The following is a 115,343-nucleotide window of genomic DNA, read 5'->3' on the forward strand; positions in this document are numbered from 1 at the left end:
AGGGAGATTAAAGAGAAAGAGGGTCAGATTTCAAAAAGGATAACTGCAATTTTAAAAAGGGCTCAGGCCGATGGTTTGGCCGATGAGGACTCATCGGTTTCTGTAAGGGATGGCAGGATGCTTATACCTGTTTCAGCAGCCAATAAAAGGAAGATACCTGGTTTTGTAGTGGACGAGTCTTCATCCGGAAAGACTGTCTTTATTGAGCCAATGGAGATAGTAGAGTTAAACAATGTGGTCAAAGAGCTCTATTTTGCAGAACAGAGAGAGATACTTAAAATTCTTGTAGAGTTCTCGGATTTCTTAAGACCTTATGCACCGGATTTAATAATTTCAGCTGAGTTCCTTTCAAAAATTGATTTTATAAGGGCTAAATCCAGGGTTGCTATTTCAATGAGTGCCGGGAAGCCCATTTTAACTGATGAAAGACAGATAAGAATCGTCAGAGGGAGGCATCCTATTTTGGAAAAGGCTCTCTCCAGAGAGGGTAAGGAGATAGTTCCCCTTAATATGGAATTAAGCGGAGAGAAGAGAATTCTTCTTATTTCCGGGCCAAATGCAGGAGGGAAGTCTGTGTGTCTTAAGACTGTGGGGATTTTGCAATATATGTTGCAGTCCGGTATGCTTGTCCCGGCATCTGAAATTTCCGAATTCCCCCTCTTCACTAAAATCTTTATTGATATTGGTGACGAACAGTCTATAGAGAATGATTTAAGTACTTACAGTTCGCATCTTACAAATATGAGAGAGGTTCTTCTGAATGCAGATGAAAAATCTCTTGTTCTTGTTGACGAATTTGGTGCAGGGACAGAACCTACGGCTGGAGGAGCTATTGCGGAGTCAATCCTAAAGGAGCTTGAAGAGAGGGGTTGTTTTGGTGTGATTACTACTCACTACAGTAATTTGAAGTTTTATGCAGGAACAAGCAGGGGAGTTATCAATGGCGGGATGCAATTTGATGTTCAGAATATAAAACCGCTTTTTAAACTAGAGACCGGAGTTCCGGGAAGCTCTTTTGCATTTGAACTGGCAAAGAAAATCGGTCTTCCCCACGAGATTGTAAAGTATGCAGAAGAGAGGGCGGGAGGTGACTTCGTTGATCTGGAGAGGAATCTGAAAAAGATAGCCAGAAACAGAAGGATGCTTGATGAGAAACTGGCAAGAATTAAAAGTACGGATAGGACACTCGAGAGTATTACTGAGAAATACGAAAAAGAGTTGCTTGATATAAAAGCCTTAAGAAAAAATATTCTCACAGAGGCCAGAGAGGAGGCGGAGAGGCTTCTTGCGGAGGCAAATAAAAAAATAGAGGCAACTATAAAGGAGATCAGGGAGAGCCAGGCAGATAAAGAGAAGACGAGATTTATAAGAAAAGATCTTGAGGACTTTGCATCTAAGGCGTTAAGTGATTCCGGAAACGGAAATAACGAACATATAGAGAGAAAGATGGAGCAGCTTAAAAAGCGCAAGGAGAGAAGGGAGGAGCGAAGAGTTAACAGACCCAAAGATCCGGATGCGGCAGCTAATAAGATAGTTGTGCTCGGATCAAAACCTAATGATAAGATAATCTCTGCAGGAGATAAAATTAAATTAAAGGGCAGTGATCTGACAGGTGAGGTGATCAGGATAGAGGGAAGGGATGTTAATGTTGCCATAGGAAATATTATTAGCAAGTTATCCCTGGAGAAGGTAGAGAAGATATCTGCAAAGGAGTTTAAAGAGACAACCAGGGCTGTGTGGAGTATAAGCTCTTCCTCTGCTTCAATATCTGAGAGAAGATTGAATTTTAAACCCACTATTGATGTTAGGGGTCAGAGGGCGGACGAGGCTCTTGAAAATGTTAGCAGATTTGTGGATGATGCCATAATGGTGGGGGTTGGAGAGGTAAAGATATTACACGGTAAAGGGAATGGGATTCTAAAAGAGGAGATTAGAAAATATCTTAAGGTTGTCCCCGGGGTGTTATCAGTGAAAGATGAAGTCCTGGAGCTGGGAGGCTCAGGCATAACAGTTGTCAAATTGGATTAAAGATATATGGAAAAGAAATTTTTTAAACTTGGAGTTGCGATAATTGCTTCCATTTCACTTCTTCAGGCCTGTACTGACTACAAGGAGGATATTAAGGTAAAAACGAACGAGTTTCTTAGTGCATACTTCAACGGAGATTACCAGAGAGCTATGACATTTTGCACAGATTCTCTTGGAGGAGAGATATCGAAGATGTTAAGTGGTTTTGAGGCCCTTGATCCATCAATTCAGGATATGGTAAAACGGCAGGCATCAACTCTTACAACAGAGATTGTATCAGTTGTTAAAAGCGAAAACAGAGACACAATAATGGTTAATTATAAACTTTCTCTTCCATTTTCTCCCCGGGATATTGATAATTCGATATCATTTATAAAAGAGGATAAAGATTGGAAGGTTGCCAGGCTTGGTGCTGATAAATAGTGAACAGATTGAAACTTTTTGATACTCATACACACTCAGAATTCTCTCCTGACGGAAGGATGACTATGGAGGAGGCTGTAGAGTCTTCCCTGGCAAAAGGTCTGGGTGGAATTTCATTTACAGACCATTTTGATGTGGAGGCTCCCGGTGACAACTCTCACTTCTCATTTGACCCTTTAGAGCAACAGGATAAGATTGATAAACTTAAGTCCCGTGAGGGTTTTTTTATTGGCAAAGGTATTGAGCTGGGGCTTCAGCCCAGTGCGATTGAGAGTGCCAGAAAGGCTGTCTCTCTGTTCAAGTTTGATCTTGTTATTGCCTCTGTTCACTTTGTAGATGGAATTGATCCATATCACGATAAATACTACGATTTAAGAAATGAAAAGGTGGCCTACGGGAGATATCTTGAGACCATTTATCAATGTATTACAGGTTATGATGACTTTGATATCCTGGGTCACTTTGACTATATAACAAGATACTCCCCCTATTTGAATAAATCTCTAACAATGAAAGAGTATGGAGATTATTTAGACCCTATTTTAAGGCACCTGGCTTATAGAGGTAAAGCACTTGAGATTAATACCAATACATACAGGGTAAGAAACGGGTCATCTCCTGTGCTGGATAATGCTGTTATCAGGCATTTCAGGCAGATTGGCGGAGAGTTAGTAACTCTTGGGTCAGATGCCCATGACTATCAAAGGGTTGGCGAAGGGCTTGAGGAGGCAGCCAGATTGCTTGTCTCTGAAGGATACAGATATACCGCATATTTTGCAGAGAGGAAGGCTGTGTTAGTCCCGTTAGCTATTTAATTCCATTTCTTTTCTTATAATCTTTCCACCTTCCTGATATCTTAAGGTATCTGATAAACTGCTCTTTATCCAGAATCTTTTCAAAAGCTTCTTCTGTCTTTTGTCCCCATTTTTTCTGTGCGTTAAAATAGGTGTCTCTTGACTGTAGTCCTGCTTTTTTCATCTCCTCAATTTCGTTTGTAAGAGCCTGAAAGTTATATTGAAGTATTGAATCAATATAGAAGAGCTGATGGTCTGCAAGTTTAAGATCTCTTTGAAGTCTGTCTGCCTGTTCTGAGGCCATCTCCAGAGGAGTTTTCTGAGGCTCTTGTCCTAATGCAGAATAATTTGCAAAGAACAGAATTAGTGTTGATAACGACAGAAAAAGGGTGATTTTGCTCTTCATATTGCTAAGAAAATAATATTATCTTTGTAATCAGTGGAAGCGTAAATATAACACAATCATTTGAAAATATGAATAAATCAATCTTAACATCACTAGCTCTGTTAGCCTTTCTCTTAATACCGGGGAGAGGAGAGTCTTGTACTAATCTTTTGATTACCAAAGGAGCATCAAAGGACGGGTCTGTAATGGTAACATACTCTGCAGACTCTCATCAGCTTTATGGAGAACTCTACTTTAAGAAGGCAAATAACTTTGCTCCGGGTACAATGTTGAAAATTTATGAGTGGGATACCGGAAAGTACCTGGGAGAGATTCCGCAGTCAGAGAGAACTTACTATACAGTAGGTAACATGAATGAACACCAGGTTATAATTACAGAGACAACTTTTGGAGGAAGGGAGCTTGATGATCCTCACGGAATTATGGATTACGGTTCATTGATTTATGTAACTCTTCAGAGAGCAAAAAGTGCTCGTGAAGCCATAAAGATTATGACTGATCTTGTAAAGGAGCACGGCTACTACTCTTCCGGAGAATCATTCTCAATTGCGGATAAAAACGAGGTTTGGATTCTTGAGATGATTGGGAAGGGAGTTAAGATGGAAAATGGAAAAAATCTAAATAAAGGTGCTGTATGGGTAGCCGTTAGGATACCGGACGGATATGTATCTGCACATGCGAATCAGGCCAGAATTACAACTTTCCCTTTAAATGATTCTGAAAACTGTGTTTATGCACCGGATGTAATCTCTTTCGCAAAAGAGATGGGATGGTATAAAGGTGCTGATAAAGATTTCAGTTTCTCTGATACCTATGCTCCTCTTGATTTTGGTGCAATGCGCGGTTGTGAGGCCAGAGTCTGGGCAGCATTTAACATTATGGGAAAAGGGATGATTGGTGACAAACCTTATACACATTATCTTGACTATGCAATGGGACATAATGCAAAGAACAGAATGCCCCTTTACATTAAGCCCGCTGAGAAGCTCACGGTTAAAATGGTTGCTGATGTAATGAGAGATCATTATGAGGGAACAGAACTTGATATGACAAAAGATATCGGAGCGGGCGGCCACGCTCTTCCTTATCGCTGGAGGCCAATGGGATTTGAAGTAGATGGTGCCAGATATACAAATGAAAGAGCTATTGCTACACAACAAACAGGGTTCTGGCTGCTTGGACAGGCGCGCAGCTGGCTGCCTGACGAGGTTGGAGGTATCTTCTGGTTTGGCGTTGACGATGCTTCAACATCTGCACTTACTCCTATCTATTCAAGTTCACTGAGAGTCCCTGAGTGCTTCAGAACTGGTAACGGAAATATGACTACATATTCACCTACCTCTGCATTCTGGATATTTAACAGAGTGGCTCAGTTTGCGTATCTTCTTTATGACAGAATTCATCCTGAGGTTAAAAAAGTTGCAGACAAACACGAACTTGACGCAATGGAGCGTACAGCAGCCATTGATGCTGCTGCTATGGAGCTTTACAAACAATCTCCAGAGAAGGCTCGTGAATTTCTGACAGACTACTCTGTAAGAACTGCACAGGATCTTTTTGATAAATGGGTTGCCCTTGATCAGTATCTTCTGGTTAAGTTTATGGATGGCAATGTAAAGAAACAGGATGCAAATGGCTGCTTTATTGATAATGGTAATGGCAAGAATATTCCGGCATCACCATCACAGCCGGGCTATTCCGATATTTGGAAAAGAGCAGTAAAAGAGAGTGCTGGTGAGAGGCTTAAAACGAAGTAAAAAAGAGTCCCTGGAAAAAAACAACCCTCGCCTCAAGCGGGGGTTTTGCTGAACTAGCTCAGTTGGTAGAGCAGCTCATTCGTAATGAGCAGGTCGGGGGTTCAACTCCCCCGTTCAGCTCTGATTTTATTTAGTCTCCCTGTTAACTCCTCTCCAAGTGCTGTTTTGTCATCTATGTGCTGTAAAACTGCCGCAACAAAGGGATTTTTCTCAAAGCCCCCTCTAACCTGTTCAAAGTCCATAAGCCTCTCTTCGTTGTTTCCATCGGCACCAAATCCTGTCATTGCATTTAGAGAGAATTCTTTACGCGCATCTTCGTAAACCATTCTGTCTAATCCAACTACCGCCTCCCTCCAATCAAGGACAATCTCACGGACTTGTTCTGCGGTAATTTCTTCCGGATCAATTTCATAGAACTCTTTGATTTTTGAATGGGCCCATGTCCACTCGTAGTAGTAGTAGTTTGAATGGAGATTCTCTATGAATTCATTTATATCTCTTAATTTACAAATACTCTTGTCCTCAATACCATTCATCAGGTGCTCAATCTCACTTCTGGGAGCGATGAGGCCGGATATATCCACCCATTCGCCAAGTCCAATATTAGTATCGGGTTTTAGCCTTTCACGGATAGATTGTTCATTTGAGAATTCTATGCCCTCAAGCCTTTTGATTATTGAGTTCCCGAGGAATTTCCGGATAGCAATCTCATAATATTTAATACCATTTACCAATGAGCTGTTTTTAATCTTTGTGCTTTTGTAAGAATAGAGGTCTGTTGTCTCTCCGGATACTCTTCTAAGCTCAAGGAGGAGTTCGCGGCCGTTTATCATCTTCTGAATGGTAAAAGGGCTTAAGAGATTGTAATTGATCTGATCAAATTTTACTGGATCTTTTCTTCGGTCTCTTTTAGGCCACTTCTGGGCATCTCTGATAGTCCCGACGCTCCTCAGGTTAACACCCGGAATAAGGTGTGTTGTATTATCCTTCTCGATCAGGTAGGAGAATGGGAGAGATGTAGTGTCGGTGTTGTTAACATGTCTGCCCATAACAAGCGAAAATGCTCCAATTCTGGCTGGCCACAAAATGTAAGAGTCAGAAGTTGTTTTTGCACCCCTCTCAAGGATTCCCTGATGGATTGGGCCGAGTTTGTACATATGGTTACTTTGATTTGATCCCGATCCTGCATTCATAAATGAGAACATACCGGCAATAAGAAGACTGCTTTTATGATGGCTGACAGTATACGGACCAGCAAACACAGAGCAAGCCTCTCCGTTTTCTCCATGGCAATTTGAGAAGAAAAGTGTATCACTTGCCGAATAACCTCTTCCCAATATTGTGCTTTGACCGACAAAACATTTGCTTATTGTGGCTCCGCTATCCAAATGCGCTCCTGAGGAGATTATAAAATCCTCACAACTCACGCCATATCCAATGTAAACAGGATCCTCCATACAACTGTTAATGCTGCCGTTAACAAGGTGTGGAGCCCCCTCTATTGTAGCTCCGTCTCCAATAATAACATTTTTAATGTTCCCGGTATTGCTGATCTTAACCCCTTTACCAATTTTTCCTCTATCTGAAGAGTGCTTTAATGCGTAGTATTTTACAAGCTCCTTCATCCTTTTTATCAATTCAGGTCTGTGTCTGTAAAGGGCCATGATATAAGCAAAGTGTGCGCTTAGCTTGTTGTTTATAGGCACCTCCCTTCCTCCGGTCTCGTTAAGTACAGAGACCTCCACCCCATTTCCAAATGAAGTAAAGCAATCTACAAGAATCCTGTCTGCATTCTCAATTATGCAATCCGGACCAATGTCATAATTTGCAATGTAGTTATGGATATTCTCAACACATGTGTTATTGCCAACGCAAACATTATGGAGTTTAGCGTGGCAAATACCGGATTGAATCTTAACTCCGCCTGGTAATTCAAAGACCGAATCAAACAGGCCAAGCCTTATTTCACCTGAGAACGAAGCGTCCCAAACCCTGTCAGGCCTAAAATCGGGATGGACGAAAATCTTTGCCCAGTCTTGCGAATGGCAGCGTTGCAATTTGAGCTGCCTTATTTCTTGTTCGTTAACTCTTCTGTAGTTTTCCATACTCTAAATTAGATAAAAAATCTTCTATATTTGTAAAAATTAAGAGAATGCAGTACAAAGAAATAATTGAAAGAATTTATAAAGAGCTACAAGATTATACCGGACATGGTAAGGTGGCTGATTATATTCCCGCGCTTTCAAAGGTAATTCCTGATAATTACGGGATATCTGTTGCAACACTTGATGGTGAGAACTTTTCAATAGGCGATGTTGAAAAAAGGTTTACAATTCAGAGTATTTCAAAGGTATTTACACTGGCAATGGTGAGCAGGCATCTGGGTGATAAATTGTGGGAGATTGTAGGAAGAGAGCCATCAGGAACAGCTTTTAACTCTCTTATCCAACTTGAGCAAGAGAGGGGGATTCCAAGAAATCCATTTATTAATGCAGGTGCTCTTGTGATAACAGACAGATTGATTTCTCTCTATAAAAATCCTAAAGATGATATCCTGGAGTTTGTAAGGGAACTTAGCGGTAATGGATATCTCTCCTATAACAAAGAGGTAGCTATCTCTGAGATAGAACATTCACATAGAAACCTTGCTCTTGCAAATTTTGTGAAAAGCTTTGGTAACCTTGTTAATGACCCTGTTAAAGTAATTGATACATATTGCCACCATTGTTCTCTAAGTATGAATACAAATGAATTGGCAACATCTTTTCTGTTTCTGGCAAACGGAGGTATTATACCATCTTCAGAGCAGAGAGTTTGCGGGGCAAGAAGTGCAAAAAGATTAAATGCATTAATGTTAACTTGTGGTCTGTACAATGAATCAGGGGACTTTGCCTACCGGGTGGGACTTCCGGGCAAAAGCGGTGTTGGCGGAGGGGTTGTTGCAGTTATTCCCGGCAAACTTTCTATTGCAGTATGGAGTCCGGAACTTAACAAAAATGGTAATTCATACAGAGGGATTGAGACCCTTGAGAGATTTACAACATATCTTGGAATATCTGTATTTTAGAAATTTAATTATTATGAAACGATACTTACACTCTTTTGCAATTTTTTTACTGGCTCTGTTTTTTACGAATTTTGCACATGCCCAGCTTAAAAAGCAGCTAACTGTTGATGATATTGTGAAATGGAACAGAATATCAGATAAGAAGATATCTGATGACGGCAGATATGTTTTTGTATTAACAGAGCCCTGGAAAGGAACATCTAGTGCAAATCTTCTTGACAACAGAGGAAATTCTCTCTTCTCCGCAGACTCCGTAAGATCTGCTGACTTTACATCAGGGGGTGAGTTCCTTATACTTAACAGAGCCGGAAAAAAGGCAGAATCTTTGATTTTATTCAATATCAAAAATGGGACAAAAGAGATAATAGATTCTATCTCAAAATTCTCAATAATGAAAGATTGGGGTCCATGGCTTTTGTTTACAAAAAAGGACTCAACACTCATATCTTTAAATCTCGCAAACAATAATAGGGCTGAGTTTGGGAAAGTGAAAGAGTGGACACCCGCTGAAAAATCGACAATAATACTGGCAGTTCAGGGAGATAGTATTTTGGTTATCAATCCCTCTGCAAATACAAAGATTGTAGCAGGGAGCGCTAAAAACACAAAGAGACTTGCATTGTCAAAAGATGGTGACTACTTTGCCTGGCTTAGTAAGGGTGAAATTACAATCCAGTCTCAAAGTGGAGTAATCAAAAAAATTTCAAGCGGAGAATCTTCTCTGCCACAGGGGTGGAGAGTGCCGGATAATTCGCAGCTATACTTTTCTGAGAGTGGCGCTAAGCTCTATTTTGGAACTGCACCGGCAGAGAGAAAAAGAGATAGTTCTGCCGTAAAAGGTGAATGGCCAGGAGTGCAGGTCTGGAATTGGAAAGAGGGAACTCAGTTTACTGCTCAGGTAGTTGAAAAAGAGAGAGAAAAAAAGAGAACATTTCTTGCAGTTTACGATATAAAATCATCCTCTCTGGTCCAACTGTCTACTCCTTCTAATGAAAGGGTTGTAACATCAGACAAAGGCGACGGAGAGTGGGCTCTCTCTTTATCAGACAATAAATACAGACTTGAAGAGATGTGGACAGGAAGGAGTAAATATGATGTCCATATTATTAATACTGTTTCGGACAGGTCTGTTCCTGTTGCAAGAGAGGTTAACGGAAACCCGATGATTTCGCCAAAAGGTAACTGGGTAATATGGTACAGTTTCCCGGATAGCTCCTGGTATGCCTGGTCAGTGAAATCAATGACCGGACAATTTATTACCACTCCTTCTCTGCTTCCTGTTCACGATGAAGACAATGATGTTCCCGACTGGCCTTCTGCTTACGGAGTTGCGGGATGGAATGAGGATGAAAGTGCTTTGTATTTATACGATAAATATGATATTTGGCGTGTTGATCCTCTTTCATTAGGCAAACCTTTGAGGATTACAGAGAATGGAAGGGAGTCAGGGATAACTTACAGAGTAGAGAAGACAGAGAGTACTAGAGATTTCATTGATGAGAAGGGGGATCTTATATTATCTGTTTTTGATAATAAAACTAAAGAGAGTGGATACTCGAAAATTGCCCCTGGTTTTAAAAAGGGACCTCAATTATTAGTAAAAGGCCCTTTCAGTTTCTCCGGTCTGTTAAAGGCTAAGAACTCCAAAGATATTATATATACCAGGGAGAATTATGAGACCTCTCCTGATGTTTATTTAACAGATATCTCATTTAAAAAAGAGCAAAAAATAACAAACATTAATCCTCAGCAAAATGATTTTCTCTGGGGAAGGGCAGAATTGGTAAGCTGGACATCTCTTGACGGGATAAAACTTGAGGGTGTTGTATATAAGCCTGCAGACTTTGACCCAAATAAAAAATATCCTCTTATTGTTAATTTTTACGAAAAAAACTCATCCTCTCTTTACAGTTACAGAACTCCGGAGGCTCACAGATCTACTGTTGATTACCATATGTATAACAGTCATGGATATGTGGTATTCAATCCCGATATTGTTTACAGAGACGGCTATCCCGGAGAGAGTGGATTTAATTGTATAATGCCGGGAATCTCTTCATTAGTCCAGCAAGGATGGGTAGAGGAAAAGGCAATTGGAGCTCAGGGACATAGCTGGGGAGGTTATCAGGTTGCATATCTGGCTACAAGAACAAGCATTTTTGCTGCTATTGAGAGCGGTGCCCCGGTAGTTAATATGTTTAGTGCTTATGGAGGAATCAGGTGGGGTACAGGGTTAAACAGATCTTTTCAGTACGAGCATCAGCAAAGCAGAATCGGAGCAACTCCATGGGAGGCTCATCAGAGGTACATTGAGAATTCTCCGCTATTTGCTATGGATAAGGTTACAACACCAATCCTGATTATGCATAATGATCAGGATGGGCATGTTCCGTGGTACCAGGGTATTGAATATTTCGTGGCACTAAAAAGATTACAAAAACCTGTATGGCTTCTGAACTATTCAGGAGAGGTTCACTGGCCCCAGAAGATTCAGAATAAAATGGATTTCCAGATAAGAATGCTTCAGTTTTTTGACCACTATCTTCGGGGGAAGGATGCCCCTAAGTGGATGAAGGATGGTATCTCTGCAATTGACTTGGATTATGAACTTGGGTATTGATTAATAGCAAATAATTTTTATCTTTGTTAAAGATCAAAAGAGTAAGTTATGGAAGTTCATTTTCCCAAAAAACTTGTTCTCCCACTTATCATCCTTCTGGGTGCAGTAATTGGTGTATTTTTCTATCTCCTCTATGTTGCCAGGATGCCATCCTATCTCTCTGACGACCCGTCGGCCTGCGTAAACTGTCATATAATGGCTCCGTACTATCAGAGTTGGCAAAAGAGTTCTCACCAGGCCTGGACAACCTGCAACGAGTGTCATGTTCCTCAGGACAACTTTGTCAGGGGTTATGCATTTAAAGCAAAGGACGGACTATATCACGCTGCAGTTTTTACAGCGAGAATGGAGCCTCAGGTGATAAGACCTCGCGACGAGAGTTATGGCGTAATAATGGAGAACTGTATAAGATGCCATACTCAGCTTAATCAGGAGTTTGTAAATACAGGTATGCTAAGTTATGCCGATACTCAGAAGGGTATGGGAAAGGCTTGCTGGGACTGTCACCGGGAGGTTCCTCACGGACGCATATCAAACCTTGCAATGAGTCCAAATGCAATTGTTCCTCTTCCTGAATCTCCTGTTCCTCAATGGTTAAAAGACATAATGAAATAAAGCCTATAATATGAAATTCTATGAAAAACACAAAGGAATCCTGTTGTGGATCCTTTTCGGAGGTACGATAGTAGTCGTATTTCTGCTTGGTTTGCTGGCTGCCTCTGTAAATGAGAGGAGGGCAGAGATTGCAACCCTTTTTGCTAATAAGAGAGTTGAGATTACAGGTATTGAGTCCAGAAGTTCAATCTGGGGAGAGAACTATCCTAGGGAGTACGAAACCTGGAAAAAAACAGCCGATTCTACTTTTGAGAGCAAACATCATGGTAATCATTTTCAGGATGTTCTGGAAGAGAGACCTGAGATGGTTGTGCTGTGGGCCGGTTATGCTTTTTCAATGGATTATTCAGCACCCAGAGGGCACTCAAACGCAATAAAGGATATTCATAATACCCTGAGAACAGGTTCTCCAATGACAGCTGATGAGGGCCCTCAGCCGGCTACCTGCTGGAGCTGTAAAAGTCCTGATGTGCCAAGAATGATGGCAGAAGTGGGCATTGAGGAGTTTTACAAGAACAAGTGGGCCGCTTATGGACACGAGGTTGTAAATCCTATTGGATGTGCAGATTGTCATAACCCTCAGAATATGAATATCAATATCTCCCGTCCTGCTCTTGCTGAGGCATTTGAAAGACAGGGGAAAGATATATCAAAGTCAACAATACAGGATCTTCGCTCTCTCGCTTGCGCTCAATGTCATGTTGAGTATTATTTCAAGGGAGATGGCAAATATCTTACATTCCCCTGGGATAAAGGTATGACAGTTGAGGCAATGGAGGAGTATTATGATGAATATGGATTCACGGACTGGACTCATAAACTCAGCAAAGCTCCTATGCTTAAAGCTCAGCACCCGGATTACGAATTATTCCAGCTGGGACCACACGCTCAGAGGGGACTCTCTTGTGCAGACTGCCATATGCCATACAAGACAGATGGAGCGATAAAGTATAGTGACCACCAGCTTGTATCGCCTCTTATGAATATTGATCGTACATGCCAGAGCTGTCACAGAGACAGTAAGGAGAATCTGATGAAGTATGTGTATGAATATCAGGACAAGGCACTGGAAATACGAAACAGGGTTGAGGCAGAGCTTTCAAAAGCTCATATTGGAGCTAAATATGCATGGGATAATGGTGCAAACGAGAAGCAGATGGAGCCGGTGCTTAAACTTCTAAGATCTGCACAATGGAGGTGGGATTTTGCTGTAGCATCACACGGAGCATCCTTCCATGCACCTGTTGAAACACAGAGAATCCTTGCACACTCTCTTGATAAGAGCTATCAGGCTCAGCTAGAGATACAAAAGGTGCTTTCGGCTATTGGTGTAAAAGGAGAGTTCCCTATGCCGGACATCTCAACCAAGGCAAAAGCACAGGAGTATATCGGCCTTGATATGAAGACACTCCACGCAAATAAAGATAAATTCAAATCTGAAATTATTCCTCAATGGGTAGCCAAAGCAAAGGAAAACAAGAGACTTCTCTAGTTGAAATAATTATAATATCTGCCGTGACAATTGCAGGGTTCGCCCTGCAATTTGTCATTGGTCCCCTTGATTTTGGGATTCTCTCTTTTCCTGTAAATCTTGTATTGGGAATATTACTTCTTCTGCTGATACCTTTTAAGTTTCCCAAACCAATTCGAAAGTTTGGCTCGGGAAAGGTATCTGTTATCCTCCTGGTCCTGGTTACTTTAATGGCTATCTATATGGGTCTGGTACCGGGGAATGATGTTAAGCACTCGTGGCCGTTTGCATTAGTATACCTGATGTGTATGATAAATCTTGCTCTTGCCATTGGTAAAAGAGTAAGGAGATTCAGTATTAAAAAGGATTATGGTTTTATGCTAAACCACGTGGGGTTGCTTTTATTTCTTTTTGCCGCAGGGCCGGGTTCAGGAGATATGCAGCGGTGGTTTATGACAGTTGCCGAGGGTAGTACTGAGTGGAGAGGAGAGAGAGGTGGAGTTAAGGAGCCTGTTGAGCTACCGGTTGCAATAACTCTGCTTGATTTTAGTATGTCTGAATATCCACCTAAGATAGCTATTGTTGATAAAACAACAGGGGAATCTCAGCCGGTTAAAAGAGCTGTTTTTGTTGAGGCTGTGGAGGGCGAATCAGGGATAATTTCAGGATGGAGGATTAATATTGACACGTTTAAGTATCCTCCTATGATGGCTCCTGTTGCTTCAATTACTGCAGAGAGAGTCTCTGATGGCAGGGTACTTAAAGGAAAAGTAAGTTGCGGTAACCATTTTCAGCAATTTATCATACTTGATATAGATGAGAGATACTGTTTTGCAATGACCTATCCTGAACCTGAAAAATTCTCTTCTCAGGTAGAGGTTTTTACAAAGGATGGAAAGGAGAAAAGTGGTGTTATAGAGGTTAATAATCCCCTTTCAATTGGTGGATGGAATATATACCAATACTCTTATGATACCGGTAAAGGGAGAGATTCAAATATTTCAATTTTTGAACTGGTATACGATCCCTGGCTCATAGCCTCCTATATTGGTATTGCTATGGTTATGCTGGGTTCTGTTACCCTTTTATTCAAGGGAGGAAAAAGAGAATGAGCTGGAATGAATTTATATATTTTGCGATAGGTTCTCTTGTTCTATGGACATTGGGGACAGTTGCTATTTACAGATTTAAGAGAAGCTTGTACGGAGAGCTTCTGATTGTTGGCGGTCTTGTGCTTTTTTCACTCTTTATTGCCCTCTTATGGAACTATGTTAATCATCCTCCTTTAAGAACAATGGGAGAAACCAGATTGTGGTATTCACTCTTCCTTGTTCTTGTTGGCTATGTTACATATAAGAGGTGGCATTACAAGTGGCTTATGGCATACAGCGTATTTGTTTCAGCTGTTTTTATTTTTGTAAATCTCTTAAAACCTGAAATACACGGAACAAATCTGATGCCTGCTCTTCAGAGTCTCTGGTTTGTACCCCATGTGACTGTGTATATTCTCTCCTATGCAATGATGGGTGCTGCTACAATCGCATCAATAATAACCTTGAGTTCCGGAAGTAAAAGGGAGAAAGAGTTGCTCCCATTAATAGATAATCTTGTTTATATAGGCTTTGGCTTTCTTGTGCTTGGTATGCTTATGGGAGCTGTCTGGGCAAAGGAGGCATGGGGTGACTACTGGACCTGGGATCCTAAAGAGGTTTGGGCATTCATAACAGCATCGGCCTATCTGGTCTACATGCACGCACATTATGCAAAAATATCCAGAAGAGATGCCCTCTGGATACTTCCTGTTGCTTTTATTCTGCTTATGATAACCTGGCTTGGTGTAAGCTATCTCCCTGCAGCACAGGGGAGTATTCATACTTATTAAGGGGCTGTAAGGTGAGCAGCCCCATTGGTGCAGAGCTTTAAAATAACCCGGTTATATTGCCGTCATTATCAATATCGATGCGAATAGATGACGGCTCTTCAGGAAGTCCCGGCATTCTCATTATTTCACCTGTGATAGGTACAAGAAAGCCAGCTCCTGCCGCAATCTCTATCTCTCTAACAGTGACAACAAAGTCTTTAGGCCTTCCTAGTAGCTCAGGGTTGTCAGAGAGTGATTTCTGAGTCTTTGCCATACATATAGCAAGATCATTGAGTCCCAGCCTGTCAATCTTTGCTAGGTTTGCTTTTGCTTTTGCAGTATAGTCAACAGCCTCTGCCCCGTATATCTTTTTGGCAATAGTCTCAATTTTTTTCTCTACGCTCTCTTTTAAAGGATATAGTGGAAGGAAGTTAGGGCAGCAATCTTCGGCAGCATCAACTACCATTTTTGCAAGCTCCTCTGCTCCGGCACCACCTTTTGCCCAAACATCAATAATTGAAACAGGGATTTTTCTTTCTATACAGTAATTCTTGATAAAATCAAGCTCCTCCTGGGTGTCTGTGACAAATCTGTTGATTGCTACAACCGGTGCCAGGCTGAATAACTTTATGTTTTCAACGTGTTTTTGTAGATTCTCAATCCCTTTTGCCAAAGCAGCTACATCAGGATCTTTAATCTCCTTAAGAGGTTTCCCTCCGTGATATTTAAGAGCCCTTACTGTTGCAACCAAAACAGCAGCATTTGGAGATAACTTTGCAGAGCGGCATTTTATATCCAGGAACTTCTCTGCACCAAGGTCAAACCCAAAGCCAGCCTCCGTTACAGTGTAGTCAGTAAGAGACATAGCAGTTTGAGTTGCAATCACAGAATTTGTACCCTGAGCGATGTTTGCAAAAGGTCCTCCGTGAATTATCGCAGGAGTGCCCTCTATTGTCTGTACAAGATTTGGTTTAATTGCATCTTTAAGAAGTGCTGCCATTGCTCCGTTTGCCTTAAGATCTCTTGCATAAACAGGCTTTTTGTCAAAAGTGAAGCCAATAAAGATATTGCCAAGCCTCTCTTTCAGATCCTCCCTGTCTTTTGCAAGACAAAGTATAGCCATTACTTCAGATGCCGCTGTGATATCAAACCCGGTCTCTCTTGGAATTCCATTTCCGGTTCCCCCCAATCCAACAACTATATCTCTCAAAGCTCTGTCATTCATGTCCATAACCCTTTTCCATGATATAGTTCTTGGGTCAAGGTTAAGGTTATTGTTTTTACTTTGAATATTGTTGTCAATAAGAGCAGAGAGAAGATTGTGAGCCTTCTCAATAGCGGCAAAGTCTCCGGTAAAGTGGAGATTAATATCTTCCATAGGAAGTACCTGAGAGTATCCTCCTCCTGTTGCTCCCCCTTTTATACCAAACACAGGGCCAAGAGAGGGCTCTCGTAATACAACAGTAGATTTTTTACCAATCCTGTTCAGCGCTTGGGAGAGGCCTATTGAAACAGTTGTCTTACCCTCTCCTGCCGGAGTGGGAGAGATGGCGGATACAAGAATCAGTTTGCCGAATTTGTTCCTGTCAATATATTTTAAAGGCAATTTTGCCTTATACTTGCCATAAAGCTCTAGGTCATCGGCATCTATTCCAAGCTTGGCAGCTATTTCTCCAATAGGTTTTAACTTGATTGTGCGTGCAACTTCCTGATCAGTCATAATTGTAAATATTTGTAATTAAATACATAAGTTTTATATACTAACAAATATAATTTATTAAAGTTTCCTTTCAAAACGATATTTTTTTATCTTCGTGAACGAAGCCTTTTTTAATAGTTTATAAACAAGAAATAGAAATATGGCAACACTGGAAATTGAAGGAAAAGTTTTTGAAGTAGATGGAGATGGATTCCTCTCGGATCCATCTGTATGGAACGAACAGGTAGCAACTCTTTTTGCTAAATCTGACGGGATAGATAATTTAAACGAAAAGCATTGGGCAGTGGTTAATATTATCAGAAGGAATTTTGAGGAGAAGGGAAATGCTCCAATGATAAGGACTATTTGTCAGGAGACTGGTCTTAAACTTCGTGAAATCTACGAACTTTTTCCTTTGGGACCAGCCAGAGGGGCCTGCAGAATTGCCGGTTTACCCAAGCCGGATGGGTGTGTTTAACATCTGTATAATATGGATGTTTACAAACTAGTCTCGCTTATAGCAATTGCTATATGTATAGCAATGTTGCTTTTTCAGCTCTTAAGATTGATTTCAGCAGGAAATCCTGTTGATTACTCTAAACCATCCGGAAGTATAAGGGATGGGGTGATTTATTCTTTTACCTCGGCTATGTCTCCTTTTGAAAAGGAGTCGGCCTTTATGCATTTGCCAACATATGTTGCGGGTATAATTTTCCACATTGGGACATTCCTCTCATTTCCTGTTTTATTGACACTTATCATTTATCCTAAAGTATTTATTGAAAGTGCCCTGCTCTCCCCTTTGGGTGGTGTGGTTTTTTCTGCAGGTGCAATTTGCGGCTTAGCGATATTGATAAAGAGGATTGTAAAAAAAGAGTTAAGATCAATCTCGGGTGCTGACGACTATATTTCCAATGCTGTGACTACAGTAGCACAGGCACTCTCAGCTTTTGTTCTGTTAACAGGAGGCGGTTATCCATTGTATTATATAGCATTTTCTATCTTCCTGATTTGGATACCAATAGGGAAGACCAGACATCTGCTATATTTTTTCTATGCCAGATATCATTTAGGTGCATTTTATGGAAGAAGAGGGACTTGGCCTGTAAATCGGAATATCAATGAATAAGAAACCTGAGTTTAAACAAGTAGACAACAAACTTTTAACACACCTCAACGCTTGTGTGAAATGTGGTCTTTGTGCGGAGAGTTGTATGTTTTACAAAACATTTAAAGAGCCGGAATATATTCCTGCATCAAAAGTTGCATTGGTAAGTTCTGTTTACAGAAGGTACAATACACTATCTGGAAGGCTTATCCCCGGACTTGTGGGAGCAGAGGAGATGACTGATAAAATGGCAGAGAGAATGGTTGACCTGCTTTTTGGTGCCTGTACTATGTGCGGGAGATGTGTAAAGCATTGTTCTGTAGGTGTAGATATAGCTTATGTTGTGAGAAAGGGCAGAGAGATGCTCGCAGAAATGGGCCTTGTTCCCGAGACTTTACAATCAACTGTTGATGCTGCTGTGCAGACCGGTAACAATATGGGTATTCCGGAGGATGAGTTTATTGGTACAATAGAGTGGATGGAGGATGAGTTAAAAGATGAACTTAATGATCAGAGTGCAAGTATCCCATTAAACCAGAGCAACAAAAGAGTTCTCTATACTCTAAATCCGAGGGAACCAAAGTTTTTCCCGCTCTCTATCTCGGCAATGGCCAAAATTTTCTATGCTGCAGGAGAGAGCTGGACACTCTCTTCCAAGTATTATGATGTTACTAATTATGGGTTCTTTAGCGGGAACAGGAAAGAGGCAAAAACAATAGCTGTTAATTTGCATGATGAGGTTATTAAACTTGATTCGTCTCTTTTGGTTCTGGGGGAGTGTGGGCACGGCTCACGGGCAAACAGATGGGAGGCTCCCAACTATATTGGTAAAGAGTATGAGTTTGATATGACGACAGCCGTAGAGTTAATTGGCAACTATATCAGAGACGGGAGAATAAAACTTGATCCTTCATTTAATTCAGAGGTTGTAACTATTCATGACCCCTGTAATTTAGTAAGAAACGGAGGTCTTCTGAATGAAATTAGATTTGTTGTTAATTCATCGGCTACAAATGTTATAGAGATGACACCAGGCGGAAACGACAACTTTTGTTGCGGAGGTGGTGGAGGCTTACTTGCAATGAGTGAGTATAATGAAAGAAGGATTAAAGCTGGTGAAATTAAGGCAGAACAAATAAGAAAAACAGGGGCTAAAGTAGTCGTTACCCCATGTCATAACTGTGTGGATCAACTCACACAAATAAATCACACCTATAAGCTTGGTGTTAAAATTAAGACCATTGCTGAATTGGTTGCTGATGCTCTACTATTAGAAAATAACCTTAAATAGAATAAACAATGAGTAAACTGATTTATCTGGACAACTCAGCTACCAGCTATCCTAAGCCGGAGGCTGTTTATGACTTCATGAACACTTTTTACAGGACAAAAGGTGTTAGTCCCGGCCGCTCCGGATTTGATGCAGCCCTTGAAACAGAGGAGGTTGTGAACAATACCAGGAAAATGTTAACCCGTCTTTTTAACGGAGGGGCTGATCACAACAGACTTACATTTAGTTATAACGCTACTGATTCTCTTAATTTAATCATTAACGGACTTGTTGAAAAGGGAGACCATGTTGTTACAACAATGCTGGAGCATAATTCTGTGCTAAGACCTTTATATTATCATACTGAAAAAGGAACCATCGAAACCACTCATGTCCCTTTTGATAATGAGGGGTATGTTAATCCAAAGGATATTGAAAATGCTATAAAACAGAATACAAAATTCGTAATTGTAACGCATTGCTCAAATGTACTTGGAACAATTCAGCCGCTAAAAGAGATTGGAGAGATTTGCAAGAAAAAAGGTATTCTCTTTGTCGTAGATGGAAGTCAGGGAGCCGGAGCTGTTGAGTTTGACATGCAGGATTGTAATGTTGATGTATACTGTTTCACCGGTCATAAATGTTTGATGGGACCTACCGGAATAGGCGGTTCATATGTCAGGGAGGGTATAGAGATAAAACACACCAGAGCGGGTGGTACAGGAGTAAGATCTGCTCACCTGTCTCATCTTGATGAGTATCCCTACAGGCTGGAGTATGGAACCCTAAATTTACTGGGTGTAGGGGGACTCTATGCCGGAGTTAAGTGGATTACAGAGCAAGGAATATCAAGGATACATGAAAGAGAGATGGATTTGTGGGATATGCTTGTAAGTGAGATGAAAAAGACAAAGGGTGTTCTTACATATTGTGCTAACGGAAGAGAAAATAAAAATCCCGTAGTATCTTTTAATATAAATGGATTTGAAGCATCAGATGTTGGGACTATGCTGGATGTGGACTATAATATTGCGGTAAGGACCGGGCTTCAGTGTGCTCCTTTTGTCCATAAACAAATAGGTACATTTGATATTCACGGAACAGTAAGAATGAGTATTGGTGCTTTTACCACCGAAGAGGAGGTCAAGGCAGCAATTACTGCAATAAAAGAGATAGCTTCAATAAAGAACTAATAATTTAGGCGTTTAGTTTTAAGCGCCTAAATTTTAATATTATATATAGTTTAAATTCAAGCAAAGCTACCTGTGAAAAAACGGAGTAACAGATAATTCTAAGTTGTAGTATTTAATATCGTGACTAACTTCTATTCCAAGCCATTCGGGTCTCTCAAAAGGCTTTTCCATTCAAATCTTTTAATTCCACCGGTTGTTGTCTCTCCTTTTATTGTAATGTATCCGGAATTGTCCTTAATCCTTGTTCTGACACTCCTTGATGATTAGTGTGAAATATAACCCTGGATGATTTTGTTACTTGATTTTACATGTATTTTGTAATCACCGGGAACTAGAAACTTTTTCTCAATTTCTGTGTACTCTTCTCTTTTTATTATGTAATTAACATTAAATAAATTAATAACACTATAATGATACATAGGGTAACAACTTTGTTACTGAGTTTCCTTAAGCCATTTTAATTCAATTCACAGACTGAAATTTTGATTTAAAATAATTAAATAACAAAGAATATGTTAAATTTACGCAAATTATGATACAATAGTAATCCTGTTATGGAAGAGATTAAAAAAATCAAAATTCTTTACGCAGAAGACAATGACAGTAATTACATACTTGCCAAGGCCATGTTAAAAGGGGTATATGATATATACAGAGCAAATAATGGGGCTGAGGCAATTGAATTGTATACTTCTATTGAACCGGATATAATTCTTATGGATATGAAGATGCCGGTAATGGATGGACTCGAGGCTACCAGAAAACTCAGGCAAATGGGCGTGACAGTACCAATAATTGCTTTAACAGCATTTGCATATGATAATGACAGAAGCGTCGCTCTTCAATCGGGATGTACAGAGTACATAACAAAGCCATACAGGGCAGAGACTCTAAGGAAGACTATTTCTAAACTTCTTAATTTAGATTAATTAAATGATGAATATTGCCATAGTAGGCACTGGTTACGTGGGATTAGTAACTGGTGCTTGTTTTGCTGAAATGGGTGTTAGTGTTGTTTGTGTAGACATAGATACCAATAAGATAGATTTGCTAAGAAAAGGTATAATGCCCATTTACGAACCTGGTATTAAAGAGTTGGTTGATAAAAATGTTAGAGAGGGCAGATTGACTTTTAGTGAGAGTCTTGAAAGTGTAATTGATGGGGTATCAATTATTTTTAGTGCTGTAGGAACTCCTCCTGACGAAGATGGCAGTGCCGATTTGCGTTATGTCCTTAATGTAGCGAGGACAATTGGAAGAAACATGAATAACTATGTTCTGCTTGTTACAAAAAGCACGGTACCCGTTGGAACGGCAGCCAAAGTGAAAGCAGCTATCAGTGAGGAATTAAGATTGAGAGGGAAAAATATTGAATTTGATGTTGCCTCTAACCCTGAATTTTTAAAAGAGGGTGCTGCAATAAAAGACTTCATGTCACCAGACAGGGTGGTTGTTGGTGTTGAGAACGATAGGGCTGCTCTCATGATGGAGAGGCTGTACAAACCTTTTGTTCTTAATGGTTTTCCAATAATTTTCATGGATATCTCCTCTGCAGAAATGACTAAATACGCAGCAAATGCGATGCTAGCCACAAGAATAAGCTTTATGAATGAGATAGCAAGATTGTGTGAGGCTACGGGGGCAAATGTTGAAATGGTAAGAAAGGGGATAGGATCAGATAAAAGAATAGGGATGAGTTTTCTTTATGCAGGAGCTGGTTATGGTGGCTCATGTTTTCCAAAAGATGTCAAGGCTCTTGCCAGAAGTGGAAAAGATTATGGGGTTGAAATGAAAATAGTGGAGGCGGTTGAGGAGGTTAATAATGAGCAAAAAGAGATTGTTTTCAAAAAATTACAACATGCTTTTGCCGGAATCCTTAAAGGAAAGGTAATTGCTTTGTGGGGACTTTCATTTAAACCTGATACAGATGATATGAGAGAGGCTCCATCGCTTGTTGTTATAGAGAGGCTTATTGAGGCCGGGGCAACTGTTAGGGTTTTTGATCCGGTTGCAATGGAGGAGTCAAAGAGAAGAATTGGAAATATTGTCCAATACTGCAATAATATTTACGATTCTGTTGATGGTGCAGATGCTATTGCTCTTCTGACTGAATGGAAACAGTTCAGATTGCCGTCATGGACTAAGGTTAAAGGGCTTATGAAAGGAAATATTGTTGTTGACGGAAGAAATATTTATGACAATAATGAGCTTAAGACAGAAGGTTTCAGGCTCTATTCTATCGGTAAAAACAACTAATTATGAAAAGGATACTAGTAACAGGTGGTACGGGATTTATTGGTTCACATCTGTGTGAAAGGCTTCTTAATGAGGGTAACGATGTAATTTGTCTGGATAATTTTTTTACAGGGACAAAAGAGAATGTTATACATCTAATTGGAAATCCGCATTTTGAACTCATAAGACATGATGTTACACATCCTTTTTATGCTGAGGTTGACCAGATTTATAATCTTGCTTGTCCTGCCTCTCCGGTTCATTATCAGTATAACCCTATCAAGACTGTAAAGACTTCTGTGATGGGCGCAATAAATATGCTCGGCCTCGCAAAAAGGGTTAAGGCCAGGATACTTCAGGCGTCTACCAGTGAGGTTTACGGAGATCCTTCGGTTCATCCTCAGGAGGAGAGTTACTGGGGTAATGTAAATCCAATTGGTATAAGGTCTTGCTACGATGAGGGAAAGAGATGTGCGGAAACACTTTTTATGGATTATCACAGGCAAAACAGGGTAAAAATAAAGATTATAAGAATATTTAATACTTATGGTCCCAAAATGCATCCAAACGATGGCCGGGTAGTCTCTAATTTTATTGTCCAGGCACTTAAAGGTGAGGATATAACACTTTATGGAGGTGGAGGTCAGACCAGAAGTTTTCAGTACATTGACGATCTGATTGAAGCAATGATCAGGGTTATGAATAACACTGATGATAGTTTTATCGGCCCGGTAAATATTGGGAATCCTAATGAATTTACAATAAGAGAACTTGCTGAAAAGGTCATTAAACTAACCGGGACAAAATCCGGATTTGTTATAAAGGATCTTCCTTCCGATGACCCCAGGCAGAGGCAGCCCGATATATCGTTAGCTAAAGAAATTATTGGCTGGAGTCCAAAAATTGAAATTGATGAGGGGCTTGTTAAGACAATAGATTATTTTAGAAAAAGTTTGCAATAATGGAAATTACACCCTCTGATTTCACGGTGATGATTGTTGATGATGTTGATGCAAATGTGCTTCTTCTTAAATTATTATTGACCAAGGCTGGCTACAAGACAACAACTGCTTATAACGGTAAGGATGCATTGAATCTGGTTTCAAGAACATCCCCTGATCTTATCCTTCTCGATATTATGATGCCGGTTATGGATGGGCACGAAGTTGCTGAAAAGCTGAAAGGAATGCCAGATAAAAGAGATATCCCGATTATTTTTCTTACTGCTCTTAATTCACCAGAGGATATTGTTAAAGGGTTTAAGAACGGAGCAGCAGATTACATCTCCAAGCCATTTAACAAAGAAGAGCTTTTAATCAGGGTGAATCATCAACTATCACTTGTCTCTGCGAAAAGAACTATCGAAAAGCAGAAGGAGGAGCTGGAAAAAACGGTAGAAGCAAGGGATAAGCTATATTCTCTTATTGCTCATGATTTAAGAGCCCCTATCGGCTCTTTGAGGATGGTAATGAACGCCCTCTCTATGAATGTTGACAGGAGTAAATTTGATGATGATATATATGAGGTCTTTATAACAGGTAACAGGCTTGCTGAAGACACATTTGTTCTCCTTGACAATTTGCTGAAATGGACAAAGAGCCAAACCGGCAGACTTAAAACGGTATTTCAGGATGATGTTGAAATCTTATCATTAATAAAGGGAGAGCTGGAGGTTTCTGAGGTTCTTGCTGAATTAAAACAAATATCAATTGTTTTCAATGGATATTCAGAGGCAAAAGCAAGAATTGATCAGGATATGATAAAGACAGTTTTAAGGAATTTGTTAAACAACGCAATTAAGTTCAGCAACAGGGGCTCTGAGATTATTGTTTCTCTTAAGGAGGAGGGTGATAGAGTTATTATATCGGTTTCTGACAAAGGGAAAGGTATTAAAACCTCAGATCAGAATAAGATTTTTAAAACAAATGTTCATATTAGCTCTTTTGGAACAGAAAATGAGGAGGGTTCTGGCCTGGGGCTTTTAATTTGCAAAGAGTTTATAAACAGAAATAATGGTGAAATATGGTTTGAGTCCCGGGAAGGGGCCGGATCTACTTTCAGTTTTTATATACCAATTCAGAAATAACAGGCTTGTGATCGCTGTGATTGGTTTCAGGGGTCCTGTATCTTATTGACCTGAAATGATCTGAGTGAAAAATATAATCAATTCTGAAAAGTCCAGAAATACCTTTATAGGTTCCTGCAAAACCTGACCCTGCTTGCCTGAAGCCATCTGTCATATTCTCCCCCTTAATTGTTGTGTATGTATAGGATGAAGGGGTGTCGTTAAAATCACCACAAACAACAACAGGAAAGGGGGTGCTGTTAATAATTACTTTTACAGCCTCTGCCTGTGTTGCCCTGATTTTATTGTTTTCCATTAATTCGTTTATTCTTTTGAAAAAATCGGTCCCATTTTTAGATGCTCTTGCCAGACCGGTTGTTTGCAGATGACAGTTGATAACTCTTATTTTTCCTCTGTCAGTTATTAAATCTGCCCATATAACCCTGTTTGATGTACCCTCAAAGTCAACCACCCCTTTATCAGATATATTGTATACACTCATAATTGCAAGACCAAGCTTTTCTTGGGTTGTTTTCTCAATATATTTGGCCGAGAAATGGCTGAAATAGCTATGCATTTCATTGTCATTTAGATATCCTGGGGTTTCAAACTCTTGTATGCATAAAATATCAGGCTTTTCACTATTAATAAACTCATTTATTTCAGCAACTTCGTCATAACTTTTGGAGTAATTAAAATCATGAACATTGAAACTAATAACTTTAATGGATGAGTTTAAAGCAGCAGCAAATGGTTCTCTTTCTGCTCTTGGCTGAATGATGGAGAAGATTGTATTTATATTGACAGCTATCCCAATTAGCGGAAAAATGAAAACCCATCTTTTTCTTATAAGCCATATAATAAGTAGAATGGATAGTGCACCTAGTGTAATTGGGAGTAAATTATTTGTCAGGGAGATAAATTTGAAATGATGTGGTCTTATATATCCTGAAATAGAAGCAAATATTGAAAATATGAAAATTATTATAGTTGTAAAAAAAAGAAATATGTGGAAAATATCGTTACTCTTAAACTTTGTCATTGATTCAGGATTTACCATAAATATATTAACGAATTAATATTATTGCAATATTTTTTTGTTAAACCGTAATAAATATTCATAAGGCAATGATTTTAATGCTAATTTTTCCTACTTTTGAGAGATAAATTACGAGGTGTTGTTTAAATTGTAACATTATTGTGAAAAAGAACGCTCTATTGGTTGATGATAAGGAGACAATCGCAAAGATTATCAAAGTATACATTGCAGACATATTTGATTGTGTTTATTTTGATGACCCTATAAAAGCTATAGCCTGGCTTCAGAGTGGGAATATGCCTGATTTAATAATATCTGATATAAATATGCCAAATATGACCGGCGTTGAGTTTCTTGGTTATATTAAGAGCAGCGAGATGTTTAAGAAAATCCCATTTGTAATATTGTCAGGAGAAGATAGCACTTCCCAAAAAATTGATCTGCTGGAGAGGGGAGCCAGCGACTATATTTCCAAACCCTTCAATCCAATGGAACTCAAAGTCAGGCTTAAAAAACTGGTTGAGTGACTGTAAAAATTTCATATCTGGGAAATGATAGTGTGATTTACTCACACTTGAGATCAGTTTCAGATAAATTAATAAGTTTTTGTAATAATATTGATGATATAGATTCTTCATCAAAGAATTTTAACTCAGATGCCCCTCATCTTGTTTTTGTTGAACAAGGGGATTTTTCAACGGATAAAAATTTAATTCAATCGTTAAAATTAAAATGTCCTTTTGCATATATAGTTCTTGTTTCTGACCAAATTAAACCGGAGTTGTTTGCAAAATACACTAAATATGGTGTGAAGGATACTATTCGAAGTGATGTTTCAAGAGAGCGGTTGTTAAATGCTATAGAATTTATTGAAAGGAATCATAAACTACTCTCCTCTGTAATTAATGAGCAGAATATTTCAGGTATGTATGAGATTCCTTTGTGGAAGAGGATGTTTGATATTATCTTTTCAGCCCTGGCATTGATAATTCTCTTTCCGTTTCTTATTGTTATTGCAGCATTGATCAGAGTTGAAAGCGAAGGACCGGTAATCTATATCTCAAAAAGAGTTGGAAGTAATTATAGGATATTTAATTTTTATAAATTCAGGTCAATGTATAAAGATGCAGATAAAAGACTTAAAGATTATTTAAGCCTTAATCAATATAATGATGTTGATCTGTCTGCATTTAATATAGAAGATGATACAGCAAAAATTCCCCTTAACATCTCTGTAAATCAAGAAACCAGTCTTTACTACTCTGATGACGATGTTATTTCAGAAGAGGATTTTATAAGAGATAAGAAATCAAAACAGAAGAATAATTTTCTTAAATTTGAAAATGATCCTCGTATAACTAAAATGGGACATTTTATTAGAAAATTTAGCATAGATGAACTACCTCAGCTAGTGAATATCATTAGAGGGGATATGTCTATTGTCGGGAACAGACCATTGCCTATGTACGAGGCAGAACAGCTTACAACAGACCAGTATATTGACAGATTTATAGGTCCCGCCGGTTTGACTGGTCTATGGCAGGTTCAAAAGAGGGGGGACTCAGGAAAACTCTCCCCAGAGGAGAGAAAGCAACTGGATATTTTTTATTCAAGTAATTATAATTTCTGGATGGATATAAAAATTATATTCAAGACACTTACAGCATTTGTTCAAAAAGAAAATGTATAATTTATGGCAATTCTGAAATTCATCTGCGCAATATTATGCTTTACCGGAATGAACATATATATGTTTGGTCAGGTTCAATCAGAAGACGAATTTGCCGGGCTTATGCTTCCTCCTATTGAAGTATTATTTGAAAAACTTAAGGAGTGTCCTCAGTACAGATATTATGACAGCAAAATAGAGACGGAGGAGGAGGTATTAAAGAGAGACAAATTAAGTTGGCTGTCATTTTTTTCAATAGTTGGTACATATCAATACGGGATGGTCGGGCTAAACTCCTATACTAATGTTGGTGAAAATTTCCCTTTAATATACCAGGTGTCTGGTACACAACAAATATGGTACAATATTGGGGGGATAATTAACATTCCATTAAATAGGGTTTTTGAAAGAAGACGAAATATAAGAATTCAGAAAACCAAAATTAATACATCAACATTTGAAAGGGACATGTGGTATGAAGATCAAAAGATTAAAGTTATTACATCATATGTTGATGCTCAAAGAGTAATGAATCAGTTGACTGTGTTTGAGGAGGCTTATGAATATGCCAGAGCCCAGTTTAGACTGGTGGAGAATGATTTTATTGTTGGAAAGATAACAGCAGGGGAGTTGAGCGTTTCAAAAACTTTGCATATGCAGGCGAATACAAATCTTGAGAATGCCAGGGCAGATCTTAAAATTGCAATTCTTAAGCTAGAGACATTAACCAACACAAAAATATTTAAAAAATAGATGGATTTCTTACATCAATTGGTTAAAATGATATACAGAAGGCGCTACTGGATAGTGATTTTACCTCTGTTTACTACATTATTAGCCATTTATAGTACAAGAAATATCCCCAAAACATATGAGGTAAATACAACAATATACACCGGTATTGCTTCTGGTTTTACAATAGAATCAGGTATTGAAGGTGCCAGAGTGGACTGGAGCTCAGTTAAAAACGGTATTGATAACCTCATTAGCATTATAATGTCTAAGTCCACACTCAGGAATGTTTCGTTAAGGCTATATGCACAGCATATGATATATGGAGATTCTCTAAGGGACAATAATTACATTACAGCAGATAATTTCAGATCCATATACAGGATTACACCTTATGAAGTAAGACAGCTCATTGATAAATCTTCTGTAGATAAAACCATTGAGAATTTAAACGCATACGAAAGATCTTCTCCCAAAAATTTCGTATATGGGCTTTTTAATTGGTATCACAGGCACTATAGTTATAATTCTCTTAAAGATATAGTTGTTAAAAGAGTTCTTGATAGTGATATGATCGATATTGAGTATTCTGCTGATGATCCCGGTGTTGCGTATCATACTTTGCTTCTCCTTAATTCAGAATTTGTAAAGCAATATGAAGTTCTTCGTTTTGGTCAAACAAATTCGGTGATTGATTATTTTAGAAATGAATTATCTCAGCTTGAAAAGAGATTAAAATCCTCAGAAGATTCTCTTACACTTTATAATATTGAGAAGAGGATTATTAACTATTCTGAGCAGACTAAGCAAGTTGCTGATTTGTCAGCTAAATATGCATTGGAGTACATGGAGGTGCAGCTGGCATATTCCAGTGCAGATGCTGCGGTATCAAATCTTGAGAAGAGAATTGATAAACAAATTAAAATAATTCAGAATAATACTCAGTTCACCGAAAAAATCAGGGAGATGGCTGCCCTGAGCAGTCAGATATCCAGGATAGAATTAATAGGGAGGGATAGTATTATTGATCGCGGAATTAGTATTGGATCACTAATAAAACAGAGACAAGATATTGAGTCTGAATTAAGGGACATAACAAGCAGCATAAATGAAGATAAATTCACAAAGGAGGGAGTAGCCTCTGTTACCTTTGTTGAGGAGTGGATTAATGAATATCTGTTAAGAGAAAAAACCAGGGCTCAACTGGATGTTATAAATGAAATTGTTGCTGATCTTCAGGATGAATACACATATTTCTCACCTATTGGTTCTACACTAAAAAGGAAAGAGAGAATTATTGATTTTACTGAAAAATCCTACCTTGCTATTCTTGAAAGTCTTAATGCTGCATTGATGAGGCAGAAAACACTTCAGATGACTTCTGCTAACCTTAAACCGATTGACCCTCCATTATTCCCAATTTCACCATCTTCAAAAAGGAGGATTATTATATTAATTGTATTTGGGTCTACCATTGCCTTTATTGCCGGTTTCTTTGCATTTCTGGAACTATTTGACAGAACAATCAGAGATAAGTTCAGGGCTGAAAGGCTTATCGGTACTACTGTATTGGGGGCTTTTCCAAAAAAATTCCTGTTTCAGTATAAACGGTATAATGCAGAATATGAAAAAATTGCTACTAATACTCTTGCCAATTCCATTATACCATTCCTAAATCCAAAAGAGGGTCCTGATATTATTAACTTTTTAAGTGTTGAAGATGGAACGGGTAAATCAAGGCTAACAAGGTTGTTATATGATTACTGGACAGATAGAGGCTTAAAGATTAGAGTCATATCCTGGCATGATGAAGAGCCTGCTATTTCAAGAGACTATGTAATTTCACAAAACTTATCCAATATTTATGATATTGATAATTACGATATAATTCTGGTCGAACACAGAGCCTTGCTTAAATCAGCAGTACCTGCAGGTTTATTGAAGGAGGCCTCTCTAAACTTGTTGGTTTTAAGAAGCGACAAAGTGTGGAGAGATATTGATAAGATTATTTTTGAAAGATTAACTAAGAGTGCAGAGAGATCCCCTCTGCAGGTATATCTTACAAATGTCAGCAGACACGATGTTGAAACCTTTACAGGAATGCTTCCGCCTCACTCATTCTTGAGAAAATTGATTTACAAGATTCTTCAGTTTGGCCTCACTTCTAATTAGCAATATTATGAGGCGAATTGCTGAATACATTAAATCTAATTCGTCAGGTACGATTATATATGTCTTTCTTGTAGTAAGTATTCTGCTATTAATAACTGTTATTCTTAATCATGGACTTTATATAGGTCTTGCCCTGTCTTTTCTACCATTAACAGTTCTGGTTATTTATTTTCTAATAAGAAATCCCTTTTTAGCTTTATCTGTACTATTTATACTTAATTACTATGTGTCAGGCTTGTCAAGATATATTACAGTGTTATCTCCTGGCATTACAATGGACATTTTAATTGTACTTGTAATAATAATAATTCTATTAAACATACTTTCAGGTAAACAATCAGTAGAGTTATCAAATATTGTTAACGGACTAACTTTTGCGGCGTTTATATGGCTTATTTATTGTGTTTTCTTAGTTCTTAATCCAACTAACTTTTCCTTCTATGGATGGTTTCAGAGTGCAAGAGGAGTCACAATATATTTTTTATTAATATCACTAATCAGTGCTCTTATACTTAAAAAATTCAAAGAGGTTAGATATATGCTTTATATTTGGGCCGTTCTTTCTTTAACAGCTGTTCTTAAGGCATATATCCAAAAAAACTTTGGATTTGATTACGCAGAGTGGAGATGGTTATATGCATCAGGAGGAAGGACACATATAATTAACACTGGAATTAGGTATTTTTCATTTTATCCTGATGCTGCAAATTTTGGAACTGGAATCGCCTTTGCCGGTGTGGTATTTGGGTTTGTAGCTCTAACCTTTAAAGATAAGTGGGCAAAAATTTTCTTCATATTTACTTCTGCGGCTTGTGCTTATGGTATGATGATATCTGGAACACGAGGATCGCTAGCTGTTCCGTTTGTTGGAATGTTCGTTTATACTATTTTATCCAGGAAATTTAATATTCTGATTGTTTCTGTAATAGCTACAGCTTTGACATTTGGAATTTTAAAATATACGGATATTGGTAGTGGGAATGTATTCGTAAGAAGAATGAGAACTGCTTTTGACCCTTCGGACGCATCCTTTAAAGTGCGTATTGACAATCAGGCTAAGTTGAGAGATTATATGCAAGACAAGCCTTTTGGAGCAGGAATTGGTATGGCAAGGAAAAGATCAGATAAATATGAACCAAACTATTACTTGTCAAAAATTCCTACTGACTCCTGGTATGTATTGATTTGGGTTGAGACAGGGATTGTTGGTCTTATACTTCACTTAGGAATATTAATATATATTGTTGGATATGGGACTTTCCTTGTCTATTTCAAGTTAAGAGACAGAGAGGTCAAAGGAGTTGTAATGTCTTTAGTATCCGGGATATCAGGAGTATATGTAGCTTCATACAGTATAGAGATCATGGGCCAGTTTCCTACAGGCTTCATTTTATATTTGGGAATGACAATCATTTTCCTGAGTCCAAAATTTGATAAAGAATTAATAGAAAAAGAGGAATCGCTTTTACTACTTTCTGAAGCAGATGAAAAAGAAATGTGATATATCTTTTATTGTAGTAAACTATAACGGAGCGGAACACACACGAGGTTTGCTTTCGAGTTTTCTTTTTTATTTAAGGGATTATGATTACGAGGTAATTGTTGTAGATAATGGATCAAAATATAATGAGGCAGCAGACCTTGAAAGGGAGTTCCCTCAGTTTATATATATAAGGAGTGAGCTTAATCTAGGTTTTTCCGGAGGTAATAATTTGGCAATAAGGATTGCATCTAAAGAGTTTATAATGCTTATTAATAATGATGCATATCTAATAGATAGTTCGATAATAAGATTAAGTACTTTTTTGAGAGAAAGAGGAGATGTTGGTGCAGTTTCTCCAAAAATTCTATTTGAAAGGCCTGAAGGTTATATCCAATATGCAGGATTTACTGAGTTTTCCCCCGTTTTTCTCAGAAATAAAGCGATAGGATACATGAGCCCCGATATCGGCCAGTATAACATCTCTTCAAGGGTATGGTCAACACACGGAGCTGCTATGATGGTAAAAAAAGAGGTGCTAAGCTATTCCGGATTAATGCCGGAGATATATTTCTTATACTATGAGGAGTTTGACTGGTGCAATAAAATAAAGGAGGCTGGATATGAAATATGGTACAATCCGGATTGTGTTGTAGTTCATAAAGAGGGCTCAACAACTAAAGGTATATCCTCCCTAAAAAATTATTACTTAACCAGAAACAGGTTACTATACGCTTTTAGAAACCTCCGAGGCGTATCAAAGGGTTTGTCTATCATATATCAGTTATTTATTGTTTTGCCAAAAGAAGTTATTAAATTGATGATTATTGGTAATTTTAATAAGGCGTTTGCTGTTTTGAAAGGAGCCTGGAGCTTTATCAGGCTGAAGGACAAGAATGTAAAGGTTTTTTTATGAGTAATATATTAAATATTACAGATTGGATTCTTTTTTTATTTTTTTTGTTGATTGTACTGTACCTGTTAGTTTTCAGTTTGGCATCACTTAAGAAGCGCAAATTGAAAAGTATTATACATCTGGATGAGAAAAGAATGATGTTGGTTCTTTTTCCTGCATATAAGGAGGATGAGATTATAATAGACTCCGTTAAGGATTTTTTAAAACAGGATTATCCCCCGGATAGATTTGAAGTAGTTGTAATTTCTGATAAAATGAGGACTGAAACGAATGATTCTCTTAAGGAGTTATCTGTTACCATTTTTGAAGCAAATTATGAAAATAGTACAAAAGCAAAAGCTCTGAATTTAGCGATTGACAAATTAGGAGACAGCTTATATGATGTGGTTGTAGTTATGGATGCCGACAACAAAGTGGAAACCTCCTTTTTGACAGATATTAACCATGCTTTTTGTAATGGTTCCAAGGCTGTTCAGGCTCATAGAACGGCAAAAAATCTTAATACCAGCATAGCAATTCTCGACGCAATCAGTGAGGAGATAAACAATTCAATTTTCAGAAAAGGGCATATTAATTTTGGTCTCTCAGCTGCATTGATAGGTTCAGGAATGGCATTTGAATACAATTGGTTTAGAGAAAACATAAAAAAATTCAGGACAATGCCTGAGGAGAGAGAGCTTGAAGCACTACTGCTTAAACAAAGAATATTCATTGATTATCTTGAAAATGTGCTGGTATATGATGAAAAGATTCAAAAAAGTGGAATCTTTTATAAACAGAGAAGAAGATGGTTTGCTTCACAGATTGAGACCCTAAAATCAGTTATCTGGGATTTGCCCTCTGCCCTGTTTTCGGGAAATATATCATATGCGGATAAGATAATTCAGTGGCTGTTTCTTCCAAGATTGCTAATAATGGGGTTTCTTACTGGCATTGCTTTTATTTTGGCTCTATTTTACTTTGCCATTTCGATTAAGTGGTTTGTTCTTCTTTTTTTATTATTGTTCTCGCTTATTATATCTATACCTGCCAAATTTTTTAATAAAAGGCTTCTTGTGGCATTATGGAATCTTCCCTACCTTTTTATTCTAATGTTTTTAAATATTTTTAAGGTGCAGGGTGTATATAGCAGATTTATTCACACTGAAAAAAATTATCAAAAGGATGAGAATTGCAATTGAAGCACAGAGGATTTTCAGGAAGAATAAACACGGGATGGATTTTGTTGCTCTAGAAACTATAAAAGAGCTTCAGAAACTTGATACGGCTAATGAATATTTTATTATTACTGCAAGAGGGGAGGATTGTAATATTATTAATGAGACTTTGAATTTTAAGATAATTTCCATTAATTGTTCCTTCTACCCATTTTGGGAACAAATAGCACTGCCTTTTATTCTTTGGAAAATCAAGCCAGACTTGCTTCATTGTACGAGTAATACAGGGCCGGTAGCTTGCAAACAGAAAATGATTGTGACTCTTCATGATGTTATTTTTTTAGAGAAAAGAGATGCGCCACGAAAATCTCTTTATCAAACTTTTGGATGGTATTACAGAAAACTCATAGTCCCTTTTGTTTTGAAGAATTGTAAGAAAATCATTACTGTTTCAGATTATGAGGCGAACAGAATAAGCGAGGTGACAGGGATAGACAATACGATGATTACAACGGTATATAACGGATTAAGTAAACATTTTATAAGGAGAGAGAACCCATGGTCAATATCAGAATTATACATCCCTGAAAAAGATTTTATTTTTTTTCTGGGTAATACTGATCCCAAAAAAAACACGGACAATGTTCTAAGAGCCTATGCAGAATATGTTAGTTCTGCAACAGAAAAGCCACTTCCTCTGCTTATTGCAGATCTTAAGAGAGAGATTGTCGATTCAATTCTTCTGAAATATAATCTATCTAATGTAATTGATCTTGTTTATACGCCGGGTTATATAAACAATAACCATCTGCCATACATTTATTCTGCTGCAAAGATTTTTCTTTACCCTTCTCTGAGAGAGAGCTTTGGTATTCCTATTCTTGAATCTATGGCTTGCGGAACACCTGTTATTACTTCAAAACGATCTGCTATGCCTGAAATTGCAGGTGTGAATGCAATCCTTATTAATCCGGATGATCATTACACAATTGCTGAAGAAATATGCAAACTGTTGAATGATTCTGATTATTACACCAGTAAAGTAGAGTATGGATTGGAAAGGGCAAAACATTTCTCTTGGAAAAATGCAGCTGAAAGGCTGAAATCAATTTATGAATCAATGGAATGAATTCATTAAGACAACAATTAATTGCAGGTACAGCATACTCAGCTATTGCTAAATACTCAGGGATGGTAATTGCCCTTATTGTTACAGCAATTCTTGCCAGATTACTCCCCCCGGAGGACTTTGGTATAGCAACAGTAGCAACGGTAATTATCTCTTTTTTGAGCATGTTCTCAAGTTTTGGATTTGAACCAGCTATTGTTCAGTTCAGAAATTTAGATGAGTATGACTACAATAACATCTTTTCATTTACTTTCTGGATTGGATTACTACTTTCAATAGGATTCTATTTCCTTGCTAAGCCAGTATCACTGTTCTATGAGAGCCAAGAGTTACTCACGATTTTAAGATTATTATGTATAAATCTTTTCTTTGCAACACTGAATGTAGTGCCTAATGCATTAATCTACAAGGATAAATTATTTCGGTTCATTGCAATAAGATCATTCTCTGTACAGCTGATTGTTGGAATTGCATCTATTGTAGCAGCGTTAATGGGTGCCGGAATTTATGCTCTTATTATAGCTCCCGTTTTTTCGAGCGTAATAATTTTTATTCTTAATTTCAACAGATTTCCACAAAAACTTAGTGCCAGCTTAGGTCTTGAATCTGTGCGAAAAATATTTTCCTACTCTTTTTACCAGTTTCTATTCAGTACTTTTAACTTCTTTTCTAAGAGTATGGACAAACTTATAATTGGTAAAGGATTAGGTATGGACATGCTGGGATTCTATGAAAAGTCTTACAGATTAATGATGCTGCCTATACAAAACATTACCTATGTAATGAGTCCTGTAATTCATCCTGTTTTTTCTGATCTTCAGGGTAACCTGGAAAAAATGGCTACTTCTTATGAGAAAATGGTTAGAGTGCTCGCTTTTATAGGATTCCCCCTCTCAGTCTTTCTTTATTTCGCTGCTGAAGAGTTAGTCATAATTATGTTTGGAAATAATTGGCTTCAATCAATTCCCTCATTTGAAATACTCTCTTTTTCTGTAGGCTTTCAAATTATTCTTTCAACTTCCGGATCAATCTTTCAAGCTTCAAACTCAACAAAACATCTATTTATATATGGAGTATCAACATCATTAATTACTTTACTTACTGTTGTTCTCTCTGTATTAATCTTTGGCACAATTGAATCTGTTGCATGGTCAATAACGATAACATCTCTTGTGAATTTTCTAATAATATACTTTGTAATGTATAAGAGTATTCTTAAAAGAAGATTAAGCCTTTTTCTTAAACATTTCTCCTCACCTCTTTTGTTATCCATTCTTTTATCGGGCTTTAATTTGATTTTTGATTATGTGTTTAAAACAGAAAATGTAGTCTTAAGATTATTTTTAAATGGCTCTTTGTCAGTCTTTCTATATTTGTTATTTATTCAGATATGTGGTGAGTATGATATAAAAGGGGCAATTGTATCTTTAATTAAAAAGTTAAAAAGATGAAACTCTTTTTTTTACATTTTTTTGAATTGAGCCCTCATAGCGGAATCAGTAAGAAAATAATTTATCAGACAAATGCTCTAAAAAAATTGGGTGTTGATGTAGAGTTGTGTCATTTGAAGATATACGATGATGGTAAGCAGTGCAGAGTTTGTGGTGATGTTGATATAGATGAGTTGGGGAGCGGTTGGAAAGTTAGATTTACAAAATGGTTTAAGTATAGAAAACTGACAGATTATATAATAGAGGCAGGGATTGATGTGTTGTATATCAGGAGTTTCTATAATACTACGCCTCAACTTTTAAAAATGTTTAAGAGTCTAAAAATTAGAGGAGTAAAAATTGTTTTAGAGTTTCCTACTTACCCCTACGATTCTGAGGTCAGAGGCGGGGCATTAAAGACAAGAATGATATTTCTTGTAAACAGGTTATTCAGGTCTCAGTTAAGGAAATATGTAGATAGAGCAGTTACATTTTCTCTTTCTGATTTTATACATGGAATTCCAACAATTAAAATTTCTAACGGAATAGACTTTAGTGCTGTACCTTTAAAAAGAGTGACAGACGCAACAAAGGATATTGTTCTTCTGGGAGTTGCTGATATTCATATCTGGCATGGTTTCGATAGAGTTATTTTAGGTTTAGATGATTATTACAGAAACTCTTTAATGGGAGTTAGGGTTGTTTTTAATATTGTTGGGGACGGAGATACTTTTGAAATTGAAAGGCTAAAACAACTAACAATAGATTTGGGCTTAAGCGAGTTTGTTCACTTTTACGGTTACCTTTATGGAGAAATGCTAGATGAAGCATTCAATACAGCACACTTTGGAATTGCAAGTCTTGCAAGACACAGAACAAATATTACAAATATTAAAACGCTGAAAAACAGAGAGTATGCTGCAAGGGGTATTCCGTTCCTATATTCGGAAAGGGATGAGGACTTTGATGGAATGCCATATATAATAAAAGTATCAGCTGATGATTCTTCTATAGATATATCTGCAATTGTGAATTTTCTGAATCAATTTAACATGACTCCGGATGATATCAGAAACTCAATTATTGATAGTCTCTCCTGGGATATTCAGATGAAAAGGGTCTTAGATAATATTTATACTTATGATGATTGAAATTATTTTCTGGATATTGTTGATTATTGTATTTTATACATATATAGGATATGGGATAGTTCTTTTTATATTAGTAAAAATCAAAGAGCTATTTATTGTTAAAAATCAAAACATTAGGGTTTCAGAGGAGTTCCCTGATGTTACATTGCTTATTGCTGCCTATAATGAAGAGGCGGTAATAACCAAAAAAATGAAAAATTCACACGAGCTATCTTATCCTGAAGGAAGGCTAAAAATTGTTTGGATTACTGATGGAAGCAATGATGGAACAAATAAGCTGCTAAATGATTATAAGGATGTAAAGATTCTTTTTGAACCGGAAAGGAAGGGTAAAACGGCCGCCCTTAACAGAGCAATTAGTTTTATTGATACTCCATTTGTTGTGTTTTCTGATGCAAATACAATGCTTAACAAAGATGCGTTGCTAAATCTTATAAAACCGTTTGAAAATGATAGTATTGGTTGTGTGGCAGGAGAGAAAAGAATAGCAGCAGAAGGGAGAGATATAGCCTCTTCAAGTGGAGAGAGTTTTTACTGGAAATACGAGTCTTTTCTTAAGGATTTGGATTCCAGGCTCTATAGTTCTATGGGAGCAGCAGGAGAGCTATATGCAATCAGAACGGAGTTATATAAAACAATCCCCTCTTCAATTTTATTGGATGATTTTATATTGTCAATGTTAATTGTAGAGGGTGGATACAAAATTTATTATTGTAAAGATGCATACGCAGTTGAGAAAGGCGCTCTTAACATGGTTGAAGAGGAAAAAAGAAAGATTAGAATTGCTGCCGGAGGGATTCAGTCATTTAAACTTCTTAAAAATCTCTTAAATCCAATTGCTCATCCCCGTACCTGGTTACAGTTCATATCTCACAGAGTCCTGCGATGGACTGTCACTCCAATTGCTCTGTTTTGTTTACTCCCTGTCAACATCTCTCTTTCACTAGTTGATAATTCGTCGATATATGATTATCTTCTTCTAATGCAGCTAGTGATTTATTTTTTTGCATTAATAGGAAAGTTCAATCAAGACAGAAAAGTTAAGATTAAGATTTTTTTTATCCCGTACTATTTTATCTTTATGAATTTCTGTGTTGTAAAGGGTTTTGTATATTTGATGAAAAATAGGGGGAAGGGAACATGGGAGAAATCAGAAAGAAAAGGCTGATGAAATGAAAATAATAGAACAAACTCTCACTAATAATATTCGCTTAAAGAAATTTTTACTCTCTTTAATGGTTAGTAAGGTCAGGACAAGACCTCGTATGTGGCTTAGAATCCTTTTGCCTTTCTATATTAAAAGAGGCGCTGGATCAGTTATATATTCTAGTGTAAGAATGGATATAGTCCCCTTTAGAAAATTTTCTATAGGCAGATCCTCTGTAATTGAGAGTTTCTCTGTAATAAACAATATGGTTGGAGATGTTCAAATTGGTGATTATTCAAGAGTTGGGATAGGAAACACTATTATTGGCCCAGTCACAATTGGATCCAATGTAATGCTTGCTCAGAATGTTGTAGTATCAGGTATGGATCATAAATATGATGATATTGATACTCCGGTCTCACTACAGGGTATCTCCTCATCTTCGGTTACAATTTGTGATGGCTCCTGGATAGGAGCAAATGTAGTAATTACCAAGGGATTGAAAATTGGTAAACACTCTGTTGTTGCTGCCGGAAGTGTAGTTACCAGAGATGTAGAAGATTATTGTGTTGTTGCAGGAGTGCCGGCAAAAATTATAAAAAGATATAACATTGAAAAACATTGTTGGTACAGTCAATCTGAGTAATCTTCAATAGTATTTGTTGCCAATAAGGTTATAATTTGTTATATTCACGCTATCACAGAAATTGAAAAATATTAACTCTTTGATTATGCGAAGTTGTGCCATAGTAATTTCTTTGCTTATCCTGGCTTCGTGCGTGAAGTTCCCGGAGGAGAATTATGTATCGCCTCTTGTTGTCCCGGCTGATTTCAACTGGAAGTCAATCGAAGCAAAATCTGTTTCTGTAAATTCCATTTCAACAATTTTAAATGAAGATGGTGATACTGTTGCATTTTTCATCCCTCCTGGTGATTATTCAATTAATGTTGGTATGAATGATACTCTTAAAATTATTGCCGAGGAAAGTAATCCATTAACCAAGGCTTTGTCAGGTAATATTAAAGAAGTAATATACTTCCCGGCAAAGGGAAAATATTCTACCATAATGTTTGAAGATCTCTTTCCAATCAAAGGAGATATGGATATGAATGATGTTGTATTTGGATTAAATATTGAATATTTTCTTGATAATCAGGCCAGAGTGTTAGGATTTAGAATGAATATCCAGCCCAGGGCTGCCGGAAGTTCATACCAGGCTATTGGCTTGGCTGCTACAATCTCCTCCCTTGATAAGAAGGTTTCAATTGTAAAGGAGATTATTCATTCCTCTGATCCCAGATTATCCAGGTTTTTTTCTGTGAATAGCACAAAAGATGGATATACCCCAGAAGTTGGTCAGAGTAAATACGAAGTCATACCAATTACAGGTGATTTCAGATCAAACTTTGCACAAACAACACAATTGTTCATTAATGTACGAAATATTGATCAGGAGGTAAAGCCTGAAAACTTTTCAGTGACAGTAGAATTTAATTCAGAAGACAAGATGCCGGCATCTAATTTTACTTTTCTTGAAGAATTACAACAAGGTAAATTCAATCTAGATATATTCGCTGTTTTTGGTCAGAGAGGAAGAGAGGTTCATTTTAAAGGGCAGAAACCAACAGATAATTTTAATTTTCAGTTTCTACTGGCTACAATGACTGGGGATTTTTCTACAGTTGACAACTGGGTGTGGGCAATTTTAAGCGATAAGTCAATCAGGCATCAACAGGAATTTGTAAAAATTTACAATGCGTACCCCAATTTTAAAACTTGGGCTGAGGGAGAGATAAGTATTGGATCGGATTGGCATATACCATCAGTTAAAGATAGTCTATACACCAGATTAGATTTCAGCTATGTTAATTAAATAGCAAATAATGAAAAAGTTAGCACACCCGGTTTATGTAACACAACCAGCTTTGCCGCCGCTTAAGGAGTTTAATTTATATCTGAAAGAAATTTGGAGAAGTAAAATTATTACAAATAATGGACCCTATCACCAGAAATTTGAACAAGCACTGGCCGAATATCTTGGAGTGAATCATATCTCTGTTTTTAGTAACGGCACAATGGCTCTAATGACTGCTATTCAGGCCCTGAGAGTTACAGGAGAGGTAATCACAACGCCTTTCAGCTTTGTAGCAACAACTCACTCACTCTGGTGGAATAATATAAAACCTGTTTTTTCTGATATTGAACAGGAGTTTTTTACTCTTGACCCATTAAAGTTGGAGGCAGCAATAACGCCTAAGACAACTGCAATAATGCCGGTTCATGTGTATGGAAATCCATGTCAGATAGAGAAATTACAGACAATTGCAGACACATATGGTCTTAAAATAATATATGATGCTGCACACGCATTTGCTGTAAAGAGAGAGGGTAAATCAGTCTTAAACTATGGGGACCTTTCTATACTTAGTTTTCACGCCACGAAGGTTTTCAATTCTATTGAAGGAGGTGCAATAATAAGTCCTGATGAGAAAACCAAGAAAAGAATTGATTATCTGAAGAATTTTGGGTTTGCAAATGAAGTTACCGTTATTGAGCCCGGAATAAATGCAAAGATGAATGAACTGCAGGCAGCCTACGGTTTACTTCAACTTAAATATGTTGATGAATATATACACAAGAGAAAGATAATATCATCAAGATATAGAGATAATCTTAGTTATATTAAAGGCATATCTGTGTTAAATGACTTACCAGAGATTGAACATAACTATGCTTACTTCCCTATTTTAGTTGATGTTAATCATTATGGGGTATCAAGGGATAAACTCTACGAGATTTTAAAAAGTTATAACATTTATGCAAGAAGGTATTTTTATCCTTTGATTAGCCATTTCCCATCATACAGAGGGTTAGAATCCGCAAATCCAGATAACTTGCCTGTTGCTGAACGAATCTCTGCTCAGGTTATCTGTTTGCCCGTTTATCCTGATTTACCGCTACATATTGTTGACCTGATCTGTGAAATTATTTTAAAAAAGGGAGGGACTGATGCTTCCGGCAGAAATAAATAGTGATGGGAACTATATTCTTCATCTTTTATCTGATGAAAAGTTTACTGATCATGTAATTCAGATTTTTGAAGAGATTTATCCATCCAGGAACATATATTATATTGAACTTAACTCAGGATTTAGGGAGTTTAAATATGTTAAATCATGTAATTCAGGAATTATTATTGCCGAGTTTGGTGCACCTGCTATTGAATCTCAGCTGCCGGATTTGTCTGGATTCTGTGCTGTTATATTCCATAATATTATTAATCAGTATAAAATTGACTTTTTAGCTAACAGAAAAGAGAAGCTGAAATATCACTGGATGATTTGGGGTGCCGATTTATATTCATTTCCCGGCCTGTCTCGGAACATACTCCCAATATCAATGGAGTATTTAAAGAGAAACAGCACTTTTATAAAAAATTTTACGCGGTTTATATATGACAACTATCCATATGTTTATAATATTCTATATATAATTACTCATTTCAAAAAGTCCCCTATACATAGGACATTGAGTTATTGCAAAAAGTTTGCAAGTATCTCAACAATCATTTCGCCAGAGATTGATCTTGTAAAAAAGTGGATTAATCCTAAAGTAGTAGATGTTCCTTTCAGATACTCTACAATAGAAAAGCTTGTTGCAGGAGACCTTAATTCTTTTTGCGTCGGGGATAATTTTTTGTTAGGCAACTCTGCTACTATTGAGAATAACCATTTAGATACTTTTAGTTTAATTAGTAAATTAGATTTTGATAAAGAACTTATTTTTTGCCCCCTTTCATACGGAGGTCCGGGTTTTACAAATTATGCAAGAGATATTACTTTAGCGGGAAAGAATATTTTTGGAGAAAAATTTATCCCTTTAACAGAGTTTCTGTCAAACGATGAATATGTTGAAATAATAGAGAAATGTGGTAATGTCATAATGAATCATCTCAGACAACAGGCATTAGGAAATATAATAACTTCAATGTGGAAAGGTGCAAGAGTCTATTTCAACGAGCTTAGTCCGGTCTATTCCTATTATAAAAGTCTTGGATTAACTGTATACACATTGTCTGACATCCATAACTTCAGAAATCTTCCGGATTACGAATCTCTTGCAAAAGCTAACAGGGGTATTTTGTACAACATGTATTCAGAGCAAATTGTCAAGAAGGAGGCATTTGAGCTTGTAGATTTTCTATTAAAATGACCCAAATGGTAAAAATTTACAATTTGGGGTTTTTAAGTCGCAATTAACATTTATATTTGAACCAACTATATAAAACTAAACTATATGAGAAAAATTTTAGCATCATTATTAGTGCTTCTCCCTGGGATGGTGTTTGCACTTGGAGGAGGTAATGAGCAGCCGACTCCAAAAATGAATTTCTACGGAATCGATTTCACACTCGTAAAGACCTTTGGTGTTAAGGAAGATGTTGGTAAAACGGCCTTAGCATTTGAAGCAATTAATAAATTAATTGTAACAGAAACTAAAAAGTATCAGTATGGTAATTTCTTCAGGAAATATATCAGGCAGATCGCTCAGACTACAGAACTGGGCAGGATTGAATCTCTTGGTTTTGATAATGTTAATATTGATGAGGCTATATACAGGGCAAGAGTAATGGACGAAGCCGCAATGCCTACTTACAATAAAGCTTTTAAAATTGATGATGCTGATTTGGCTCGGCTTATTAAATCCTTTAATACAGGAAGTGATAGCGGTTACGGCGTTCTTTATGTAGCAGAGCTTCTAAATAAAGAGGATGGAATTGGTAATTATATTGCTGTATTCTTTGATATAAGAACAAAGAAAATAATTTTTGCTGACAGGGTTTCAGGAAAAGCTGGTGGCTTTGGTCTTAGAAATTATTGGGCAGCTCCTTTGGAAAAGATATTTAAACTATAGAGGTGTTTGTGTTTAAAAAAAGGCCGGTTGATAATAATAACCGGCCTTCTTTTTTTTATGATACTCTAGTAAGTATATATATCTTCAATATTCCGGTAGCCAGGGATATTAACATACCAATCAGGATATTCTACCCCGGAAGATTGTGCCCAAGCTTCAAATTTCAGATAAGCATTGTTTACAGCTTTAAGTTCAGCAGGATACTCAAAAACTACAGGTAACATAATACCCCACATCATTCCATCTGAAAATTTAAATTTATCAACAGGGTGAAGCTGTTTCCCGGATAGGTAAACATTATCCATTTTTGTAGTTGGAGGATAACCCGGTAGATGTACCTCCTTACCTCTCTGGATATCTCCTCTGGCATTAACAATTATGAAGAAATTAAAATTATCTGAAGTTAAATTGCTCGGTTGGACAGGAGTTGATAGATTTATCTGTATGGTGTTTTCAGGAGTTAAATTATATGATCCCGGAACAGTATTCAAGAAATTTAATGACTCAATGTTTGTTGCATCACTTACTTTGTTAAACAATGGAATTACAGCTAAAGATACTCCTGATTCTGTTCCGTTAGATGATAAAGAGAAAGGGGCAGATCCAGTTATATTTTGACCAGTAACAGATGCGATGTTTGAAGAATTTATCAGGTCAAGCTGAAATCCAGCAGAGATTGAGTAAGTACTTCCGGAAGCTTTGACAGAATACTTAAATCCAACTCTGGTGGCCATATTAGAAGAGTTTGTATATATAATCTTTCTAAATGCCAGAACAAGGTCATTCATATCATAATCTCCTTTCCATGGATACAAATCTTCAAAAGCATATGATGCCCAGCCTGTTTGACTTGGGAAGTATGAGGCGAATGCAACAGAAGGATCATTATCATCTATATCCTGACTTTGTTGAACGCCATCACCGTCATTATCTGTTATTACTGGTGGAGGGGCAACTATCTGACCCTTGCCGTCATTACAAGTTGTGGCAACTATGTTTTTAGATTGAGTATTTGTCAAAAGAGATAACGGGTCAGTAAACGAAGGCTGGTAATTAGCTCTTCCATTTGTCCCGCTACCCTCTACTAGGTTAGAATAAACAAACTCTATTCTGCCGCTGACAGTAGATCCTTTGTAAAGGAATGTTACCATGCTTCCAGTGACTTTAAAAACAGAATATTCGGAAGAAGAAGAAGTTAGAGTCATTCCGTATAATTCACTGAAATTATTGGCAATCATCATACTGCCTCCATGCATTGTTATGGTATTTCCTCCAACTTTAAGTGTCTGTGTTTCCCACAAAGAGCCACCATGCAGATTAACAGAGCCTCCGGCCCCTTTTAAATCAGTGATGTTGGCTGTAATATTACAAAAGTTGTTTGTAACAGCTGTGCTGGAGGTTTCAAAAGTTCCTGTTGCAACAATTTGATGATGATTGTTCATCACGCTCAGGTTTGTCTGGTAGTAGTTCAAAGTTGTTATTCTGCCGCCTGTATCATTAAGGGTAGATGCCCCAACTGTTAGCTCAAACTTTTTCACATCAATATTACCACTGTTAAACATCTGGGAGTTGTTTGTAACCTCAAGGCCTTTCCCGCTTTTATCAATCTGAATTATTCCCTCATTATAAATGATGCTGGAGTTGTTGATTCCAAAGTCATCGTTTGCAGTAATAGTCCCTTTATTTACGATAACAGCACCTCCTGAGATATTTGTTGATTTGCCTACATAGAGGGAGCCTCCTTCATGAATATAAATCACAGGCGGGGCAGATGCATTTACTGTCCCATTGCCTAGACTATTTGATAACTTAACTTTTCCTCCCGGAAGAATCACAAGAGATGCCTTCCCAATATTGGCACTGTTAACATCATATGTGCCTTTAACATATAAAATGGCATGTCCTTGCCAGTTAGAGAGGCTTATGGAAGCGGTTCTGTTAACCCCCTCTTTAATAATATATGATTTATAAGTATTTCCGTATATTGAAGATTCGCTGGAACTAAAGCCAACAAAAGAAACAGAGCTATTGTTTGTAATCTCAACATCATAGTTTGATGGTACAGGAACAGTTGGAGATGTAAATGATGCATTGGACGAAATTACATTTGAACTTTTAACAGAGACTGCCATGGAGACATTAAGCGTTTGAGAGCTAATTTCTACAGGCTTAACAGAACTGCTTCCTGTTGGAAATACTTCTTGAATATATATTGTTTTCAGATGTTTAGGCAAGCTTAAAGTCACACTAAACGGCGCCCCTGGTTTGGCAGCACCGGACGCAACCATTGAGCCATCTTTAAGTAATGGAGATGTATAGACTTTAAGCACTCTGATATAAGAATCGGCAATACCGGAGACTGGTGAAACTTGTACATTCAACTTGATATCTTTGACAGTCTTCCAGTCAAAGTCACTTGGAATTTTGCTGGTAGTGGGTTCCGTGGTTGGTTCGGGAAACTTAACGCAAGATGCGAAAAGTACTACGGAGAAACTTATAAGGATAAATATGAATTTTTTCATTTTTGTATTATTAACACAATATTAACAGCAAATATAAAGCCATTTTTGGATTTATGTACTTTTTTGACCATATATTTCACACCGTTAAATAATTATATTCTCCTGACTAATCGAGCCGTGTAAAACAATTTGACAAAGTGTAAAGAAATGATTTACGAGCTTATAATATCTAAGTTATAAAATAAGCCCTGAAAATTTTCCCCAGCTGGCTATTATTTCATTACCTCTCTCTGTTATAATGGATTCGGGGTGGAATTGCATGCCATATATGTTTAAGGATTTATGATAAATACTCATTATAACACTATCTTCACTTATACTTCCAACTTCCAGTTCGTTAGGAATAGTTGTTTTATCTACGGCCCAGGAGTGATATAATCCGGCGTGTAGTTTGTTATTAGAGCTGTTATTATTTGTAAGCGGCCCTAAAATTGGATCCTCAGCATTTACAAACAGAGTGCTTTTATGACCATGCAGCGGAGTTGTAAGGTTTATCAATTTTGCTCCAAAGTACTCTGCGATGGCTTGGTGTCCTAAGCATATTCCCAATATAGAATGGCTCACTTTACAAAGATCAATTACTTTTAAAATTGAACCAGCTTCAGATGGAATCCCGGGTCCGGGAGATATTACTATGTGAGAATAAATACCTATCGTCTCAAATTCTAAATAATCATTCTTTACAATATCAACAGAATTATTAAACACTTTGTTTAATAAATGAAGAACATTGTATGTAAATGAATCGTAATTGTCAATGAGTAGAATTCTCTTCATAATGCAAAAGTATATAATTTGCTAAATTTGTTTTGTGATAGATAATATCTTTTATACTTCGGAGGAGGTTGCAAGGTTTATGGACGATTACTCGTCCAGGGGTATGCCATACCTGTTTGCATTTGATTATGAATTGAATGAGGGTCTTTTTATAGAATCTCCTCATAATCAGTCTGAGGTTTTATTTAAATTCTCAAATGGTACAAACTTCAGGAGAGATTTCATAATAGAAAATAGTCAAGAGCATCTAAAAATATTGCATACAGACACTCTTGATACTTATCGGAATAAGTTCAATATAATTATTCAAGGACTTAGCAGAGGTGACTCATATCTTGCAAACCTGACTTGTAAAAGCAGTATATCTACAGATCTTGACCCGATTACGATTTTATCTTCTACTTACTCACCATTTGCATTATATGTCCCTGACCGATTTCTCTCTTTTTCACCTGAGAGATTTGTTAAGGTAGAAAATGGGATTATATCCTCTTTCCCAATGAAGGGGACGATTGATGCAAATATTCCTTATGCAGAGAGCAGTATTCTTAATAACTACAAAGAGAGCTCAGAGCACGCTACAATAACCGATCTCATCAGAAACGACATTGGTATGGTTTCAGATAATGTTTGGGTGGAAAAATACAGATACATTGACAAAATTTCAACTGACAGAGGGGAGATTTTACAGGTTAGTTCTGATATAAGAGGAAGACTTAAACAAGAATTTTCAAATTCACTCGGAAGCCTGATTCTCTCGCTGCTTCCCGCAGGCTCTATTTCAGGGGCACCAAAAAGATCTACAGTGGATTTGATAGCTAAGGCCGAATTTATCCCAAGAGGGTTTTATACCGGCATTGCAGGCTTTTTTGACGGTAATTCTCTAGACTCTGCTGTCCTGATAAGATATATTGAGTTTGATAAAGAGGGGGGCATATTTTACAGGAGTGGTGGAGGGATTACTATCAATAGCAATGTAGATGAGGAGTACATGGAGATGATTAATAAAATTTACCTGCCATTAAGGAGATGCTAAAATTCATTGAGTCTATAAAAGTGTTAAATGGAGATACTCCTGATATTAATGAACATCTGCAGAGAGTCATCCGAACAATACAATATTTTTATTCAAAATCAAACGAGAAATTTGATTTCATTTCATGTGTATATACTGTTTTGGAAAGAGAGAGGGATAAGATATCAGACGGCTTATTCAAATTAAGAGTAGTTTATTCTGACAGGTTTATATCAGGTACACTTATCCCATACACACCCAAGACAATAAAAAGGCTAAAATTAGTAGAGAGTGATGATATAGAATATCCATTTAAATATGAAAACAGAACAGCTATTGATTCTCTTCTCTCTTATAAAGATAAATGTGATGATATCCTGATAGTAAAAAACGGAGTGATAACAGATACCTCTTATTCAAATATAGTTTTTGAAAGAATGGGGAATCTGTATACTCCGGATTCTTACCTGCTTGCCGGGACAAAAAGGGCTAAGCTTATCAGAGAGGGTTTGATCAGAGAAGAAAAAATCAGGCCTTGTGATATTGATAAATATGACAAGGCCTACCTTATTAATTCTATGCTGGACCTCTATCCTGTAGAGGCTTTAGAATTTTAAAATATTTTCTAATCCTTAAGCTTGTTATGCGATCCGTCGCAAAATGGTTTGTTTGCAGAGTGCTTGCATCCGCAAAGATAATGCTCTTCGCTTTTCTCTGCTTTGAAATTAACAGGCGTAATACCACTGCCTTTATGTGAACCATCGCAGAATGGCTGATTCTTGCTCTCTCCGCATGCGCACCAGTGATAGCTTGTACCCTCTTCAAGCTGAACTTTAAAAGGGCCCTTTTTTGCAATTTTTGGATTCATAAAAAAAGAAATTTTAAGAGCGTTTATAAAAATCTAATGTACATGATCTTTCTCAGCCTCAACAGCCTCTGCTTTTGTATTATGCACGGTTCCAAAAGGGTGTTCTGCCGGAGCGTAGATTGAGTATAGCAGCAATGGGACATCCCCTGTATTTACAAGATTATGCCATTTTCCGGCAGGAATCATTACAGAGAAATCATCTTCCACATCTGCCTGAAATGACAGATTCTCTTTGTCGTCGCCCATATAGACAATCCCTTTACCAGATTCAATTCTCAGAAACTGATCAAGTTCATTGTGCTGTTCCAGCCCGATATCCTCTCCGGGCATAATTCTCATTAGTGTAAGCTGAAGGTTTTTTCCGGTCCACAGAGACTGTCGGAAAGTCTCGTTCTTTAAAGTGTATGCCTCAATATCAAAAACAAACGGTTCAGGGCCATAATCACGAAACTCCACCACTGCCTCGTTTTGGGCTACTATTTCCTCTGCGTTCTCTTTTGCAGGATTATTGCAGGAGACCATTACAACGGTCATCCCAATTGCAAGAGTAAGTGTAAATTTCTTCATAAATAATATGTTTTGGTTATAAAGTCAAAATCTGTAAGAACTTTTAAGACCCGTTCCTGTAAGTGATACTACTGCAGTCTCTCCATTTACACCCATCTCCGCTCCCTTTTTTACGGCAGCTACTGCACTGGCAGATGTCGGCTCAATGTAGACTCCCTGTTTTGCAGAAGCCTTCATAGCTTCTATTATTTCTGAGTCATCCACGGTTATAAACTCACCTCCGCTTGATATGACAGCATCAACAATCTGTTTAAGTCTGACAGGTCTGTGAATGGCTATACCTTCAGCAATAGATGGATTTCCGGAGGTAACAGGTGTCTCTTTTCCCTCTACAAAATCCTTAAGCGGAGAGCATTTATTGCTCTGTACAGCCATCAATCTTGTCATTTTGTCAATTATCCCCGCCTCTTTCATCTCCAATAATCCTAAATATACACCAATTAATTGAGAACCGCTACCAACCGGTATAAAAATTGAATCCGGAGCTTTCCATCCAAGTTGCTCAACAATCTCATAAATAATAGTCTTGGTGCCGTGTATAAAATAGGGATTCCATGCATGTGCTGCATAATATGAACTTTTAGCCGCTTCTAAAGCAGCATTGGCACAATCAATCCTGTTTCCCTCAACGAGATGTATTCGAGAGCCGTATGAGCCTGCCTGAATGGATTTTGCCGATGAGTTGCCTGCAGGCATATAGATATTTGCCTTAATACCGCCTCTGGCACAATAGGCAGATACAGAGCAGGCCGAGTTTCCTGAAGAGTCTTCAACGATCTCATCTATCCCCATCTCCTTGCATTTACTGATCATAAGTGATGCTCCTCTGTCTTTGAATGAACCGGAGGGCAGCATAAAATCCATTTTGCCAAGAAACTTCACATCATTGAATACCATATCAACCAAAGGAGTAGTTCCCTCTCCAAACGAAATAGCATTATTATAGTCATTCAGAGGAAGTACATCTTTATAACGCCAGAAACTCCTGTCTGCCATGTTAAGATTTTCTCTGATCAGAACAGGATGGTAATCAAGATCCAGATAGTTTCCACATTTACAGCGCCAAATTTCTCTGGTAACGGAATACTTTGCCCCGCATGAGGGGCAAATAAAAGAACAATCCATTATTAATATATTTATAGTTAAAGATTCAGTTTTTCTCCTTCGCTGATAGCCACAACCGCAGCTCCTGTACAATCTCCCCAAACATTAACAGCAGAGCGTATCATATCAAGCGGTTGTTGCACAACCAATACCAGTCCAATTCCCTCAAGAGGTAATCCTACAGCATTTAGAACTACAGCAAGCATAACCAGACCGGCAAGAGGAATACCTGCTGTACCTATAGCAGCAAGGAGGCTGGTAAGAACAATAATTATCTGCTGGGCAATTGTCATCTCAATTCCGTATGCCTGTGCAATAAATATTGCAGTAACACTTTCAAAAAGTGCAGTCCCGTTCATATTTACTGTATTTCCGAGCGGAAGGCAGAAATTCGCAATTTTTCTTGATACACCTGTCTTGGTATGGATATCTTCAAGATTTATTGGAAGAGATGCTGCAGATGAAGCTGTTGCAAATGAAGTTAAGAGGCCCGGGCTCACCTGCTGCATAAATTTATATGGGTTCTTTCTTGTAAGTAAAGCAAAAAGTGCAGGCAGAAGACCTATGCCATGAATTATACATCCGCCACCAATAATAGCAGCATAGATTCCCAGACTACCAAAAAGAGTTGCGAGAGCCTCTGAATCCCCGGCTTGTGCACCTACTACACCTGCCACTACACCAAAGAGTCCAAACGGAGCAAATCTTATTACAAGAAAGGTAAGTTTTATCATAACCTCATATATTCCGTTAAAGAGGTCTGTAAGCTGGACTCTTGTTTTATCTTGTGCAACAGTTATAAAATAACCAAACATAATTGCAAAGAATATTACCGGCAGCATATTCCCATCAGCCATAGCCCGGATAATATTCTCAGGTACAATGCCCAGTAACTGATCGGCAAAAGAGATATTTGTCCCTGCTACCTGAGTTACTGTCTCAGACAGTTTTAGATCAACTCCGTAACCAGGTTTGAATATATTGACCAGAAATAGTCCAAGTGTTGATGCAATTGCAGTTGTTACGATATAATAAAGAAAAGTTTTTCCAGCAATTCTCCCCAGGTCTTTGCTCTCACCAATGCTAGAAACGCCCATTATTAAAGCGCTGAATACAAGAGGTATAACGACCATTTTAAGGCCTCTCAGAAAAAGATCTCCTAGCCATTTTACATATTCAACATATTCATGGGCAAAGATTCCAAAAATTGCTCCCAGCGTTATTCCAATTAGAATTTGCCAGGGCAGAGCCAGTTTGAATGTTTTTTTCATTTAGGTTGCAAAATTAAGTCTCGTAAATAGTTCATAATATATGGCATTACAGCCCATCTAACCTCTCCGGTGAAATGTCCGCCGTAAATTTCGTGAAATTCAAACCTGGCCTTTTTATCTGATAGTGTTTTTACAAGCTCTTTATGAGCCTCTCTGAATGATACAAACTCATCATGGGTGCCGATGGCCATAAAGATATAGGGCATTTTGTCAGTACAGGACTCTGATATAAGCTTCATTACATCATTATCCGGATCATCCCCGAAAACAGCATTCACAGAAGCCATCACAGGTTCCAGATACTTGTCTGAAGCAACACTCCTGAAGGGTGCATTTACCGCCCCGCTTAAGTCCGCAATAAAACCAAAGCGCTCAGGATTTCTAAGGCCTATCAGCATTGCTCCATATCCACCCATGGAAGACCCACCAATTGCCTGTTTACCCTTTATTGTATTGTATTTCATGTCAACATAGCTGAATAGCTCTTGCTCAATGAAGTCTCTTTGCTTCTCTCCTCCCTTTAAAGCACTATTTATATACCAGTTATTCCCAAGAGAGGGAGCTATAACAATAACAGGTTTGTCGTCAATTGAGGATAGCAGGCTTATATCAATATATGCAGTGTTATCACCATCCCAGTAGTGTAGCATATAAAATACTACATGAGGTTTATCAGGATTGAAATCTCTTGGTTCTATTATTGAAACAGGTACACCCCTTCCCAGAATTGATGAAAACAATGTATCTGTTTTTACGGTTTGAGCGGATACTATATTGAAAATGACGAGAGATAGTATCCCAAGAAAAAAATGTCTCATTCTAAATTCCTAGTTTTTTTCTGATGGGTTCAGGAATTGCATCTTTATGAACTACTATTGAAATAGTCTTAGCCTCCACAAATCTTTTTGAAAGAAAATTATATCCTCCAAAGATGTTAATTTCAGGCTTCCATGAATTTTTAACCTTGTAGTATACGGTCCCGTTTTGGTCAGTAGCTTTTCCTATAAGGTGCATTAGGTGCACATCTGTGGTTACAAATCGTTCAAAACCATCCTGACGGGACTCCTGAGTTACATCTTCCTCTTTATATATTTTTTTAAAAGATAGTTCTTTACCCGGTTCGCTATTAAGCTCTTCACCGGTTGGATTTACAGCAACACCCATTCTGTCAGAATAGCTCTTTTCACTCATATCTCCATCCCAGCAAACGGTGTATCCCCTCTCCAAAGAATTATCTATAACCTGAATAAACTCATCCAGGGGGAGGTTGTAGAATCTTCCGCCATCCCAGTTATCAGGAATTTCAAGAACAATATGAGAGTACCATGGGTGGTGGGAGAAACTGGTAATTTCTACATAGTCATCCGGATTCAAATTAAATGTTTTGAAAAAGCTAATCGGTGTGTAATCTATCCCTTTGTATTTAAACTTTTCCGGAACAGGACCCAGATAAATGTCAAGCAGACTATTAACGAGATTGTAGTACTCAGGACTTCTGTTTTTAAGTTTAACAGGAACAGATGCTATAGAGTTTACAAACATATTAAGCTCTGTGTGATTATGAGTCAGAGAGTTATAGTTAATGCCGTTATAGACACTCTCAGGTACCATCCCATGTTTTTTAACAATGTTAAACATCATATGCGCAAGGCTTCCCTCTCCCAGATTCCCTTTGCCTTCTCTCAGGTAGTTGTCCTGAAGTCTGTTAATGTAGTTGAATCTTACCGTGTGCATTTCAGAAAGGTCATACTCTCCCTTTCCCATCCGCAAAAGCTCGGACTCAAAAAAAGATGTGGTGGTATATGACCAGCATGTGCCTGTTACGGCCTGGTTCTTAACCGGTGTGGCAGGAAGAAGAATGCTCTCCTTGAATTCATACCCTCCTGTTTTATAGACTTGTGTTTGTGCAAATGCGCTCCATGTACAGATGAGCATTAGTGACAAAAGAAGATGATTTTTCATAGGTAGAAAGGGTTTTCCCAAAGTTAAGAATTTTTATAGAATCAATGAGTTTTTGTGCTCCTACGCTATTTATATGATCAGAATCCTCAAAGAAATTATCATTATTGTGGAATATGTCTCTGAAATCATATACTATTATTTTGTTTACCGCAAGAATACTATCTGCACCATAAGATTTTCCCCCTATGAGATCGCTGTACTCACTAGCTAAAGGGAATTTGATTCCTATAAGTGTGATATCATTCTCTTCGCAAAGTTCAATAATATTAAGAAGAGACTCTTCAAGTTTATCTGAACTCCCGCTATTTTCCGGGAACTGCTCTGAAAGGCGCTCTTTAGAAAGGGAGACCCTCTCCACTTCGCTCAGTTTGTCCCATGGCAAATCCACTACTTGCGCCTTCGCTTTTCCATACCCGAGTAATTTCTTTGATTGTTCATTGAAAAAGTGAGATACTATAGCTCTAATATTAGAATCAAAGAGAACGATGTAATGCTGAAGGTTGTATTTTGCATAGTCAGAGAATTTGTAGCCTCCTTGAGTGAATTCATATCTGACAGACTTATAACCATTGTTTGAGAACTCTCTGTAAGGACTTAGTGTGTGATCATCTGCCGATATGTAGATTGTATCAACATCTACATTTCCAATGAGGTACTCAAGCTTCCTTTCGGTATCAATGTATGAATCGCTGTAATATGAAAAATTGGCTATACCAATAGTCTCTGTTTCTTCTCCAAGATACCAGCCGTGTGAGTCTGCAAGAAGATAGGAGTTGTACTCTTCAGAATGTTTGTAGTAGTCTATGAAGAGCAGATACTTAACAAGGAATATTACTCCGTTCACAACTAGCATTAAGATTGCAAATTTCAATATAGATCTCTTGAATTTCTCCATAGCTAAAATTGGAAATATATAAATTCAATATTGCTTGCAAAGTTACCAAAGAGGTATATTGCAAGCATAATTACCATATACCATGACCATCTGTATTTTCGGCTTTTCTCAATACCCATGTCTCTTAATGCAAAATCTCTCTCTCTTCCTCTCCATTCAACAACAATAAATATGATTAGCAAAAGAATAAGAGGAAGAGTCCTCTCTGCTCCCTGAAATGCAGGAGGCGAAATAAGTGATTGTGAAAAGATTTTTCCAACTATATTTATTGCATCGCCAATACTCTCTGCCCTAAAAAAAATCCATGCAAAAACTGTTAGAAAAAATGTAGATAATATCATTACCAGCTCCTTGAAAGTTGGGAGAGTCTTCCCCTTTGCAACGATATTAAGATTGTTTCTGTTATTTCCGGAAATCATAAGAGGAAGGAAGTAAACTGCATTCAGTGCTCCCCAGGCAACATATGTCCAGTTTGCACCATGCCAGAATCCGCTCAAAAGGAAAATAGCAAAAGTATTCCGAATCTTCATCCAAATTCCACCCCGGCTTCCGCCAAGTGGTATATAGACATAGTCCCTGAACCAGGAGGATAGTGATATATGCCACCTTCTCCAGAATTCAGCAATGTCCCGTGAGAAGTATGGATATGCAAAGTTCCTGAGAAGTTCTATGCCGAATAGTCTGGATACTCCAAGAGCAATATCGGAATATCCGGAAAAATCACCATAAATCTGGAATGTGAAAAGAAGGGCCCCAATAAGAAGAGTACTCCCTGAATGGTCCTGATGGTTGTTGAAAATTATATTGGCATACTGAGCACAGTTATCTGCAATGACTATTTTTTTGAAAAGGCCCCAGAGGATTTGCCTCAGACCATTTACGGCATTAGAATAATCGAATTTTCTGGCCTTATCAATCTGTGGCAGAAGGTGAGTTGCTCGCTCTATTGGACCGGCAACCAGCAGTGGAAAATAGCTGACAAACAGTGAGTAATTGACAAAATTTCCCTCAGGTTGAATTTTTCTGTTATAGATGTCAATAATGTAGGATAGTCCGTGGAAAGTATAGAATGAAATGCCTACAGGGAGTATGATACTAAGTGTAGACAATCCTGCGTTTATGCCAAGCAAATCCAGAGCATCAGAGAAGGATTCGGCAAAAAAGTTGAAATACTTGAAAAATCCAAGAAAACCAAGATTTAATAATATGCTTGTCCACAACCAGAATTTTCGCTGCCTCTCATTTACAGAATTATTGATTAGTGCACCTGAAAAAAATCCTAAAATAATTGATGTGATTAAAAGCAGCAGGAACCGCCAGTCCCAGCTTGCATAAAAATAGAGACTTGCAGCAAGCAGAAGAAGATTCTGAATCTTATGCCCCCTTTTAGCAAGAACCCAGTATAAAATAAAAATTATTGGAAGAAAAATTGCAAAAGCAACCGAGTTGAATAACATGGGCACAAAAATAAGAAATCTCTGAATTTTTATGCACAAGTATTGCACAATAGAAATTTTTAGCTTTACTTTGCAAATAAAAGTACTTTTAAATGAAAAATGAAAAGGACTATATAAGGGACATTTCAGAGATTCGTTCAATGATGGAGCGATCTTCTAGATTTCTGTCTCTCTCGGGCCTCTCAGGGGTGATGGCCGGAATATATGCGCTGGCAGGTGCTCTGGTTGCATACCTGGTTTTTGGGTTTAATCCCGATTCTGCCTCATACAGTATGTCCGGCACCACAGGAACTCCTGCAAATCTCTCAAGTGTTATTATTGTAGCATTGATAATATTAGCTTTAGCATTAGGTACAGTTGTATATCTTTCAAGAAGAAATGCCGGGAAGAGGGGAGAGAAGATGTGGAGCGCGACAACTCGCCGCCTTCTTGCAAATATGATGGTTCCTCTCTCAACCGGAGGTATACTGATTGTAATCCTGATCTTAAATGGCCTGGCCGGATTGGCTGCTCCCATATCAATGATTTTCTACGGATTGGCACTCTTCACAGCGAGCAAGATGACACTAGAGGAGGTTAAACTGATGGGCATTATACAAATTTCGCTTGGTCTTACTGCTATCCTTTTGATTCAGTATAGCCTTATTATATGGGCGTTGGGCTTTGGGTTAGTTAATATTGTTTACGGCATTTATATGCATTATAAATACGAGCGGTGAAAATTTCCATAGAAGGTTTACATAAAGCTTTTGAAAGCAGGATTCGTCTGGGTATAATGTCTGCTCTTGCTGTGAATGAAACACTTGATTTTAATTCACTTAAGGAGTATCTTGACATTACAGACGGCAATCTCGCCAGCCACATCAAAGCTCTTGAGAAAGAGGATTTCATAGGCATTGAAAAGAGCTTTGTTGGCAAAAAACCAAACACCAGATACTTCATTACTACAGAGGGCAGGGAAGCCTTTAATCTTCACCTGCTATCCCTGGAAAAATTTCTAAAATCAAATAAATCAAAGTAAAAAATTTTTTATCATCACACTTTGAAATACAAAGTACTATTAAAACAATAAATCCATGAAAGAGGAAATCTTAGCATTCATCAACGATCCCGGTCAGCTTGAAAAGATGTACCGGTCAAACAAAATTCAATTTAAAAAAGAGTTTGAAATTATTTATCCCCGGGTAGCCGGTAATCCTGTCGCAGATACCTGGAATGAGAGGCTGAATTTTGAATCAGATTCTCTGAACTTCGGAAATTTCAAAGAGGTGGCTGTAATAATTGGTCTCGCTCTGCTGGCCGGTTTTATAGCCAAGATACCATCCATCTTTTCGTTAGACGAGGAGGTTTTCTACCCAAGAAATATAGGATTTGTAATCTTTCCTATTCTCGCAGGATATTTTGCCTGGAAGAACAACCTGTCAAAGGGAAAAATAGGGGTAATCGCTGGTGTAATGCTAACAGGCCTCATCTTTATAAATTCACTTCCAAAGCCGGAAACAGATGTTCTCATTCTTTCCTGTATTCATTTAATACTTTTGCTTTGGGCAGTTACAGGCTTCTCATTTGCAGGCACCATTAAAAGAGAGGGTGAAAAAAGGCTCGGCTATCTGAAATTCAACGGAGATCTTGTTGTGATGACAACCCTTATTGTTATTGCCGGTGGGATAATGAGCGGTATAACAATCGGCCTCTTTGAACTTATAGGTTTCAAAATTGAGGAAGTTTACTTTCAATACGTAGGTATTATGGGCCTTGCAGCATCGCCTATAGTTGCAACATATTTAATAAAGACTAACCCACAGCTTGTGGGAAAGGTATCCCCTGTAATTGCAAAAATATTCAGCCCGCTTGTCCTGATTATGCTCCTGGTGTTCCTTAGCGCAATGGCATTTTCCGGCAAAGATCCATATAACGACAGAGAATTTCTGATTATTTTCAATGCACTTCTGGTAGGTGTTATGGCAATAATATTCTTTTCAGTTGCCGAATCATCTTCCGGGGGAAAGGGTCGTGCAGAGAGATGGATACTTTTGCTTCTTTCAATAGTTACAATTGTTGTAAACAGCATTGCGCTCTCTGCTATACTTTTCAGAATCTCCGAATGGGGTCTCTCACCTAACAGAGCAGCAGTTCTGGGTGCAAATGTGCTGATTCTTATTAATCTTATAATGGTTACAGCACAACTATACAAGGTTATTCGTGAAAGGGCTCAGCCATCAGAGGTGGGTGCTGCAATTGCAAAGTATCTTCCTGTTTATGTAATCTGGACAGCTATAGTGACCTTTATTTTTCCGTTAATTTTCTGAGGATTACTTAGCAGCTTTATATATTTCTCACCATTAAGGACAAGATCTTTCCCTTCAAAGCGCCACTCAATGACTGCTCCCATTGAGAGGCTGTTAAATAACTAGATTCTTCCGTCCCTTAACTCGTAACGGTTGTATCCTGCATCGTCAGGAATCCATTGATTACCGGGGGCCATTATCCCCTTGCTGTAACTCCAGTCTTTGTTGAAAACTATCCGGGTTTTATAAATCTGACCCTCCATTTTTATAGATGCTTCCCAGATACCTACAATTCCTGATGTTATATTTGACTTATCTGCGGCTTTGTCATATTTCTTAGCCGGATTTGCCCCTTTGGCCAGAAGAAGTTCTGCTGATTTTGTGCGGTTGTACCTTTATTTATTGCCGAGTGCATTTACCCCTCCTGCCGCATGCATCAGTGCTGTTTTACCCCAGGTGTCTTGCAAATTGACATCGGCTCCTTTGCTGATTAGTAACTTAACTGCATCCATATGCCCGCCTACAACCGGAATGCCTCCCAAAATTACTTTCAGCAAGCCTCCCTTGACTGCGTGCATAAGTGCTGTTTCGCCGTTTTTGTTCTGTATGTTTACATCTGCTCCTTTTGCTATAAGAGCTTTTAAAGGTGTCATTTTTTGAACCGCATACATAAGCGGAGTTGTACCATTTCCATCTTGAGCGTTAATATCTGCACCTTTATCAATCAGAATTTTTGAAATCTCTGTATTGTGTACACCGAGCATAAGTGCTGTATATCCCAGCTTGTTCTGAATGTTTATTTTAGCCCCCTTGTCAATCAAAAGCTTTGCGCTCTCTGTATATGTAAAATTTGGAGCACCTACAGCAAGCATCAATGCTGTATTACCACCGCTTTCGTGAAGCTTGCCGTCCCACAGAATCCAGTCATCCTGCAGGTCAATCAAAACATTTTTATCTAACAACTGCTTAACCACATCAGAAAACTTGACAGCCTTCATAAGTGCGGTATATTTCCAGGAGCGTTCAGGCTGAGTAAGGATATTCCATTCATTCAGCTTAATACCCTTTGCGTTAATAAGAAGGGTGGTTATCTCCGGAAATTTGCCGTTAATTGAGATAGCCAGAATTGTCTCATTGTGAATTTTTGTATTTGGGTTGACACCTTTTGCAAGTAAAGCTTTTACCTCCTCAATCTCTCCATTAGAAATTTTAGTGACAATCTCCTGAGCAAAAAGAGTATTAACGCTGCAAGTAAAGAAGATTGATGCTATGGCGATTATACACACAAAAAGAGTTTTTTTCATTTGAGTCAAATAATTAAATGTGGATAAATGTAGGTAAATATTAAACGGAGAAACTCTTATAACTAATAACTTGTAGAGGATTGTTGAAAAATTATAGATTGCCCATAAATGTGACATTAGCGGAGTTGGTATGAAAAGGATGGACACAGAGGGCAAAGCCTGGGATATTCCCGTTTGAGATTTACATCACCGCAAACGAAACAATGATTAAAGAGGCAGAACAGGCTTCTTCAGGGAGCCTGTTTTTCGTATCTCTTTTATCACCTCGGGGTTGCCGGTTAGATTAAAATAATAAATTTGTTTTATTTAAAACAAATGCTATCTTCGCTTTTAGACTAAGTTGTTTTATAAAAGCTATTTAAGCCTTGCCAACTTAAAAAACCGCTTTGTATAAAACATAAGAAAACTGTTACCCTGACAAAGTAAACGGATTACTACATAAAATACAAAACGGCATGTAAAGGTAATTATTTCTCCTTTATTGATGAATGATTTCATTAATGAAGAGCGCATTAAAAAGCGAAAAATTTGTTATTTACATTTATTAATTTAAGATTTTTTGCGATGAAATATTTACTACCAATATTTGCGTCATTACTTATATGTCTCTTTTCTCTCCATACTATTGCTCAAGAAAACACAGGTCAGTGCTCTTATGATTTTTCTACGAGTTGTGGAGTTACAGCTACTATGACTTACCCATGTTCGTGGCAATCGGATCAAGAATTAGTTGATATACTTGAGGGCGAAGTCGAAAGTCATTATTGTTCTTAATCTTTATTTTTTACTTTTTCTACCAGCTCTTTGCTGGTAGAAAAAGTTTTTTTTTCACTTCATATCATTAGTGTCCACTTAAAATATATTTTCGTTCTTTGAAATCATTATATTTTAGCATGTTATAAGCTTTTTTGTTCCGTGTCGATTTGAATTTATATTTTTAGTTCATTAGTGTCCACTTAAAATATATTTTCGTTCTTTGAAATCATTATATTTTAGCATGTTATAAGCTTTTTTGTTCCGTGTCGATTTGAATTTATATTTTTAGTTAAGATAAATATTTCTTAGCTATGAATACAGGTAAATATGTTTTCTCTCAATTAGTTGAGTTCTTACCAAAACGGATTTTCGATGGCATTGCAGAGAGACACGATAGTAATAAGTATGTAAAACATTTTACCTGCTGGAATCAATTGCTAGCTATGATGTTCGGACAACTTACCAATAGAGAAAGCCTAAGAGACCTAATAGTTGCAATTGATGCTCATAGTTCTAAATGCTATCATCTTGGTTTTGGCAAGAATGTGACCAGAAGCAATTTATCAAAGGCTAATGAGAACAGAGACTTCAAAATATTTGAAGAGTACGCCTACCATCTTATCGAGATAGCTAGAAAGAAACGATCCAATAGCGACTTCGAAATCCAGGGGAAAGTTTATGCTTTTGATTCAACTACCATTGACCTTTGCTTAAGTATTTTCTGGTGGGCTAAGTTCCGCTCGACAAAAGGAGGGCTAAAACTTCATACACTTTATGATATTACAACTCAGATTCCCGCATTTGTTCATATTACTCCTGCATCTGTTCATGACATGAATGCAATGGATGTAATCCCTTATGAACATGGCGCTTATTACATATTTGACAGAGGCTATATGGATTTTGCGAGACTATATAACGTAACCAGACATTCTGCATACTTTGTTATCCGGGCAAAAAGGAACCTCAAACTCGAGATTTTGAAAGATCTCAAGAGAAGTGACTCTTCAGAAATAATCATAAGTGATCACATTGTTCGACTGGATGGATTCTCTTCATATCTTGACTATCCTGAAAATTTTAGAAGAGTCAGATACTATGATGCAGATACTAAAAGACCATTTACCTACCTGACTAACAATCTGGAAATAACGGCAGAACAAGTTGCATTACTTTATAAGAATCGATGGCAGATTGAGCTGTTTTTCAAATGGATAAAGCAACACCTGAAGATTAAGTCCTTTTGGGGAACAACTGAAAATGCAGTAAGAATACAAATATATTCTGCTATTATTACTTACTGTTTGGTCGCTATAGTTGAGCATGATCTGAACATTAAGCGATCAACTTACGAAGTATTGCAAGTCCTGGGAATATCTTTACTTGACAAAACGCCCATTATGGAGCTGTTTAACAGTGCTGAAAATAATGACGTCAATGAACTTTTGTTTAACCAACAACTGTCCTTAAATTTTTAGTGGACAGTAATGACTTCATATATTTAATATTATGAAAAGGATTTTATTTACATTGATACTCTTTTTTCATTGCATCTATATATACTCACAGCCTACAGTTTTGGATACTGCATTGATGAAATTGAGATACAGATATATATATACACGCAACTCTTTAATGAAAGAGAGACGAGAGGCTCTTATGATTTTGTTAATCGGTGATAAATGGTCTCTTTTCTATAATAAACATAATGATGACTTTTATTATGATAAAAATAAGACTGATCGTAGCAAATATGTAAGCACAACAATTGACGAAAAAGGCAAAGTTACAAGGAAAAGAAGTGCTGGCTCCCCTCGTCTTATTGGGCCAACAGAATACATCTATCTGTGTAAAGAATATATGGAGGAAATTTTTGTTGAAAAAATATTGTTTAGCGGACTCTATTACTATACTGATAAATATTTATCCCCCAAATGGGAGGTTTTCAAAGATAAGAAAACCATTATGGGTTATATGTGTCAGAGAGCGGAGTCTTCATACTTTGGTCGCAAGTGGACAGCTTGGTTTACAACGGAGATACCTGTAGACTCAGGGCCCTGGAAACTGATCGGATTACCAGGGCTGATTTTAGAGGCGTCAGACGAAGATGGCGATTTTGGCTTTATAGCGGTCTCAATTGAGCCTCCTGCTGAAGAGGATGTTATTTCAATGAAAGATAGTCTTATGCTTACAAAGGTTACAAAAGATGCTTTATTTAAATTGCAGAAAAAGATTTATGAGAACACTAATGGTGATTTCGGGCCGATTCAGATAAAGACATCGTCTCCAATACCTAAAAGGAAGTTAAATACAATCGAGAGATGAATCTAAGACTTATCAGTTTGATTCTTTTTTCGTTTACCGGGTTTCAACTCATAGCACAGACCCGGATAACAGGATTGGTTAAAGAATCCTCCGGAATGTATGTTGCAGATATATATGTTATTGTCGGTGAGCCTGGTGTCAGATAAAGAGGGTTAGTTACAGATATTGGAGAGTCAATAGCCCGACTCCTACCTATCTATGTGGCCTGGACGACTTTTGTAACCTTTGGCTTGCCGATTGTGTTTTAATAATAAATTTATTTTATTTATAATAAATACTATCTTCGCTTTTAGACTAAGTTGTTTTATAAAAGCTATTTAAGCCTTGCCAACTTAAAAAACCGCTTTGTATAAAACATAAGAAAACTGTTACCCTGACAAAGTAAACGGATTGCTACATAAAATACAAAACGGCATGTAAAGGTAATTATTTCTCCTTTATTAATGAATGATTTCATTAATGAAGAGCGCATTAAAAAGCGAAAAATTTGTTATTTACATTTATTAATTTAAGATTTTTGCGATGAAATATTTACTACCAATATTTGCGTCATTACTTATATGTCTCTTTTCTCTCCATACTATTGCTCAAGAAAACACAGGTCAGTGCTCTTATGATTATCCTACTGTTTGTGGAGTAATTGCTACCCTGACCTATCCATGTTCGTGGCAATCGGATGAAGAACTAGTTTTTATGCTTGAAGATCAGGTTGATGATTACTATTGTCCTTGATTGTATTAATCTGCTTTTTTTCACTTCATATATTTAATATTATGAAAAGGATTTTATTTACATTGATACTCTTTTTTCATTGCATCTATATATACTCACAGCCTACAGTTTTGGATACTGCATTGATGAAATTGAGATACAGATATATATATACACGCAACTCTTTAATGAAAGAGAGACGAGAGGCTCTTATGATTTTGTTAATCGGTGATAAATGGTCTCTTTTCTATAATAAACATAATGATGATTTGCAATACGGAAATAGTAAGATTGATCGCAGCAAATATGTAACCACAACAATAGATGAAAATGGCAAAGTTACCAGATGGAGAAGTGCAGATGCTCCTCGGATTATAGGGCCAACAGAGTATACCTATCTAGGTAAAATAAATGTAGAAGAGATTTTTATTACCAATGTCTGGTTTAGCGGACTCTATTACTATACTGATAAATATTTATCCCCCAAATGGGAGGTTTTCAAAGATAAGAAAACCATTATGGGTTATATGTGTCAGAGAGCGGAGTCTTCATACTTTGGTCGCAAGTGGACAGCTTGGTTTACAACGGAGATACCTGTAGACTCAGGGCCCTGGAAACTGACCGGATTACCAGGGCTGATTTTAGAGGCGTCAGACGAAGATGGCGATTTTGGCTTTATAGCGGTCTCAATTGAGCCTCCTGCTGAAGAGGATGTTATTTCAATGAAAGATAGTCTTATGCTTACAAAGGTTACAAAAGATGCTTTATTTAAATTGCAGAAAAAGATTTATGAGAACACTAATGGTGATTTCGGGCCGATTCAGATAAAGACATCGTCTCCAATACCTAAAAGGAAGTTAAATACAATCGAGAGATGAATCTAAGACTTATCAGTTTGATTCTTTTTTCGTTTACCGGGTTTCAACTCATAGCACAGACCCGGATAACAGGATTGGTTAAAGAATCCTCCGGAATGTATGTTGCAGATATATATGTTATTGCCGGTGAGCCAGGTTCAGAAATAGTGAGTGCCTATTCTGTCACCGGAGATGACGGCAGGTTTGTTATAAAACTTTCTTCAGAACTTGATTCTATTTTGATAAGAACATCAAAGATAGGTTATGCTGAGACAAAAATGTTGCTTGCAAATAAAAATCAGGAAATAGAACTTATTGTGTCGCCGCAGACAACCAACTTGAGGGAAATCGTTATAAGACCGGAGGCTGTGAAGAGACGGGGAGATACTCTGGACTTCTATGTGCAGCGTTTTGCTTCTGTCCAGGACCGGAGTATAGGAGATGTTATAAGAAAGTTGCCGGGAATTGAAGTCCGGCCCTCCGGACACATTCTTTATCAGGGAAAGGCAATAAATGAATTTATGGTTGAGAATCTTGATCTTATGGGGGGAAAGTATGGTGGAATTGTTAATAACCTTTCATATGATGATGTTGCAACTGTTCAAATACTAGAAAACCATGAGCCTATAAGAGCTAAAAAAGAAATAAGCGACTCTGATCAGGCTGCCATTAATCTTAAACTTAAAGAGGGATCTAAGAACAAGTACCTTAGATCTTTTTCCCTTGGAACCGGCCTCTATCCTATACTATGGAACAATGAGGCTTCTATTATGCAGTTTGCGCTCAAAAAACAGACAAATATAGTATATAAAGGAAATAATTCCGGGGAGAACATTGATGGTGAGCTTACTCAGTTTTATGGTAATAGAGGGGAGAGGCGAGGAGCTGGAGTGTTGGGTATCCCCGGTTCAATTCCTCCTATCAGTAATAGTCGGAGATATCTCTATAATAATGCTCACTTAATAAGTATAAACAGACTTTATTCAATTAGCGGATATGCAACATTGAGAGTTCAGGGTGACTACCTCTCAGATATGCAAAAACAATCTTCCTCGTTAAATACCTCATATGTTATTGGTAAAGACTCGATGTTCCTGGTGTCAGAAAAAAACAGATACAGGCAAAGTCTTAATAAGGCTAGTCTTTCAGCGACCTATAACCATAACTCTCCATCCTTCTTTATTAATAATACAATAAAGGGTATTGCCGAATGGAGAGGTGTCAGCGGAGTAACGACAAATATAAGTGAGAGGCAACAGAGTATTGATTTTAAGAATCTAACACTTCTTAACAATTTTAACCTATTTAAAGTTATAAAAAAGAATAGGTTAGAAATCAAAAGTTCAATTGTTATAGGTAACAAAAACGAGGATTTTACCATAGAAAACGGTATAAACAATGTTAACTATAGCCAGAGTCTAAAACAGAGCAGTATTTATACTGTTAATGAAGTTGTTTACGGTGGTGGAAAAAATGGATTAAATTATACATTTACTGCCGGAGTTGATTTTAAGAGTACGGGAATTGAGTCACTTCTAAGTATTGACATGGAGACGGCAGATACTCTTTTAAATAATTTCAGATTATCTGATTTCGCTGCCTATCTATCTCCAAATTTTACATACAGAACAGGGACTTTTTTCTTTAATTTTACATTGCCTCTCATTTATAATAACAGGGAGAAGAGAGAAAAAATCAAAGAGTATGATAATTCATTCTACTCAAACCCTACATTAGGGATTAGATATGCAAATCTCACAAACAGGTTTGGTCTTAGCCTTAACCTCTCACGCAACCATAACAAAGCCGAAGCAGGTTTGCTAAATAGAGGGTATGTACTTGTAAATTACAGAACTTTGACAAAAGGAGGCTACATTAATCAAGAAGATTTGACCTCAAGTGCGTATCTAAGTCTCAATATAAACAGAGCTGAAAAACTGTCGAGTACCTATGCGAGTATTGTGCTTTCTGAGAGGAGATCAAGCTATCTAATTGTTGCAGACTTTAATCAGATGCTAATGTACCGGTATCTTATCCCGGCTCCGGTTAAAAGCCTTTCATTCTCATCTATGATAACATGGTCAAAGGGTTTTGATTTTTTTCTCAGGAAGATACAGTTATCCCCATCCTATACCATGATTGAAAGCAGACAGATACAGGGAGGTAAAGACATTAATAATATATCTTCAACTCTCTCTGCCAGTTTGAATCTGGATTTAAGATTATGGGAAGAGTCAGATGTAAGGTATTATCTGGGGTGGGCAAATAGCTTCTCAAAGAGTAAATCGGCTGAAAAGGAGATTGCCTCCGGAACAATAAATTCTTTATCACAATCACTAAGTTTTCAATCCGTAATAATAAATAACCTCTCGTTTAAGGCATTTCTGGAACACAGAAAGTTGTTCAACGATAATAATATAGTTCCATCAACTTTTTTCATTGATGGAGACATTATCTTTAAGTCTAGAAGAGCAGAGTATTCCGTGTCTCTTTTGAATATATTAAACACTAAAGAGTATGCAATCAAATACCTTTCAGGCTTCTCAAACTCAGAAAATCTCTACTATTTAAGGCCTAGAAGCATAATGTTCACTGTTCGTTTCCGGCTTTAGCCGCATACTCCCCCTCCCGTGGAGGGGGAGTGAATAAAAAGCCAGCAAAAAAAAGGGAGTGAACATGTTCACTCCCGTGTGGGCCCAGCTGGGCTTGAACCAGCGACCCCCTGATTATGAGTCAGGTGCTACTAACCAACTGAGCTATGGGCCCCAAAAGGACTGCAAAAATAATAAAAATCCTGAAACTCCTAGTATTTATTGCAGTCTTTATTGTGTAAAATCATCAAACCTTGATTTCAACCTCTACTCCGCTTGGAAGCTCAAGCTTCATCAGAGCATCTACCGTTTTAGGTGTAGAGCTGTAGATATCCAGCAGGCGGCGGAAAGAGTTTAGCTCAAACTGTTCGCGGGCTTTTTTGTTAACGAATGTAGAGCGGTTCACGGTAAAAATCTTCTTATCTGTAGGAAGAGGAATAGGACCACTTACAATTGCGCCTGTAGCCTTCACGGTTTTTACAATCTTATCTGCCGATTTGTCAACCAGCATATGATCGTAAGATTTCAGCTTTATTCTTATTTTTTGGCTCATTTCTGTTATATATTAACCAATTTATAATTCTGTTATTCGTCTGTATCGTCGTCAAACTTCTTGCCGCCTGCCTTTTCAATAACCTCTTTTGCAAGAGATGCAGGTAGCTCGGTGTAGTGCGAGAACTCCATAGTACTTGTTGCTCTTCCGGATGAGAGGGTGCGAAGAACTGTTACATAGCCAAATTGCTCTGAAAGAGGAACTTTAGCTTTTACAATTCTGGCATTTCCCTTCGAGTCCATATTGGTGATCTGTCCCCTGCGCTTGTTAAGGTCGCCGATTACATCTCCCATATAGTCTTCCGGTGTAACAACCTCAAGTGACATGATAGGCTCCATAATATAAGGATTTGCTTTAGGACAGGACTTACGGAAAGCTTGTCTTGCACAAATCTCAAATGAGAGCGAATCTGAGTCAACAGGGTGGAAAGATCCATCTTTCAGTACAACTTTAATTGCAGGAACCTCATATCCGGCCAGTACACCATTTGACATTGCCGCTTTGAATCCCTTCTCAACGGATGGTATGTACTCTCTAGGTATGTTACCTCCCTTAACCTCGTCAATAAACTGAAGTCCGGTTACGCCTTCGTCAGCAGGTCCAATCTCAAATACAATATCTGCAAATTTACCTCTGCCTCCGGTCTGCTTCTTAAATACCTCCCTGTGAGATACAGCAGAGCGAATTGTCTCCTTGTAGTTCACCTGAGGTGCTCCCTGATTGATCTCAACATTGAATTCTCTTCTGAGACGGTCAACAATGATCTCCAGGTGAAGCTCACCCATTCCGCTGATAACGGTTTGTCCGGTATCGTGATCTGTTTTAACTGTAAATGTAGGGTCTTCCTCTGAAAGCTTGCCAAGAGCAAGTCCCAGTTTGTCAAGATCCTTCTGAGTCTTGGGCTCTACGGCCAGACCAATTACAGGATCAGGGAAAGACATTGACTCAAGTACTATAGGGCGATTTTCAACGCAAACGGTATCACCTGTGCGAAGATCCTTGAAACCTACAGCTGCGCAAATATCACCCGCTTCAACAAACTCAATAGAGTTCTGTTTGTTTGAGTGCATCTGATAAAGTCTTGCAACACGCTCTTTTTTATCAGAACGAGTGTTCAGGATATAAGAGCCGGCATCCAGTTTACCTGAATAAGCTCTTATAAAGGCTAACCTCCCCACATATGGATCGGTTGCAATTTTAAAGACTAGTCCGCAGAATGGTTCGGTAATATTTGGTTTGCGAATCTCCTCATTTCCTGTTTCAGGATTGATACCCTTAATGGCATCAATATCCATGGGAGATGGAAGATAGCGCATGATGGCATCAAGGAGAAACTGAACCCCTTTGTTTTTGAAAGAGGAGCCGCAGAGCGTAGGGACAACAGCCATATTAATAGTTGCTTTCCTGAGTGCTTCAACAATCTCATCTTCAGAAATAGAATTAGGATCCTCGAAAAACTTCTCAAGAAGTGCATCGTTGAACTCTGCTACTGACTCAACAAGTTTTCCTCTCCACTCGTCAACCTCTGCAACCATCGAGGCAGGAACCTCTTTGATCTCGTAGTTAACAAGCTCTTTGCTATCTGAGTTATAATAATATGCTTTATTGGAAATAAGGTCAATAATACCTTCAAATTTCTCTTCCGCTCCAATAGGGAGAACAATAGGGACAGCGTGAGCACCAAGCTTGTCGTTCATCTCTTCGATAACGGCAAGGAAGTCTGCACCTACACGGTCCATCTTGTTTACATAAGCGAGTTTGGGAACTTTGTACTTATCGGCCTGACGCCATACTGTCTCAGATTGTGGCTGAACCCGGCCAACTGCACAAAAAGTTGCAACTGTCCCGTCCAGAACTCTGAGTGAACGCTCCACCTCCACAGTAAAGTCTACGTGGCCGGGAGTGTCAATAAGGTTAATCTGATACTGATTTCCGTTATAGTTCCAAAAAGCTGTAGTTGCAGCAGAGGTAATTGTTATTCCTCTCTCCTGCTCCTGAACCATCCAGTCCATTGTTGCGGCACCTTCGTGAACTTCACCTAACTTATGGGTTTTACCCGTATAGTACAGGATTCGTTCAGAAGTAGTAGTCTTACCGGCATCAATGTGTGCCATGATGCCGATATTTCTTGTGTATTTTAAATCTCTTGCCATCTATTCTTTCTAATCTCTCTAAAAACGGAAGTGTGCAAATGCCTTGTTGGCCTCAGCCATTTTATGCATATCCTCTTTTCTTTTATAAGCACCACCTTCGTTGTTGTAAGCGGCTAGCACCTCAGCAGCCAGCTTCTCGGCCATTGAATGAGCAGAGCGTTTGCGTGAGTAAAGAATCATATTCTTGATTGAGAGCGAAATCTTCCTTTCAGGACGCACCTCTGTTGGAACCTGGAAGTTTGCACCACCCACTCTTCGGCTCTTCACCTCAACTTGTGGAGTAATGTTCTCTAATGCTCTTTTCCAGATTTCCAGCGGAGCCTTGTCAGAATCTTTCATCTTCTCGCCAATGATATCCATAGCATCATAGAAAATGCTATAGGCAATACTCTTCTTCCCCTGGTACATTAGGTTATTCACGAATTGTGTCACCAACACGTCGTGAAACTTGGGATCAGGAAGCAGAATCCTCTTTTTAGGCTTCGTTTTTCTCATTTGTTTCTCTTAATAATTTTTAGTTTTACTTTTTCTTAGCCGGAGCTGCTGCACCTTTTTTAGGTCTCTTAGCACCGTAGAGCGAACGCCCTTGTTTGCGCCCCTCAACACCAGCTGTGTCAAGAGCACCACGAAGAATGTGGTAGCGTACGCCCGGAAGGTCTTTTACACGACCGCCGCGAACGAGCACGATAGAGTGCTCCTGGAGGTTGTGACCTTCTCCCGGGATGTATGCGTTGACCTCCTTCTGGTTTGTCAAGCGAACACGGGCAACTTTTCGCATAGCCGAGTTAGGTTTCTTAGGTGTAGTAGTGTAAACACGCACACAAACACCACGCCTTTGAGGGCATGAGTCAAGCGCTCTTGATTTACTTTGCTCCACCAGAACCGTACGACCCTTGCGTACTAATTGTTGAATTGTTGGCATAATTAATTGTTAATCTTTACTTTATGTAATTACGTTATATAAAACGGGTTGCAAAGATACGCTTTCTTTTCCTAACTACAAACAACTTATTAACATTTTTAGAGTAAAAAAAGGGTTATATTTGCTAGATAAACAATTATCAAGCTATGAAAATTTCACAAAAATCTGCTGCCTACATCGCGCAGGAGGAGAAGTACGGAGCTCATAACTACCATCCGCTGGAGGTGGTACTCTCCAGAGGAGAAGGTCCCTTTGTGTGGGATGTAGACGGAAAGCGTTATTATGACTTTTTATCGGCTTATTCAGCTGTAAATCAAGGTCACTGCCATCCTAAAATTGTTGGAGCCTTAAAAGATCAGGCAGAAAAAATTTGTCTTACATCAAGAGCCTTTTTTAATGACTGCCTTGGACCATATGAAGAGTATATTCATAATTACTTTGGATATGACAAAGTATTGCCAATGAACTCAGGTGCAGAGGCAGTTGAGACTGCACTGAAACTTGCAAGAAGGTGGGGGTATGTAAAAAAGGGAATTGCAGACAATCAGGCATTAATAGTAGGATGTGAAGGAAATTTTCACGGGAGGACAATCAGTATTGTATCACTATCTACAGATCCGGATTCATATTCTCAGTATGGTCCTTATACTCCGGGACTGATTAAAATTCCATACAACAATGTTGCTGCGCTGGAGGAGGTACTGGAGAAAAATTCAAAAAATATTGCCGCTTTTATGCTTGAACCTATACAGGGAGAGGCAGGAGTATTTGTACCGGATGAGGGATATCTAAAAAAATGTTTTGATCTGTGTAAGAAACATAATGTTCTTTTTATTGCCGATGAGGTGCAGACAGGTATTGCCAGAACAGGGAAAATGCTTTGTTGTGACCATGAAGGCATCAGACCTGATATGGTAATTCTGGGTAAGGCAATTTCCGGAGGAGTTCTTCCGGTATCGGCTGTACTTGCTGATGACGAAATAATGCTGACAATTAAACCAGGAGAGCACGGATCTACATTTGGCGGTTTCCCGCTGGCTTGTCGCGTTGCAATGGCAGCACTGGAAGTGGTAAAAGAGGAGAATCTGGTGGAGAGAGCAGAATATCTTGGCAAAATATTCAGAGAGGAGATGTGCAGAGTTGATTCACCTTTCATTGAACTTGTAAGAGGTAAAGGTTTGCTCAATGCCATAGTTATCAGGCCTCATGACGGAAAAGAGGCTATGGATGTCTGCAAGAAGATGGCCGAGAAGGGGGTAATTGCCAAGCCTACCCACAGACATATAATCCGGTTTGCACCTCCGCTTGTAATATCAGAGGAGCAGCTCAGGGATGCAATAAAAATAATTATCTCTTCAATTAAGGAACTGGAATAATATTTATGTATATGCAATCTACTTCCAAGGTCCTTATGGTAAGACCAGTAAGGTTTGGTTTTAACGAACAGACGGCCGGAAACAACTCTTTTCAGAAGAGGGGTTATGAGCTGAGTGCCCAGGATATGGCTCTGGAAGAGTTTGACAATTTTGTCTCACTCCTCAGGGCAAACAATGTGGAGGTTGTGGTAGTGGAGGATACCCCTGAGCCACATACTCCCGACTCAATATTTCCTAATAACTGGTTCTCCACTCATGCCTCCGGAGAGCTTGTACTGTACCCAATGTGTGCTCCAAACAGAAGGCTTGAGAGGAAGGAGAGCGTTTTAAATGTGATTAAAGAGATAGGAGAGAGGGGGAAGATGAGACGAATAGTTGATCTGACCCACTGGGAGAGTGAGAATTTATTTCTTGAGGGTACAGGAAGTCTTATTTTTGACAGAAAAAACAGGATTGTATTTGCTTGCAGGTCGCCAAGATGTGATATAGCTGTACTTGAAGATTTGTGTGAAAAGCTTGATTACGAATTTTTGGATTTTGGAGCATATGACAGAGATGGCAAGCCAATTTATCACACTAATGTAATGATGTGTGTTGGCGATAAATTTGTCGTAGCTTGTCTTGATTCGATAAAAAACATTGATGAAAGGACTGAGTTTATATCTTTTGTAGAAGATTGTGACAAAGAGCTGATTGAAATTTCAATTGATCAGATGGAACAATTTGCCGGAAATATGCTTCAGCTTAGGAGTACAGGCGGGGAACCACTATTGATTATGTCTGCGACAGCCAAAAGAGCACTAACTACAGACCAGCTTGAGAGTCTTATGTCATACTGCAAGATTATTTCTCCTGAACTAGAGTCAATTGAAACTAACGGAGGGGGCTCTGCTCGCTGTATGCTTGCAGAAATATTCTTTTAGATATTATTAAGATTAATTGTCATCCTCTTTCAGATAACCTCCCCGGTATGCAGCCAGCAGCCGGGTGAGGTCTTCTATTTGACGCTTAAGTTCAGCTCCTATATCGGTATCCCTTACAAGTCGTCTTTTATTACTGAACTCAAGAACAGTTGTTTCAGAGATTATGTCGTGCCCATCCTCTATGGCCTTTCTGGTAGATTCAAACGGTTCATGCTGAACCAGAGATAAACCATGAGAATTATAAATCAAAGTAAAACCGGCAATACCTGTTTCAGGCTGATATGCTTTTGAATACCCACCATCAATGACAAGTAATTTTCCTCCTGCTTTGATTGGAGATTCTCCTTTTGCCGTTTTAACAGGAATATGACCATTAATAATATGTGAAACCTCGTCAGTTATGCCGAATTCTCTTAAAATTGCCTCACATACATCCCTGTTGTTTTTGAGATTGTAGTAGTACCCCTTGTTCTCCTTGTGAGTCTCTTTCTCTGAAATGAAGTACCTCTCAAATGTTGTCATCCTGTCTTTATCAAATGGAGGTGATGATGGTCCGCACCATAGATACCAAACGAAATCAGTTGCGAAGAGTTTTTCTCTCTTCTTCTTCTCTTCAAAATATGCTTGTCTGACAATTTGGTCTATTTTGTCAAACAGGGCTTTCCCTGAATATTCTGCACCTTTTATTTTAACTTTTTTAAAAGTGCCATCTTCGTTAAGGGGGACAGATCCGTGATAAAGTAGATTGGAGTTTTTGACCAGATATAGAGAACCGTTAGCATATATGCATCTCATATGTTTACGGAGTTTCTCGCTGTTTGAGAAATAGTGTTTCATCGTCTCAACAACCTCCTTCTCATCTTCAGTCAGCTTGTATGGGTTTTTAGGATCTATTGTAGGTAAAAATGTGTCTCTTAATAAATACTCTTTCCCGTTTATATCAATTGTTCCTCTTTCAAAATTAATTTTATGAAGAAGCCTTCTGTCATCCATTTTAAACTCAGGATTTCTCTCAATTAGCTGACCTTCAAGTTTAAACTGGATGATTGAGATTGCTTTATGCATTTGAGAAATTAGTTTAACATGCTTTTGTTTAACCGGCTCATCATCCCTGGCTTTTGGTTTAAAGAGAAGACACTGATCCTCTCCATATGTTTCAAGAGCAAAAGTTGCAAGAGGTAATAGATTAATTCCATATCCATCCTCTAATGTAGAGAGGTTTCCGTATCTAAGGCTAATTCTCAGCACATTTGCCATACACGCTTCGCTGCCAGCTGCAGCCCCCATCCAGACAATATCATGATTGCCCCATTGAATATCAAAATTATGATAGTCGCACAGAAGATCCATAATGATGTGTGCTCCCGGCCCTCTGTCATAAATGTCGCCCACTATGTGAAGATGGTCTATTGTAAGGCGTTGAATTATCTTGCTCATTGCAATTATAAACTGTTCTGCCCGTCCGGTTGATACAATAGTAGTGATTATTGCGTGAACATAATCTTGTTTGTTTGGATCTGTTTTGAATTCATGTAATAACTCTTGAATAATATAGGAGAACTCTTCGGGCAATGCCTTCCTTACTTTTGATCTGGTGTATTTTGAAGAGACATTGCTCAGCACACTGAGTAGCTGCAGAAGCACCATTTTATACCAGTCGTTTATATCTTTCTCCCTTGCCTGAATAACCTTAAGCTTTTCAGCCGGATAGTAAATCAGAGTACACAATTCTCTCTTTTCCCACTCTCTCAGGCGGTGCCCGAATATATCCTCCACCTTCTTCCTTATAACTCCTGAGGCATTTTTAAGTACATGCTGAAAGGATTCGTGCTCACCATGGATATCGGTAAGAAAATGCTCGGTTCCTTTTGGCAAATTCATAATTGCTTCAAGGTTAATTATTTCAGTGCTTGCAGCTGATATTGTCGGAAAACTTTTTGAAAGGAGCTGCAGATACTTTAAATCCTTCATTATAACTAATTGTTTAAGTTGGTGTACCTCTCTATTGAATTAAGGAGCGTTGATGCTTTTACCGGTTTTGTGAGAACATCATTGCACCCGGCACTCTTTGCCTCAAGCTGATCAGATTCAAATGCGTTTGCAGTCAGTGCAATAATTGGGATAGAACTGTTTTTTCCCCGAATGTATCTGGTTGCTTCAAGACCATTCATCACTGGCATCTTAATATCCATTAGAATTATATCCGGATTGAATGTCTGAAATATTTCAGTGGCCTCTTTTCCATTTACAGCCCTGGCTATATCATATCTTTTGGAGAGGATGATGTCAATCAGCATAAAGTTACTGTCCAAATCTTCTGCGATAAGGACTCTCTTTTTCTCTGCGGATTCGTGCGGTGTTTCAACCGGTGAAGATGCCGGCTCAGGCTTTTCAGCCGGTATTTTATTGATGTTTATATCTGCAGGGATAGTAAAGCATACTCGAGTGCCTTCACCCTCTGTTGATGTAATTGAAATTCTGCCGCCAAGTTTCTCAACAATTGCTTTGCATATAGGTAACCCAAGTCCTGTCCCGGGTGCAAATTCGTCAGTTTTATAAAATCTGCTGAACACCTTTTCTATTGCATTGGCAGGAATACCTTTTCCGGTGTCCCTGACAAAAATTTCAACCTCATTTATGTTGCAGAGAAAACCTACTGTAATACTCCCTGACTCCGTAAACTTAATTGAATTGTTTAGCAAATTGGTGATTACCTGTCTGTTTCTTACCGAGTCTGAGTATACAATTTTTGGACTTTCCGGGATCTCAGTAATAATTTCTATTCCCTCTTTTATTGACAACTTGCTTGTTTCTGTTATTTCAATTATCTGTGAGGCCAGGTCAAACTCAGATAGTTCAAATTTCAGGCTGTTGGATTCAATTCTTGAAATATCCAGTATATCGTTTATCAAAGTCATAAGAGACTTAGAATTACTATTAATAATTGATGCAAACTCACTCTTTTCGTCATCTGTGTATGAGTTGTCTGTAATAAGATTTGCAAAACCAACTATTCCGTTGAGTGGAGTTCTGATTTCGTGACTCATGTTTGAAAGGAATGAGCTTTTAAGCCTGTCACTCTCCTCCGCCTTTAATTTTGCCTGAAGAAGTTCACTCTCCCTCATCTTGATCTCCTGAATATTTATATCCATTCCGTAGAGAAAGCGAGTATCATTTACCTTATTTGTCTCAGATGAAAGAGAGTAGATTACACCTCTTCTCTCCCACCACTCCCATGAGTTGTCATTATTAACAGCCATCCGGTACTCTACACTAAAGCTTTTAGCTTTGCTAACCATTAATTTGTCATATGACAGCGAAAGTCTGTCTCTGTCTTCCGGATGCACATACTCCAGAAAATGTTTGTGAGTTCTGAATTGGATGTTCCAGTTTTTAAATATATTTTCTCTGTTTTCAACTATGGTAAACTGTTTTGTGGATCTATTATAGAACCAGATGAAGGCTTTTGCAGATTCAACGGCCAGGCTCAGGTATCTTTTTTGTTTATAAAGCTCCGTTACATCTCTCATAACAAGTACAATCTGACTAACCTCTCCGGATGTGTTGAGTACGGGAGAAATGTTTCCGGCAATAAATCTTGACTCCCTTTCATGATAATCTATTCTGGTATGTTCCGGAATAGGGAGAGATTTTTTCTGGCTTAATGCCTCTTTTAGAAGGGCATGAACACACTCAGAACTTCCAGGCTGACTAGTTGAGTAAACCTCGTGAAATTTCTTTCCGGAAAGAGTCTTTCTTGTTTCAGAAAGTAAAGCAGCTGCATCATTTGCATATAATATTGTAAGATCCGGGGCAAATGATATAACCCCCTCCTCCATAACAGAAAAGGTATTATTCAGTAACTCTCTTCTTGATATATTTTCTGATGTGAGCCTTCTGAGCTCTTTATTTAGATTTCTATGCCTGAAGTGGTAGACAGCAAACACCATAAATGATGTTATAAGAAGTAATATAAAAGCCATAAAAAGCTGAACTTCGGTCCTGAAGTCATCAAAAATACTTGGGGGCTTATTTATTATTGTAGCCTGTTTTGAAAACCTTTTAGTTGATATGTTCCACTTCTTTAATTCATTGAAATCTAACTGAAGCTGGTATGTTTTTAATGTATCGTTAATAACGATTCCGGGATTTTCCAGTAACTTTATTGATGCCTCTGCAGCTTTATATCCGTGATCCCAGCTTGAAACGCTGTATCCTCCAATTACACCTGTGCCAGTGAGGAGGTTTTGAATTCCCAGAATTGGGATAGTGTTAATTTTTGGCAGAAATGGATGTAAGTAATTATTGTATGAGTAGTTTCCTTTGTTGTCCATTACCCAGCTTGACAGAATAGCAAATGATTTTAAGGGCATCGAGTTAATTCTCTTGGTAAAATCCTCGAAATTATCTCCCCTTGGAGAGAAGAATGTAAAGTGAAACTTCTCCTTGTCAGGCATTGATGCTATTACTCTTTTTGCATATTCAGCCTCGAGCGAGCCGTATGGGCTGTTGTCGGTAATTATTAAGATATTTTTGGAATCAGGAAAGAGTGAAGAGCCAAACTCTATGTTCTCCGCTATTGGTAAGGATGTCTGTAAATAGGAGATCCCTCTGACAGGTTTATAGTCTGCATCAAGCAATTTAATGCATAATATTTTTTGTTTTTGTTCAGGTGATAATTCTAACGATAAAAGAACCTCCAGTGCTTCACTATCGGTAGCAATGATTAAGTCCGGTAAATTATTCTGATATGCATTCCACGCTGTTTTAATTGAACGGATCATATCAGACTTTGTCCTCTCCCCCTCTGAATTTATAAACAGATTGGAGATTCTTGTGTTTGTTTTATTATTTGAGTGGTATGTGGAAAAACCTGTATGAAACTCTCTTATTCTCTCATTGTTTCTCTCTTTTGAGTAAACAAGCATAACCCTCCTCTCTCTCTCCTGAGCAAATAAATTAGTTGAACCCCAAAAAATAATCAGGACAAAAAATGTATTAAGAAATTTTTTGAAAAGCATATTATTGGAGAGTATGATTTAATTGCTACCAAAGTTAGTAAATTATTCCTGCCAAATTGCTAAATTTGTTAGTAAGCAAATAATTAATACTTAAACATAGAAGCGATGAAATTTGTATTGCCCGAGCTTGCCTTTAAGGCAGCAGAATTAGAGCCTGCAGTAAGTGCAAGGACTATTGAATTCCATTATGGTAAACACCATCAGACCTATGTAAATAACCTCAACAACCTCATTGCCGGAACTGAGTTTGAGTCAATGGGACTGGAAGAGATTATAAAAAAATCAGATGGCGCTATTTTTAATAACGCCGCCCAGGTGTGGAATCATACATTTTATTTTAATTGTTTTACCCCGGGAGGCAACGGAGTCCCATCGGAAGAGTTGCTGGAGGCAATCCACGAAAGTTGGGGTAGTTTTGATGATTTTAAAAAGGAGTTTAGTGCTGCTGCTTTATCTATTTTTGGATCAGGATGGGCATGGCTGGTTAAGAATAAGGAGGGAAAACTATCCATAATTAAAGAGAGCAATGCCGGAACACCTCTTACAAAAGGCATGGAGCCTCTGCTGGTAATAGATGTATGGGAGCATGCATACTACCTCGATTATCAAAACAGAAGAGCTGATTATATTGCAGCCCTTATGCAGATAGTTGACTGGGATGCCGTTTCATCCAGATATTAGTTTTCCAAAGACCTCTTTTCCAGACATAACGGTCATCATTACGCTTCTGATAATAAGATGGGCAGAGTACGCCAGGTATAAAGCCTGGATACCCGCAAATCTTTCGGTTGCGTAGAAGACAATAAAAAACGCGGCAGCAGATATTATCATAGTATTTCTGATTGCCGATGAGGCTGTTGCGCCTATATATATGCCATCCCACATAAATGCAACACAACTTATTACAGGGACTAACAGAAGCCATGGCATAAAGGGAGAAGCTGCCTCAATGACCTCTTTGTTATTCGTCAGCAGGCCGAATATCGTTTCGCCTGCAGCCATATATGCTACTGTAGAGACTGCTGCAATAACAAAGGTCCACAGAAATAAGAGCCTTACGGCTCTCTTAAGGGAGAGGATATCTCTTGCGCCAATATATCGGCCCGCAAGAGCCTCGCCGGCATAGGCAAATCCATCAACCAGGTAAGAGTAAAGAAGCATAAGTTTCATCATAATTGTACTAACGGCAAGTAGCTCCTCTCCGTACCTGGCAGAGAGAGCGGTAAATCCTGAGTAAACGAGTAAAAGAGAGGCAGAGCGGAGAAAAAGATTACCGTTGAGAACGAAGAACTCCTTCATCTCTTTAATTTTCAGGGAAGCCCTGATATTTATGTATTTGAATAATTTTTTATAATAGTTGTTCATAAGGAAGATTGCAGACCCCAGTCCTATGTACTGAGCAGTAACAGTTCCAAGTGCAATTCCGGCTATTCCCATCTTCATTGGGAATGCAAATAGAATACTGAGCAGAATATTTGATATATTTACTATTATATCAGTAATCATTGGACTAACCGTATTCTGCATTCCAATGAACCACCCCTTAAAGGAGAATAGAGTTAAAGTGGCAGGTGCTGCCCATATTCTTATAAAGAAATACTCCCGTGCCATCTGCTCAACAACAGGAGTTGTATCCAGTACAGCGAATGCTCCAACAATATAAATATATTGAATTGCAAGCAGAAACAGTGCTGCTATTAAAGCAGTTCCCAAAGACTGAACAAGGACATTTATACTCTCCCTGAAATCCCTCCTTCCATATGCCTGAGCAGCCTTCCCACCTGTGCCTACCCGCAGGAAACCGAGATTCCAGTATAGCAAGTCAAAGAGCATTGTGCCAATAGCTATACCCCCAATTGCTGCTGCATCACCAAGCCTGCCGGCAATAGCCAGGTCTGCCATTCCAACCAGCGGTACTGTAATATTTGCAAGGATGCTGGGCCCAGCAAGCTTAAGTATCTTATTGTTCATAAATTACCTGTATTTCTCCTCATCTTCAAGCATTCCCAGATATGATATATATCTCTCAGCAGAAATTTCTCCATTTTCAACAGCCTCTTTTATCCGGCAACCTGGTTCATGAGTATGGGTACAGGGGGTAAACCTGCACTCTTCGTAGAGGCGAAGCATCTCAGGGAAATAGTGACTGAGTTCCTCCTTGTTCATTTCAACAAGACCGAACCCTCTAATCCCCGGAGTATCAATTATAAAGCCTCCGGAAGAGAGGGGATGCATCTCATAAAAGGTTGTGGTATGCTTTCCCTGGAGATGATAGTCTGAAATATCAGCTGTCTTAAGAATAAGATTTGGATCCATTGCGTGAATAAGAGAGGATTTACCAACTCCTGACTGACCTGAAAAGAGAGAGACTCTCCCGTTACACTCATCTCTTAATATATCAATATTCAGCCCAGTTTTGGATGAGACCTCAATAATTTCATATCCGGCATTCTGGTATATCTCTTTGAAGCTGTTGAGTGTTTCAACAGACTCGCTTTGAATAAGGTCTCTTTTGTTGAGAACAATTTTAACAGGGATTCTGTAAGCTTCACAAGTGACAAGAAAGCGGTCTATGAAAACCGGTTTAACTTCAGGAAAGTTAATAGTTGTTACCAGGTATGCCATATCAATATTTGAGGCAATTATGTGCGATTCTCTGGATAGATTTGTAGATTTTCTAATTATGTAGTTTCTCCTTGCTTCTACTGAAACAATAGCACCTTTTCCTCTCTCTTCCTGTTCATAATTGACGATATCTCCCACTGAAATAGGGTTTGTAGTCTTTGACCCTTTCATGCGAAGCCTCCCACGGACCACGCACTCAACCGGCTCCCACAGAGGCAGGGGGCTTACCAGATAATGACTTCCGGTATGCTTAACAACAGTTGCTCTTTTTGTTTCACTTTTTTCCACGGCTGCGAAGATACAAAATTGTGTAAAAAAGGATTAACTTCGCGCCGTATTTAAAAAGAGACTATAATGTTGACAGTGTCTGAAATTGAAAATGTAGTTGAAAAAAGCTTGAGGTCTCTTGATTGGAAAATGCAGCCTCAGGAGCTGTACGAACCGATTGAGTATTTAATTTCAATTGGAGGTAAGAGGCTTAGACCAAGGCTTGCAATTCTGTGTTATAACCTGTTTTCTGACAAAATTGACAGATCAATAATATATCCGGCGATAGGTCTTGAAGTTTTTCACGGATTTACCCTTATACACGATGATATAATGGATGGGGCCGATTTGAGAAGAAATCAGCCAACAGTCCACAAAAAATGGGATAATAATATTGCAATTCTTTCAGGAGATGTAATGTGTATCAAGTCCTATCAGATGATTGCAAATGCTCCGGACGGATGTCTAAGGGAGGTCCTTGATATATTCTCAGATACCGCCGCTAAAGTATGCGAAGGTCAGCAGTATGATATGAATTATGAATGCGAACCATTTATAACTATTGAGGATTATATTCAGATGATAGGCCTTAAGACTGCCGTCCTTATTGCCTGCTCGGCAAAGATAGGAGCCCTTATTGGAGGAGCAGGCAAAGAGACCTCTCAGGCTCTGTATAATTATGGATATAAACTTGGTCTTGCATTCCAGATTAAGGATGATCTGCTTGACAGTTTTGGCGAGACAGCGGTCTTTGGAAAAAATATTGGTGGCGATATAATGAACAATAAAAAGACCTGGTTGCTGGTTGAAAGTTTCAAAAGGGCAGCAGGGAAGGATAGAGTAGAGCTGGATTATCTATTAAGAGGCAAAGAGATTAAGAGGGAGGAGAAGATACCGGCTATGCAAAATCTATTCAGAAGGATTGGTATTGTAGCCGATGCAGAGAAGGAAATTGAGAGACTACATGCTGAGGCTTGGGATATTCTTGTTGGAGCGGGTCTTGATAAAAGACAACTTGAGCAGCTTTCAGAATTTGCAAACATACTTCTGAACAGAGAGAGGTAAAAATCTGTTATTGTTTTATGAGACCTTCCGATATAGAGATAATGGCTCCGGCCGGAAATTTTGAGAGTTTGCACGCAGCAATTCAGGGTGGAGCTGATTCAGTGTACTTTGGTGTGGGAAATCTTAATATGAGATCGCATTCAGCGAATAACTTCTCATCAGATTCACTTAAAGAGATAGTAGATATATGTAAAAGGGCAGGGGTTAAATCCTATCTGACACTAAATATAGTTATTTACGACGAGGACATACCCTCTATGAGGGAGGCTGTTGACAGGGCTGCAGAGGCAGGAGTTTCGGCAATTATTGCCTCTGATATGGCGGTAATCTTATATGCAAGAGAGAGAGGGCTGGAGGTGCATATATCAACTCAGCTTAATGTTTCAAATATTCTAAGTTTAAAGTACCACTCTCAGTTTGCTGATGTGGTAGTTCTTGCCAGAGAACTAAATTTGCATCAGGTTAAGGAGATTTATCAAACCATTGAAAGAGAGCAGATAAAGGGCCCTTCCGGAGAGCTTGTCAAACTTGAGCTCTTTTGTCATGGAGCGCTCTGTATGGCTGTCTCAGGAAAATGTTATCTGAGCCTGCACGAGTATAATGCATCTGCTAACAGAGGGAGTTGCTATCAGATTTGCAGAAGATCTTACGAGGTTAAGGACAAGGAGACTGGCAACACACTTGAAGTGGATAATAAGTACATAATGTCACCAAAAGATCTCTCTACTATACTATTTGTTGATAAAATAATTGATTCGGGTATACGAGTCTTTAAGATAGAGGGCAGAGCAAGGGCTCCCGAGTATGTGAAACGGGTAACATCTGCTTACAGGGAGGCTGCTGATGCAGTATGCGAAGGGAGGTATACCCCTGAACTTGCAAAAGAGCTTGAAACAAGAGTCTCTGAGGTGTTCAACAGAGGATTTTGGGATGGCTACTATCAGGGTGCAAAGTTGGGGCAATGGTCTGATGTTTATGGAAATAAGGCCACTAAAAAGAAAACATATGTGGGAAAGGTGACAAATTTCTTCTCAAACCTATCGGTGGCAGAGGTTCTGATTGAAACGGGAGAATTAAGAACAGGCGATGAAGTATTGATAATCGGCCCCTCAACCGGAGTAATGGAGCACAAAATTGAGGAGATAAGAACGAATCTTGAGTCTGTTGAGATTGCTGTAAAGGGTGAGTATTGTTCACTGCCACTCCCTGCCGGTGTCAAGTTAAGACGATCTGACAAAATTTACCTGTGGAGATAAGAGATAAAGATATTTTTACAGGTGAAAGACTCCCTGCCATGATGGTGGGGTTTCTGAGGGAGCATCATGTTATGACTGTCGCAGTTTCTGCTGCTGATGATATTTGGTGCTCTCATGCCTTTTATGTATTTCTTGAAGATGAGAATGCATTTTTAATAATCTCTGAAGAGAAGACAAGGCATATAAAAATAGCAAGAAAGAATCCTGTTGTTTCCGGTGGGGTTGCTTTGGAAACTAAAAAAATAGGGGAGATAAGGGGGCTTCAGTTTAAAGCAATAATGGAGCAATGTGATGATTCTATTTTTGGAAAATATAAACTATCTTACCTAAAAAGGTTTCCCTATGCAATCTTAAAAGGGGGTGATCTTTGGCTTCTGCGGATTACAGAAGCCAAGTTCACCGATAACAGACTGGGCTTTGGTAAAAAGCTAAGATTTATAAACGAAAAGCTCTCTTGATATCCTCAACGGCATCAAGTTTCTCCCACGCAAAAAACTCAACTTTTTTAACTACGGATTTCCCGTTTTCAACTAACTCAATCTCCTTTGTAAAAGGGTCTCTTCCCATATGACCATAAGCGGCAGTCATCTCATATATTGGATATTTGAGCTGTAGCCTTTCAATGATTTTGGCAGGCCTGAGATCAAAAACATCCTGTATAACAAGAGCTATTTCTCCGTCTGTAAGTCCACCGGCTGCAGTTCCGTATGTGTTTACAAAAACACTTACCGGTTTTGCGACTCCAATAGCATAAGCTAGCTGAACCAGGGCCTCTTTGGCAACACCGGCAGCTACAAGATTTTTTGCTATATGTCTGGCAGCGTATGCTGCTGATCTGTCAACCTTGCTCGGGTCCTTTCCGGAGAATGCTCCTCCTCCGTGTGCCCCTTTTCCGCCGTAAGTATCCACTATGATTTTTCTTCCGGTGAGCCCGGTATCTCCATGAGGCCCGCCGATAACAAATTTTCCTGTAGGATTAACATGAAGGATATAATCTCCTTTGAACAACTTCTGAGTATAATCAGGCAATCTTCCAATAAGTCTCGGGATTAGAATACTCCTTACATCCTCCTTAATTTTTGCCTGCATTACTGAATCTTCTGCAAATTCATCGTGCTGTGTGGAGATAACAATTGTGTGAACTCTTACGGGATTGTTATTGTCGTTGTACTCAATTGTAAACTGAGATTTTGAATCGGGCCTGAGATAGGTCATCTCCACTCCCTCTCTTCTGATTTTTGCAAGTTCCAGAAGTGCGATATGGGAGAGAGTCAAAGGCAGAGGCATAAACTCTTCAGTATCAGTACAGGCGTAACCAAACATCATCCCCTGATCACCTGCTCCCTGCTCTTCAGGTACTGCAACATCAACACCTCTGTTAATGTCCGGAGATTGTTCATGTATTGCAGAGAGAATCCCGCAAGAGTTCCCGTCAAACATGTATTCGGCCTTTGTATAACCGATTCTGTTAATTACCCTTCTGGCTATTTGCTGGATGTCCACATAGGCAGTTGAGTTAACCTCGCCCCCTATCACCACAAGCCCGGTGCTTACAAAAGTTTCGCATGCTACTTTTGAATTACTGTCCTGTCTGATGAATTCGTCGAGAATTGCATCTGATATCTGGTCCGCCACTTTATCCGGATGACCCTCTGATACCGACTCTGATGTAAATAGATATGACATTGTCGTAAAAAATTAATAATATAATTATTTAAACATTTCCGGAGGGAAAGAGTTCTTGAATACGCGAAATGCCTTGAAAAAAAGAAAACTCAGAGAATTTTAGCATTTTTTCGTGTGGTTGCAAGCAATCAAATCTCTCCACAATAATTTTGTGCAAATGTATGTAATTTTTGTTAATAAAAAATGGTTACGATAATGTTAAATATTTCAAAATAATTGTCATTTTTACTTATGATTTACCTATTTTTGCGACACAAAACTTAACAATTTTTATAAATACCTATGAAACAAACACTTAAGAAATTTATCATGGCGGCCATGAGTCTGCTTGTTGCCTTTGCAGCAATTGCACAGGTTACCACTGCGAGCATTTCAGGTTTTGTCAAGGACACGAAAGGCGATCCTGTGATGGGTGCTGTCGTTAAGGCAACACATGCCCCTTCTGGAACTGTCTATTATGTTTCGACACAAAACAACGGACAGTACAATATCCCAGGTATGAAAATCGGTTCTCAATATCAGATTGAAGCTTCTAGTATGGGCTATGCGACTACAAAAATTGCAGATGTCACTCTCTCACTTGGTGATGAGGTGAAATTTGACTTTGAACTGAAGGAAGAGGCGGTTAATCTTGGTGAAATAGTTGTCACAGCGGAGGTAAATCCTGCAATCAATTCAAACAGAACAGGGGCACAGGAAATATTCACTAAAGACAGAATGTCCCGTATCCCTACCATCAACAGGTCTCTCTCAGACTTCACAAAACTGACACCAATGTCAAGTGGAAGTAACTTCGCAGGAACATCGTACCGTTACAATAATGTTACTGTTGACGGAGCATCTTTTAATAACTCATTCGGTTTGGCATCATCTCTTGGTGCTTCAGGAGTTGAGCCTATCTCACTTGAGGCTATTGAGCAGATTCAGGTTATGATAGCTCCATATGATGTCAGAAACGGTGCCTTTACAGGTGGCGGGATTAACTCTGTTACAAAGTCCGGTAATAACATCTGGAACGGATCAGCATATTACTATACAAAGAGCCCTTCAACAAGGGGTTATATACAGAAGGAAGACATAATTGCTGTTACTGACTTTTTCAGTCGTCAATATGGCGCCACACTCAGCGGACCAATTATTAAGAATAAACTCTTCTTCTTTGTGAATGCTGAATTTGACCGTCAGGAGGTTCCTAACAGCTGGAGGCCAAGAGCAAACAAAACAACACCTGTCACAGGCTATTACTCCGCCGCAGATGTTGAGACACTTGATGAGATTGTTTCGTTGCTAAAAGATAATTTCAACTACAATCCAGGCACATACAATGTAACCAGCACTCCAACCGAGGCTGATAAGATTACTGCAAGACTTGACTGGAACATAAACCAGAAGAACAAACTTAGCTTCAAGTATTTTTATCTGAAGTCTTTCAACACAAACAATCCAAGTTCTTCAGGCGCTATGTCTAACGGACGTGGTCCTAACAGCTATGCAATTCCTTTCTCAAGTGCATATTACAGGACAAACAACAACTTCAATATCTTTATCGCTGAGTTGAACACAATCGTTAACTCTAAAATGTCTAACTCTTTAACTGTAGGTTATTCAAGACTCAGAGACTTCAGAGAGATGGACGGCGGCTTCTTCCCTGAGGTAAGTATTGGAGATGGTACAGCTTCTAAAAACTCACTGACAACATTCGGTACGGAGGCTAACTCATACAACAATAAACTTGATAGTGACATTTACCAGATTCAGGATAACTTCATTATTAACCTTAATAAACATCAACTGACATTCGGTACACAGTCCGATTACAGAATGTTTGTCAATGGTTATGCAAACAGTTTTGCAGGCCAATGGCAATTCGCCTCATTGGCTGACTTCAAGACAGACCTTCTTGCATACCAGGCATGGAAGAATGCCGGTTCAAACCCAAACAGCATACCAGGTACCACAGCTCTCTACTACAAACAGACTTACAGTATGACAGATGACGGGAAATTCCCGTATGCTGAGGTTAATGTAATGTCCCTAGGTTTCTATGCTCAGGATAAATGGAGTATTAAGGATAATCTTAAGGTTACATTAGGTCTTCGTATGGATCTTCCTATCTTCATGACTGATCTTCCAAAAAATGATTTGGTTGCAGGACTTACATTCCAGGATGGTCGTAAGATTGATGTATCTAAGTACCCTTCAGCAAAACCAATGATATCACCTAGAGTTGGTTTCAATTGGGATGTATTCTCAGATAAGAAGTTCCAAGTAAGAGGCGGTTCAGGCCTATTCTCAGGGACACCTCCATATGTATGGCTTTCAAATCAGGCAGGAAACAATGGTATTCTTTTCGCATCAACAACATCAAAGAACCACGCTTTTGACGGTGTTACAGAACTTCCTAAACCAACAGGTGCAACTTTACCTAAGGCTAATATAGCGATCACTGATCCTGATTTCAAATATCCTCAGCTTTGGAAGACAAACCTTGCAGTTGACTATAAATTCGGCAATGGATGGGTAGCAACAGCAGAGGTACTTTACAACAAAGATGTTAATGCAATCTACCACAGGGACATCAACCATCCTGACATGGACGATGCAACCAGAGTTACAAAACTCGGAGGCGCAGATCAGAGACCTTATTTCATTGACAAAACTTTGAACGATCAGACATATGATGTTATTCTTATGACTAACTCTTCAAAAGGTTACTCGGTATATTCTACCCTTCAGTTGCAACGCAACTTTACAAATGGACCGCTTGATGGCTTATATCTGAATGCTTCTTATACATTTGGTAAGGCAATGAGCGTAACAGACGGCTCGTCTTCAGTTGCATCTTCATCATACAAATATCGTCCTGCAATCAATCCTGATGCAGAGGAACTTGGTTTCTCAGCCGGTTCATTTCCTCAGAGACTTCTTGTTCAGGGTTCTTACAGGAGAGAATGGGGTCCCAACTTTGCAACATCTATAGGTCTTGTATACCAGATGTATATGCCTTTCAGATATTCTTATACATATAACGGTGACGTAAACAACGACTCTTACTCATATAACGACCTCATGTTCATTCCTGCAACCAAGGATCAGATCAAAATCAAGCCTGCTCCAGGTGATACCCGTACAGCAGATCAGATTTGGGCAGAGATGGATTCTTTCTTTGATCAGGATCCTTATCTTAAGACTCGCAGGGGTAAATATTCGGAACGTAACGGAGGTATGGCTCCTTATGTGCACTCACTTGATTTCAACATTGCTCATGACCTAATCATGAAGCAGGCAAATGGTAAGTCACACACTATCAGGTTCTCGTTCGATGTTTACAACTTCCTTAACCTGCTCAACCACGATTGGGGCGTTCAACAGACAACAGTACTTGGAAACCAGCAATACCAGTACCTGATTATGACAGACAAACCTTCTGCTACAAACAATTACACACCGGCATTCTCAACTGCTTTGGATAGTAATAAGAAGGTAATTACTGACACTTTCAAGGATAACATCTCTTCATCTTCACGTTGGACAATGATGTTTGGTATTAAGTATATGTTTAATTAATAAATATTTAAACAATGCGTTTAGAGGGCGACTAAAAAGAGATTTTTGGTTTCCCTCTTTTATGTACAACATGATTTTTAGAAAATAAAATTATTATCTCGGTTGATTCATTGATTAATTAATCAGCTTACCACAGGTAGTACCTGGGGAATGCAACTTGGTGTTCGTTTAGTGTTCTAAAAAGCAAGTTCAACACTAAAATTTGCGGGGTTCCTGATTTCAGGAATCCCGCTTTTTTTATTGGCTTTAATTTTACTAACTTTGTTTAAGATGTTGAGGGAGATGCATACCTGGAAGTCAAAAGTTAACACAGGAAGGATTGGAGAGAGAGAGGCTGAGGATTTCCTTTTAAGGAAGGGGTTGAGGACTCTGGAAAGAAATTGGCGGTATAGTCACAAGGAGGTGGACTTAATTATGGCCGGAGAGGATGCAATTCACTTTGTTGAGGTCAGATCATTAACAGCTCCATCTCTGATTAAGCCATACGAGAGTCTGGGTTTTAACAAAAAAAGAAACCTGATGGTAGCAGCCTCTGCGTATATGGCATTAAAACATATTAATAAGGAGATTTCTCTGGATGTGGTATCCGTCCAGTTTTTTGATGGAGAAGTTTTTATAGAGTATTTTTGTAATGCATTCACTCCCGGATGGTAAACAAAATAATGGCAAATGAACAAGAATAATTATTGCATTATAATGGCCGGTGGAATCGGCAGCAGGTTCTGGCCTGTAAGCAGGAACTCAAAACCTAAACAATTTCTTGATATTCTGGGCGTAGGAAAGTCTTTTCTGCAGCAAACCTATGAGAGATTTTCTAAAATAATAGACAAGGAAAATATTGTAATTGTAACATCCTCTCTTTATAAGGAGATTGTATTTGAACAATTACCCGGGATAAATCCGGAGAATGTTTTGCTTGAGCCTTACCGTAGAAATACAGCACCATGTATTGCTTATGCGACATATAAACTACTGGATAGAAATCCTGATGCAACTGTAGTTGTTGCCCCCAGTGACCATTTAATAGTTAATGATGATGAGTTTCTTGGAACTATAAAAAATGCAATCGAGTACGCAAGTGGACATAATGTGCTTCTTACACTGGGGATTAATCCATCAAGAGCAGAAACAGCTTATGGCTATATACAGGTAAATAAGTCTTCTAAACTTGATATTGCAGGCAACAGAGCATATCTGGTTAAAACATTTACCGAAAAACCAAGCGAGGAGTTAGCAGAAGTATTTGTTAAATCAGGAGAATTCCTCTGGAATTCGGGTATTTTCGTATGGAATTTACAAACAATTAAAGCTGAATTAGAGGTTCATCAGAAGGGGATATCCTCAATGTTCAGCAAAGGAAAGGGCACATACTATACTCCTGCCGAACAAGAATTTATAAAATCTGTTTACGAAGATTGCACGAGCATATCCATAGATTATGGAATAATGGAGAAAACGGAAAAAGCTATTGTTTATCCTGTTTCATTTGGATGGTCAGACTTGGGAACCTGGGATGCTTTGTATTCTGAGGCAGCAAAGGACAATTTCGGCAACCATATAGTTGGTGATGAGACAATGGTTTCAGATGTAAAGGAGTGTATAGTGGTGACACAAGAGAAGAATAAACTGGTTGTTTTAAAGGGGTTGGATGGGTATATGGTAATTAATACAGATGATGTGCTGCTGATTTGTCCAAGGGATGAGGCAGCTTTTAAAGGTATTTTAACAGATCTCCCTTTAAATGAATTTATGAAATATCAATAATATTAAATATGGCAAGCGCACCGTTAACAATTGAGGTTCAGTCTGAAATAGGTAAATTGGATGCTGTTCTTCTTCACTCTCCCGGAGCTGAGGTTGAGAATATGACACCCAGAAATGCTCAAAGAGCTCTTTACAGCGATATTCTAAATCTTTCAATTGCACAAAAAGAGTACGAGCAGGTTTCCGGGGTGTTGAACAAGGTTGCTAAAACCTATCAGATTAGAGATCTTCTTATTAAGATTCTTGATAATCACGCGGAGAGAGAGGCACTTATTGGCAAGATTTGCGTAACAGAAAATGTTACTGACTATTTTGAATATCTGATGGATATGTCTTCAAAAAATCTTGCTGCTGTTCTTATTGAGGGCCTTCCTGCAAAGATAAACACCCTTACTGCATATCTCAAGGATGATTATTATGCATTGCTGCCATTGTATAACTTCTATTTTACCAGAGATGCCTCTGTCTCTATCGGGAACAGGGCATTAATTTGTAAGATGGCAAGCAAGGTAAGGATGAGGGAATCGCTCATAACAGAAGCTATTTTTAGAAATCCTCAGTTTTTTGATTGTAATTTGCTGAATGCTCACGATTTTCAGCCGGGCAATGATGAAATATTTATGGAGGGGGGAGATATTTTAATAGCAAGAGAAGATATATTAATTATTGGTAACGGAATGAGAACAAGTAGTCTTGGAATTGATCAGCTGATAAACAGATTATGCAGATCAACCAGTCAGGATAAATGGCATGTTATTGTTCAGCAGCTACCGGACTCACCTGAGTCGTTTATCCATCTTGATATGGTTTTTACATTTCTTGATGTAGACAAGGCAATGGTTTTTGAACCTTTAATATTAAATGATAACCAGTATCAAACTGTTCATATGACTATTGAGGGTGGCAGGGTTACAAAGATAAAAACGGTTAATAACATTCTCTCTGTACTTAAAAAATTAGGAATGGAGCTGGAGCCTGTCATTTGCGGTGGAAATGCAGATGAGTGGAATCAGGAGAGAGAGCAGTGGCATAGTGGTGCAAACTTCTTTGCCTTTGCTCCGGGAAAGGTTATGTCATATGCAAGGAATATTCATACGCTTAATGAATTAAGCAAAATGGATTTTGAAATTATCCCTGCCTGGGATATTGTAAATGGGAAAAGGGATTTATCCAAAACGGGACAATGCGTTGTTACGATAGATGGCTCTGAGCTTCCCCGGGGAGGTGGTGGTGCCAGGTGTATGACAATGCCTCTTAGAAGACAATCTGTTAACTGGCCAAAATAATTCAATTAAATTTCATGAAAAAAATATTTCTCCTTGTGCTATCTGCAATTGCAGGAATAGCTGCGAATGCACAAAGTCTTTACTTTGCCTCTCGCCCCTCTCTCTCTCCGGATGGATCTGAAGTTTTCTTTTCCTGGTCTGGTGATATATTTAGAGTTCCTAATCAAGGGGGGTTGGCTTTAAGGATGATATCAATGTCAGGCATTGAAACATCTCCGCTTGTATCTCCTGATGGGAAGAATCTAGCCTTTGCGTCAAACGAAACAGGAAACTATAATGTATATATAGTTCCACTTTCAGGAGGGAGTGTAAAGCAGCTTACTTTCCACGATGGTTCTGACATACCTGTATCCTGGTCTTCAGATTCAAAAAAAATATATTTTGAATCAAACAGATACAACTCTGTTAGTGTATATTCTGTTTTAATAGAGGGAGGAACCCCTGAAAGACTTTTTCAAAACTACTTTAATACAATTTCTGCATTGGTTGAAAATCCTGTATCGGGTGAGTTTTACTTTACAGAGTCTGCAGAGAGTTATAGATTTGCCACCAGAAGAGGTTATAAAGGAGAGCATAATGCAAATATAATCTCATGGAACCCATCAAAAAGCGAATACAGGGAGGTGACAAACTGGATTGGGAAGGATCAGTGGCCTATGGTTGACATAGCAGGAAATTTATACTATGTTTCTGATGAAAGGGGTGGTAATGATAATATTGTAAAGCAAGAGGGTGATAAAAGGGTCTTCCTGACAAATTATAAAGAGTCAGTTCAATATCCATCAATTAGCAGAGATGGTTCAAAAATTGTTTTTTTGAAGGGATATGAGATCAATATTCTGGATGTTAAAAGCGGTTCGGTAAATAAGCCCGTAATTCGTATAGCTGATTCTAAAAAAACTAATGATCAGAACTTTAAGGTTGAGATACCTGAGGATGCAGCAATCTCCCCGGATGGTAAGAAACTGGCATTTGTCTTCAGAGGGTTGCTGTTTGTAAGTGATTCTAAAGGGAATTTTATAAGAAAAATTGAGACATCTGATGAGGAGCGGGTCTCAGAAGTAGTTTGGGCAAAGGATAATAAAAGCCTTTTTTACACAAGGACAAACAAAGGATATTATAATATTTTTAAAAAGAGGGCAGATACACTCTCTGTTGAAAAACCAATTTATTCTGCCAGTGAAGGGGCCAGAAGTCTTACATTATCCCCTAAAGGAGACAAGATAGCTTTTATAAGCGGGAAAAGAAGTATAATGGTTCTGGACACAGAGAAGGAGAGTGTTGAAAAGATCTCAGACCAGGAGTTTTGGGCCTACCAGGGATACAGCATGAATTTTTCATCTGATCAAAAACATCTGGCATTCACAGCAATGAATATGTTTGAGTTGGATATATACATATATTCATTTGAAGATAAAAAGGTACTTAACCTTACAAATTCCGCTGTTTCTGAGAGTGATCCTGTGTTTACCCCGGATGGTAAGTTTATGTATATTACAACAAACAGGTTCTCCTCCTCTTATCCAAGGGGCGCCTCTCCAATGTTATACAGGTTGGAGCTTGAGAAGGTAAAGAGACCGCAGGAGGGAGAGGAGTTTGATAAGTTATTTGGCAAGGGGGGAGCGAAAAAAGATTCATCTGTGGTTGTTAATCAGAATTATATTCAAAGAAGATTTAATCAGGTAGTAAGGGGGGGAGTTCAAAACTCTCCGTTCATATTTACTCTGAAAGATAAAAGCTGGCTTCTCTTTGGTTCCAGCCACGAAGGATCAGGTGCAATTTATATTCAGGAACTAAAGGATTGGGACCAGAAACCGCCAAAAAAACTGGCTGGAGTTACATCTGCCGGAAAATATATAACAAATGGTAAAGATTTGTTTATTATTGGCAGGGATGGCCTGTTTAAAATTGATGCTGCTGCTGCTTCAGCAACCAAGATTGAGATCGCTGCAAATTTTACAAAGAATATTTCGTCTGAGTTCAGGCAGATGTTTTATGAAGTTTGGGCAACTCTGGAAGAGAATTTCTACGATGAAAAATTCCATGGGGTTGACTGGATGGCAAAAAGAGATTATTACTCTGAATTCCTTCCATATGCCGGGACCAGGGACGATGTAAGAACACTTATTAATGATATGTTAAATGAGCTTAACTCATCTCATATGGGCTTTAGTTCAGCTGGAAAGGAGGAGGAGCTTCAGATAAGGAGCGCGTCTGCTGTAACAGGTATAATGTTTAAAGAGGGCGATCCATACATTGTTGACAGGATTATTCCGGGATCTCCATCTGATTACTCAGGTAATCCTGTAAAATCAGGGGACAAACTTGTTGCAGTTAACGGCATAAAGATTGATAAGAAAGTCAACAGAGAGAGTTATTTTGTCTCTCCAACTCCTCAGAAAGAGATAGTTCTCAGGTTTGCCAGAGGCGGCTCATCGGCCTCATTAAAAGAGGAGTATGATATAAGACTCCATACTGTATCTACTGCTGCTTTAAGAAGTCTTCTTTACACAGAGTGGGAGGACAATAACAGAGAGTATGTAGATGAAGCATCTAAAGGGAAGCTTGCATATGTTCATATGAGAGATATGTCTTCCGGCTCACTGGAAAACTTTCTTATAGACATGAATACATATGCTGTTCACAAGGAAGGATTGATTCTTGACCTGAGATTTAACAATGGTGGGAATGTGCATAACGAGGTTATAGAATTTCTCTCTCAGAAAAGACATTTTAACTGGAAGTACAGAGAGGGGGCAATATCTACCCATCCACATGTAACACCAGGTGATAAGCCTATAGTGGTTCTTATTAATGAGAGAAGCCTCAGCGATGCAGAGGTAACTTCAAATGGTATTAAGGAGTTGTCAATTGCTAAACTTGTTGGGACTGAAACCTACAGGTGGATAATATTTACATCTGGAGTAAGGCTTGTAGATGGATCTTCCGTGAGGTTACCTGCCTGGGGTTGTTACACACTGGACGGAAAAAATATGGAGGCTACCGGGGTGAAGCCGGATATAAGTATACGAAATACTTTCAGAGACAGATTGGAGTCAAAAGACCCGCAACTTGAAAGGGCAATAAAAGAATTATTACCTTTGTAGGCTTGAATTGTACAAAAAATGAAAGAGAGAATTGATAAGCTCCTGGCCGAGGTGGAACAACTGGCGGCTAAGAGAGAGCAGGAGATTGAAGAGATAAGAGTTAGACTCCTTGGAAAGAAGGGTTCAATTACACAACTTTTTGAGGAGTTCAGAAATGTTCTTCCTGAACAAAAAAAGGAGCTCGGGCAGGTGTTGAACACTTTAAAGGTTGCTGCCTCCAATAAAATTGATCAGCTGAGACAAATGCTGGATGAAAGTTTAGAAAGCGAGGGGGCAGACTTTGATTTGACTAAACCGGGAGATGCTTTGGATCTTGGATCAAGACATCCTATATCCATTACCAGAAGGGAGATTCTTTCAATTTTCAGTAAATATGGATACGAGGTTGCTGAAGGACCTGAAATTGAAGATGACTGGCATGTTTTCGGAGCCCTTAATTTCCCTCCTGAACACCCTGCAAGAGATATGCAGGATACCTTCTTTATAACGGAAGGGGATAATCCTGTGCTTTTAAGAACACATACCAGCTCGGCACAGGTCAGGGCAATGGAAAAAATGCCTCTTCCAATTAGAATTGTTTGTCCGGGCAGGGTCTTCAGAAATGAGGCTATATCTGCCAGAGCGCACTGTATTTTTCATCAGGTAGAGGGGCTGTACATTGATAAAGATGTTTCGTTTGCGGATCTTAAGCAGGCCGTGTTACTGTTTGCCAGAGAGATGTTCGGAGAGAATGCCCAGATCAGGTTAAGGCCCTCTTATTTTCCGTTTACTGAGCCGAGCGCAGAGGTTGATGTAAGTTGCAATATTTGTGGTGGAAAGGGGTGTAATATTTGTAAGGGTACAGGATGGCTTGAGATTATGGGATGCGGGATGGTAGACCCTAATGTTTTAGAGGCAAATGGAATAGATAGCACTCAATATAGTGGATTTGCATTTGGAATGGGAATTGAGAGAATTGCAATGCTTAAGTGGCAAGTTAAGGACCTCAGGCATTACTTTGAGAATGATTTAAGATTTCTTAAACAGTTTGAGAATGTAGTTTGATAATTTTTTTGGAAGGAGAGAAAAAATTATTACTTTTGCAGTCCCAAAACGCGGAAATAGCTCAGTTGGTAGAGCATAACCTTGCCAAGGTTAGGGTCGCGAGTTCGAGTCTCGTTTTCCGCTCTACATCAAACAAGACCTCTCCGCTATGAGAGGTCTTTTTTGATGGTTCAGACACTATCGCTCAGGTGGTGGAATAGGTAGACACGCAGGACTTAAAATCCTGTGGGCAGTAATGTCCGTACGGGTTCGATTCCCGTCCCGAGCACTAAATTCACCTTGTTTCTAGGGCAAAGGCCCGGAAACAAGGTGTTTTTAGTTATTTTTACCATTCAGATTTGGTTCAATTTAACAACTCTGTTTTTGCAATAAATAAAAAGAAAATTATATATTTACATAAATTATTAATATGAATTTCAGCATAAAAGAGATCTTTAGTGCATTCATTGTTATGTTTGCAGTTATTGATATTTTAGGTTCCGTGCCAATAATAATTGGAATGAAGGAGAAGAAGAAGAGCTTTAGCCCGCTTAATGCAGCTGTAATCTCATTTGCAATTCTTGTTGCATTTCTTTTTGTGGGTCAGGCTATGCTGGGCCTTTTTGGGGTAGATATTTCATCATTTGCAGTTGCTGGTGCTCTGGTGCTTCTTGTTCTTGCAATTGAGATGATATTTGGTATTCAGATTTTCAAAGATGACGGGCCAACAGATTCGGCAACAATTGTCCCTATAGTTTTTCCATTGATTGCTGGAGCAGCATCATTCACCACGCTCTTGTCACTTAGGGCAGAATATGCTGTTGAAAATATTATTATTTCCTTATTTATAAATATCCTTATTGTATATCTGGTGCTTAGTAATCTTGATTTAATATCAAAGAAGATAGGTAAGGGAGGAATTTATGTAATGAGAAAGTTCTTTGGAATAATTCTGCTTGCGATTGCTGTGAAACTAATAGTGTCAAATTTACATACTCTATTATCTTAAAATTATAAATTATGGAACATAGGAGACTTAGGATTTCTTATTCAAGCATTAGTTTTTTGATAATTTTTGTTCTCGTGTTTAACTCCTCTTGTATTAAGTTTCCTAAGCCCATACCAAATCCATATATTCAGGCCAATAGGTATCTTTACCCATTCTCTTCAGAACAAAAAAATATTACCGCATCAATTAGCATTAACCTTAAAAATGATGCCACTGTTAATGAAATTGGAGCAGAAATTCCACCGTTGAAATATAATAAATCGTGGCTTTTTCTACTTTCTCAGGATGATACAAGACACGAATCTTTTTGCGTAACATGGGCTGCTATTCATGGGAAACCAATACCTGTTGATAAGCATTACTATGATGTTGAGCACTTAGAGGCTGAAGATTTTCCTCCCGGTATAATGACTTTGGGAAAAACTCTCGGCAGTACTGATGGGGCGGGAAAAGAAGTAAGGTTCTCTTTCTTGATTACAGTTGAGCCTGAAAAGCACTCTATGAATAGAAAGCCTAGTGTTTTACCTGGCTTCAATGTTAATCAAGATCGTTTCAAAATGAACGAGTGTCTTACATTCAGCAATGTTAAAGAGATGTTAAATACTGGTGTTGGTATAGCTTTTCATGATGTGAAGACAACTGCAGTTGATATCGTAGATAGCGTGAAAAAACATTTAGAGATATCTCAAAAGATTTTACTAGATACCTTAAAAGGCAGGGGATGTAAAACATTAGCAGAACCAGAAGGGAATAAAGTCTATATAGAAGCTGCTAAGATTATCCCGGAAATTCAGGTAATTACCGCGCAGACAGAAGTGGAGGCAATATATCCTTTCCAAAATCCGTCAGCTCTTTACAATATCCCTTTAAGAAGAGAGCCTGTTGTTGAAGAAAATTTCAGAAATTATATTGAGAAAAAGCTCGCACTACCCAAAGAACAAAGGGAGGCAGTTGCTGTTTTTGTCCATCAAACAGGCACTTACTTTGCTAATCATCTTCTTTGGCTTAATAATACCTACGGCAAAGATGGTGATGATTCAATGTGGGCTCCCAGCCTTGAAGAGTATTATGAGTATAATTACTACCGGCTGAACGGCAATGTAAAAGTTATAAAAGATAACAAAACAGTCAAGCTGGAGGTCTTTTTGCCTTCATCCGATTATTTCTATTATCCATCTGTAACAATAAATGTCAAGGGCCTAAAAATGGCGGATATAGAATCCGTCACATCTGGTGATGAGGTTAAAGGGATGTCTTATGCCGACTATAAAGATGGTGTCATGATTAATATTGACTGCAGAAAGTTTTTGATGGAACATGCAACTCATTACGTAGAGAAGTATGAGAAAACCAAAAAGGTTACTGACAGGGCCGATGCTATTTATTTTGTAAAAATGTTAAAAGAGTCATCGGCAAAGAGAGCATTGCTTACCAGAGTGGGATTATAAAAAGAGAGACCCGGATATTGTGCATATCCTGTTGATATCTTACTGAAGACTATTGTATTTTCAAGTTTTTATCGTATATTTGCAGCCCGCAAATTTTATGCGGGTTAGTAATTAATTATAATACACCAAATTAACAACCAATGCCTGGATTAATTGGAAAGAAAATCGGAATGACATCCGTTTTCGGTGCCGATGGAAAAAACATTCCATGCACCGTTATTGAGGCTGGTCCGTGTGTTGTTACGCAAATTCGTACAGAAGAGAAAGATGGTTATGCCGCTGTACAGCTTGCCTATGACGAAAAGAAAGAAAAACACACCAGCGGAGGGCTTAAGGGCCATTTCAAAAAGGCAGACACCACACCTAAAAGAAAAATTGTTGAATTCCCTATGGATTTCACAAGAGATCTTCAGTTAGGTGATACCGTCACCGTTTCAGACGTATTCGTTAAGGATCCTCTGGAGTGGGTAGATGTAGTAGGAATATCTAAGGGTAAGGGATTTCAGGGTGTTGTGAAACGCCATGGATTCGCCGGAGTAGGCGGCGCAACTCACGGTCAGCACAACAGACTTCGTGCTCCGGGATCAATGGGTGCCTCTTCCTGGCCTTCTAGAGTATTTAAAGGTAAGAGACTGGCCGGCCGTATGGGCGGTGACAAGGTAAAAATCGTGAACCTCAAAGTTATTAAGGTTATTCCTGAGAATAATCTTCTTATTGTAAAGGGATCTGTTCCCGGAGCAAAAGGTTCTTATGTAATCGTGGAGGATTAAGCGTCTATGGAATTATCAGTTTACAAAATAGATGGATCTGAGTCAGGCAAGAAGGTGACTCTTGATTCCGGTATCTTTGGCATAGAGCCGAATGATCACGCTATTTACCTTGATGTAAAGCAGTATCTTGCAAATCAGCGTCAGGGTACACACAAAACCAAGGAGAAATGGGAAGTTGCTTACAGTACAAAAAAGATTGTAAGACAGAAAGGCTCTGGCGGCGCCCGTCACGGCAGCATTAAGTCTCCAACATTTGTTGGGGGTGGCAGAGCTTTTGGACCTCAGCCCAGAGACTATAGTTTCAAATTGAATAAGAAACTTAAACAGCTGGCAAGATTCTCCGCACTTTCATATAAAGTGAAAGAGAGTGCTCTTACCATTGTAGAGTCATTCGATCTGGAGGCTCCAAAGACTAAAGAGATGATTAAAATTGTTAAGAACCTTAAGGTAAATGACAGAAAAATTCTCTTTGTGCTTCCTGAAAACTCTGAGAATATTTATATGTCTTCACGAAACCTGCAAAATGTAAAGGTTATCACTGTAAACGAAATCAGCACTTATGACCTGGTTAATTCAACCAGTGTAGTGTTTGTTGATGGCGTTCAGGATATTCTGCAGGCACAGTACGGACGCAAATAAGCCGCATTGAAATGGGAATATTAATTAAGCCTATAGTAACAGAAAAAATGACGATTCAAGGCGAAAAGTTGAATCGTTACGCATTTGAGGTTGACCGCGAAGCAAATAAGATTGAGATCAAAGCTGCGGTTGAGGAGATGTATGGTGTAAAGGTATTGGATGTAAATACCGTTAATTACCACGGAAAAAAGAAAAGCCGCTTTACAAAGGCGGGATTATTGTCTGGTCGCGCAAACCACTTTAAAAAGGCATATGTGACCCTGGCAGGTGAAGATAAGATTGATTTCTACAGTAACATTTAATTTCTATGGCAATACGCAAATTCAAACCGGCTACACCCGGTACAAGACATAAGGCTATAAGCGCATTTGACGAGATTACCTGTTCTACTCCTGAGAAATCACTCCTTCAGCCACTGCGTAAAAGCGGTGGTCGTAACGGACAGGGCAAAATGACAATGCGCTATATTGGTGGTGGTCACAAAAGGATGTATCGTGTTATCGACTTCCTTCGTGATAAGGACAATTTTACAGCCACTGTAAAGACTATTGAATATGATCCAAACAGAAGTGCAAGGATTGCACTTGTTGTTTACGGAGACGGAGAAAAACGCTATATTTTAGCTCCTAACGGAATTAAAGTTGGTCAGGTGATTTCATCGGGTCCCGGAGTAGCTCCGGAGCTTGGTAACACTCTAATTCTCTCAGAAATTCCACTTGGTACACTTGTTCATAACATAGAACTTCGTCCCGGTCAGGGTGCCGCAATGGCAAGAAGTGCAGGAGCATACGCTCAGCTGCTGGCTCGCGAAGGTGACCACGCAATCCTTAAGCTCCCTTCAGGAGAGACAAGGATGGTTCTCACCGCTTGTCGCGCTACTGTTGGAACAGTGTCCAATCCAGATCATAATCTGGAATCGGATGGTAAAGCCGGCCGTAAGCGCTGGATGGGTCGCAGACCACGAACCCGTGGTGTTGTGATGAATCCGGTAGATCACCCTATGGGTGGTGGTGAAGGCAGGGCATCCGGAGGACACCCTCGTTCAAGAAAAGGTATTCCAGCAAAGGGCTACAAGACACGTAATCCTAAGAAGACTACCAAAAAATTCATTATTGAAAGAAGGAAAAAATAACGGAATAAACTGAATAGAGTATGAGTCGTTCATTAAAAAAAGGTCCTTACATTCAAGCCGTTCTCGAGAAGAGAGTATTGGCAATGAATGAAGCAGGCAAAAAAGAGGTTATCAAGACCTGGTCAAGAGCCAGCATGATTTCACCCGACTTTGTGGGCCACACCATTGCAGTTCATAACGGAAATAAGTTTATTCCGGTATATGTTACAGAGAATATGGTAGGACACAAGCTCGGCGAGTTCGCACCCACCAGAACCTTTAAGGGGCACTCTGGTAATCGCTAATTAATTAATGTGTAAAAAACCACAATAATGGGAGCTAGAAAAAGAGAAGCAGCCGAAAGGCATAAAGAAATAAGGAAGCAGACAGCTTTTGCCAAGCTGAATGATGTTCCTACCTCACCAAGGAAGATGCGCCTCGTGGCAGACATCATCAGAGGTGTAGAGGTAAACCGCGCCTTGGATATACTTAAGTATACCAAGAAGGAGGCATCAATTCGTTTAGAGAAACTTCTTCGTTCTGCAATTGCAAACTGGGAGGCTAAAAACGAAGCAGACCGCAAGGAACTGGAAAATGGAAACATTTGCGTTCAATCTATTATGGTTGGGCAAGGTCGTTCTCTTAAAAGAATCAGAACTGCACCTCAGGGTCGTGCAGCAAGGATTCGTAAGCGTTCAAACCATGTTACCATTGTACTTGGAAAGAAGAAAAGTAAAACCGTAAAAGAGGAGCAATAAGATGGGACAAAAAACAAATCCTATATCAAACCGACTTGGTATTATCCGTGGCTGGGACTCTAACTGGTACGGTGGAACTGACTACGCAGGTAAAATTCTGGAAGATGCTAAGATACGCGAGTATCTTAACGCTCGTCTTGCTAAAGCTTCACTATCAAGAATAGTTATTGAGAGAACTCTTAAGCTAATTACTGTTACTATTCATACTGCCCGTCCCGGTATTATTATCGGAAAAGGTGGACAGGAGGTTGACAAGCTAAAAGAGGAGCTAAAGAAGATCTCCAATAAGGAGGTTCAGATAAATATTTACGAAGTAAAGAGACCTGAACTGGATGCAAATATAGTAGCAAATAATATTGCACGCCAGGTTGAGGGTCGTGTCTCATATCGCCGTGCTATTAAGATGGCAATGGCTTCAACAATGAGGATGGGCGCAGAGGGCATCAAAGTCCTTATCAGTGGCCGTCTTGGTGGAGCTGAAATGGCAAGAAGAGAGCTATACAAAGAGGGAAGAACTCCACTTCATACTTTCCGTGCAGATATAGACTATGCTCATGCAGAGGCACATACCAAGGTAGGTGTTCTGGGAGTAAAAGTTTGGATATGTAATGGTGAAGTATACGGAAAGAGAGATCTTTCTCCTAATGTTGGAATGGCAGCTAATGCTGCATCATCTCAAGGTGGTGGTCACCAAGGTGGCAGAGGCGGTGATCGTCGCGGTGGCGGAGATCGCAGAGGTGGCAGAGGTGGTGACAGAAGCAGAGGCAGATCAAATAACTCTCGCGGACAGCGTCCACAAAGAGACTCCAATGAGGGTTAGTATTTCTGATAGTTAACAAACAATTTTAAAATTGAGTAATGATTGTTCATTACTCAATTTTTTTTGGTGCTATTAATTACACTACTTTTTTGTACTTTTGCTTAATATATAACCCCAGCACTCTATGAAAAATTTACCTCTAATCTTCGTTTTATCCCTTTTTGCAATTACAGCATATGCACAGCCTCTGAAAAGAGTTACCCCTTCTGAGGCGGGTATGGATCCGATAAGGTTGTCACAAGTCGACAGAATAATTGAAGAGTCAATTAATAATGGTGAAATACCCGGTGCAGTTCTGGCTGTAGTAAGAAATGGGAAGATGGCCTATCTAAAAGCGTATGGTAATAAATCTGTTTATCCTGTTCAGGAGAAGATGACTGTGAATACTATTTTTGATTTGGCGTCAGTGAGTAAGCCTGTAGGTACAGCTATAGCTTTTATGCAGCTTGTAGAACAAGGCCGGGTAAGATTAACTGACAATGTTTCAATGTTTATACCTGGTTTCAAGCCATGGACAGATACCATAACCGGAAGAAAAATTGAGATAAGGGTAGTGGATCTGCTTACACACACCTCCGGACTTCCTCCTTACGCTCCGGTAGCCACTATTGTTGAGCAAAGCGGAGCCCCAAATCCAACAGCATTGATGAGCTGGATTTCAAACTGTAAAAGAGACTTTAAGCCTACTTCTGATTTTCAGTACAGCTGCCTGAACTTTGTAACGCTTCAGAATATTCTTCAGAATATTACAGGAATGAAGTTGATGGATTACTCTAAGAAGAATGTTTTTGATGTGCTTGGTATGAAGAATACTACTTATAATCCATCAGGCGAGCTTCTTAAACTGGTTGCTCCAACAGAAAAACAAAAAGACGGGTCAGTTCTTTTAGGAAGGGTACATGATCCTATCGCAAATATTCTTAACGATGGAAACTCAGGAAACGCAGGAGTTTTCTCAAATGCAGAGGATCTCGCAATTCTGGCAGCAGCGCTTATGAATGGTGGAGAGTATAACGGAAAGAGAGTATTAGGTAAGCTAACATTAGAGACTATGACAAGAGTGCCGGCTCAGGTAATTAGTGAAGGGCGATCCCTGGGCTGGGATAATTACTCCTCATATGCATCAAATAACGGAAATCTGTTCCATCCTGAAAGAACATTCGGCCATACAGGATATACAGGCACTTCATTCATTGTAGACCCTGTTTCAAAAACAGCTGTAATACTTCTTGCACACAGAGTACACCCGGTTGATAAAGGGAGTGTTGTAAGACTCAGGGCGCTTGTTGCAAATGCAGTGGCCGGTTCAGTTATTAAATAATATTACTGATGAGCGTAATAATAAGGGAGGTAAAAAGCCGGGTGGAATTAAAGGCATTTATCTCCTTTCCTGAAAAGCTTTATAAGAATTGTCCATACTGGGTAAATGCATTGTGGAGCGATGAGTACAAGACTCTTTTAAAGTCAGAAAATCCCGCTTTTGAATATTGTGAAGCATGGTATTTTATTGCAGAGAGAGATGGAAAAGTTATAGGAAGAGTTGCTGCAATAATTAATCATAATGCAAATCGTGACTGGCAAACAAAAAATATGAGATTTGGCTGGCTTGATTTCATTGATGATATTGATGTTTCAGGGGCCTTGCTTGGGAAGGTTGAGGAGTTAGCATATGAGAAGGGAATGACAGCTGTTAATGGTCCCTTTGGTTTTACCGATATGGACAGAGAGGGAATGCTTACCGAGGGTTTTGAAAATATGGGGGCATTTACAACTCTCTACAACTACTCTTATTATCCGGACCATTTGGAGAAGCTCGGCTTTATTAAGGATGCCGAGTGGGTTCAGCGCGAATTTGATGTTCCTGAGGATGTCCCTGAAAAACTGAAACAGTATTCAAGGATAGTCAAACAGAAATACAGAGTCTCAATTCTTGAAGTGAAATCGAAGAAGGAGTTAAGGTCCTATGCACTTGACCTTTTCAATGCACTTAATAAAGCATTTGTCCCTTTATACGGATTTACCCCAATTTCCCAGAAACAAATTGAGTGGTATGTAGATCAGTTTCTCCCTCTGATAAATATGGACCTTGTCTGCCTTGTCGTTAATGAAGAGGATAAAGTAGTCGCATTTGCTGTCACAATGCCTAGCCTCTCAAGGGCTATGAGAGAGTCAAAGGGGAGGATGTTCCCATTTGGATTTTTTAAACTGCTTAAAGCTCTTAAAAGCTTTGAACTAGTAGATCTTTATATGATTGGAATAATTCCTGAGTATCAAAACAAAGGTATTAATGCTGTTATATTTGATTATTTAAACTCAAACTTTATCAGACTGGGTGTAAAGAGGGTTATTGCAAATCCTCAACTGGAGACAAACAAAGCTGTTCAGAGCATTTTTGATTACTATCCCGGAAAAGTGTACTCAAAAAGGCGTTGCTATATTAAATCATTGAGAGAGTCTGTTAAAGAAGAAAATCTGCAATTGCAACAGCCGCCGCCGCTTCAACTATAACGGGAACCCTAAGTGCAAAACAGGTATCATGCCTTCCGGTTACGATAAGCTCCTCAACTTTGCCGGAATCAAAATTAAATGTGTTCTGTGGAATACTAATACTTGATGTAGGCTTGACTGCAACTCTGAAAACGATATCATTCCCGTTTGTAATACCTCCGTTAATTCCACCAGCACCATTTTTAAATGTTTTTCCGGAGGGATCAATGATTGGATCATTATGTTCTGATCCTAGCATTCTGGATGCTGCAAATCCATCGCCAAATTCAATCCCCCTGATTCCCGGGATTGCAAAAATCAGATGTGAAATAACGGATTCAACGGAGTCAAAAAATGGGTTACCTATTCCCGCAGGAAGGTCAGATATTATACACTCAATAACACCTCCAAGTGAGTCCCCTTTATTAGCTGCCCTCTCTAAAGCATCATTCCACGGATTCTCCCCTCCAATTTCAAGAATAGATGATAGTACAGATACCGGTTCAATTATTCTTTTGGCAATTACACCTGCTGCTACGATCCCTATTGTAACTCTCCCTGAGTGATGTCCTCCTCCTCTTAAGTCTGCGTGCTCTCCAAACCTCTCCCGTGAACTGAAGTCTGCGTGACCCGGCCTGGGGTGGTTTCTGAACTTTTCATAATCAGATGGTCTAGTGTTTTCATTAGAGAAAAGCAGACAAAGTGGAGAGCCAGTTGTGAAGCCGTTATGCAAACCACTAATAATATTAATTTGATCTGCCTCTATTCTGGATGTTGTTCCTGATGCACCAGGTCTTCTTCTTGACAAGTCTGCAATAAAATCATTTGCTGACAGTGGTATCCCGGAAGGAATGCCATCAACTACAATACCAAGTCCGGCTCCGTGTGATTCTCCGAATATTGATACTCTGAATCTGTTGCCAAATCTGTTCATTTTACAAAATTGCTTATAAAGCCCGGGTAGGATTTTGAAATACACTCCATGTTATCAAGATAAAGAGGTTCATCTATGTTAAGTGAGGCAATACAAAGAGCCATTGCTATTCTGTGATCACCATGTGTATTGCAGTACCCTCCATGGAGTTTACCCCCTTTAATTATCATATAATCTCCCTGGATATCTATGTCTGCACCAAGTTTAACAAACTCAGAAAAGAGTGTCTCTGCCCTGTTGCTCTCTTTGTTGTATAATCTGCTTACCCCCTTTATCCGGCTCTCACCATCACAATTAAGGGCGAGTACAACAAGAGGCGGAAAGAGATCCGGAGAGTCTGTTGCATCGTATTCAAATGATTTCAACGGCAACTTACTCTCTTTAATCTCAATTTTTCCTGAACAACAATCCTCATCATCCGGATTGTCCCGGAAAACGCAAGGGACATCACCACACATTATCAAGTATTTTGGCCCCTCATGAACTTCCAGTTCCACTCCTGTGGCCTTAAGTACATCAAGGATTTTCTCATCGGCTTGAAGAGAATTTATCTCAAGATTCTTTATAGTTACAGGTTTTGAAATAACTGACCCAACCATTAAAAGAGCGGCAGAACTCCAGTCTCCCTGTATCTGATAGAATATTTTCTTCCTGTATCTCTGTCTTCCCGGGATTACAAACTGTGTGTAGTTATTGTTTGTTACCTTTAAATTAAAATCACGCAGGGTTTTTAAAGTAAGGTCAATATATGGTTTGCTGGTTGGACTCTCAAGTTCTATTTTGCTTGAATCAACACAGAGCGGTAAAGCCATTAACAGACCGGAAACTAATTGAGATCCTCCCTTGCCGGAGATCTGAATGGTGCCCCCTTTTAACGAGCCGTTAATTCTTCCCGGTAAGTACCCGTTTGCTGTTTCAAAAGAGATTCCAACTTTTTCAAGAATCTCGTCCACACCTGTGTACTCTCTTTTTAACAGGGTCCCCTTTCCGGTAATTGTAATTTTCCTGTTCACTGAGAGGTGTCCTGATATTGGAATCATAAGCTTTGAGAGAAGACCGGATTCGCCTGCATTAAATGTAAGTGGCGATTTTGACTTTGTAAAATTGAGACTTATGGCATTGGAACCTGGACTTTTTATCGTGAGGTGCCCTCTCTTACTTTTATATTTGACCTGAACACCAAACTTCTTCGCCAGTTCTAATGCAGCGTCAGTGTCGTTACATGGGGTGTAACCATAAAGATTAGAGATCCCCTTAGCCATACTTGCCGCAATGATTGCTCTCTGAGCGTGACTTTTAGAAGATGGAGCCTTGATTGAACTTTGAATTGTTCTGTATTTTATTTTGTGAGAGTAGCTCTTTGGATTAACTGCCGCTTTGGCTTCGTCCGCCAGAGGCTGTCCGGGGGCAGTTGCAAGCTCTCCCTTTGGTGCTGCAAATGTAAATGGCGCGCCCAAATTTAGCGAAAGAAGCCGAGTGAATTTTCCGGCATTTCCCATACTGAAAGCGAGTAAACGCTGCTTCTCAAAATGTCTGTAAAGCCTCAGAGTTCTTACTCCCTCCTCTGTAATAATAGCTGTTGTTGCAATTTTTGCAATATCGGCACCATACTCAAAGCATCTTCCGGTAATCTCTAAAAGCCTTTCAAAAGGATCAGTATTTGAAAAGTTATGGTAAGAGAGTATTACCCCAAACCCATTTTCCCGGGCCAGAGTTACGATAGCTTCCCGATACTCTGCAGGGGCATCATACTCAATATCTACATATTTTACAATTTTGCTCTTTTTGACCGGACCATTTCCTTTAATAGCAGCTGTTAATTTATCAAAGCATACCTCTTTAGGTTGTTTCTCCAGCCTGCAAGTTGCAATTAAGCTTGACTCTTTTGAGAATAACTTGCTTATCTCACTAACAGTTAATTCCATCAAATCAAGGCGAATTTCGGACATCTCGGCACGGGAAATTGCTTTGAGAAGAGCCTTGTAATTCAACTTTTGTAAACTAAGACAAATCATTTAACAATCCTTTTAATCGATCAATTGTAATAGGGTAAATAACAGCCTTTCCAATTCCTTCTAAAAGAATCAACTGGATAGCCTCACCATCTTTTTTCTTATCTTTTGTCATCACTTCAGCCAATTCTCTTGGGTGTACAGGGGGAATATAAGGAAGAGCTAAAGAGTCCAGGTCCCGGATTATTTTATCCTCTGCGGATTTTGACAGGAGTCTAAGTTTTGAAGATAGTTTTGCACATAATGCTATTCCTATACTTACCGCCTCTCCGTGTGATATCCCACATTGTTTTTCCAGCGCATGGCCAAAAGTGTGACCAAGATTGAGCAACTTTCTCTCTCCCTTTTCAAAAGGGTCCCTGGCTACAATCTCGCTTTTAATCTCTGTTACCCTTTTAATAAAAGGGAATAGTTCTGAAAATGCTGAAATCTTTTTTAGATAGGGGCTTCCTCCGCTTATTACATCCACAGCATCAAGATAACTGGCTTTATCAGCGATAAGCAAAGTTTTAACCATTTCTGCCAGCCCCTCATTAATCTGTTTTTTTGGCAGAGTGTCAAGAAACTCACTGCAGAATATTGTAAAATCAGAGGGATTAAATTGACCAAGTATATTCTTATAGCCTCTGACATTGATGGCACTCTTCCCGCCAATAGATGAGTCAACCTGGGCAAGCAGGGTAGTTGGGATTAATCCATAATCCACCCCTCTGAAATATGTGGATGCGAGGAAGCCGCCGACATCACCCACAATTCCGCCACCTGCAACAAGAAGAAGGGTGCCTCTGTCAGCACCGGTATCCATTAGTTTGATAGTGAGTTCCTCAATGGTTTCAAAGCATTTTTTATCCTCGCTCGACTCCATTGTTATTATGGGGTATGGGAAAAGATTTTCAAAAATTCCCTTAAGTCTCTCGTCGGACAATATAACAATCCGTCTCTCCGCAGGGATAAACCCCGGGATTTCACCAATTTTCTTGCAGTAATAACGGAGTGTCTCCTTCATTTCCATTTATACAAATCTACATAATTTTTCCCTTAAAAGTTGTGAATTCTAAATATGGAAAATTCTTCAACAGTATTGCCAAATTCAACATTGCTCACCAGTTGAGGTTTCCACTAATTTATAGCTTTGAAAGCAAAAATGCTAAGAAGGACTTTTTGTGCAACATGTCTTGGAGTGGATGCAATTACAGTTGTCGTTGAGGTTGATGTAACTGTAGGGATATCATTTCATCTTGTAGGTCTTCCGGACAGCGCTGTGAGGGAGAGCCAGCAGAGAATCGGGACAGCCCTCACCTCTGTGGGTGCCAGAATTCCGGGTAAAAAAATTATAGTGAATATGGCTCCTGCTGATTTAAAAAAGGAGGGATCTTCGTTTGATCTTGCAATAGCCGTAGGTATCCTTGCAGCTACCGGGCAGTACTCTTTCTGCAATCTCAATGAATTTATGATATTGGGGGAGTTGGCCCTTGACGGGTCGCTGAGACCTGTATCAGGAGCCCTTCCAATTGCGGAGCATGCAAAAAAGGAGGGTTTTAAGGGGTGTATCTTCCCGGGCTCTTCAGCCGGTGAAGCAGCAGAGATTGATGGGATAGATGTTTTTGGAGCTGATAATCTTAATGAAGTCATTTCAATTCTTTATGGTGAGGGTATTATCTTGCCTGTAAAACATGGAGATAGGGTAGTACGCCACTCTCTCTCTGCAGATATTCCGGATTTCTCAGAGATAAAGGGGCAGGCGGGGGCAAAAAGGGCATTGGAGATAGCTGCTGCAGGGTCTCATAATATTTTGCTAAGCGGACCTCCGGGTGCGGGCAAAACCTTTATGGCTAAGGCTCTTGCAGGGATCTTGCCAAAAATGACCAGAGAGGAGTCTGTAGAGACAAGCAAAATTTATAGTGTAGCCGGGAAGGGTGCATTAAAGGATGGTCTTATAACAGAGAGGCCATTCAGGTCTCCGCACCACTCGGCCTCAATATATGCAATAATTGGAGGGGGATTTAACTCACGGCCCGGAGAGATCTCTCTGGCTCATAATGGTGTCCTCTATCTGGATGAGATAGCTGAGTACCCCAGGGGCGTGCTTGAGGTACTCAGGCAGCCGATGGAGGAGAGGTGTGTCTCTATTTCAAGACTTAAGTATAAGATAACCTATCCGGCAAATTTCATGCTTGTTGCCTCTATGAATCCCTGCCCGTGCGGCTATTACGGACAGCCGGGAGACAAATGCAGCTGTACCCGGTTTCAGATTGAGAGATATTCGGCAAAACTGTCTGGCCCTCTTCTGGACAGGATTGATCTGTTGTGTGATGTAAATCCTGTCCCGGCAGAGCACCTGATCTCGGAGAGACTCTCTGAGGGTAGTCAGGCCATAAGAGAGAGAGTTGAGAGGGCAAGAGCAGTACAAAGCAAGAGATTTATGGGGAGAATATCTACCAACTCTCAGATGTCCGCCGGTGACCTCAGGCACTACTGCATGGTTGGCAGAAAAGAGGCCGATTTTCTATCGGGGGCAATTAGTAAGCTTGGACTTTCAGCAAGAGCCTACAGCAGAATTTTAAAAGTGGCAAGGACCATTGCAGATATGGAGAGCGCTCAAAATATCTCGGTTTGCCATATTGCGGAGGCGATTCAGTATAGGAGAGTTTCCAATTTTTAATATCTTTGAGCACACTTTCTGAGGAGATTAATAATCAGGAGAGAGATATAAGTACGCAATGAACAAGACTATATTAATAAGTGGACTTGACAATATTGAAGAGGCTGCCGGGGAGTTTTTAATGAAAAAGCCGGCTAATATGGTTGTTGCACTTTATGGAGAGATGGGTGCAGGTAAGACCACTTTTACAAAAGCTTTATGTAAAGTGTTGGGGGTAGTGGATGGTGTGAACAGCCCAACTTTTAACCTGATTAATGAATACAGGACAGACAAGGGAGAGGTCGTTTACCATTTTGATTTTTACCGTATTAATAAACTTGAGGAGGCCTTTGATATAGGCTTTGAAGAGTTTATTGAGTCCGGAAATCTCTGTATTATAGAGTGGCCGGAAAAAATAGAACAGATACTCCCTTCCGACACATTGCGGGTGAAAATATCTGTTCTTAAGGATGGCTCCAGAGAGCTTGCTTTCTAGTTAGTTCTCAGGATATAACAGGTAAGGGCGTCTCTGCTCCTTAAATTTTGCAACATCTCCTGCCCACATAGCCTTGATCTCTGCTGCTGACTTACCCTCTTTAATCATTTTGCGCACATATCCCTGGCCAATAAGAAGCTCAAAGAAAGAGCGGAAGAAATGGTCGTCAAGGTTTAGGTTGTTATAAGCATCAATTACATATTCCAGATTAATTCCTGCCTTGTTAATCTCTTCAATTGAAGGCGTTGTTCTAAGGTCCACACCGTAACACTCTCTGTTAAGCTGAGGTGGAAATTTTGCTCCCGGGATGCTTTTAGGGGTAAATGAGAATTTGTATCCCTTCATATTAGGATGTCCGTACATCTGGAACGCTTCAGTTGTACCCCTTCCCAAACTCACCGGAGTAGCTTCAAAATAACAGGTTGAAGGATAGAGATAAATTGATCTCATATCAGGAAGGTTAGGGGATGGTTTAACAGGGAGCTGATACATACTTGCATGTGTATAGTTTTTGCACTTGATAACTGTAACATCGCACTGAATCCCATCTTTTAGCCATTTTTCACCATTAATCATGCCCGCCAGCTCACCAAGGGTCATGCCGTGAACTGTAGGGATAGGAAGCCAGCCGACTCCTGATTTATACTTCATATCAAGGATAGGGCCGTCAACATAAAATCCTATTGGATTTGGTCTGTCAAGGACAATCATCTTTACTCCGCTCTCTGCACATGCCTCCATCATTCTGGCCATTGTTGTGAGGTAGGTATAAAATCTTACACCAACATCCTGAAGATCAAAAACCATTACATCAATTGTCTTCATTAGATCTGCAGATGGTTTGCCGGTGTTTCCCTCGTAAAGTGATTTGATTGGGATTCCGGTCTTTTCATCAATTGAACTTGCTACATGCTCACCTGCATCCGCATCACCTCTGAAACCATGTTCCGGAGATAGTATAGCAACGATGTTTACCTTGAGGGAGACGAGGGAGTCCACAAGGTGTGATTTTCCAATTATTCCTGTTTGGTTTGTCAGAACTGCCACTTTTTTGCCCTTTAAAAGAGGGAGGTATTCGCTTATAGATTCCGCCCCTGTTTTAATGTTTCCGGCAATAAGCAGAGTTGCAAGAAACAGAGTTAATCCGGTTAAAAATACTTTTTTCATATTTGGGGTTATTGTTTTAAATTTCTCAAATATACTATATAATCTCAATATACTCCTCAGATGTACGCCTCTTGAGAGAGCCTATCCTATAAAGAGGGAAGCCCTCTCTGCTTGCTGTTTTTTCAAGTTTTTCCACCCCCTCGGGAAGTACGGCAATCAATAATCCTCCGCTGGTCTGAGGATCACAAAGAAGCATTTTTTGGTTTTCAGTTACAGAGCCGGACTTATGTCCGTAGCTTGCATAGTTTCTGAATGTCCCTCCCGGGATACACTCCTTTTCAATGTAATAAGAGGCTCCGTCAATTCTGGGGATACTGTTGAATTCAATCTCGGCTGTTAAGCCGCTCCCCTCAGCCATTTCAATGGCGTGTCCCATCAATCCAAATCCTGTAACATCTGTGAGAGCGGTTACCTCATCAAGTTCAGATATTGCCATCCCGGGAGAATTCAGAGTTGTCATAAGTTTAAGTGCACAGGCCTTATCGTCGTCTTTTGCAAGTCCAAACTTTTCAGCTGTAGTAACGAGGCCGATTCCTATCGGCTTGGTAAGGAATAGTATTGATCCCTCCTTTGCTCCGCTGTTCTTTTTTACTCTGTTTGTATCAACAATTCCGGTTACGGCAAGGCCGAATATCGGATCGGATATATTTATACTATGCCCGCCTGCAAGAGGAATACCTGCATTGTCGCAGACCTCTCTTGCTCCTGCTACAACATCAGCAGCAAGTGATCCGGGAAGTTTTTCAAGAGGCCATCCCAGTATTGCAATAGCCATTATAGGCTTGCCACCCATTGCGTATATGTCTGATATTGCATTAGTCGCTGAAATCCGTCCAAAATCTCTGGCATTATCCACAATAGGAGTAAAGAAATCTGTTGTGCTGATTATAGCCTTCCCGTCACCAATATCGTATACTGCAGCATCATCTTTGCTGTCGTTTCCCACGATCAGATTTGGAAAATTGAGTCCGGAAACACTTCCTTTCAGAATCTCTTCGAGATCTTTAGGGGCTATTTTGCATCCGCAGCCTGCCCCGGGACTGAATTGTGTAAGGCGTGTATTTTCCTTGCTCATAGCTTAATGAGTTTAGTGCTGTTGTACTGGATATCAATAATGTCCAGCATTGTTCCAACGCTGCCGGTTTCAACTTTGTCAAGCAAATTGTAGAAGATAAGACAAGTTTTACATATCACAATTTTGCTCCCCATACTCTCCAGTTTTACTAATTCATCTGTAAAACCTGAATTTTTGCAGGCAGCCTTAACACCCTCTCCGTACATACAGATATATGCAGGAATTCGCTGCTCAGAAATTATAAGTGTCAGATAGTTTTTAAGTAAAGTGTGGGATAGTTCTTCAGGAGCATTACCCATCCCAAATCTGTCAATTATTAAGGCAACTTTAACATTGCCTGATCTGTCATTCATATTGTAACAATTACTAATTAAAAACAATTTTTTTCGCTAGGTTTTTTAACTCCTCTAAGATATTCTCCCCATCCAGTGAATCCATTTTTACAGATGGCAGAGATTCCCTGTCACCAAACCGTGTGTCCAACTGGCTGCCATAGGCCGAATCATAATAGTCCAGGCATATTCTGGCTGATTGTTCTATGTCACCGGAATTGCATGCATCAAGTGCCTTTTTACATTTGTCAAAGCCGAGGCGCTTCTCTATCTTTTTAATAGAAGCAGCAAGCCCCTCTGCTTCAAAGCATGCGTAATCCCTCATTAATCTTGCCAGGCGGATCTCGTAAGGTACATCTACCCTAATAAGAGGCGATGACCTCATCTGGTCCCAGAAGGGCTGAGGAATAAATACCTTGCCAACATTTCTGCTCTCGTCTTCGACCCATACATGATGGCTAGTATCAAGCTTTGCAATCTCTGAGTGAAGTAAATTTTCAAACTGTTCTGTAGATGGCTGATTTGGTTGTCCAAGAGATCCAAAAGCTGAACCTTTGTGGTTAGCCAGCCCTTCGAGATCAAGGATCTGCTCACCTGAACCCTGCAGTAATTGCAGTAGTTCTGTTTTTCCGGATCCGGTGTAGCCTCCCAGAAGAAGAATTTTTAACGGAGCAGAAAAACTGCTATGCACCAATTTTCTGTATCCTTTGTAACCCTCCTCCAGAAGAGAGACCTTTAGCCCGACAGTCTCAAGTAACCACGCCATTGAGGAGGATCTCATTCCACCTCTCCAGCAGTGAACCAGAATCTCAGGTGAGTTAAGTTTAAGTGCAAATTTTGTGAATCCCTTAAGTTTAGGACCAACAAATTCAAGCCCTTTCTGAACAGATATAATTTTGCCCTGCTGTTTGTAAAGTGTCCCTACTTTCGCCCTCTCTTCATCGTTAAACAGGGGTAAAGAGAGAGCCCCCGGAATATGTCCCTGAACATACTCTCCGGGGGATCTTACATCCAGCACGGGAAGGCTCTTCGCCTTAATGATAAACTCTTCAGCTGTTAGTACCTTTGCCATACTCAATGCAAAAGTACTCTTTTTTTCTAGAATTTGAATCTAAGTCCAAGTGATGGCAGGAAGGCAGTTGTCTTGTAGTCTCCTCCAAAAAGGGTTGCATTATTCTGGATATACTTTCCGTTTGTTTTAACACCTTGGTTATACTGGAAAGCAAAATCGACATCCATAAACTTAGCCGCTTTATAAGTAAAACCTGTAGTGACGCTTATCTTATCAGACCCCGGAGAATCAGGAGTATAAAGAGTCAGGTCAGAAGGGGTATTATCATAAACAAATCCGGCTCTTGCAATAAAATTCTTAGTACAGTAAAATTCTGCTCCCAAACGGTAAATCATAGTGTTTGAGAAATTCTTCGGAGAGTTCATTTTTACATTAGGGAAAACGATTGATAAGGTATCATAAGCCTTCCACCCCACATATTGCAGTTCTGCCGACAGTAACATCTTGTCAGTAGCTTTCCATGCAATACCCAGATTTGTATTAGAAGGTATTGGCAACTCTGCGTCAAATTCTGCACCATTCAGCGCAATTGCACCTTTGATTGCTGCAGGGAAGTTAGGACTCTGTGAAAGCATCCCAAAAAGAGTTTGTAACTCAGGAGATCCATAGCTTATTGCGGCACTTCCTCCCTCAAGTTTCATCATAACCTTTGAGCGGTATGAAAGTCCTATACTAAGCCTCTCTGTAGGACTGTACAGGATGCCGATATTAAATCCCAGCCCTATTCCTGATTTTCCGCTCAGGTTCATATCAAGCGGAGAGACATTCAGATTATTATTAATTATTGGGTGATACTGTGCAGGAAGAAGTGGAAGGAAAGCTGCAACTGATCCCACAGGCATTATCCCTTTACTCATCTCCATACTTCCAAAATCAGCCATAAGTCCTGCACCAATACTAAGGTGGTCATTGAACTTATATGAAATAGTTGGCTGTACAGAAAAAACCTTCAGCGATATGTTCTGGATATATGTTGAGCCTGTCCAGTTATCCGGCCACACAAGAGAGTTACCGGCGGGATTTGTAATACTTACCCCTGCATAAAGGTTGTCAATAATCTTAAATCCGGCATAACCAAAAAGGGGAGTTCCAATAGGATTATCTGTCTCAGCACTGTAGTTGCCTGATGTAAACTTTACTTTAGAGAATATGGCAGTAG

Annotated in this window: 103 protein-coding genes and 4 tRNA genes (2 of these 107 running past the window's edge); 73 read left to right on the forward strand and 34 right to left on the reverse strand. The window is 39.0% G+C overall.

What is annotated here, in order from left to right:
- The 3 genes in view from U5907_07335 to U5907_07345 are tightly spaced (at most 6 nt apart) and all read left to right on the forward strand, a layout consistent with a single transcriptional unit that may run on beyond the window.
- Positions 1 to 2,028: the 3' portion of a Smr/MutS family protein gene (locus U5907_07335; GenBank protein WRQ32391.1), read on the forward strand. 477 nt of this gene lie to the left of the window's left edge; the window shows 2,028 of its 2,505 coding nt (coding positions 478–2,505); its start codon lies beyond the left edge, outside the window; it ends in the stop codon at positions 2,026 to 2,028.
- 6 nt (positions 2,029 to 2,034) lie between these two features.
- Positions 2,035 to 2,451 carry a hypothetical protein gene (locus tag U5907_07340; protein WRQ32392.1) on the forward strand — a complete coding sequence of 139 codons (417 nt, stop codon included), beginning with the start codon at positions 2,035 to 2,037 and terminating at the stop codon, positions 2,449 to 2,451.
- Positions 2,451 to 3,266 carry a histidinol-phosphatase HisJ family protein gene (locus U5907_07345; GenBank protein ID WRQ32393.1) on the forward strand — a complete coding sequence of 272 codons (816 nt, stop codon included), beginning with the start codon at positions 2,451 to 2,453 and terminating at the stop codon, positions 3,264 to 3,266. Before U5907_07340 ends, U5907_07345 begins: the two co-directional genes overlap by 1 nt.
- Here the strand turns inward: U5907_07345 and U5907_07350 are convergent.
- Positions 3,259 to 3,651, reverse strand: a complete 393-nt coding sequence (locus U5907_07350) for a hypothetical protein (protein ID WRQ32394.1) — start codon at positions 3,649 to 3,651, stop codon at positions 3,259 to 3,261. The genes U5907_07345 and U5907_07350 overlap by 8 nt on opposite strands.
- 68 nt (positions 3,652 to 3,719) lie before the next feature.
- On the opposite strand from U5907_07350, the gene U5907_07355 reads away from it, so the two are divergent.
- Both U5907_07355 and U5907_07360 read left to right on the forward strand, forming a co-directional pair.
- Positions 3,720 to 5,408 (forward strand): C69 family dipeptidase, encoded by a 1,689-nt coding sequence (locus U5907_07355; GenBank protein WRQ32395.1) that lies wholly within the window; start codon positions 3,720 to 3,722, stop codon positions 5,406 to 5,408.
- Positions 5,409 to 5,455: 47 nt separating this feature from the next.
- Positions 5,456 to 5,528, forward strand: a tRNA-Thr gene (locus U5907_07360).
- On the opposite strand, the gene U5907_07365 is transcribed toward U5907_07360, so the two are convergent.
- Positions 5,510 to 7,513 (reverse strand): DUF4954 family protein, encoded by a 2,004-nt coding sequence (locus U5907_07365; GenBank protein WRQ32396.1) that lies wholly within the window; start codon positions 7,511 to 7,513, stop codon positions 5,510 to 5,512. The genes U5907_07360 and U5907_07365 overlap by 19 nt on opposite strands.
- A 47-nt stretch (positions 7,514 to 7,560) precedes the next feature.
- Here U5907_07365 and U5907_07370 point away from each other — a divergent pair, with 47 nt between their 5' ends.
- The 6 genes from U5907_07370 to ccsA are packed head-to-tail and all read left to right on the forward strand — an operon-like array spanning position 7,561 to position 15,063.
- Positions 7,561 to 8,475, forward strand: a complete 915-nt coding sequence (locus U5907_07370; protein WRQ32397.1) for a glutaminase — start codon at positions 7,561 to 7,563, stop codon at positions 8,473 to 8,475.
- A gap of 13 nt (positions 8,476 to 8,488) precedes the next feature.
- Positions 8,489 to 11,095, forward strand: a complete 2,607-nt coding sequence (locus U5907_07375; GenBank protein WRQ32398.1) for a prolyl oligopeptidase family serine peptidase — start codon at positions 8,489 to 8,491, stop codon at positions 11,093 to 11,095.
- Between the two features lie 48 nt (positions 11,096 to 11,143).
- Entirely contained in the window at positions 11,144 to 11,710 is a 567-nt protein-coding gene (nrfH, locus tag U5907_07380; GenBank protein WRQ32399.1) for a cytochrome c nitrite reductase small subunit, read from the forward strand.
- 10 nt (positions 11,711 to 11,720) lie between these two features.
- Entirely contained in the window at positions 11,721 to 13,202 is a 1,482-nt protein-coding gene (gene nrfA, locus U5907_07385; protein ID WRQ32400.1) for an ammonia-forming cytochrome c nitrite reductase, read from the forward strand.
- Positions 13,163 to 14,293 carry a cytochrome c biogenesis protein ResB gene (locus tag U5907_07390; GenBank protein WRQ32401.1) on the forward strand — a complete coding sequence of 377 codons (1,131 nt, stop codon included), beginning with the start codon at positions 13,163 to 13,165 and terminating at the stop codon, positions 14,291 to 14,293. The genes nrfA and U5907_07390 overlap by 40 nt, the downstream gene beginning before the upstream one ends.
- Positions 14,290 to 15,063, forward strand: coding sequence for a cytochrome c biogenesis protein CcsA (gene ccsA / locus U5907_07395; protein WRQ32402.1), 774 nt, complete (start codon positions 14,290 to 14,292; stop codon positions 15,061 to 15,063). Before U5907_07390 ends, ccsA begins: the two co-directional genes overlap by 4 nt.
- Positions 15,064 to 15,100: 37 nt before the next feature.
- On the opposite strand, the gene U5907_07400 is transcribed toward ccsA, so the two are convergent.
- Entirely contained in the window at positions 15,101 to 16,765 is a 1,665-nt protein-coding gene (locus U5907_07400) for a formate--tetrahydrofolate ligase (protein WRQ34090.1), read from the reverse strand.
- A gap of 136 nt (positions 16,766 to 16,901) precedes the next feature.
- Between U5907_07400 and U5907_07405 the strand changes: the two genes are divergently transcribed.
- The 8 genes from U5907_07405 (at position 16,902) to U5907_07440 (ending at position 24,633) form a co-directional block, all read left to right on the forward strand.
- Entirely contained in the window at positions 16,902 to 17,219 is a 318-nt protein-coding gene (locus U5907_07405) for a TusE/DsrC/DsvC family sulfur relay protein (GenBank protein ID WRQ32403.1), read from the forward strand.
- A gap of 12 nt (positions 17,220 to 17,231) precedes the next feature.
- Positions 17,232 to 17,870 (forward strand): hypothetical protein, encoded by a 639-nt coding sequence (locus U5907_07410; GenBank protein WRQ32404.1) that lies wholly within the window; start codon positions 17,232 to 17,234, stop codon positions 17,868 to 17,870.
- Positions 17,863 to 19,140 (forward strand): (Fe-S)-binding protein, encoded by a 1,278-nt coding sequence (locus U5907_07415; GenBank protein ID WRQ32405.1) that lies wholly within the window; start codon positions 17,863 to 17,865, stop codon positions 19,138 to 19,140. The genes U5907_07410 and U5907_07415 overlap by 8 nt, the downstream gene beginning before the upstream one ends.
- Before the next feature lie 8 nt (positions 19,141 to 19,148).
- On the forward strand, positions 19,149 to 20,312 hold the full coding sequence (locus U5907_07420; GenBank protein ID WRQ32406.1) for an aminotransferase class V-fold PLP-dependent enzyme: 1,164 nt from the start codon (positions 19,149 to 19,151) through the stop codon (positions 20,310 to 20,312).
- A 554-nt stretch (positions 20,313 to 20,866) separates the two neighbouring features.
- Positions 20,867 to 21,241 (forward strand): response regulator, encoded by a 375-nt coding sequence (locus U5907_07425; protein ID WRQ32407.1) that lies wholly within the window; start codon positions 20,867 to 20,869, stop codon positions 21,239 to 21,241.
- 7 nt (positions 21,242 to 21,248) lie between these two features.
- A complete protein-coding gene (locus tag U5907_07430) occupies positions 21,249 to 22,568 on the forward strand; it encodes a UDP-glucose/GDP-mannose dehydrogenase family protein (protein WRQ34091.1) in 1,320 nt (439 codons plus the stop codon).
- Between the two features lie 2 nt (positions 22,569 to 22,570).
- Complete coding sequence (locus U5907_07435) at positions 22,571 to 23,509, forward strand: UDP-glucuronic acid decarboxylase family protein (GenBank protein WRQ32408.1); 939 nt, start codon at positions 22,571 to 22,573, stop codon at positions 23,507 to 23,509.
- Positions 23,509 to 24,633 (forward strand): hybrid sensor histidine kinase/response regulator, encoded by a 1,125-nt coding sequence (locus U5907_07440; GenBank protein WRQ32409.1) that lies wholly within the window; start codon positions 23,509 to 23,511, stop codon positions 24,631 to 24,633. Before U5907_07435 ends, U5907_07440 begins: the two co-directional genes overlap by 1 nt.
- Here the strand turns inward: U5907_07440 and U5907_07445 are convergent.
- The gene (locus tag U5907_07445) at positions 24,605 to 25,654 is read right to left on the reverse strand and encodes an endonuclease/exonuclease/phosphatase family protein (GenBank protein WRQ32410.1); all 1,050 of its coding nucleotides are present in this window, start codon (positions 25,652 to 25,654) and stop codon (positions 24,605 to 24,607) included. The genes U5907_07440 and U5907_07445 overlap by 29 nt on opposite strands.
- A gap of 158 nt (positions 25,655 to 25,812) precedes the next feature.
- On the opposite strand from U5907_07445, the gene U5907_07450 reads away from it, so the two are divergent.
- The 16 genes from U5907_07450 to U5907_07525 all read left to right on the forward strand — a co-directional run bounded on the left by U5907_07450 (position 25,813) and on the right by U5907_07525 (position 43,549).
- Positions 25,813 to 26,178, forward strand: coding sequence for a response regulator (locus U5907_07450; protein WRQ32411.1), 366 nt, complete (start codon positions 25,813 to 25,815; stop codon positions 26,176 to 26,178).
- Positions 26,175 to 27,341, forward strand: a complete 1,167-nt coding sequence (locus tag U5907_07455) for a sugar transferase (GenBank protein ID WRQ32412.1) — start codon at positions 26,175 to 26,177, stop codon at positions 27,339 to 27,341. The genes U5907_07450 and U5907_07455 overlap by 4 nt, the downstream gene beginning before the upstream one ends.
- Before the next feature lie 3 nt (positions 27,342 to 27,344).
- Positions 27,345 to 28,073 carry a TolC family protein gene (locus tag U5907_07460; GenBank protein WRQ32413.1) on the forward strand — a complete coding sequence of 243 codons (729 nt, stop codon included), beginning with the start codon at positions 27,345 to 27,347 and terminating at the stop codon, positions 28,071 to 28,073.
- Positions 28,074 to 30,224, forward strand: a complete 2,151-nt coding sequence (locus U5907_07465; GenBank protein WRQ32414.1) for an exopolysaccharide biosynthesis protein — start codon at positions 28,074 to 28,076, stop codon at positions 30,222 to 30,224.
- 7 nt (positions 30,225 to 30,231) lie between these two features.
- The gene (locus U5907_07470) at positions 30,232 to 31,725 is read left to right on the forward strand and encodes an O-antigen ligase family protein (GenBank protein ID WRQ32415.1); all 1,494 of its coding nucleotides are present in this window, start codon (positions 30,232 to 30,234) and stop codon (positions 31,723 to 31,725) included.
- A complete protein-coding gene (locus tag U5907_07475) occupies positions 31,709 to 32,620 on the forward strand; it encodes a glycosyltransferase family 2 protein (GenBank protein ID WRQ32416.1) in 912 nt (303 codons plus the stop codon). Before U5907_07470 ends, U5907_07475 begins: the two co-directional genes overlap by 17 nt.
- 101 nt (positions 32,621 to 32,721) lie before the next feature.
- Positions 32,722 to 33,801: a glycosyltransferase gene (locus tag U5907_07480; protein WRQ32417.1), complete on the forward strand. Its 1,080-nt coding sequence runs from the start codon at positions 32,722 to 32,724 to the stop codon at positions 33,799 to 33,801.
- Complete coding sequence (locus U5907_07485; protein WRQ32418.1) at positions 33,785 to 34,906, forward strand: glycosyltransferase family 1 protein; 1,122 nt, start codon at positions 33,785 to 33,787, stop codon at positions 34,904 to 34,906. Before U5907_07480 ends, U5907_07485 begins: the two co-directional genes overlap by 17 nt.
- The gene (locus U5907_07490; protein WRQ32419.1) at positions 34,903 to 36,357 is read left to right on the forward strand and encodes a lipopolysaccharide biosynthesis protein; all 1,455 of its coding nucleotides are present in this window, start codon (positions 34,903 to 34,905) and stop codon (positions 36,355 to 36,357) included. The genes U5907_07485 and U5907_07490 overlap by 4 nt, the downstream gene beginning before the upstream one ends.
- Positions 36,354 to 37,487, forward strand: a complete 1,134-nt coding sequence (locus tag U5907_07495; GenBank protein ID WRQ32420.1) for a glycosyltransferase family 1 protein — start codon at positions 36,354 to 36,356, stop codon at positions 37,485 to 37,487. Before U5907_07490 ends, U5907_07495 begins: the two co-directional genes overlap by 4 nt.
- A complete protein-coding gene (locus tag U5907_07500; protein ID WRQ32421.1) occupies positions 37,477 to 38,655 on the forward strand; it encodes a glycosyltransferase family 2 protein in 1,179 nt (392 codons plus the stop codon). Before U5907_07495 ends, U5907_07500 begins: the two co-directional genes overlap by 11 nt.
- A gap of 4 nt (positions 38,656 to 38,659) precedes the next feature.
- Complete coding sequence (locus tag U5907_07505; protein ID WRQ32422.1) at positions 38,660 to 39,280, forward strand: acyltransferase; 621 nt, start codon at positions 38,660 to 38,662, stop codon at positions 39,278 to 39,280.
- 85 nt (positions 39,281 to 39,365) lie between these two features.
- On the forward strand, positions 39,366 to 40,508 hold the full coding sequence (locus U5907_07510; protein WRQ32423.1) for an LruC domain-containing protein: 1,143 nt from the start codon (positions 39,366 to 39,368) through the stop codon (positions 40,506 to 40,508).
- Positions 40,509 to 40,518: 10 nt separating this feature from the next.
- Positions 40,519 to 41,667, forward strand: coding sequence for a DegT/DnrJ/EryC1/StrS family aminotransferase (locus tag U5907_07515; protein WRQ32424.1), 1,149 nt, complete (start codon positions 40,519 to 40,521; stop codon positions 41,665 to 41,667).
- Complete coding sequence (locus tag U5907_07520) at positions 41,645 to 42,847, forward strand: TDP-N-acetylfucosamine:lipid II N-acetylfucosaminyltransferase (protein WRQ32425.1); 1,203 nt, start codon at positions 41,645 to 41,647, stop codon at positions 42,845 to 42,847. Before U5907_07515 ends, U5907_07520 begins: the two co-directional genes overlap by 23 nt.
- Before the next feature lie 84 nt (positions 42,848 to 42,931).
- Entirely contained in the window at positions 42,932 to 43,549 is a 618-nt protein-coding gene (locus U5907_07525) for a hypothetical protein (protein WRQ32426.1), read from the forward strand.
- Positions 43,550 to 43,614: 65 nt separating this feature from the next.
- On the opposite strand, the gene U5907_07530 is transcribed toward U5907_07525, so the two are convergent.
- Both U5907_07530 and U5907_07535 read right to left on the reverse strand, forming a co-directional pair.
- The gene (locus U5907_07530; GenBank protein WRQ32427.1) at positions 43,615 to 46,071 is read right to left on the reverse strand and encodes an LruC domain-containing protein; all 2,457 of its coding nucleotides are present in this window, start codon (positions 46,069 to 46,071) and stop codon (positions 43,615 to 43,617) included.
- 174 nt (positions 46,072 to 46,245) lie between these two features.
- Complete coding sequence (locus tag U5907_07535) at positions 46,246 to 46,848, reverse strand: aminodeoxychorismate/anthranilate synthase component II (GenBank protein WRQ32428.1); 603 nt, start codon at positions 46,846 to 46,848, stop codon at positions 46,246 to 46,248.
- A gap of 34 nt (positions 46,849 to 46,882) precedes the next feature.
- On the opposite strand from U5907_07535, the gene U5907_07540 reads away from it, so the two are divergent.
- Entirely contained in the window at positions 46,883 to 47,884 is a 1,002-nt protein-coding gene (locus U5907_07540; protein WRQ32429.1) for an aminodeoxychorismate synthase component I, read from the forward strand.
- On the forward strand, positions 47,878 to 48,480 hold the full coding sequence (locus U5907_07545; protein WRQ32430.1) for an aminotransferase class IV: 603 nt from the start codon (positions 47,878 to 47,880) through the stop codon (positions 48,478 to 48,480). The genes U5907_07540 and U5907_07545 overlap by 7 nt, the downstream gene beginning before the upstream one ends.
- A gap of 8 nt (positions 48,481 to 48,488) precedes the next feature.
- Here the strand turns inward: U5907_07545 and U5907_07550 are convergent, their stop codons facing one another.
- Genes U5907_07550 through U5907_07585 form a run of 8 tightly spaced genes read right to left on the reverse strand, consistent with a single transcriptional unit; the run spans position 48,489 to position 55,987 of the window.
- Positions 48,489 to 48,731 (reverse strand): CDGSH iron-sulfur domain-containing protein, encoded by a 243-nt coding sequence (locus tag U5907_07550; protein WRQ32431.1) that lies wholly within the window; start codon positions 48,729 to 48,731, stop codon positions 48,489 to 48,491.
- Between the two features lie 33 nt (positions 48,732 to 48,764).
- Positions 48,765 to 49,298 (reverse strand): cupin domain-containing protein, encoded by a 534-nt coding sequence (locus tag U5907_07555; protein ID WRQ32432.1) that lies wholly within the window; start codon positions 49,296 to 49,298, stop codon positions 48,765 to 48,767.
- Positions 49,299 to 49,322: 24 nt separating this feature from the next.
- Positions 49,323 to 50,423: a threonine synthase gene (locus U5907_07560; GenBank protein ID WRQ32433.1), complete on the reverse strand. Its 1,101-nt coding sequence runs from the start codon at positions 50,421 to 50,423 to the stop codon at positions 49,323 to 49,325.
- A gap of 17 nt (positions 50,424 to 50,440) precedes the next feature.
- The gene (locus U5907_07565) at positions 50,441 to 51,673 is read right to left on the reverse strand and encodes a dicarboxylate/amino acid:cation symporter (GenBank protein ID WRQ32434.1); all 1,233 of its coding nucleotides are present in this window, start codon (positions 51,671 to 51,673) and stop codon (positions 50,441 to 50,443) included.
- Positions 51,670 to 52,491: an alpha/beta hydrolase-fold protein gene (locus U5907_07570; GenBank protein ID WRQ32435.1), complete on the reverse strand. Its 822-nt coding sequence runs from the start codon at positions 52,489 to 52,491 to the stop codon at positions 51,670 to 51,672. The genes U5907_07565 and U5907_07570 overlap by 4 nt, the downstream gene beginning before the upstream one ends.
- A 1-nt stretch (position 52,492) precedes the next feature.
- Positions 52,493 to 53,635, reverse strand: coding sequence for a C1 family peptidase (locus U5907_07575; protein WRQ32436.1), 1,143 nt, complete (start codon positions 53,633 to 53,635; stop codon positions 52,493 to 52,495).
- Positions 53,562 to 54,530: a hypothetical protein gene (locus U5907_07580; protein ID WRQ32437.1), complete on the reverse strand. Its 969-nt coding sequence runs from the start codon at positions 54,528 to 54,530 to the stop codon at positions 53,562 to 53,564. The genes U5907_07575 and U5907_07580 overlap by 74 nt, the downstream gene beginning before the upstream one ends.
- 2 nt (positions 54,531 to 54,532) lie before the next feature.
- On the reverse strand, positions 54,533 to 55,987 hold the full coding sequence (locus U5907_07585) for an MBOAT family O-acyltransferase (protein ID WRQ32438.1): 1,455 nt from the start codon (positions 55,985 to 55,987) through the stop codon (positions 54,533 to 54,535).
- A 92-nt stretch (positions 55,988 to 56,079) separates the two neighbouring features.
- Between U5907_07585 and U5907_07590 the strand changes: the two genes are divergently transcribed.
- Genes U5907_07590 through U5907_07600 form a run of 3 tightly spaced genes read left to right on the forward strand, consistent with a single transcriptional unit; the run spans position 56,080 to position 58,296 of the window.
- Entirely contained in the window at positions 56,080 to 56,706 is a 627-nt protein-coding gene (locus tag U5907_07590; GenBank protein ID WRQ32439.1) for a hypothetical protein, read from the forward strand.
- Positions 56,703 to 57,008, forward strand: coding sequence for a transcriptional regulator (locus tag U5907_07595; protein WRQ32440.1), 306 nt, complete (start codon positions 56,703 to 56,705; stop codon positions 57,006 to 57,008). Before U5907_07590 ends, U5907_07595 begins: the two co-directional genes overlap by 4 nt.
- 55 nt (positions 57,009 to 57,063) lie before the next feature.
- Positions 57,064 to 58,296, forward strand: a complete 1,233-nt coding sequence (locus U5907_07600) for a hypothetical protein (protein WRQ32441.1) — start codon at positions 57,064 to 57,066, stop codon at positions 58,294 to 58,296.
- Between the two features lie 101 nt (positions 58,297 to 58,397).
- Here the strand turns inward: U5907_07600 and U5907_07605 are convergent, their stop codons facing one another.
- Positions 58,398 to 58,538 (reverse strand): hypothetical protein, encoded by a 141-nt coding sequence (locus U5907_07605; protein WRQ32442.1) that lies wholly within the window; start codon positions 58,536 to 58,538, stop codon positions 58,398 to 58,400.
- 132 nt (positions 58,539 to 58,670) lie between these two features.
- Positions 58,671 to 59,579, reverse strand: a complete 909-nt coding sequence (locus U5907_07610; GenBank protein WRQ32443.1) for an ankyrin repeat domain-containing protein — start codon at positions 59,577 to 59,579, stop codon at positions 58,671 to 58,673.
- Between the two features lie 1,067 nt (positions 59,580 to 60,646).
- On the opposite strand from U5907_07610, the gene U5907_07615 reads away from it, so the two are divergent.
- The 6 genes from U5907_07615 (at position 60,647) to U5907_07640 (ending at position 66,840) form a co-directional block, all read left to right on the forward strand.
- Positions 60,647 to 61,813, forward strand: a complete 1,167-nt coding sequence (locus U5907_07615) for an IS4 family transposase (GenBank protein ID WRQ32444.1) — start codon at positions 60,647 to 60,649, stop codon at positions 61,811 to 61,813.
- Positions 61,814 to 61,844: 31 nt separating this feature from the next.
- Positions 61,845 to 62,660: a GLPGLI family protein gene (locus U5907_07620; protein ID WRQ32445.1), complete on the forward strand. Its 816-nt coding sequence runs from the start codon at positions 61,845 to 61,847 to the stop codon at positions 62,658 to 62,660.
- A complete protein-coding gene (locus tag U5907_07625; protein ID WRQ32446.1) occupies positions 62,657 to 62,806 on the forward strand; it encodes a hypothetical protein in 150 nt (49 codons plus the stop codon). Before U5907_07620 ends, U5907_07625 begins: the two co-directional genes overlap by 4 nt.
- 376 nt (positions 62,807 to 63,182) lie before the next feature.
- Positions 63,183 to 63,392 carry a hypothetical protein gene (locus U5907_07630; GenBank protein ID WRQ32447.1) on the forward strand — a complete coding sequence of 70 codons (210 nt, stop codon included), beginning with the start codon at positions 63,183 to 63,185 and terminating at the stop codon, positions 63,390 to 63,392.
- A 41-nt stretch (positions 63,393 to 63,433) separates the two neighbouring features.
- Entirely contained in the window at positions 63,434 to 64,249 is an 816-nt protein-coding gene (locus U5907_07635; protein WRQ32448.1) for a GLPGLI family protein, read from the forward strand.
- Positions 64,246 to 66,840: a hypothetical protein gene (locus U5907_07640; protein ID WRQ32449.1), complete on the forward strand. Its 2,595-nt coding sequence runs from the start codon at positions 64,246 to 64,248 to the stop codon at positions 66,838 to 66,840. Before U5907_07635 ends, U5907_07640 begins: the two co-directional genes overlap by 4 nt.
- A 79-nt stretch (positions 66,841 to 66,919) precedes the next feature.
- Here U5907_07640 and U5907_07645 read toward each other — a convergent pair.
- The 5 genes from U5907_07645 to rpsL form a co-directional block, all read right to left on the reverse strand.
- A tRNA-Ile gene (locus U5907_07645) sits at positions 66,920 to 66,994 on the reverse strand.
- Positions 66,995 to 67,066: 72 nt separating this feature from the next.
- Positions 67,067 to 67,372 (reverse strand): 30S ribosomal protein S10, encoded by a 306-nt coding sequence (gene rpsJ, locus U5907_07650; protein ID WRQ32450.1) that lies wholly within the window; start codon positions 67,370 to 67,372, stop codon positions 67,067 to 67,069.
- A 32-nt stretch (positions 67,373 to 67,404) separates the two neighbouring features.
- The gene (gene fusA / locus U5907_07655) at positions 67,405 to 69,525 is read right to left on the reverse strand and encodes an elongation factor G (protein ID WRQ32451.1); all 2,121 of its coding nucleotides are present in this window, start codon (positions 69,523 to 69,525) and stop codon (positions 67,405 to 67,407) included.
- An 18-nt stretch (positions 69,526 to 69,543) separates the two neighbouring features.
- Positions 69,544 to 70,020 (reverse strand): 30S ribosomal protein S7, encoded by a 477-nt coding sequence (gene rpsG, locus U5907_07660; GenBank protein ID WRQ32452.1) that lies wholly within the window; start codon positions 70,018 to 70,020, stop codon positions 69,544 to 69,546.
- 25 nt (positions 70,021 to 70,045) lie between these two features.
- Positions 70,046 to 70,447 carry a 30S ribosomal protein S12 gene (gene rpsL / locus U5907_07665; protein ID WRQ32453.1) on the reverse strand — a complete coding sequence of 134 codons (402 nt, stop codon included), beginning with the start codon at positions 70,445 to 70,447 and terminating at the stop codon, positions 70,046 to 70,048.
- A 146-nt stretch (positions 70,448 to 70,593) separates the two neighbouring features.
- On the opposite strand from rpsL, the gene rocD reads away from it, so the two are divergent.
- Together rocD and U5907_07675 are read left to right on the forward strand one after the other, a co-directional pair.
- Complete coding sequence (gene rocD / locus U5907_07670; GenBank protein WRQ32454.1) at positions 70,594 to 71,823, forward strand: ornithine--oxo-acid transaminase; 1,230 nt, start codon at positions 70,594 to 70,596, stop codon at positions 71,821 to 71,823.
- A gap of 11 nt (positions 71,824 to 71,834) precedes the next feature.
- Positions 71,835 to 72,746, forward strand: a complete 912-nt coding sequence (locus U5907_07675; GenBank protein ID WRQ32455.1) for an arginine deiminase-related protein — start codon at positions 71,835 to 71,837, stop codon at positions 72,744 to 72,746.
- Positions 72,747 to 72,758: 12 nt separating this feature from the next.
- On the opposite strand, the gene U5907_07680 is transcribed toward U5907_07675, so the two are convergent.
- Together U5907_07680 and U5907_07685 are read right to left on the reverse strand one after the other, a co-directional pair.
- Positions 72,759 to 74,717 (reverse strand): fructose-1,6-bisphosphatase, encoded by a 1,959-nt coding sequence (locus U5907_07680; GenBank protein WRQ32456.1) that lies wholly within the window; start codon positions 74,715 to 74,717, stop codon positions 72,759 to 72,761.
- 5 nt (positions 74,718 to 74,722) lie between these two features.
- Positions 74,723 to 77,767 (reverse strand): ATP-binding protein, encoded by a 3,045-nt coding sequence (locus U5907_07685; GenBank protein ID WRQ32457.1) that lies wholly within the window; start codon positions 77,765 to 77,767, stop codon positions 74,723 to 74,725.
- Between the two features lie 105 nt (positions 77,768 to 77,872).
- On the opposite strand from U5907_07685, the gene U5907_07690 reads away from it, so the two are divergent.
- Positions 77,873 to 78,448, forward strand: coding sequence for a superoxide dismutase (locus U5907_07690; GenBank protein ID WRQ32458.1), 576 nt, complete (start codon positions 77,873 to 77,875; stop codon positions 78,446 to 78,448).
- Here U5907_07690 and U5907_07695 read toward each other — a convergent pair.
- Together U5907_07695 and rsgA are read right to left on the reverse strand one after the other, a co-directional pair.
- Entirely contained in the window at positions 78,434 to 79,738 is a 1,305-nt protein-coding gene (locus tag U5907_07695; protein WRQ32459.1) for an MATE family efflux transporter, read from the reverse strand. The two genes, U5907_07690 and U5907_07695, sit on opposite strands and share 15 nt — an antisense overlap.
- 3 nt (positions 79,739 to 79,741) lie before the next feature.
- Complete coding sequence (gene rsgA, locus U5907_07700) at positions 79,742 to 80,680, reverse strand: ribosome small subunit-dependent GTPase A (protein WRQ32460.1); 939 nt, start codon at positions 80,678 to 80,680, stop codon at positions 79,742 to 79,744.
- Between the two features lie 66 nt (positions 80,681 to 80,746).
- Here rsgA and U5907_07705 point away from each other — a divergent pair, with 66 nt between their 5' ends.
- Genes U5907_07705 through U5907_07715 form a run of 3 tightly spaced genes read left to right on the forward strand, consistent with a single transcriptional unit; the run spans position 80,747 to position 83,438 of the window.
- Complete coding sequence (locus tag U5907_07705; protein ID WRQ32461.1) at positions 80,747 to 81,724, forward strand: polyprenyl synthetase family protein; 978 nt, start codon at positions 80,747 to 80,749, stop codon at positions 81,722 to 81,724.
- 17 nt (positions 81,725 to 81,741) lie between these two features.
- Positions 81,742 to 82,980, forward strand: coding sequence for a U32 family peptidase (locus tag U5907_07710; GenBank protein ID WRQ32462.1), 1,239 nt, complete (start codon positions 81,742 to 81,744; stop codon positions 82,978 to 82,980).
- Complete coding sequence (locus U5907_07715) at positions 82,971 to 83,438, forward strand: hypothetical protein (protein ID WRQ32463.1); 468 nt, start codon at positions 82,971 to 82,973, stop codon at positions 83,436 to 83,438. Before U5907_07710 ends, U5907_07715 begins: the two co-directional genes overlap by 10 nt.
- On the opposite strand, the gene metK is transcribed toward U5907_07715, so the two are convergent.
- Positions 83,416 to 84,666, reverse strand: coding sequence for a methionine adenosyltransferase (gene metK / locus U5907_07720; GenBank protein WRQ32464.1), 1,251 nt, complete (start codon positions 84,664 to 84,666; stop codon positions 83,416 to 83,418). The two genes, U5907_07715 and metK, sit on opposite strands and share 23 nt — an antisense overlap.
- 282 nt (positions 84,667 to 84,948) lie before the next feature.
- On the opposite strand from metK, the gene U5907_07725 reads away from it, so the two are divergent.
- From U5907_07725 to U5907_07815, 19 genes are all read left to right on the forward strand, one after another.
- A complete protein-coding gene (locus U5907_07725) occupies positions 84,949 to 88,233 on the forward strand; it encodes a carboxypeptidase regulatory-like domain-containing protein (GenBank protein WRQ32465.1) in 3,285 nt (1,094 codons plus the stop codon).
- A gap of 270 nt (positions 88,234 to 88,503) precedes the next feature.
- Positions 88,504 to 88,887 (forward strand): YraN family protein, encoded by a 384-nt coding sequence (locus tag U5907_07730; GenBank protein WRQ32466.1) that lies wholly within the window; start codon positions 88,504 to 88,506, stop codon positions 88,885 to 88,887.
- A gap of 15 nt (positions 88,888 to 88,902) precedes the next feature.
- Positions 88,903 to 89,997, forward strand: coding sequence for a mannose-1-phosphate guanylyltransferase (locus tag U5907_07735; GenBank protein ID WRQ32467.1), 1,095 nt, complete (start codon positions 88,903 to 88,905; stop codon positions 89,995 to 89,997).
- 8 nt (positions 89,998 to 90,005) lie between these two features.
- A complete protein-coding gene (locus U5907_07740) occupies positions 90,006 to 91,283 on the forward strand; it encodes an arginine deiminase family protein (protein ID WRQ32468.1) in 1,278 nt (425 codons plus the stop codon).
- Positions 91,284 to 91,297: 14 nt separating this feature from the next.
- Positions 91,298 to 94,390: a S41 family peptidase gene (locus U5907_07745; protein WRQ32469.1), complete on the forward strand. Its 3,093-nt coding sequence runs from the start codon at positions 91,298 to 91,300 to the stop codon at positions 94,388 to 94,390.
- A gap of 18 nt (positions 94,391 to 94,408) precedes the next feature.
- Positions 94,409 to 95,434: a phenylalanine--tRNA ligase subunit alpha gene (gene pheS / locus U5907_07750; protein ID WRQ32470.1), complete on the forward strand. Its 1,026-nt coding sequence runs from the start codon at positions 94,409 to 94,411 to the stop codon at positions 95,432 to 95,434.
- 50 nt (positions 95,435 to 95,484) lie between these two features.
- Positions 95,485 to 95,557: transfer RNA gene (locus tag U5907_07755), tRNA-Gly, on the forward strand.
- Between the two features lie 59 nt (positions 95,558 to 95,616).
- Positions 95,617 to 95,702: transfer RNA gene (locus U5907_07760), tRNA-Leu, on the forward strand.
- A gap of 135 nt (positions 95,703 to 95,837) precedes the next feature.
- A complete protein-coding gene (locus U5907_07765; GenBank protein ID WRQ34092.1) occupies positions 95,838 to 96,422 on the forward strand; it encodes a MarC family protein in 585 nt (194 codons plus the stop codon).
- A gap of 11 nt (positions 96,423 to 96,433) precedes the next feature.
- Positions 96,434 to 97,870: a hypothetical protein gene (locus tag U5907_07770; GenBank protein WRQ32471.1), complete on the forward strand. Its 1,437-nt coding sequence runs from the start codon at positions 96,434 to 96,436 to the stop codon at positions 97,868 to 97,870.
- A gap of 140 nt (positions 97,871 to 98,010) precedes the next feature.
- Positions 98,011 to 98,640, forward strand: coding sequence for a 50S ribosomal protein L3 (gene rplC / locus U5907_07775; GenBank protein WRQ32472.1), 630 nt, complete (start codon positions 98,011 to 98,013; stop codon positions 98,638 to 98,640).
- A gap of 6 nt (positions 98,641 to 98,646) precedes the next feature.
- On the forward strand, positions 98,647 to 99,279 hold the full coding sequence (rplD, locus tag U5907_07780) for a 50S ribosomal protein L4 (protein ID WRQ32473.1): 633 nt from the start codon (positions 98,647 to 98,649) through the stop codon (positions 99,277 to 99,279).
- A gap of 11 nt (positions 99,280 to 99,290) precedes the next feature.
- Positions 99,291 to 99,581, forward strand: a complete 291-nt coding sequence (gene rplW / locus U5907_07785) for a 50S ribosomal protein L23 (GenBank protein ID WRQ32474.1) — start codon at positions 99,291 to 99,293, stop codon at positions 99,579 to 99,581.
- 5 nt (positions 99,582 to 99,586) lie between these two features.
- Positions 99,587 to 100,411, forward strand: coding sequence for a 50S ribosomal protein L2 (rplB, locus tag U5907_07790; protein ID WRQ32475.1), 825 nt, complete (start codon positions 99,587 to 99,589; stop codon positions 100,409 to 100,411).
- Between the two features lie 20 nt (positions 100,412 to 100,431).
- Positions 100,432 to 100,695 (forward strand): 30S ribosomal protein S19, encoded by a 264-nt coding sequence (gene rpsS, locus U5907_07795; GenBank protein ID WRQ32476.1) that lies wholly within the window; start codon positions 100,432 to 100,434, stop codon positions 100,693 to 100,695.
- 27 nt (positions 100,696 to 100,722) lie between these two features.
- The gene (rplV, locus tag U5907_07800; protein WRQ32477.1) at positions 100,723 to 101,148 is read left to right on the forward strand and encodes a 50S ribosomal protein L22; all 426 of its coding nucleotides are present in this window, start codon (positions 100,723 to 100,725) and stop codon (positions 101,146 to 101,148) included.
- Position 101,149: 1 nt separating this feature from the next.
- The gene (gene rpsC / locus U5907_07805; GenBank protein ID WRQ32478.1) at positions 101,150 to 101,968 is read left to right on the forward strand and encodes a 30S ribosomal protein S3; all 819 of its coding nucleotides are present in this window, start codon (positions 101,150 to 101,152) and stop codon (positions 101,966 to 101,968) included.
- 124 nt (positions 101,969 to 102,092) lie between these two features.
- Complete coding sequence (locus U5907_07810; GenBank protein WRQ32479.1) at positions 102,093 to 103,289, forward strand: serine hydrolase; 1,197 nt, start codon at positions 102,093 to 102,095, stop codon at positions 103,287 to 103,289.
- Between the two features lie 8 nt (positions 103,290 to 103,297).
- Positions 103,298 to 104,476 (forward strand): hypothetical protein, encoded by a 1,179-nt coding sequence (locus U5907_07815; GenBank protein ID WRQ32480.1) that lies wholly within the window; start codon positions 103,298 to 103,300, stop codon positions 104,474 to 104,476.
- Here the strand turns inward: U5907_07815 and U5907_07820 are convergent.
- From U5907_07820 to U5907_07830, 3 genes are read right to left on the reverse strand one after another with little or no spacing between them, the layout of a single operon-like run.
- Entirely contained in the window at positions 104,427 to 105,389 is a 963-nt protein-coding gene (locus U5907_07820) for a chorismate synthase (protein WRQ32481.1), read from the reverse strand. The two genes, U5907_07815 and U5907_07820, sit on opposite strands and share 50 nt — an antisense overlap.
- A complete protein-coding gene (gene aroA, locus U5907_07825; protein WRQ32482.1) occupies positions 105,386 to 107,404 on the reverse strand; it encodes a 3-phosphoshikimate 1-carboxyvinyltransferase in 2,019 nt (672 codons plus the stop codon). The genes U5907_07820 and aroA overlap by 4 nt, the downstream gene beginning before the upstream one ends.
- Entirely contained in the window at positions 107,391 to 108,413 is a 1,023-nt protein-coding gene (locus tag U5907_07830) for a 3-dehydroquinate synthase family protein (protein WRQ32483.1), read from the reverse strand. The genes aroA and U5907_07830 overlap by 14 nt, the downstream gene beginning before the upstream one ends.
- Positions 108,414 to 108,533: 120 nt before the next feature.
- On the opposite strand from U5907_07830, the gene U5907_07835 reads away from it, so the two are divergent.
- Entirely contained in the window at positions 108,534 to 110,063 is a 1,530-nt protein-coding gene (locus U5907_07835; protein ID WRQ32484.1) for a YifB family Mg chelatase-like AAA ATPase, read from the forward strand.
- A 58-nt stretch (positions 110,064 to 110,121) separates the two neighbouring features.
- Complete coding sequence (gene tsaE / locus U5907_07840; protein ID WRQ32485.1) at positions 110,122 to 110,538, forward strand: tRNA (adenosine(37)-N6)-threonylcarbamoyltransferase complex ATPase subunit type 1 TsaE; 417 nt, start codon at positions 110,122 to 110,124, stop codon at positions 110,536 to 110,538.
- Here tsaE and U5907_07845 read toward each other — a convergent pair whose 3' ends face one another.
- The 5 genes in view from U5907_07845 to U5907_07865 are tightly spaced (at most 34 nt apart) and all read right to left on the reverse strand, a layout consistent with a single transcriptional unit that may run on beyond the window.
- A complete protein-coding gene (locus U5907_07845; protein ID WRQ32486.1) occupies positions 110,539 to 111,705 on the reverse strand; it encodes a DUF1343 domain-containing protein in 1,167 nt (388 codons plus the stop codon). It abuts the gene before it with no gap.
- 34 nt (positions 111,706 to 111,739) lie between these two features.
- Positions 111,740 to 112,780: a selenide, water dikinase SelD gene (gene selD, locus U5907_07850; protein WRQ32487.1), complete on the reverse strand. Its 1,041-nt coding sequence runs from the start codon at positions 112,778 to 112,780 to the stop codon at positions 111,740 to 111,742.
- Entirely contained in the window at positions 112,777 to 113,133 is a 357-nt protein-coding gene (locus U5907_07855; GenBank protein WRQ32488.1) for a hypothetical protein, read from the reverse strand. The genes selD and U5907_07855 overlap by 4 nt, the downstream gene beginning before the upstream one ends.
- Positions 113,134 to 113,146: 13 nt before the next feature.
- Positions 113,147 to 114,184 carry a tRNA 2-selenouridine(34) synthase MnmH gene (mnmH, locus tag U5907_07860; GenBank protein WRQ32489.1) on the reverse strand — a complete coding sequence of 346 codons (1,038 nt, stop codon included), beginning with the start codon at positions 114,182 to 114,184 and terminating at the stop codon, positions 113,147 to 113,149.
- A gap of 26 nt (positions 114,185 to 114,210) precedes the next feature.
- A protein-coding gene (locus tag U5907_07865; protein ID WRQ32490.1) for an outer membrane protein transport protein crosses the window boundary here: on the reverse strand, positions 114,211 to 115,343 show its 3' portion. Its footprint extends 208 nt past the window's final position; the window shows 1,133 of its 1,341 coding nt (coding positions 209–1,341); its start codon lies off the right edge, out of view; it ends in the stop codon at positions 114,211 to 114,213.

The organism is Bacteroidales bacterium MB20-C3-3, from assembly GCA_035609245.1.
Lineage (GTDB): Bacteria > Bacteroidota > Bacteroidia > Bacteroidales > UBA932 > Bact-08.

Excerpts from the sequence above, each read along its gene's own strand:
- U5907_07845 (WRQ32486.1), bottom strand. The coding sequence starts at position 111,705 with ATGAAAAAAGTATTTTTAACCGGATTAACTCTGTTTCTTGCAACTCTG.
- U5907_07625 (WRQ32446.1), top strand. The coding sequence starts at position 62,657 with ATGAATCTAAGACTTATCAGTTTGATTCTTTTTTCGTTTACCGGGTTT.
- U5907_07730 (WRQ32466.1), top strand. The coding sequence starts at position 88,504 with ATGTTGAGGGAGATGCATACCTGGAAGTCAAAAGTTAACACAGGAAGG.
- U5907_07675 (WRQ32455.1), top strand. The coding sequence starts at position 71,835 with ATGCAATCTACTTCCAAGGTCCTTATGGTAAGACCAGTAAGGTTTGGT.
- U5907_07505 (WRQ32422.1), top strand. The coding sequence starts at position 38,660 with ATGAAAATAATAGAACAAACTCTCACTAATAATATTCGCTTAAAGAAA.
- U5907_07405 (WRQ32403.1), top strand. The coding sequence starts at position 16,902 with ATGGCAACACTGGAAATTGAAGGAAAAGTTTTTGAAGTAGATGGAGAT.
- rplW (WRQ32474.1), top strand. The coding sequence starts at position 99,291 with ATGGGAATATTAATTAAGCCTATAGTAACAGAAAAAATGACGATTCAA.
- U5907_07710 (WRQ32462.1), top strand. The coding sequence starts at position 81,742 with ATGAGACCTTCCGATATAGAGATAATGGCTCCGGCCGGAAATTTTGAG.
- U5907_07415 (WRQ32405.1), top strand. The coding sequence starts at position 17,863 with ATGAATAAGAAACCTGAGTTTAAACAAGTAGACAACAAACTTTTAACA.
- ccsA (WRQ32402.1), top strand. The coding sequence starts at position 14,290 with ATGAGCTGGAATGAATTTATATATTTTGCGATAGGTTCTCTTGTTCTA.
- U5907_07630 (WRQ32447.1), top strand. The coding sequence starts at position 63,183 with ATGAAATATTTACTACCAATATTTGCGTCATTACTTATATGTCTCTTT.
- U5907_07460 (WRQ32413.1), top strand. The coding sequence starts at position 27,345 with ATGGCAATTCTGAAATTCATCTGCGCAATATTATGCTTTACCGGAATG.
- U5907_07585 (WRQ32438.1), bottom strand. The coding sequence starts at position 55,987 with ATGTTATTCAACTCGGTTGCTTTTGCAATTTTTCTTCCAATAATTTTT.
- rocD (WRQ32454.1), top strand. The coding sequence starts at position 70,594 with ATGAAAATTTCACAAAAATCTGCTGCCTACATCGCGCAGGAGGAGAAG.
- U5907_07355 (WRQ32395.1), top strand. The coding sequence starts at position 3,720 with ATGAATAAATCAATCTTAACATCACTAGCTCTGTTAGCCTTTCTCTTA.
- rpsS (WRQ32476.1), top strand. The coding sequence starts at position 100,432 with ATGAGTCGTTCATTAAAAAAAGGTCCTTACATTCAAGCCGTTCTCGAG.
- U5907_07555 (WRQ32432.1), bottom strand. The coding sequence starts at position 49,298 with ATGAAGAAATTTACACTTACTCTTGCAATTGGGATGACCGTTGTAATG.
- rpsC (WRQ32478.1), top strand. The coding sequence starts at position 101,150 with ATGGGACAAAAAACAAATCCTATATCAAACCGACTTGGTATTATCCGT.
- U5907_07500 (WRQ32421.1), top strand. The coding sequence starts at position 37,477 with ATGATGATTGAAATTATTTTCTGGATATTGTTGATTATTGTATTTTAT.
- U5907_07420 (WRQ32406.1), top strand. The coding sequence starts at position 19,149 with ATGAGTAAACTGATTTATCTGGACAACTCAGCTACCAGCTATCCTAAG.
- U5907_07830 (WRQ32483.1), bottom strand. The coding sequence starts at position 108,413 with ATGGAAATGAAGGAGACACTCCGTTATTACTGCAAGAAAATTGGTGAA.
- U5907_07490 (WRQ32419.1), top strand. The coding sequence starts at position 34,903 with ATGAATTCATTAAGACAACAATTAATTGCAGGTACAGCATACTCAGCT.
- U5907_07610 (WRQ32443.1), bottom strand. The coding sequence starts at position 59,579 with ATGAAAAAAACTCTTTTTGTGTGTATAATCGCCATAGCATCAATCTTC.
- U5907_07590 (WRQ32439.1), top strand. The coding sequence starts at position 56,080 with ATGAAAAATGAAAAGGACTATATAAGGGACATTTCAGAGATTCGTTCA.
- rplD (WRQ32473.1), top strand. The coding sequence starts at position 98,647 with ATGGAATTATCAGTTTACAAAATAGATGGATCTGAGTCAGGCAAGAAG.
- U5907_07565 (WRQ32434.1), bottom strand. The coding sequence starts at position 51,673 with ATGAAAAAAACATTCAAACTGGCTCTGCCCTGGCAAATTCTAATTGGA.
- U5907_07430 (WRQ34091.1), top strand. The coding sequence starts at position 21,249 with ATGAATATTGCCATAGTAGGCACTGGTTACGTGGGATTAGTAACTGGT.
- U5907_07530 (WRQ32427.1), bottom strand. The coding sequence starts at position 46,071 with ATGAAAAAATTCATATTTATCCTTATAAGTTTCTCCGTAGTACTTTTC.
- U5907_07820 (WRQ32481.1), bottom strand. The coding sequence starts at position 105,389 with ATGAACAGATTTGGCAACAGATTCAGAGTATCAATATTCGGAGAATCA.
- mnmH (WRQ32489.1), bottom strand. The coding sequence starts at position 114,184 with ATGGCAAAGGTACTAACAGCTGAAGAGTTTATCATTAAGGCGAAGAGC.
- U5907_07695 (WRQ32459.1), bottom strand. The coding sequence starts at position 79,738 with ATGAACAATAAGATACTTAAGCTTGCTGGGCCCAGCATCCTTGCAAAT.
- U5907_07520 (WRQ32425.1), top strand. The coding sequence starts at position 41,645 with ATGCTTCCGGCAGAAATAAATAGTGATGGGAACTATATTCTTCATCTT.
- U5907_07470 (WRQ32415.1), top strand. The coding sequence starts at position 30,232 with ATGAGGCGAATTGCTGAATACATTAAATCTAATTCGTCAGGTACGATT.
- aroA (WRQ32482.1), bottom strand. The coding sequence starts at position 107,404 with ATGATTTGTCTTAGTTTACAAAAGTTGAATTACAAGGCTCTTCTCAAA.
- U5907_07680 (WRQ32456.1), bottom strand. The coding sequence starts at position 74,717 with ATGAAGGATTTAAAGTATCTGCAGCTCCTTTCAAAAAGTTTTCCGACA.
- U5907_07690 (WRQ32458.1), top strand. The coding sequence starts at position 77,873 with ATGAAATTTGTATTGCCCGAGCTTGCCTTTAAGGCAGCAGAATTAGAG.
- U5907_07620 (WRQ32445.1), top strand. The coding sequence starts at position 61,845 with ATGAAAAGGATTTTATTTACATTGATACTCTTTTTTCATTGCATCTAT.
- U5907_07605 (WRQ32442.1), bottom strand. The coding sequence starts at position 58,538 with ATGGAGGGTCAGATTTATAAAACCCGGATAGTTTTCAACAAAGACTGG.
- rpsJ (WRQ32450.1), bottom strand. The coding sequence starts at position 67,372 with ATGAGCCAAAAAATAAGAATAAAGCTGAAATCTTACGATCATATGCTG.
- nrfH (WRQ32399.1), top strand. The coding sequence starts at position 11,144 with ATGGAAGTTCATTTTCCCAAAAAACTTGTTCTCCCACTTATCATCCTT.
- selD (WRQ32487.1), bottom strand. The coding sequence starts at position 112,780 with ATGAGCAAGGAAAATACACGCCTTACACAATTCAGTCCCGGGGCAGGC.
- tsaE (WRQ32485.1), top strand. The coding sequence starts at position 110,122 with ATGAACAAGACTATATTAATAAGTGGACTTGACAATATTGAAGAGGCT.
- rplB (WRQ32475.1), top strand. The coding sequence starts at position 99,587 with ATGGCAATACGCAAATTCAAACCGGCTACACCCGGTACAAGACATAAG.
- U5907_07570 (WRQ32435.1), bottom strand. The coding sequence starts at position 52,491 with ATGAGACATTTTTTTCTTGGGATACTATCTCTCGTCATTTTCAATATA.
- U5907_07390 (WRQ32401.1), top strand. The coding sequence starts at position 13,163 with ATGGGTAGCCAAAGCAAAGGAAAACAAGAGACTTCTCTAGTTGAAATA.
- U5907_07705 (WRQ32461.1), top strand. The coding sequence starts at position 80,747 with ATGTTGACAGTGTCTGAAATTGAAAATGTAGTTGAAAAAAGCTTGAGG.
- U5907_07525 (WRQ32426.1), top strand. The coding sequence starts at position 42,932 with ATGAGAAAAATTTTAGCATCATTATTAGTGCTTCTCCCTGGGATGGTG.
- U5907_07535 (WRQ32428.1), bottom strand. The coding sequence starts at position 46,848 with ATGAAGAGAATTCTACTCATTGACAATTACGATTCATTTACATACAAT.
- rplC (WRQ32472.1), top strand. The coding sequence starts at position 98,011 with ATGCCTGGATTAATTGGAAAGAAAATCGGAATGACATCCGTTTTCGGT.
- U5907_07550 (WRQ32431.1), bottom strand. The coding sequence starts at position 48,731 with ATGAATCCAAAAATTGCAAAAAAGGGCCCTTTTAAAGTTCAGCTTGAA.
- U5907_07445 (WRQ32410.1), bottom strand. The coding sequence starts at position 25,654 with ATGACAAAGTTTAAGAGTAACGATATTTTCCACATATTTCTTTTTTTT.
- U5907_07510 (WRQ32423.1), top strand. The coding sequence starts at position 39,366 with ATGCGAAGTTGTGCCATAGTAATTTCTTTGCTTATCCTGGCTTCGTGC.
- U5907_07600 (WRQ32441.1), top strand. The coding sequence starts at position 57,064 with ATGAAAGAGGAAATCTTAGCATTCATCAACGATCCCGGTCAGCTTGAA.
- U5907_07370 (WRQ32397.1), top strand. The coding sequence starts at position 7,561 with ATGCAGTACAAAGAAATAATTGAAAGAATTTATAAAGAGCTACAAGAT.
- rpsL (WRQ32453.1), bottom strand. The coding sequence starts at position 70,447 with ATGCCAACAATTCAACAATTAGTACGCAAGGGTCGTACGGTTCTGGTG.
- rplV (WRQ32477.1), top strand. The coding sequence starts at position 100,723 with ATGGGAGCTAGAAAAAGAGAAGCAGCCGAAAGGCATAAAGAAATAAGG.
- U5907_07465 (WRQ32414.1), top strand. The coding sequence starts at position 28,074 with ATGGATTTCTTACATCAATTGGTTAAAATGATATACAGAAGGCGCTAC.
- U5907_07375 (WRQ32398.1), top strand. The coding sequence starts at position 8,489 with ATGAAACGATACTTACACTCTTTTGCAATTTTTTTACTGGCTCTGTTT.
- U5907_07855 (WRQ32488.1), bottom strand. The coding sequence starts at position 113,133 with ATGAATGACAGATCAGGCAATGTTAAAGTTGCCTTAATAATTGACAGA.
- fusA (WRQ32451.1), bottom strand. The coding sequence starts at position 69,525 with ATGGCAAGAGATTTAAAATACACAAGAAATATCGGCATCATGGCACAC.
- U5907_07640 (WRQ32449.1), top strand. The coding sequence starts at position 64,246 with ATGAATCTAAGACTTATCAGTTTGATTCTTTTTTCGTTTACCGGGTTT.
- U5907_07410 (WRQ32404.1), top strand. The coding sequence starts at position 17,232 with ATGGATGTTTACAAACTAGTCTCGCTTATAGCAATTGCTATATGTATA.
- U5907_07515 (WRQ32424.1), top strand. The coding sequence starts at position 40,519 with ATGAAAAAGTTAGCACACCCGGTTTATGTAACACAACCAGCTTTGCCG.
- U5907_07485 (WRQ32418.1), top strand. The coding sequence starts at position 33,785 with ATGAGAATTGCAATTGAAGCACAGAGGATTTTCAGGAAGAATAAACAC.
- U5907_07495 (WRQ32420.1), top strand. The coding sequence starts at position 36,354 with ATGAAACTCTTTTTTTTACATTTTTTTGAATTGAGCCCTCATAGCGGA.
- rpsG (WRQ32452.1), bottom strand. The coding sequence starts at position 70,020 with ATGAGAAAAACGAAGCCTAAAAAGAGGATTCTGCTTCCTGATCCCAAG.
- U5907_07740 (WRQ32468.1), top strand. The coding sequence starts at position 90,006 with ATGGCAAGCGCACCGTTAACAATTGAGGTTCAGTCTGAAATAGGTAAA.
- U5907_07735 (WRQ32467.1), top strand. The coding sequence starts at position 88,903 with ATGAACAAGAATAATTATTGCATTATAATGGCCGGTGGAATCGGCAGC.
- U5907_07560 (WRQ32433.1), bottom strand. The coding sequence starts at position 50,423 with ATGGATTGTTCTTTTATTTGCCCCTCATGCGGGGCAAAGTATTCCGTT.
- U5907_07685 (WRQ32457.1), bottom strand. The coding sequence starts at position 77,767 with ATGCTTTTCAAAAAATTTCTTAATACATTTTTTGTCCTGATTATTTTT.
- U5907_07475 (WRQ32416.1), top strand. The coding sequence starts at position 31,709 with ATGAAAAAGAAATGTGATATATCTTTTATTGTAGTAAACTATAACGGA.
- U5907_07635 (WRQ32448.1), top strand. The coding sequence starts at position 63,434 with ATGAAAAGGATTTTATTTACATTGATACTCTTTTTTCATTGCATCTAT.
- U5907_07615 (WRQ32444.1), top strand. The coding sequence starts at position 60,647 with ATGAATACAGGTAAATATGTTTTCTCTCAATTAGTTGAGTTCTTACCA.
- nrfA (WRQ32400.1), top strand. The coding sequence starts at position 11,721 with ATGAAATTCTATGAAAAACACAAAGGAATCCTGTTGTGGATCCTTTTC.
- U5907_07770 (WRQ32471.1), top strand. The coding sequence starts at position 96,434 with ATGGAACATAGGAGACTTAGGATTTCTTATTCAAGCATTAGTTTTTTG.
- U5907_07350 (WRQ32394.1), bottom strand. The coding sequence starts at position 3,651 with ATGAAGAGCAAAATCACCCTTTTTCTGTCGTTATCAACACTAATTCTG.
- U5907_07425 (WRQ32407.1), top strand. The coding sequence starts at position 20,867 with ATGGAAGAGATTAAAAAAATCAAAATTCTTTACGCAGAAGACAATGAC.
- U5907_07725 (WRQ32465.1), top strand. The coding sequence starts at position 84,949 with ATGAAACAAACACTTAAGAAATTTATCATGGCGGCCATGAGTCTGCTT.
- U5907_07440 (WRQ32409.1), top strand. The coding sequence starts at position 23,509 with ATGGAAATTACACCCTCTGATTTCACGGTGATGATTGTTGATGATGTT.
- U5907_07745 (WRQ32469.1), top strand. The coding sequence starts at position 91,298 with ATGAAAAAAATATTTCTCCTTGTGCTATCTGCAATTGCAGGAATAGCT.
- U5907_07580 (WRQ32437.1), bottom strand. The coding sequence starts at position 54,530 with ATGGAGAAATTCAAGAGATCTATATTGAAATTTGCAATCTTAATGCTA.
- pheS (WRQ32470.1), top strand. The coding sequence starts at position 94,409 with ATGAAAGAGAGAATTGATAAGCTCCTGGCCGAGGTGGAACAACTGGCG.
- U5907_07545 (WRQ32430.1), top strand. The coding sequence starts at position 47,878 with ATGCTAAAATTCATTGAGTCTATAAAAGTGTTAAATGGAGATACTCCT.
- U5907_07575 (WRQ32436.1), bottom strand. The coding sequence starts at position 53,635 with ATGAAAAATCATCTTCTTTTGTCACTAATGCTCATCTGTACATGGAGC.
- U5907_07815 (WRQ32480.1), top strand. The coding sequence starts at position 103,298 with ATGAGCGTAATAATAAGGGAGGTAAAAAGCCGGGTGGAATTAAAGGCA.
- U5907_07340 (WRQ32392.1), top strand. The coding sequence starts at position 2,035 with ATGGAAAAGAAATTTTTTAAACTTGGAGTTGCGATAATTGCTTCCATT.
- U5907_07365 (WRQ32396.1), bottom strand. The coding sequence starts at position 7,513 with ATGGAAAACTACAGAAGAGTTAACGAACAAGAAATAAGGCAGCTCAAA.
- metK (WRQ32464.1), bottom strand. The coding sequence starts at position 84,666 with ATGTCATATCTATTTACATCAGAGTCGGTATCAGAGGGTCATCCGGAT.
- U5907_07810 (WRQ32479.1), top strand. The coding sequence starts at position 102,093 with ATGAAAAATTTACCTCTAATCTTCGTTTTATCCCTTTTTGCAATTACA.
- U5907_07435 (WRQ32408.1), top strand. The coding sequence starts at position 22,571 with ATGAAAAGGATACTAGTAACAGGTGGTACGGGATTTATTGGTTCACAT.